This window comes from Pseudoalteromonas sp. Of7M-16 (assembly GCF_022347805.1).
Lineage (GTDB): Bacteria > Pseudomonadota > Gammaproteobacteria > Enterobacterales > Alteromonadaceae > Pseudoalteromonas > Pseudoalteromonas luteoviolacea_F.
The window spans coordinates 57,672-152,088 of record NZ_JAKRFY010000014.1 but is presented as its reverse complement, the minus strand read 5'-3'; the positions used below and the strand labels follow the sequence as shown (position 1 = coordinate 152,088).

Annotated in this window: 83 protein-coding genes (1 of these 83 running past the window's edge); 30 read left to right on the top strand and 53 right to left on the bottom strand. The window is 41.2% G+C overall.

Features of this window, described 5'->3' with window-relative positions; translation table 11 throughout:
• Positions 1-304 precede the first annotated feature (304 nt).
• Positions 305-1,537: an aspartyl protease family protein gene (locus MHN81_RS15565; protein ID WP_239426178.1), complete on the top strand. Its 1,233-nt coding sequence runs from the start codon at positions 305-307 to the stop codon at positions 1,535-1,537.
• A gap of 208 nt (positions 1,538-1,745) precedes the next feature.
• Positions 1,746-4,751: an FAD-binding and (Fe-S)-binding domain-containing protein gene (locus tag MHN81_RS15560; protein WP_239426177.1), complete on the top strand. Its 3,006-nt coding sequence runs from the start codon at positions 1,746-1,748 to the stop codon at positions 4,749-4,751.
• An 85-nt stretch (positions 4,752-4,836) separates the two neighbouring features.
• Here MHN81_RS15560 and MHN81_RS15555 read toward each other — a convergent pair whose 3' ends face one another.
• The gene (locus tag MHN81_RS15555; RefSeq protein WP_239426176.1) at positions 4,837-6,621 is read right to left on the bottom strand and encodes a hypothetical protein; all 1,785 of its coding nucleotides are present in this window, start codon (positions 6,619-6,621) and stop codon (positions 4,837-4,839) included.
• Between the two features lie 1,078 nt (positions 6,622-7,699).
• Here MHN81_RS15555 and MHN81_RS15550 point away from each other — a divergent pair.
• Positions 7,700-8,038: a hypothetical protein gene (locus tag MHN81_RS15550; protein WP_023400488.1), complete on the top strand. Its 339-nt coding sequence runs from the start codon at positions 7,700-7,702 to the stop codon at positions 8,036-8,038.
• Positions 8,039-8,169: 131 nt separating this feature from the next.
• Here MHN81_RS15550 and MHN81_RS28130 read toward each other — a convergent pair whose 3' ends face one another.
• Positions 8,170-8,301, bottom strand: a complete 132-nt coding sequence (locus tag MHN81_RS28130; RefSeq protein ID WP_023400489.1) for a hypothetical protein — start codon at positions 8,299-8,301, stop codon at positions 8,170-8,172.
• A gap of 873 nt (positions 8,302-9,174) precedes the next feature.
• Here MHN81_RS28130 and MHN81_RS15545 point away from each other — a divergent pair.
• Together MHN81_RS15545 and MHN81_RS15540 are read left to right on the top strand one after the other, a co-directional pair.
• Entirely contained in the window at positions 9,175-9,792 is a 618-nt protein-coding gene (locus MHN81_RS15545; RefSeq protein ID WP_239426175.1) for a DsbA family protein, read from the top strand.
• Between the two features lie 269 nt (positions 9,793-10,061).
• Positions 10,062-10,409 carry a hypothetical protein gene (locus MHN81_RS15540; protein WP_239426174.1) on the top strand — a complete coding sequence of 116 codons (348 nt, stop codon included), beginning with the start codon at positions 10,062-10,064 and terminating at the stop codon, positions 10,407-10,409.
• Positions 10,410-10,503: 94 nt separating this feature from the next.
• On the opposite strand, the gene MHN81_RS15535 is transcribed toward MHN81_RS15540, so the two are convergent.
• The 3 genes from MHN81_RS15535 to MHN81_RS15525 form a co-directional block, all read right to left on the bottom strand.
• Complete coding sequence (locus tag MHN81_RS15535) at positions 10,504-11,307, bottom strand: methyltransferase domain-containing protein (RefSeq protein ID WP_023400492.1); 804 nt, start codon at positions 11,305-11,307, stop codon at positions 10,504-10,506.
• A gap of 196 nt (positions 11,308-11,503) precedes the next feature.
• A complete protein-coding gene (locus MHN81_RS15530) occupies positions 11,504-12,682 on the bottom strand; it encodes a MerR family transcriptional regulator (RefSeq protein WP_239426173.1) in 1,179 nt (392 codons plus the stop codon).
• Positions 12,683-12,835: 153 nt separating this feature from the next.
• Positions 12,836-16,207 (bottom strand): methyl-accepting chemotaxis protein, encoded by a 3,372-nt coding sequence (locus MHN81_RS15525; RefSeq protein WP_023400494.1) that lies wholly within the window; start codon positions 16,205-16,207, stop codon positions 12,836-12,838.
• A gap of 384 nt (positions 16,208-16,591) precedes the next feature.
• Between MHN81_RS15525 and MHN81_RS15520 the strand changes: the two genes are divergently transcribed.
• From MHN81_RS15520 to MHN81_RS15505, 4 genes are read left to right on the top strand one after another with little or no spacing between them, the layout of a single operon-like run.
• Complete coding sequence (locus tag MHN81_RS15520; protein ID WP_239426172.1) at positions 16,592-17,044, top strand: GNAT family N-acetyltransferase; 453 nt, start codon at positions 16,592-16,594, stop codon at positions 17,042-17,044.
• Positions 17,045-17,055: 11 nt separating this feature from the next.
• Entirely contained in the window at positions 17,056-17,649 is a 594-nt protein-coding gene (locus MHN81_RS15515; protein ID WP_023400496.1) for a Crp/Fnr family transcriptional regulator, read from the top strand.
• Positions 17,650-17,709: 60 nt separating this feature from the next.
• Positions 17,710-18,156: an isoprenylcysteine carboxylmethyltransferase family protein gene (locus MHN81_RS15510; RefSeq protein ID WP_023400497.1), complete on the top strand. Its 447-nt coding sequence runs from the start codon at positions 17,710-17,712 to the stop codon at positions 18,154-18,156.
• Positions 18,157-18,216: 60 nt separating this feature from the next.
• The gene (locus MHN81_RS15505) at positions 18,217-18,741 is read left to right on the top strand and encodes a GNAT family N-acetyltransferase (RefSeq protein WP_052027403.1); all 525 of its coding nucleotides are present in this window, start codon (positions 18,217-18,219) and stop codon (positions 18,739-18,741) included.
• A 141-nt stretch (positions 18,742-18,882) separates the two neighbouring features.
• Here the strand turns inward: MHN81_RS15505 and MHN81_RS15500 are convergent, their stop codons facing one another.
• A complete protein-coding gene (locus MHN81_RS15500; RefSeq protein ID WP_023400499.1) occupies positions 18,883-19,050 on the bottom strand; it encodes a hypothetical protein in 168 nt (55 codons plus the stop codon).
• Between the two features lie 388 nt (positions 19,051-19,438).
• On the opposite strand from MHN81_RS15500, the gene MHN81_RS15495 reads away from it, so the two are divergent.
• Positions 19,439-19,942 (top strand): RNA methyltransferase, encoded by a 504-nt coding sequence (locus tag MHN81_RS15495; RefSeq protein ID WP_023400500.1) that lies wholly within the window; start codon positions 19,439-19,441, stop codon positions 19,940-19,942.
• Positions 19,943-20,058: 116 nt separating this feature from the next.
• Here the strand turns inward: MHN81_RS15495 and katG are convergent, their stop codons facing one another.
• Positions 20,059-22,272, bottom strand: a complete 2,214-nt coding sequence (gene katG, locus MHN81_RS15490; RefSeq protein ID WP_239426171.1) for a catalase/peroxidase HPI — start codon at positions 22,270-22,272, stop codon at positions 20,059-20,061.
• A gap of 297 nt (positions 22,273-22,569) precedes the next feature.
• Between katG and MHN81_RS15485 the strand changes: the two genes are divergently transcribed.
• The 4 genes from MHN81_RS15485 to MHN81_RS15470 all read left to right on the top strand — a co-directional run bounded on the left by MHN81_RS15485 (position 22,570) and on the right by MHN81_RS15470 (position 26,161).
• Positions 22,570-23,490 (top strand): hydrogen peroxide-inducible genes activator, encoded by a 921-nt coding sequence (locus MHN81_RS15485; protein WP_023400502.1) that lies wholly within the window; start codon positions 22,570-22,572, stop codon positions 23,488-23,490.
• 212 nt (positions 23,491-23,702) lie between these two features.
• A complete protein-coding gene (locus MHN81_RS15480) occupies positions 23,703-24,419 on the top strand; it encodes a hypothetical protein (RefSeq protein WP_023400503.1) in 717 nt (238 codons plus the stop codon).
• Positions 24,420-24,633: 214 nt separating this feature from the next.
• Complete coding sequence (locus MHN81_RS15475; RefSeq protein WP_023400504.1) at positions 24,634-25,053, top strand: DoxX family protein; 420 nt, start codon at positions 24,634-24,636, stop codon at positions 25,051-25,053.
• A 136-nt stretch (positions 25,054-25,189) separates the two neighbouring features.
• Positions 25,190-26,161: a glutathione S-transferase family protein gene (locus MHN81_RS15470; protein WP_239426170.1), complete on the top strand. Its 972-nt coding sequence runs from the start codon at positions 25,190-25,192 to the stop codon at positions 26,159-26,161.
• Positions 26,162-26,222: 61 nt separating this feature from the next.
• On the opposite strand, the gene MHN81_RS15465 is transcribed toward MHN81_RS15470, so the two are convergent.
• The 16 genes from MHN81_RS15465 to MHN81_RS15390 all read right to left on the bottom strand — a co-directional run bounded on the left by MHN81_RS15465 (position 26,223) and on the right by MHN81_RS15390 (position 34,308).
• The gene (locus MHN81_RS15465; RefSeq protein WP_239426169.1) at positions 26,223-26,612 is read right to left on the bottom strand and encodes a nuclear transport factor 2 family protein; all 390 of its coding nucleotides are present in this window, start codon (positions 26,610-26,612) and stop codon (positions 26,223-26,225) included.
• A 582-nt stretch (positions 26,613-27,194) separates the two neighbouring features.
• Positions 27,195-27,470: a hypothetical protein gene (locus tag MHN81_RS15460; protein ID WP_239426168.1), complete on the bottom strand. Its 276-nt coding sequence runs from the start codon at positions 27,468-27,470 to the stop codon at positions 27,195-27,197.
• A gap of 55 nt (positions 27,471-27,525) precedes the next feature.
• Entirely contained in the window at positions 27,526-27,819 is a 294-nt protein-coding gene (locus MHN81_RS15455) for a hypothetical protein (protein WP_023400509.1), read from the bottom strand.
• 50 nt (positions 27,820-27,869) lie between these two features.
• Positions 27,870-28,178, bottom strand: a complete 309-nt coding sequence (locus MHN81_RS15450) for a hypothetical protein (protein ID WP_023400510.1) — start codon at positions 28,176-28,178, stop codon at positions 27,870-27,872.
• 196 nt (positions 28,179-28,374) lie between these two features.
• A complete protein-coding gene (locus tag MHN81_RS15445) occupies positions 28,375-28,692 on the bottom strand; it encodes a hypothetical protein (RefSeq protein WP_023400511.1) in 318 nt (105 codons plus the stop codon).
• Positions 28,693-28,803: 111 nt separating this feature from the next.
• Entirely contained in the window at positions 28,804-29,097 is a 294-nt protein-coding gene (locus MHN81_RS15440) for a hypothetical protein (protein WP_023400512.1), read from the bottom strand.
• A 59-nt stretch (positions 29,098-29,156) separates the two neighbouring features.
• Positions 29,157-29,447: a hypothetical protein gene (locus MHN81_RS15435; RefSeq protein WP_023400513.1), complete on the bottom strand. Its 291-nt coding sequence runs from the start codon at positions 29,445-29,447 to the stop codon at positions 29,157-29,159.
• Between the two features lie 40 nt (positions 29,448-29,487).
• The gene (locus MHN81_RS15430) at positions 29,488-29,775 is read right to left on the bottom strand and encodes a hypothetical protein (RefSeq protein WP_023400514.1); all 288 of its coding nucleotides are present in this window, start codon (positions 29,773-29,775) and stop codon (positions 29,488-29,490) included.
• 87 nt (positions 29,776-29,862) lie between these two features.
• Positions 29,863-30,162 (bottom strand): hypothetical protein, encoded by a 300-nt coding sequence (locus MHN81_RS15425; protein ID WP_023400515.1) that lies wholly within the window; start codon positions 30,160-30,162, stop codon positions 29,863-29,865.
• 90 nt (positions 30,163-30,252) lie between these two features.
• Positions 30,253-30,543 carry a hypothetical protein gene (locus MHN81_RS15420; protein WP_023400516.1) on the bottom strand — a complete coding sequence of 97 codons (291 nt, stop codon included), beginning with the start codon at positions 30,541-30,543 and terminating at the stop codon, positions 30,253-30,255.
• Between the two features lie 90 nt (positions 30,544-30,633).
• Positions 30,634-30,921 carry a hypothetical protein gene (locus tag MHN81_RS15415; protein ID WP_023400517.1) on the bottom strand — a complete coding sequence of 96 codons (288 nt, stop codon included), beginning with the start codon at positions 30,919-30,921 and terminating at the stop codon, positions 30,634-30,636.
• 88 nt (positions 30,922-31,009) lie between these two features.
• Positions 31,010-31,297 carry a hypothetical protein gene (locus MHN81_RS15410; RefSeq protein ID WP_023400518.1) on the bottom strand — a complete coding sequence of 96 codons (288 nt, stop codon included), beginning with the start codon at positions 31,295-31,297 and terminating at the stop codon, positions 31,010-31,012.
• Between the two features lie 342 nt (positions 31,298-31,639).
• A complete protein-coding gene (locus MHN81_RS15405; protein WP_239426167.1) occupies positions 31,640-31,933 on the bottom strand; it encodes a hypothetical protein in 294 nt (97 codons plus the stop codon).
• Between the two features lie 122 nt (positions 31,934-32,055).
• Positions 32,056-32,358 carry a hypothetical protein gene (locus tag MHN81_RS15400; protein WP_023400520.1) on the bottom strand — a complete coding sequence of 101 codons (303 nt, stop codon included), beginning with the start codon at positions 32,356-32,358 and terminating at the stop codon, positions 32,056-32,058.
• 51 nt (positions 32,359-32,409) lie between these two features.
• Positions 32,410-32,721, bottom strand: a complete 312-nt coding sequence (locus tag MHN81_RS15395) for a hypothetical protein (protein ID WP_023400521.1) — start codon at positions 32,719-32,721, stop codon at positions 32,410-32,412.
• Between the two features lie 423 nt (positions 32,722-33,144).
• Positions 33,145-34,308 (bottom strand): DUF819 family protein, encoded by a 1,164-nt coding sequence (locus MHN81_RS15390; RefSeq protein WP_239426166.1) that lies wholly within the window; start codon positions 34,306-34,308, stop codon positions 33,145-33,147.
• A gap of 222 nt (positions 34,309-34,530) precedes the next feature.
• On the opposite strand from MHN81_RS15390, the gene MHN81_RS15385 reads away from it, so the two are divergent.
• Complete coding sequence (locus tag MHN81_RS15385; protein ID WP_231105494.1) at positions 34,531-35,043, top strand: helix-turn-helix transcriptional regulator; 513 nt, start codon at positions 34,531-34,533, stop codon at positions 35,041-35,043.
• A 131-nt stretch (positions 35,044-35,174) separates the two neighbouring features.
• Here MHN81_RS15385 and MHN81_RS15380 read toward each other — a convergent pair whose 3' ends face one another.
• The 5 genes from MHN81_RS15380 to MHN81_RS15360 all read right to left on the bottom strand — a co-directional run bounded on the left by MHN81_RS15380 (position 35,175) and on the right by MHN81_RS15360 (position 41,222).
• The gene (locus tag MHN81_RS15380; RefSeq protein WP_023400524.1) at positions 35,175-35,663 is read right to left on the bottom strand and encodes a dual specificity protein phosphatase family protein; all 489 of its coding nucleotides are present in this window, start codon (positions 35,661-35,663) and stop codon (positions 35,175-35,177) included.
• 18 nt (positions 35,664-35,681) lie between these two features.
• Positions 35,682-36,704 carry an ACR3 family arsenite efflux transporter gene (gene arsB, locus MHN81_RS15375; protein WP_023400525.1) on the bottom strand — a complete coding sequence of 341 codons (1,023 nt, stop codon included), beginning with the start codon at positions 36,702-36,704 and terminating at the stop codon, positions 35,682-35,684.
• Between the two features lie 11 nt (positions 36,705-36,715).
• Complete coding sequence (locus MHN81_RS15370) at positions 36,716-37,477, bottom strand: metalloregulator ArsR/SmtB family transcription factor (RefSeq protein WP_239426165.1); 762 nt, start codon at positions 37,475-37,477, stop codon at positions 36,716-36,718.
• A 182-nt stretch (positions 37,478-37,659) separates the two neighbouring features.
• Positions 37,660-39,771 carry a TonB-dependent receptor gene (locus tag MHN81_RS15365; RefSeq protein WP_239426164.1) on the bottom strand — a complete coding sequence of 704 codons (2,112 nt, stop codon included), beginning with the start codon at positions 39,769-39,771 and terminating at the stop codon, positions 37,660-37,662.
• Entirely contained in the window at positions 39,771-41,222 is a 1,452-nt protein-coding gene (locus tag MHN81_RS15360) for a PepSY domain-containing protein (protein WP_239426163.1), read from the bottom strand. Before MHN81_RS15360 ends, MHN81_RS15365 begins: the two co-directional genes overlap by 1 nt.
• A 267-nt stretch (positions 41,223-41,489) precedes the next feature.
• Here MHN81_RS15360 and MHN81_RS15355 point away from each other — a divergent pair, with 267 nt between their 5' ends.
• The 6 genes from MHN81_RS15355 (at position 41,490) to MHN81_RS15330 (ending at position 48,250) form a co-directional block, all read left to right on the top strand.
• Positions 41,490-41,774, top strand: coding sequence for a YciI family protein (locus MHN81_RS15355; protein WP_023400529.1), 285 nt, complete (start codon positions 41,490-41,492; stop codon positions 41,772-41,774).
• Positions 41,775-41,825: 51 nt separating this feature from the next.
• On the top strand, positions 41,826-42,416 hold the full coding sequence (locus tag MHN81_RS15350; protein ID WP_239426162.1) for a hypothetical protein: 591 nt from the start codon (positions 41,826-41,828) through the stop codon (positions 42,414-42,416).
• A 319-nt stretch (positions 42,417-42,735) separates the two neighbouring features.
• The gene (locus tag MHN81_RS15345; protein WP_239426161.1) at positions 42,736-43,374 is read left to right on the top strand and encodes a hypothetical protein; all 639 of its coding nucleotides are present in this window, start codon (positions 42,736-42,738) and stop codon (positions 43,372-43,374) included.
• Positions 43,374-43,715: a hypothetical protein gene (locus MHN81_RS15340; protein ID WP_023400533.1), complete on the top strand. Its 342-nt coding sequence runs from the start codon at positions 43,374-43,376 to the stop codon at positions 43,713-43,715. Before MHN81_RS15345 ends, MHN81_RS15340 begins: the two co-directional genes overlap by 1 nt.
• Positions 43,716-43,805: 90 nt before the next feature.
• Positions 43,806-44,312, top strand: coding sequence for a GNAT family N-acetyltransferase (locus tag MHN81_RS15335; RefSeq protein WP_023400534.1), 507 nt, complete (start codon positions 43,806-43,808; stop codon positions 44,310-44,312).
• A 209-nt stretch (positions 44,313-44,521) separates the two neighbouring features.
• Positions 44,522-48,250 carry a hypothetical protein gene (locus MHN81_RS15330; protein ID WP_239426160.1) on the top strand — a complete coding sequence of 1,243 codons (3,729 nt, stop codon included), beginning with the start codon at positions 44,522-44,524 and terminating at the stop codon, positions 48,248-48,250.
• 203 nt (positions 48,251-48,453) lie between these two features.
• Here the strand turns inward: MHN81_RS15330 and MHN81_RS15325 are convergent, their stop codons facing one another.
• The gene (locus tag MHN81_RS15325) at positions 48,454-48,960 is read right to left on the bottom strand and encodes a hypothetical protein (RefSeq protein ID WP_239426159.1); all 507 of its coding nucleotides are present in this window, start codon (positions 48,958-48,960) and stop codon (positions 48,454-48,456) included.
• A 226-nt stretch (positions 48,961-49,186) separates the two neighbouring features.
• On the bottom strand, positions 49,187-53,209 hold the full coding sequence (locus tag MHN81_RS15320) for a response regulator (protein WP_239426158.1): 4,023 nt from the start codon (positions 53,207-53,209) through the stop codon (positions 49,187-49,189).
• A 91-nt stretch (positions 53,210-53,300) separates the two neighbouring features.
• On the opposite strand from MHN81_RS15320, the gene MHN81_RS15315 reads away from it, so the two are divergent.
• Complete coding sequence (locus MHN81_RS15315; RefSeq protein ID WP_023400538.1) at positions 53,301-54,380, top strand: two-component system response regulator; 1,080 nt, start codon at positions 53,301-53,303, stop codon at positions 54,378-54,380.
• Positions 54,381-54,397: 17 nt separating this feature from the next.
• Positions 54,398-55,519: a response regulator gene (locus tag MHN81_RS15310; protein WP_239426157.1), complete on the top strand. Its 1,122-nt coding sequence runs from the start codon at positions 54,398-54,400 to the stop codon at positions 55,517-55,519.
• A 979-nt stretch (positions 55,520-56,498) separates the two neighbouring features.
• On the opposite strand, the gene MHN81_RS15305 is transcribed toward MHN81_RS15310, so the two are convergent.
• Both MHN81_RS15305 and MHN81_RS15300 read right to left on the bottom strand, forming a co-directional pair.
• Positions 56,499-56,984 carry a fibrinogen-like YCDxxxxGGGW domain-containing protein gene (locus tag MHN81_RS15305; RefSeq protein WP_023400541.1) on the bottom strand — a complete coding sequence of 162 codons (486 nt, stop codon included), beginning with the start codon at positions 56,982-56,984 and terminating at the stop codon, positions 56,499-56,501.
• On the bottom strand, positions 56,944-57,150 hold the full coding sequence (locus MHN81_RS15300) for a DUF1289 domain-containing protein (RefSeq protein ID WP_080672634.1): 207 nt from the start codon (positions 57,148-57,150) through the stop codon (positions 56,944-56,946). The genes MHN81_RS15305 and MHN81_RS15300 overlap by 41 nt, the downstream gene beginning before the upstream one ends.
• Before the next feature lie 285 nt (positions 57,151-57,435).
• Here MHN81_RS15300 and MHN81_RS15295 point away from each other — a divergent pair, with 285 nt between their 5' ends.
• Both MHN81_RS15295 and MHN81_RS15290 read left to right on the top strand, forming a co-directional pair.
• Positions 57,436-58,869 carry an MATE family efflux transporter gene (locus MHN81_RS15295; RefSeq protein WP_239426156.1) on the top strand — a complete coding sequence of 478 codons (1,434 nt, stop codon included), beginning with the start codon at positions 57,436-57,438 and terminating at the stop codon, positions 58,867-58,869.
• Between the two features lie 69 nt (positions 58,870-58,938).
• Positions 58,939-60,282: a serine hydrolase gene (locus MHN81_RS15290; protein WP_023400543.1), complete on the top strand. Its 1,344-nt coding sequence runs from the start codon at positions 58,939-58,941 to the stop codon at positions 60,280-60,282.
• Between the two features lie 48 nt (positions 60,283-60,330).
• Here the strand turns inward: MHN81_RS15290 and MHN81_RS15285 are convergent, their stop codons facing one another.
• Positions 60,331-61,269: an endonuclease/exonuclease/phosphatase family protein gene (locus MHN81_RS15285; protein WP_036976713.1), complete on the bottom strand. Its 939-nt coding sequence runs from the start codon at positions 61,267-61,269 to the stop codon at positions 60,331-60,333.
• A gap of 178 nt (positions 61,270-61,447) precedes the next feature.
• Positions 61,448-63,163 (bottom strand): D-lactate dehydrogenase, encoded by a 1,716-nt coding sequence (gene dld / locus MHN81_RS15280; protein ID WP_036976770.1) that lies wholly within the window; start codon positions 63,161-63,163, stop codon positions 61,448-61,450.
• Positions 63,164-63,380: 217 nt separating this feature from the next.
• Here dld and MHN81_RS15275 point away from each other — a divergent pair, with 217 nt between their 5' ends.
• Complete coding sequence (locus MHN81_RS15275) at positions 63,381-63,785, top strand: hypothetical protein (RefSeq protein WP_239426155.1); 405 nt, start codon at positions 63,381-63,383, stop codon at positions 63,783-63,785.
• A gap of 130 nt (positions 63,786-63,915) precedes the next feature.
• Here MHN81_RS15275 and MHN81_RS15270 read toward each other — a convergent pair whose 3' ends face one another.
• The 6 genes from MHN81_RS15270 to MHN81_RS15245 form a co-directional block, all read right to left on the bottom strand.
• Positions 63,916-64,554, bottom strand: coding sequence for an NAD(P)H-binding protein (locus MHN81_RS15270; RefSeq protein ID WP_239426154.1), 639 nt, complete (start codon positions 64,552-64,554; stop codon positions 63,916-63,918).
• 74 nt (positions 64,555-64,628) lie between these two features.
• Complete coding sequence (locus MHN81_RS15265) at positions 64,629-65,099, bottom strand: GNAT family N-acetyltransferase (RefSeq protein ID WP_239426153.1); 471 nt, start codon at positions 65,097-65,099, stop codon at positions 64,629-64,631.
• A gap of 59 nt (positions 65,100-65,158) precedes the next feature.
• Positions 65,159-65,635 carry a histidine phosphatase family protein gene (locus tag MHN81_RS15260; protein WP_239426152.1) on the bottom strand — a complete coding sequence of 159 codons (477 nt, stop codon included), beginning with the start codon at positions 65,633-65,635 and terminating at the stop codon, positions 65,159-65,161.
• 72 nt (positions 65,636-65,707) lie between these two features.
• Positions 65,708-66,610 (bottom strand): ABC transporter ATP-binding protein, encoded by a 903-nt coding sequence (locus MHN81_RS15255; protein ID WP_239426151.1) that lies wholly within the window; start codon positions 66,608-66,610, stop codon positions 65,708-65,710.
• Positions 66,607-67,416 carry an ABC transporter permease subunit gene (locus MHN81_RS15250; protein ID WP_023400551.1) on the bottom strand — a complete coding sequence of 270 codons (810 nt, stop codon included), beginning with the start codon at positions 67,414-67,416 and terminating at the stop codon, positions 66,607-66,609. Before MHN81_RS15250 ends, MHN81_RS15255 begins: the two co-directional genes overlap by 4 nt.
• A gap of 134 nt (positions 67,417-67,550) precedes the next feature.
• A complete protein-coding gene (locus MHN81_RS15245) occupies positions 67,551-69,362 on the bottom strand; it encodes a M2 family metallopeptidase (protein WP_239426150.1) in 1,812 nt (603 codons plus the stop codon).
• A gap of 195 nt (positions 69,363-69,557) precedes the next feature.
• On the opposite strand from MHN81_RS15245, the gene MHN81_RS15240 reads away from it, so the two are divergent.
• Positions 69,558-71,825: an acyl-CoA dehydrogenase gene (locus MHN81_RS15240; protein ID WP_023400553.1), complete on the top strand. Its 2,268-nt coding sequence runs from the start codon at positions 69,558-69,560 to the stop codon at positions 71,823-71,825.
• A 13-nt stretch (positions 71,826-71,838) separates the two neighbouring features.
• On the opposite strand, the gene MHN81_RS15235 is transcribed toward MHN81_RS15240, so the two are convergent.
• The 4 genes from MHN81_RS15235 to MHN81_RS15220 form a co-directional block, all read right to left on the bottom strand.
• Positions 71,839-72,276 carry a hypothetical protein gene (locus MHN81_RS15235; protein ID WP_239426149.1) on the bottom strand — a complete coding sequence of 146 codons (438 nt, stop codon included), beginning with the start codon at positions 72,274-72,276 and terminating at the stop codon, positions 71,839-71,841.
• A gap of 187 nt (positions 72,277-72,463) precedes the next feature.
• Complete coding sequence (locus MHN81_RS15230; protein WP_239426148.1) at positions 72,464-74,824, bottom strand: hypothetical protein; 2,361 nt, start codon at positions 74,822-74,824, stop codon at positions 72,464-72,466.
• Positions 74,825-75,004: 180 nt separating this feature from the next.
• The gene (locus MHN81_RS15225; RefSeq protein ID WP_023400556.1) at positions 75,005-78,154 is read right to left on the bottom strand and encodes an efflux RND transporter permease subunit; all 3,150 of its coding nucleotides are present in this window, start codon (positions 78,152-78,154) and stop codon (positions 75,005-75,007) included.
• Positions 78,155-78,160: 6 nt separating this feature from the next.
• Positions 78,161-79,336, bottom strand: coding sequence for an efflux RND transporter periplasmic adaptor subunit (locus tag MHN81_RS15220; RefSeq protein WP_023400557.1), 1,176 nt, complete (start codon positions 79,334-79,336; stop codon positions 78,161-78,163).
• A 245-nt stretch (positions 79,337-79,581) separates the two neighbouring features.
• On the opposite strand from MHN81_RS15220, the gene MHN81_RS15215 reads away from it, so the two are divergent.
• Complete coding sequence (locus tag MHN81_RS15215) at positions 79,582-79,812, top strand: hypothetical protein (RefSeq protein WP_023400558.1); 231 nt, start codon at positions 79,582-79,584, stop codon at positions 79,810-79,812.
• A gap of 107 nt (positions 79,813-79,919) precedes the next feature.
• On the opposite strand, the gene MHN81_RS15210 is transcribed toward MHN81_RS15215, so the two are convergent.
• Complete coding sequence (locus MHN81_RS15210) at positions 79,920-80,285, bottom strand: HopJ type III effector protein (protein WP_023400559.1); 366 nt, start codon at positions 80,283-80,285, stop codon at positions 79,920-79,922.
• Positions 80,286-80,446: 161 nt separating this feature from the next.
• Here MHN81_RS15210 and MHN81_RS15205 point away from each other — a divergent pair, with 161 nt between their 5' ends.
• Complete coding sequence (locus tag MHN81_RS15205; protein WP_023400560.1) at positions 80,447-81,805, top strand: hypothetical protein; 1,359 nt, start codon at positions 80,447-80,449, stop codon at positions 81,803-81,805.
• Between the two features lie 44 nt (positions 81,806-81,849).
• On the opposite strand, the gene MHN81_RS15200 is transcribed toward MHN81_RS15205, so the two are convergent.
• From MHN81_RS15200 to MHN81_RS15165, 8 genes are all read right to left on the bottom strand, one after another.
• Positions 81,850-82,209, bottom strand: coding sequence for a glyoxalase superfamily protein (locus MHN81_RS15200; RefSeq protein ID WP_239426147.1), 360 nt, complete (start codon positions 82,207-82,209; stop codon positions 81,850-81,852).
• Between the two features lie 100 nt (positions 82,210-82,309).
• Positions 82,310-84,013, bottom strand: a complete 1,704-nt coding sequence (locus MHN81_RS15195; RefSeq protein ID WP_239426146.1) for a HEAT repeat domain-containing protein — start codon at positions 84,011-84,013, stop codon at positions 82,310-82,312.
• Entirely contained in the window at positions 84,010-85,908 is a 1,899-nt protein-coding gene (locus MHN81_RS15190) for a hypothetical protein (protein ID WP_239426145.1), read from the bottom strand. Before MHN81_RS15190 ends, MHN81_RS15195 begins: the two co-directional genes overlap by 4 nt.
• Before the next feature lie 135 nt (positions 85,909-86,043).
• Complete coding sequence (locus MHN81_RS15185) at positions 86,044-86,763, bottom strand: sulfite exporter TauE/SafE family protein (RefSeq protein ID WP_023400564.1); 720 nt, start codon at positions 86,761-86,763, stop codon at positions 86,044-86,046.
• Between the two features lie 24 nt (positions 86,764-86,787).
• On the bottom strand, positions 86,788-87,399 hold the full coding sequence (locus MHN81_RS15180) for a LysE family translocator (RefSeq protein WP_239426144.1): 612 nt from the start codon (positions 87,397-87,399) through the stop codon (positions 86,788-86,790).
• A 115-nt stretch (positions 87,400-87,514) separates the two neighbouring features.
• Positions 87,515-87,946 (bottom strand): hypothetical protein, encoded by a 432-nt coding sequence (locus MHN81_RS15175; protein WP_239426143.1) that lies wholly within the window; start codon positions 87,944-87,946, stop codon positions 87,515-87,517.
• Positions 87,946-92,094, bottom strand: coding sequence for an RHS repeat-associated core domain-containing protein (locus MHN81_RS15170; RefSeq protein WP_239426142.1), 4,149 nt, complete (start codon positions 92,092-92,094; stop codon positions 87,946-87,948). The genes MHN81_RS15175 and MHN81_RS15170 overlap by 1 nt, the downstream gene beginning before the upstream one ends.
• Positions 92,095-92,104: 10 nt before the next feature.
• Positions 92,105-93,085 (bottom strand): Fic family protein, encoded by a 981-nt coding sequence (locus MHN81_RS15165; RefSeq protein ID WP_239426141.1) that lies wholly within the window; start codon positions 93,083-93,085, stop codon positions 92,105-92,107.
• A 495-nt stretch (positions 93,086-93,580) separates the two neighbouring features.
• Between MHN81_RS15165 and MHN81_RS15160 the strand changes: the two genes are divergently transcribed.
• On the top strand, positions 93,581-94,417 hold the 5' portion of the coding sequence (locus MHN81_RS15160; RefSeq protein ID WP_023400569.1) for a hypothetical protein. The gene runs 75 nt beyond the window's last position; only the first 837 of its 912 coding nucleotides appear in the window; its start codon is at positions 93,581-93,583; the stop codon falls past the right edge of the window.

Genomic DNA, 94,417 nt, shown 5'->3' with positions numbered 1-94,417 from the left:
ATATAAGCTCCTTCAAGTTAAGAGCTAAATATGCCATAGGCAAAAGATCGATCAAGACGTAGTAAATGAGCTTAAACGATCAGCATTGGAATCAAGTTCGGGATGACAAAGGACGCATTATTACAATGTTGGCCCGTGGTACAAGACTTACTTTCAATACAAAACGGACCCATGACACAAAATGAGCTGTCTGTACATAACTGACCTTCGGATCGATTCCCATCTCAATTATCTTGAATTTGACATTCTCTTCACATACATAAGAGTAAGCTCCACTGATAAATCAACTTAATGGAGGTGAGCGGTGAAGTTACTCGTGGTTTTACTTGGAGCAATGACGCTCAGTGGGTGCAGTGTTGCTAATTATATTCGGCTGAAGTACGAAAACGATGATATCCAGCCACATTGGCAAGCTGGACAAAAAACAACGCAAGTGGATGCACAAATTAGCGCTAAACCTTATGTATATATGTCTATCAACGGGGTTCAGGGCTTCAAAATGATGATTGATACAGGCGCGTCTATTTCAATTTTAAACGATTCCAAAAAGGTGAAAGCCTTGGCATTAAAGGAGGGCTACTCACTTGAGTTAGGAGGGTGGGGAGATGGCAAAAATTCTCATGGTTTCCAAACCGAAGTTAGCGATATTCAACTCGGTAAAGTGAGTTTTAAAAATGTGAGTTTTGCCTATATGCCTGTGACCGAAAGCGAATACTTTTTGAGGGATGATGAGGCAGTGTTCGATGGTGTATTGGGTCATGATATTCTTAAACATTTTACTTGGTATATTGATTCGAAAGCAGGGACCATTGACATTTCTCGTGAGCCTTACCAACCGTCCGAGCAAGATATATCAATCCCTATGCGCGTATCTCTCAGCAAACTTTATTTTGACAGTGAAGTTGATTTAGGTGACAACCAAATAATGTCTCAGGAGCTGGTACTTGATACTGGCAGTCGCCACTATTTCAAGCTTAACAATTACCATGTCCGTGACTTGGGCTATGAATTTAAAGGTAAAACAGTCACTGGTTCTGATTTTGGCTTAAGTGGTCAAACAATTCATCAACGCGGCACTATTCCATCACTACAAATTGCAGGGCTAGAATTAAGCAATGTAAAAACTAATTTTATTGAAGGTGGCGATGACGGAAAGTCAGTGTTAGGAAGCTCTATATTGTCCCATTTTAATTATGTAATTGATTATCACAATGTGAGCCTACACTTAAAGCCTTATAATTCAGTCCTATTTAATGCTCGATACAATTTACTTGGGTTAGAGTTGAGAAAGTTGGTTAATGGTGCTTTTGTCGTTCGGTACATAATGCCAGATATGGCCGCTTTTGGAGCGGGTATCAAAGTTGGTGACGAAGTGCTTAGCTTCAATGGCATTGAAGCGCACAGGTTATCGCAAAAGGATTGGATAGAAGTTTCAGCGACCCAAGGAGAACATGAGTTATGTATTTCTAGAGATAATTTATGTTTCAAACTCAGTGCAGATCATGTAGCAGGCTATAGTAACGATTTTAAATACTAGTTGTTTAGTCGCAAACCTGAGTAATTTAACTATACTGAACGAAGGTCTCCCACCGATATAAAACGGCAAGATAATTATCTTGCCGTTTTTTTATGCAATGAGTGCTGGTTGACGAGAGCTAAACCTGCCAAGAATTTTGTCCCCACTAAATTGTACAGATTAACTTTTTTGGTTATGTTATATTGTATCATTTTGTGGGGCGCAAAAAATGGAGCAAGAAAATAACGCTAGCGGGCACATAGCAGAAGTGCTTGATAATTATCTTAACGCGTTGAAGGGGTTAGGTTTTGAAGGAGAGGTAGACAGCAGCTATTCAACCAAGTTAGTACACTCAACGGATAACAGTATCTATCAGCAGTACCCTCAGGCAGTGATCTTTGCCAAATCAAATGATGATATTCAAAAGGCGCTGGCTCTGTCTGAGCGGGCAGAATTTAGCGTACTTTCTTTTGGACCGCGAGGTGGCGGAACCGGAACGAATGGACAATCTCTAACTGGCGGTATTGTACTTGACTTGTCCCGCCATATGCGGGAAATCCTTGAAGTAAACACCCAAGAAAAGTGGGTAAGAGTTCAAGGCGGTGTGGTCAAGGACCAATTAAACGATTATTTAAGGCCGCTAGGTTTCTTTTTTGCGCCAGATCTATCTACCAGCAACCGAGCTACGATAGGCGGTATGATAAATACCGACGCTTCAGGGCAGGGCTCTTTGGTTTACGGTAAGACCAGTGATCACTTGATATCTCTAAAATGCTTTTTGCCCGATGGTTATGAATTAGATACGAGTAAAATGAGTACCTTGGCAGCAAAAGAAATTGCTGCAAAACAAAGCCGATTAGGACAGGTTTTTCGTGATGTTATCGATAGTTGTGAGCGAAACAGAGCAAAAATTCTTGAGGTATTTCCTAAACTGAATCGTTTTCTCACTGGGTATGATCTTAAAAACGTATTTAGCGATGATATGGAGACGTTTGACCTAACGCGTATTATCGCTGGTAGTGAAGGCACATTGGGTGTTGTTGCAGAGGCCAAGCTTAATATCTTACCTATCGAGCCATACAAAACACTGGTGAATATCAATTATGATAACTTTGACTCTGCACTTAGACACTCTCCTTTTTTAGTGAGTGCGCGCTCGACATCGGTGGAGACTGTTGATAGCAAGGTACTTAACCTTGCACGTGAAGATATGATTTGGCGAGGTGTTGCCAAGTTTTTAGACACGCCAGCAGATGTTACATCTGACGGCTTGAATATGGTTGAATTTAATGGTCAAAATGAGCAAGACATCAATACTAAGGTTGACGCGCTCGCAGCTCAATTAGAAGAGCTTATCGCTAGTAACAAGTCGGGCGTAGTGTCCTATTCAATCACAACGGATAAAGCGGACATCATTAAAATTTACGCCATGCGTAAAAAAGCGGTGGGCCTTTTAGGCAATACCAAAGGCGCACAAAAACCCGTTGCATTTGTCGAAGATACAGCAGTGCCTCCTGAACATTTGGCTGATTTTATCGTTGAGTTTAGAGCACTACTTGACTCGTACAATCTGGCCTATGGCATGTTTGGTCATGTGGACGCAGGGGTGTTGCATGTGCGTCCTGCTTTAGATCTATGTGACACAAACCAGCAAGCTATGCTCAAACCTATTTCTGACAAAGTGGCGCAGTTAACTAAAAAATATGGTGGACTATTTTGGGGAGAACATGGAAAAGGGTTTCGCAGTGAATACGGTCCTGAATTCTTTGGCTCTGATTTATTTTTAGAGCTGAGAAAGATAAAAACGGCGTTTGATGCGAACAATAAGCTCAATCCAGGTAAAATTTGTATGCCACTAGATAGTAACACTGTGCTTGCAAGTGTCGATGGCCCTTTAAGAGCGCGCTTCGATAAACTCGTGCCTATCAATATCAAAACTTCATTTCAAGATACTCTGAACTGCAACGGCAATGGGCTGTGCTTCAACTACAGTGAGCATACTCAAATGTGTCCGTCCTACAAAGTGACTAAAGACCGGCGAGACTCGCCCAAGGGGCGCGCTATGCTATTTAAAGAGTGGGCTCGATTGCAAGCAGAGCAGGGCGTCAACTTACCATTGCAGCAATCTGCGTATTTCAGTGATGCTAAGCCCAAGGTGGAAATATCGGAAGCTGGAGAGTTGGCGCAATTGAATCATGAAGTAAAGCGGGCAATGGATGCGTGTTTAGCGTGTAAGGCTTGTTCGACTGCTTGTCCAGTTAAGGTGGATATCCCTAATTCCCGGGCTTATTTTTTGCATTTTTATCATCAAAAATATGGTCGGGGGCTTAAAGATCATATGGTCGCTAACATAGAAAGGCTATTGCCTGTTATGTCCCGTGGAGCGGCAGTGTTAAATACACTGATAGATTCAAAGTTGGCGAATAATTTAAGTAAGTGGGTTTTGGGTTATCAAGACTTACCTTTGCTGAGTAAGCGTCAGCCCAAAGGTATGGAGTACGATTATGAAGTATTGAGCAAGTTTAGCCAGTCTCAAAGGGATAACTTGGTGCTGGTGGTACTCGATCCGTTTACTTGGTTCTATGAAGCTGAACTCATTGCAGCAGTCATCAAGTTGGCGGATAAATTGGGGAAACAAGCTGTGCTGTTGCCCTATCATGAAAATGGCAAAACCAAGCATATAAAAGGGTTTTTACCTGAATTTAAGTCAACAGCGATAGCTACAAGCGCTTTTTTGCAAAAAGCCGCCAGTCTAAACATCCCCATGATTGGTTTGGATTCAGCTATGGTATTTGTCTATGACGATGAATATCGAAAAGTACTTACGTCACAGCAGCGCGGCGACTTTCATGTTTTAACCGTACATGAATGGCTTAAACAACAAAACCTTTCAAAATTAAAGTTTACCGGATCTACAGTGTCATTGACGCTCTTACCTCATTGCAGCGAAGAGACGAATACTCGCGCAAGTTCGTCGACTTGGCAGGAAATATTCAAAAAACTTGGTGTAGCGGTTAAAAGTGCTAATGTAGGTTGCTGCGGCATGGCTGGAACTTTCGGTCACGAAAGTAAAAATCAGCTTGCATCAGAAACGCTTTACACCGCGTCTTGGCAGCAATACGTGAAGGCAGAAAAAGTTGTGGCGACAGGCTTTTCATGTCGCAGCCAAATCAAGCGCTTTGAAGGGCAAAAGCCTATGCACCCGGTTGAGTTTATCGCAGTGCATTTATCGTAGTTGGTTTGTCGCTATGCGCAGAAAGTATCAAGTCCACTCTGCTAAAAGCGGGCTTGATACAAACTTTGGATTTTTCAATAGACGTTTAGAGCTTTTCGTCCGAGTTCGCCTTTGCTTCTTTTTTCTGTGAAGCTAAAAAAGCCTCATATTGGGCTTGCATGCGCGCAATATCAATATCTATTCGCACGTCCCAGCTTTGCCCAAGGTCTGACGTACTGACAACTTGCCCTTGATCGCACAAGAAGAAGAGAGTTGAGCCTTGTGTTAGCTCCGCGAGCTGAGTGGAACAGTTTGCTTTGAGTTCGCCATGTGGTGTCCACTTGGTTTTATCACTCGCGTTTTGAATATCAGCAGTAATAATACGCAGTTTGTTTTTTTTACTTCCTTTAACCGTTTTTACTCTGCCCACCGAGGCGATTTGATTATTGGGAAGCAGCGCAGGGAGGGTTGCGTCCGCTTTGGCATCCCCAAATAATCTTGTTGAGCGTTCTATTGTTTGCCAGCTTTGTCCATAATCAAGGGAAATGACCTGATCTCCAAATCCATCCCACTGGCTTACTTCAACAGCGATAAGCTCACCGGTTTTCAATTGTGAGAATTTTTTGAAGCTTTTATATTTAGTTGCTTGCCAAGAGTTTGTGGCTTCATTAAAAGATAAAAGCTTGTTGTCGTTGATTATCTTTGGTTCACCTTGCGCGTCGAAGAACACAAAAAGTCCGCCATTTTGTACTAGCCAGTTATTGTTCGCCTTCTTTTTAAACTCGCCGACTTTTTGCCAACGGGTATCTGCACCTGCAAAACGATATAGCACATGCTGTTTTTGAGAGCTGGCCAGTGCATAGCCAAATCCGTTGGCTGAACCTAACCATACAAAGGCTTCTTTTGCTGAGATTGGCTGACTAGATTGCCATTGACCGTTTTGAGCTTTACTAAATAGTAAACCTCGCTCACTTCCAACCAGAAGATTACCTTGGAAATGTAGGCTTGACGTGAGTTGAGAAGATGTAGGAAGCGACTCTGTGGTCAAGTCTCCTTGTCCATTGATTAAATGTAACAAACCAAATCGTGCTGCCAGAGCGTTTAACTCACTGCCTTGCAGAGCAATTGCCCGTTCACCGTACGCATTTGATTTGGAGAGTGAACCAAGTTTTGCTCTGAGCTCGGTAAATGGATCTTCTTTCCAGGAGTTAATCGAAGAAAAGTCCATTGAACTTGCCAAATTTTGATAGTGATGTTTTACAAATGGCGCTAAGTCTGTATCGCCACTGAGGCGAGTGACGTAAGCTCGTTGTTCTGTACGATTGCTCCAAAACGAAGGTTCTTTGGTATTTAACAAAGGCTGAAAGACGATTGTGCCCAAGTTAGTCAGCTGTGTTGCCTTCACTTCAAATACGCCAGCGGATTGAAACACAGGCATGGTGATCCAAGAAGACATATTTCCGTCATTATAGTAACTATACAGTGACCCAATGAGATACTCACCTTCGGGCATTGCACCGACAAATAATTGGCTTGATACTGTGCCTTTTGAATTTGGTCTTAAACTGAAGTACTCATGCTCCCAATCAACGGCTTCAGGATCAAATGTTTTGCCCTTTTTAAGTGCTTTCTCTTTGGCTTTAGCGATGGCTGCTTGTTTTCTTTGTTCTTCGTTATCGATTCGGATAATAATGACTTCGCCCCAATTGGGGTGCAAATTTCCGAGTCTGTCGGTGTTATTGATTAGCTCAAGCGCTACAACGCCCTGGCCTAATTTCAAGGGGTGTTGATCGTTTAGTTGGGTATTCTGTATAGGGTTGCTTGATTGGCAGGCGGCTACTAATACGGTCATTGCCAAGACCAAGCAAATTCGAATTATGTTTCCATGCATTTAGTTTGCTCCATTAATGTTTTCGCTATTGTAACTAATTAATTACATTTTAAAAGTTCAGCCTTCGTATTTTTCAATAAAGCTAAAAAGCTGCCAAACAATGGCTATGAAAAACGAAAGGTATTCGACAGCTTCCGATATAATAAAATCCTTACAGTTAGTGGCAATATTAAACTTTGGTTCAATAGGCGAGAATTCGGTGCACGACCTATTTACACTATGGGGTCATGAATAGGTAATGAGTTTAATTTGTCTGTCGTGGGAAGCTAACTTGCAAAGGGGGTTGAGTCCTGATGTTGAGAGATAGGCAACCTAATGGAAAAGTTAAAAGCTGTCATAGCTAATCGAATTCAGTCTGCCAAAGAGTTAACTTTAAAAGCTATTAGTTTTAACGCGCCTACTTAGACTCGCCTAATGTATATGTGGCAAAGCAGAAAGTAAAATAAATATATAAGGCTAATGTGTTTATGTATTAGTTGGTACAATTTAAATGTATTTGAAAGCTATGTTTTACACTGATGATTTTACATTCGAGAGTAAATGAAAATACGTTATTGGTAGCGTAATTTATTATCGGTATAGTATAAAGGTATGAATGTTGTATTCTGTGAAGCTTCAATGTCCACTTCCGAGACTCATGCCAAAATGGGATAGCAAAAAACGGTTATTCCGATATAGAGTGACTTTTACTCTTTACAAATTGAGTTGGGGGGTCGAGTTGAACAAGCGTCTTTTTCGTCATAGTTACTAAGCTTCTGTCTCGTAAAGTACGTATAGAATGCGCTTTTAAATCGAATCAGTTAAATATATAATAATTGCAAATAACTTTATAAAACAGCGAAAACCTAAAGGCATTGCCTTTGTGAGTTAATTATTTACCAGTTTTTTATATTTAGGAATAACTATACCTTTCTCTTAACTGACAAGCTTCCTCACATACATAATGCTCTCTAAAATAGTTTTTCGACTGTAACTTAACAATCAGGAGTAGAACAGTAAACTTGGCTCTGTACTACTGTTAAAAAAATAGCCAAGTAATAAAACCTCCTTTTCGAGGAGGAGTTAATGAGAAGTAATCATGTTCAAAAGAAGTATGACGGCCGCCGCTATCTTAGGTTTTAGTTTATTTTCAAGCAATGCTTTAGCAGGGTATAAGTTTGAGAGAAATATTAAGGAAATTCAGATCTACTCGGATAGAATACGAATTAATATTGATAGACCTACATATGGTTCGTGTAAAGAGAATGATACATGGTGGGGTTGGAGCACGTCAGATCCTGCCTCTGATAAATGGTTATCTCTGGTGCTTTCTGCGGAAGCTCAAAAAAAGCCTATAATTGTTTATGATGTTCAGGGGTCATGCGCTGGATTTTCAGATGCGATTGGCTTAGAAGCCATTTTTATGAAATCGGTGTAAGTTGCCTGTATTGGCACAGCACAATATTAAACGTTTGCAACGTTGTTCATTAAAAGCCATGTCTGACATGGCTTTGTTTGTTTAAGTGCTTATTTTTTTATTAAAACAATTTAACTTTAAAGTGTTAATTATCAATCGAGAGCGTGGCAAGAATATTCGCCCGAGTGTTGACCTGCGCCACCAGCGACTTTGTCGGTTTTTGATTTTTGAATCTCTTTATTATTTAGAGATAGTTTTTTTATAATTGTTTTATTTAATTTCATTTCAATATTCCTTATTTTAACCCAATTTGCTTGGGTGGTTAAAACGTATCAGAGCTAATTTTTAAAATCAAGTGTGAATTTGTTTTTTATATTGCCTTTCTCAGTTTTTGTAAGTGGAATTCAATTGTTGGAAATGGAGCTTTATATTTGAGATGCTGTGGCATTTTAGTGTCTCTATGAGCTTGTGTGTATTAGTTCATATAAGGGGGAGTATGCTTGGAGCACTATCTACTAAATATAAACGTTCAAACAAATGTTAAAACCCTCATCTTTGTTAAAAATGCAGTTGAAGCCATTAGGTGGTTGAAATTAAATGAATTTGCTTGCTTTTGAATTGCAGGGTTTGGGTGGTGGTCACAACTTTTTCCTAGTTTTTTATTGATAAGTTTCGGCGTGAAATTACTCGTCGGATTAGAATTGAAAAGCGTGTTTTATTTAAATTGTGATTAAATGATAAATATATTTATTTTTTAGCTTTGGTTTTTAACTTAAAATGGAAGGCTATAAAATTATAAATAATTCGTAAGTGAGCTGGCTTGCATTCTGCTACTAATTAATAGTAAAGAACAGGGTAGATAAATTAATTTCTACACTCTTAAATGGTTATCCTTAGTAACATAACTCTGTGTCTGCGGGCGAGGAAGCAAGCAACATGAAAAAATTCGGCGGGCTTTTAAAGGAGATATTTTTCATCGACCAGCGGCAAATTAAACCATATTAATATCTTGCCAATTATCAAGCAGGTTACAAGGCTATTCAAGCTTTGAATTTTGTGTATCATTCAAACAATATCAATCTTTGCATGTGTTGTGTTAGATTGAGTAACTACAACATTTCCAATTAAAAATTGGGTTGAGTTTTAAGGGGTTAAAAATGCGATTTTTATATATTCTGGACCCAATGTGCGCTTGGTGTTATGGGTTTCAGCCTGAGCTGGAACGGTTTTTGGCCCAACATCCTTCAGTAGATATAGATTGGATTATGGGGGGGTTAGCGCCTGATAATAAGCAGCCCATGGAGCCAAGTTTAATGCGTACCATCGCTACATACTGGCATCAAATAGAGCAGCGCACCCAAGTGACATTCAATCATGACTATTGGGAACTAAACACGCCTTATCGATCGACTTACCATGCGTGTCGTGCAGTCATCGCAGCACAGAGTTTAAAAGATAAATGTGCCCAGCCTATGGTTAAGGCGATCCAGTCTGCTTATTACCAGCAAGCGCAGAACCCTTCTCTAGAAGGCACGCTTGTGGCATGTGCAAATTCACTGGGACTTGATAAGTCTCAATTTTTAGCAGTATTGAATTCAAATGAAACCGAATCCCAGTTGCAGCAGCACTTAGATATTACGCGTCAATTACAAGTAAGTGGCTTTCCTGCTTTATTTTTTATCTCTGATGCGAATCAACTATTTCCATTAGCATTGGGCTTTTGCCAAGCTGAAGATTTAGATGAACGTTTCAACAAGGTGATTGCAGGGATCTAATCGTAAAAATCGTGCTAAAACGTAAAGGGTTATTTGGCTTATCTAATTTGAAAAATTGCGCCCGTTAAGTGTTAAAACCTAACTTTTTAAACTTTTTCATTTAAAGAGTTAATGCATATTTTATTTTAATATCAGATAACTATCTGATAAGAATAATTAAGTTTTATTTTTTCTATTTTTATAAGTGCTGTAATAATGCTTTCACTTCAAAAACTTAAATTAGGCTGTCGCTGGAAAGGCGATAAAACTGACAACTTAAGGAAAAAGAAATGAAAAGCTATATTAAAGCTCTATCTGTCGCGGCAGTGCTTTTTGCAACTCAATCTCAAGCAGCTGTTGTGTTCAATTGTTCAGGCTATGTAAAAAATGTTTTCTCAAAAGGAAATAATACTTATGAGGTTCGATATTCTCGCTATTCAGATGGCGGTTTCGAATTAGAGCCGGTTATTATTTATCCAGAGCAAACATATTTACTTGGCCCTGTTTTAGAAGCTGTACGCCAATCTCAAGAAAACCAAGTTAAGTACACGCTAGTTGTAGAAAATCGCGACAGCGGTAGCCGCAAATGCTACGATGGCGAAAGTGAAAACGCGCTACTAGCTATCACTAAGTACTAATATCGAATATTTAAAAGGTGCATGACGCACCTTTTTGTTTTTTAGCGCATTAAACCTATTGCTGTGGCCCCCAATCAATAATTCTAGCGTGCTTTTATCTTGATAAAGGCCTAGGCATTTTTACGGCTTTAACATATAGCCATTGCATAGTGTGCAGGTAATCATCGGGCAGGGCTTTCATCGCGAGATTAAGAGTCTTTAGTGCATCGGTGAGAGCTAGGTGAGGAAGGCTTTTGTTCGCAATTGCTGGGATTTTATAAAACTCTATCCAGTCAGTTTTAGTGACGAGAACCTGCTTGGTAAGTACTTCTGGGACGCTAAAACCATGACTTTTGATAATATCAATAAGCTTGTTTTGGCAGTACTTTTTTGCAGTACCTCGGTGGACTTTATTTGAAAAGCTGTTAAGTGCCAGTTGTTGATCTATCAACTGATACCTTAATTTATCTTGCGTGCCATCTTGCAAATCCCATTCTGAAAAGTTCACAAGCAACCCGCCATTACATTTCAATTGTGCTCGAATGCGTGAAAGCGTGTCTTCAAAATCAAACATCCAAAATGCAGAGTTTGCCAAAAAGCAGCACTGTGAATTTGACTCGAATTGAATATGTTCAGAGTTAACAGCAAGATACTTTGCATTTGGGTGGATGTTGTCGCGTTTTGCGACCTCTATCATACCTGTGGCGGCATCCGTGCAAACTAGTTGTCTATGCGGTTTTCCCCTTAAAAGGGCATCTGCAATTAAATTAGAGGAGCCACAGCCTAAATCTACAAAGTTTTTATAATTATACTTGTCCAATATTTCAGCGCTGAATTTGGCCGTATCTCGATAAAAGCTAATTTTAGGGGCCGATTTGGCATATTGCTCTGCGCTTTTACTCCAAATACACTGACTCATTAAATTCTCCTTTTCTAACATGGTATTAGTTTAATTAAGTGATAAAAGTTGAGTTAATTTGGGATGTTAATTCGGACATAGGAGGTGCTAATTGATTCTAATCACTTAGGGTGATGTAATTTGTATTTTTCTATTTTATAGGCTGGTTTTATTAAGGCGTTCCCCAATGCCATGTCACTTATCAAAGCGACTGCAATCAAGTAGATGTCAATTTTGTCAAAATAAACATGTGATAACCAAATTCATTGGCGTACTGAGTGCATATATTCACTTCTTCCTCTATGTCGCGAAGTGCTGCTGAGTTAGGCATATCTTTTTTTAGTGTGGAGACTCGACTTTGCAAAGGGGAGTAGTAGTTATCCCACGCCCGATTGCTTTGCCCGAAATGTGTTGTGACTTTATACCCTGCTGTTCTAATTTGCGCTAATCGTGTTTCAACATTTTGCATATCAGGGTAAGCTTTTGACCAATATTTAAATGTGTCGCGACTTGGTGTATCAACTTTCCAAACTAAATCACTGAATACCAAAGCGCCATGCTGAGCAATAAATGGCTTCCACTGTTTTAATGCATTCTCAACACCCATAATATAAGCGCTGCCTTCGGACCAAATTAAATCAATACTTTCGGTGTCAAACTTGAGTTCTGTCATGCTAATACACTGGGTTTGCAACCTATGAGCAAAGTCTTGCTGCTTAACGCGCTGTGATAATGTGGTGAGGACGGGTTGCTCATTATCGATAGCAACAACATGTGCTTGCGTATTTTTTACTAATAATTCAGTTGCATATCCTTTTCCACAGCCTATGTCTAAGATAGTACTGGGTTCGGAGGGGGTAAAAGATAAAGCTTTGAGAGTATCTTCGTCGCTGCCAGGAGCCCAGCGAGAGAGACCTGAAAAGACAGTCATAAAATCAGCCATATATATGTCATGTTCATTCATATCTTTTGACAACCATTTTAGTCTGAGTGCTTCTTTTTCACTGAAACCTTGGTTTATGAGCCAGCTGAGGTGGGCATCTGGCGCAATAGCGTTCAATTCTTCATGCCAACCTTGTTGGGGAGTATCACCCAATATAGCGAGCAGTAAGTCGTGAGCTTGTTGCTTTTGCTGTATCTCGCTTTTCAATGTAGTTAATCGGTCTCGTAATAATTGGCGGTTAATTTTGGCATCAAGGCAGGCTTTGCACTCTTTGATAGTTAAACCGCCGGCGAGTAGTTTTTGGATCAATCGTACCCGTTGGAGGTCTTTGTCAGAATAGACCCGATAGCCATTGCTGAGCCGTTTTGCTGTGAGCAGTTGTTGCTTTTCATAGTAAAGTATTGCAGTGCGAGATAGCCCCACGCACTTAGCGAGTTCTGAAATCTTGTACACGTTTGCTTGCCTGTCTATATTCAACGTCTCCTAGCTTAAAGTATAAAGCGATAGACAGGTCAATTGACAAATAATGTATTTGAATGATGTTTGGTGAAAACTCAAAAATAAAAAAGGGGCTTAATTGCCCCTTATTTTAGTTATGTTTAACGCTTAAGAAGCAAGGGTTTTTAGGCCAGTGCCGCTTTGTTCAATATTAAAAAAGTCCATTGTGCCATTCATACTATTGGCTTGATCTGCCATTGATTGGCCAGCAGCGGTTGCTTGTTCAACCAGCGCCGCATTTTGTTGAGTCATTTCATCCATTTGTGTGATAGCACTGTTGACCTGAACAATACCTTCAGATTGCTGTTTTGATGATTCGGTTAAATCTTGCATCATAGCGCGCACTTTTGAAGTTGCTTCAACAATTTCTAATAGGGTTTCACCCGATTTATTGACCAATGAAGTACCTTCTTCAACTTTGGTTTGGCTGTCTCGGATCAAATCTTTGATCTCTTTTGCTGCTTCAGAAGAACGCTGTGCAAGGTTTCTAACTTCCCCTGCAACCACAGCAAAACCTCGACCCTGTTCACCAGCTCTAGCGGCTTCTACCGCGGCGTTCAGCGCCAATAGATTTGTTTGGAAAGCAATTTCATCTATCACACCAATAATTTCAGAGATCTCTTTACTAGAGTCATTGATTTCCTTCATTGCCGTTACAGCCATATTGACGACTTGACCGCCTTGCTCAGCGCGGCGCTCGGCATCAAGGGAGAGTTCATTGGCGTTTTCTGCCCGTTTACTGCTTTGTTTAACACTGTCGGTCATGGCTTCCATACTGGCCGAGGTTTCTTCAAGGCTTGAGGCCTGCTCTTCGGTACGTTGGCTTAAGTCCATATTGCCTTGGGCAATTTCATTGGCGCTTTGAGAAATACTACCAGCGGAAGAGCGAATACTAGATATAATTTCTGTGAGCTTGTCCGCTGTGGTGTTGGTGTCTTCTTTGAGTTTTCCAAATTTACCTTGATACTGATTAGTGATCCGTTTACTTAAATCGCCATGGGCTAGGGCGCCGAGCATTTGCATGACATCGTCCAAAGCCACTTCAACCGTGCCTAGTAGGTCGTTAAGCCCCTGACTTAAATTGCCAAAGAACCCTGACTTACCTGTTGGGTCTATTTTTTTACTTAAATCCCCTTGAGAGGCTGCCTGCACGATCTCATCTATTTCTTTTTCAATATTCACCTCGGCGGTGCGGTCAACCCACTCTAGAACCGTCCCGATGCGCTTGCCATCTACTGAGATCGGGTTTGCAGTGAGGGCAAAGACTTTATCGCCGATATGTTCAACGCTGCGGTGTGTATCTTGCAGATTTTCAAAAACGAGGCGTTGTTGCTCTGGCTCTAGGTAGAAGTCATGAATAGCAAAACCGATTAGATTGTTCGCCTCAAACATACCCATGTGCTGTTTAATATCTCGTTCAGATTCTGACATCATATTTTGCAGTGCATTGTTGGCGTATATGATATTGAGTTCTGGATCTGCGATCATGACATTGCCAGAAACGCTATCGAGAGCGTATTTGACCCGAGCGTTTTCGGAGGCAACCCGAGATTTTTCGCGCTCAAGGGCTAACCACTGAGTTTTATCTTGCCACTCGATAACGGTGCCTACACGTTCTCCCTCAACTTTTACTGGGCTGGCGACAATGCTGAAGGTACGTCCTGCGATAACAAACTCGCTTTGGTGGCTAGTGGCCAAGTCGTCAAATTCCGCCAATAAATTGGTAAAGTGTGTAAAGTAGTGGTCTATTGGATTGTGTTTGATGGCCTCAGGGTCAAAGCCAATGAGCTCGCTCGAAATGTCTTTTTCAGCAGCTCTAAACATTTGTTCTAGCGCACCATTTAAGTAAATCACTTGATATGTATCGTCAGTTATCATGACTTGCCCTGATGAGCCATCGAGTGCGTATTTTACACGCGCATTTTCTGACGCGATTCGGGCTTTTTCTTTTTCGCTGGCAAGCCATTTAGTTTTGTCTTCCCATTCGTATACAAGGCCTACGATATTACCATCTACGATTACAGGACTTGCTACAATGTCGAATGTTCTGCCTGCGATATTCAATTCAGTGTTGTAGCTATCGCTTAGGTGCTGCACTGCGTCTTCTAATTCCGAGAAGTCTGGCAAAAATTGACTGAGCGGGTGGTTAAGCAGCAGCTTACTATCAAAATGAGCATGAACAGAACAAATATCTGTACTGGCAACATCAAACATGGCGTAAATGGCGTCATTTAAATAGATCACCTGATTGCTTGTATCAGTTATCATTACACAGGCACTGGCATTGTCTAGCGCACTTTTGATGCGCGCATTTGCACTCGCAATTCGTTTTTCTTCACGTTCTTTTTCTCGTATTTGGCGCAGGCTTTCTCGCATCGCCATCATGGATTTGAAAACACCTTTTGGCGTGCGTTCATCATATTGTTCATCTAGGTCACCGCGAGAAATTGCGAGCGCGACTTTTTCCAGCTCATTCGGATCCTTGCCCAGCTGAGCCATGACATTTCGTGTTAGTACAAACACAATGCATCCACTGAGCACCAATGCAATCAAAAAGGTGACGAGGATATTGCCAACAGCTGATTCGTTTTCTTCTTTGAGTCGTGGTCCAAGTCGGTCTTGGTCTGTTTTCACCGAGAGTTTTAGATCATCAACCAGCTTAGCAAACTTAGGACCAAGCACATCTAAGGTATTGGTTACCTTATCGTTGCGATCTACAATGATATCGTGAACACTCAAATACGCCTGTTTGTACTGTGCTTCTAAGACCCTCACTTGGTTGATTATGCCACGATTGGCTGCCGTATTTGTCAGCTGCTCTATCAAATCCATTTGTTGCTCAAAAGCACTAAATTCTTGTTTAACCCGTTGGTCAGCGCTCTCATCGTTGCTCTCGAGGTATTTAATGACGTATAGCCGGCCCAGTAGTAAATTCCGCATGGCGACACCTGTTAAGTAGGCAAGCTGGGTGTTATTACTTTCCGATGCACTAAACATTAACTTGGTCAGCTCTCTTTCCATTTGCGGACCAATTACGTTCAACTTATTGAGTACTAGGTCATTACGTTGGACTCGGTAAGATTTAATCAAATCGAACGTCTCGTTATATACCGCAATTTTGGCGATCAGCTCGCGTACCATCTGAGCGCGTTCAGGTTTGTTGATTTCTCGTGTTGCATCATCAAGTAGGCTCTCTACTTGAGTAAAATATTCGTCGTATTGTTGTATGTCTTTATCGCTGCCGGTGAGCAAAAAATCTTTCACATTCATACGCACCATCAACATGTTAGATTGTAAAATGCCTGCAAGATTGCTGTCCCGAGCAAGCTCTCGGTAATCTTTAAAGCCATCTGATGCCATTTTCAGTGCAAAGTAGGAAATAAAGCCAATCACGGCTAACGTGATCATGACGGCTGAAAAAGCTGCTATGAGCTTCGCGCGCAGTGTAGAAATGAGGTTGAAAGGTATGGAATTAGCCATATTAAAATTCCCTTGTACCGCAGCAGTTGCGTGAAATAAAAAAGTCCTGAACTCAAGTATAGAAGCTAAATCGCAATGCGTTTTATTATTGACAACAGAAGTGCTCAGTTGGCCAATAGATTGCCTTAAGTGGAGTAATAAAATTGTTGGGGATGCTGTTTAGGTGATTGATTAATATTAATTAATTTGTATTTTGATAAGTGCAGAGGTAGTTGAAATTAGATTCGCATCAAGTTGTGACACTGGATTTAGTCATTTCGTATCCAAATAGGGAAATTCAATGAATATGCTGTGTAATAGGCTGTTACCTCGAATCGCTGGTATTTAAATTAAGTGTATGATATCAAATCGTTTAGATGTTTTTGTTTCAGGAGCAAACATATTGTGAGTAGTATAGTGACAATTAGGCTGGCAAAGGACGATGAAATCCATTGGGTAAATGATCAATATCAACGGGTCGGGTTTAAATTATCCAGTATCGACAGTGATGTGATAGCAATCGCGCTTATTGATGGTCAAAAAGTTGGAGTTGGACGAGTTCAACAAATTACTGAGCATGCCGCAGAACTAGGTGGTATGTATGTTAATCCAGACTTTAGAGGTGTCGGGGTGGCTGCAAAGTTGGTGGCATTTTTGGTCGACAATGCGTCACAATACGCAAATGTGTTTTGTTTACCTTTTGCTCATCTTGCTAAGTTTTATGAAAAGTATGGGTTTAAGCCGGTAGAGGCTGATAAACAACACGTGCCTGATATCGTATTGAGTAAACACCATTGGTGCAATGAAATGTATGAGCACGAGACCCTATTGTTTGTCAAAAACAGTAAAAGTTCATAATTGGCGATTGTATGGATGAGCTAGAAAATAGGCTGTTTTTGACGCAGCTATTAATGCAAGTCGTTCAGTTTAATGAGCATGAAATAGAATTGGCACTCGATTTTTTTTCGTTTAATACGTTTGAGCCTGAATCGCACCTTTTTGTTAGCCAAGATATTGTGACAGAAGTGCATTTTGTATTGTCAGGCATTGGCCGTTATTACTACCTGGATCGCGACGGAAAGGAGTTCAATAAGTCTTTGGTGAAGCAAGGCGGGGCATTTACCAGCATTGGTTCGCTTGTAGACAACAGTCCAAGTCCATTTTATGCCCAAGCACTAACCCAATGTAAAATAGCGTCGATACGCTATGACGAACTGGTTACTCTGGCAGAAGAAAATACCAACTGGGGTCGATTTGTAAGAAAGGTTTACGAGCGGCTAGCGCTTAAAAAAGAGCGTCGTGAGGCCAGCTTTTTGTTATTGAATGCGCAGCAAAGATACGAGCAATTTCTCATGGAGTTTGGCAGCGAAAGCGAAAATATAGCGCTCAATCAAGTTGCAATGTATCTTGGTATCACAGATGTGAGTTTGTCTCGGATTAGAAAAAAGATGGGCTTAACTTAGGTTAAGGCAATATGTAGGGCAAAAAATTATTGTTATGTTTTTATCGACAGGAAACATGACATGCAAAAACTACTGCCACCGTATTTATATTTGATCACCCTAGCGGCGATGGGAATCACCTGCTGGTTATTTTCTAACGCACATTTAGTAACTTATCCATACAATTTAATTGGCTTGCCCATTGCTATATTAGGAATTGTATTGTCTGGCGTCGCGAAAAGAACCTTCTCTCAATTGAATGTGAACGTACTGACTTTTAACGAGCCAAGTCAGCTTGTCACACATGGTGCATTTCATTACTCTAGAAACCCTATGTATTTAGGGTTTGCTGTATCCTTGCTGGGATTTAATATTTTGATGGGCGTTAGCTTAATCGCGCTGCTCCCATTACTAATGTTTATTGTGATCACTGATCGTTGGTACATCCGCTTTGAAGAGCTTGCCATGCATAAGAAGTTTGGTAAAAAGTATGCATTATACTGCGCACAAGTGCGGCGTTGGCTGTAAGAATATAATCAAAATTTTGAGGGGGAGGGTGGTTGCTGTGAAGTGACAGCTCAAAGGAAAATGAAGCACGTAGTAACATTGAGAAAATTAAAAAAGACAGATCAAGCATACTTGGTACGCCACCTTAATGACGCAAAAGTGACGCAATATTTATCAGCTAGGATCCCGCAACCTTATACGCAACAAGACGCTAGCTGGTGGTTGGAAATAGGATGCGAGCAAAATGCAATAAATAGGGCAATAGAAATCGATGGTCAGTTTTGCGGCGTAATCGGGGCGTATCTGCCAGAAAGTAATTTATTGTCTACTGCCGCAGAGATTGGATATTGGGTTGGTCATGAATTTTGGGGGATGGGGGTAGCGACACAGGCGGTAATGCTCTTTACAACCTTAATATTTAACGACTCAGATGTCGTTGAGTTAATTAACCCTGTTTCTTCCCCTAATAAAGCATCCATCCGGGTTATGGAAAAAGCGGGGTTTAAATTAAAGCTGGTGAGCGAGAAAACGGCCAAACATCAACAGCGCCTGTTTGATGAACATGTATATGTGCTCAATCGGCCTGCTGCTCTCGGTGCAGTCTAAGGCAAGGACACTCTATGTCAGTGCGGTCAAACAGGACTGCTGCCTTCTTATTTTCTCTCTTTTTTCAGTGATTAAAATGGATTAAACAAAGCGACCTTGAGCTCAAAAGGTCGCTTGTTTATTACTCAGTCGTTCATCGCATTATTGAGGAATGCAAGCTTGCGGATGAGTACATGCCCAAATAGAGCGACATGCTGCACGCGTTTCTACTTGAGGCTTTCCGCCAGCAACATTAGGTGTAAGGTCTTTGTCCAAAGGACGGTTGTTAGAAAGGTTTTTTAATGCGTTTTTTTTCATTGTTAATTTCATTTGTATCTCCTTGATTTGTACTTAATTGTACATTTACAAAGCTAACGAATACTTAAGCTTGATTCAACGCAAATACATGAACTGTTACATTCATTGAATATTTGGAGGGGGAATAATCTATTTGTGGCCATCAATAAAAATATGTGTATTTGCTGATTTTTTTATGGGCGTTTTTAATGAATTGTTTTATATACTTTCTTTTTCTTGAATAGTGTTTTTTGTTGATTAGTGACAATTGATGTGAAGGTATTTTCGCAATTGTTACAGTTTGTTTCGATACAGGCATAATGGAAATATTTCATCCGACTGACACGATATGACGCACGTGATACAATCGCCCGTCAAAATTATTGGTTGTATTTTTGCCGTTTGTAGAGAGTTAAATAGTATGAGTGAGTCGTTTGCAGCGATTGGATTAGTAAACCCTAAATCGCCTACTAATGTTGGAGGGGTGCTGCGTGCAGCAGGGTGCTATGATGCAAATGCTGTATATTTTAATGGTAACCGTTACGCAAAAGCTGCTAAATATCATACGGATACAAAAAATATTGCCGACAATATTCCAATCCAACAAGTAGACGATCTTACCAGCTTAAAAATAGCAGGCAGAGCACTTGTGTGTGTCGAGTTGGTTGAGGGCGCGACGCCATTACCTCAATTCAGCCATCCTGAAAATGCGCTTTATGTTTTTGGCCCAGAGGATGGTAGCTTGCCACAAGATATTGTTGATGCGGCAGATGCTGTGGTTTATGTACCAACAACGGGGTGTATGAATTTGGCTGCAACTGTCAATGTCTTGTTGTATGACCGTATGGCAAAGCGCTCGACAAACTTTGATAAAGGCCAGATATTAGCAAGCCGAGATACCAATAACCGCCTAACGGTAGGATAATTCCGAGTGTGAAGGGTGCTTATTGAACAGATAAAATGAGTGTCGAATGTATGTTTGCTGCAATGAAAGTTAATTGGCAACGGTAAAAGCCGCGCAACGGCGCGGCTTGTATATATTTATTTGAGATCAAACCTGTCTAAGCGCATGATTTTAACCCAAGCTTTGACGAAGTCATTGGCAAATTTTTGTTTGGCATCGTCAGATGCATAAACCTCAGCGATGGCTCTTAACTCTGAGTTAGAACCAAAAATTAAATCGACTGAGCTTGCCTGCCATTGTAGCTTACCTGTTTTTCTATCAAAACCCAGATAAATCCCCGGTTGTGATTCAGACTTTTGCCACTTAGTGCGCATATCTAACAAGTTTACAAAAAATGCATTGTTTAAGCTGCCCGGGGTAGCGGTAAGCACACCTGTTTTAGAGTTGTCGGTATTTGTTTCAAGTACACGCATGCCACCTAAAAGCACAGTCATCTCAGGTACTGACAAACCCAGCATGTTGGCTTTATCGACGAGCATTTTGGTTGGCGACATATATGCGTCATTGTGGTAATAGTTCCTAAATGCATCGGCTTTTGGCTCTAAATAATTGAACGATTCTATGTCCGTTTGGTTCTGTGTTGCATCAGTTCTGCCCGGAATAAATGGCACAGATACAGACAACCCTGCTTTGCTAAGTGCATTTTCAAGACCGGTTACGCCAGCAAGGACAATTACATCAGCGAGGGAGACTTGACGACTTGCACGTTTGTTAAATTGAGTTTTGACTAGTTTTAACTTTGCGAGCACCTTTTTCAGCTGTAGAGGGTTATTGACGGCCCAGTTGTTTTGCGGTGCAAGCTGGATCCGGGCACCATTAGCACCGCCTCGCATATCCGTAATGCGGTGGCTAGACGCTGCTGCCCAGGCGGTTTCTATCAGATCAGCGTTAGGTAAACCGGTTCGTCTGATGGCGGTTTTCAAGGTATCAATATCTTTTGTCGTGATAGTTTCCCCTTGATGACGAGGGATTGGATCTTGCCACGTAAGTGCAACTTGAGGAATTTCACTACCCAAATAGCGTGCTCTTGGGCCCATATCTCGATGTGTGAGTTTAAACCAGGCTTTTGCAAACGCCAGTTCATATTCCTTAGGGTCGGCGCGGAATCTTTCGATAATTTTACGAAATGCAGGATCTTCTTTTAGGGCGAGATCTGTGGTGAACATTATAGGTGCACTGCGTTTATTTTTAATATGCGCATCAGGTACTAGGTTGGCAGCTGCCGGATTGTCAGGGATCCACTGAATTGCACCTGCAGGGCTGGTTGTTTGCACCCAGTTGAAGTTCATGAGATTGTCCAAATAATTGGTTGACCACTGTGTAGGAGTGACTGTCCACGCGCCTTCAAAGCCACTGGTACTGGTATCAGCACCTTTACCGGTTCCACATTTATTTTTCCAGCCGAAACCTTGCTGCTCTGTTGGAGCGGCGGCTGGTTCTTTACCAATACAATTATTCGGCTTTTTGGCGCCATGGGCCTTGCCAAAGGTGTGGCCTCCGGCAATCAATGCGACAATCTCTTCATCATTCATCGCCATTCGGCCAAACGATAGGCGAATATCAGCAGCGGCTAATAGGGGGTCGGGTTTGCCATGTGGGCCTTGTGGATTCACGTAAATCAACCCCATCTCGACCGCAGCCAGAGGGCCTTTCAATTTGCCTTTTTTATCGCGGCGCTCGTCCGCTAGAAATGCGGTTTCTGGACCCCAGTAGACTAGATCAGGCTCCCAGTCATCGCTTCTTCCTCCAGCAAACCCAATGGTTTTAAAACCCATAGATTCGAGCGCAACATTGCCAGCGAGAACCATTAAATCAGCCCAAGAAAGCTGTTTTCCATACTTTTGTTTTACAGGCCACAATAAGCGCCTTGCTTTGTCTAAGTTAGCATTATCAGGCCAGCTATTAAGTGGGTTAAAACGTTGCTGTCCGCCAGCAGCTCCGCCCCGGCCATCATGCACGCGGTACACACCAGCGCTGTGCCACGCCATTCGGATCATTAGAGGGCCATAATGCCCCCAATCAGCTGGCCACCAATCTTGCGAATCAGTTAGGGTTGTTTTGATATCAGCTTTGACCTGTGTAAGGTCGAGCTTGATAAACTCCTTCCTGTAATCAAAATTTTCACCATACGGGTTGGATTTGACGCCATGTTGTCGAAGTGGGCTGAGATCTAATTGCTCAGGCCACCAAAATTGATTTGTTTTTATTTGAGTTGCAACTGAGGAGGCAGTGGCGGCGTTTGTTATTACCATCGCGACACCTGTTGCAAGTGTGATCAGTTGAGTACGCATAAATTAAGCTCCAAAAGGGTTATTTGACCCGCTAAGTGCGGTCTGAGTGGTGACCTTTTAGAGCCTATGTGGACAGCTTGCAATTGAAAAATTGAATAACTTAAAGATAGTTATCAGTTTTTTAGAATGTTTAAAAAGCATTCAAAAGAAGAATTTTATCTTATTGAATTTTATTACTTTATTTTTTTACATCGCTGTGATTTTTTAGCTTTGCTTGAAAAGCGCTCATTCCAGCAGGTGCATATATGAATTTATTGATTAAACTAGTCAAAATAATCAATAAAAAAGAACGTAATAATGGTTTCTATAAAACAAATTGTCTATGCACTGGCCGTTGAAAAAACACTGCATTTTAAAAAAGCTGCAGATGCATGTCACGTTTCACAGTCTACGCTCAGTACTGCAATCCACGAACTGGAAAAACAATTGGGCACTGTGATTTTTGAGCGCAATAATAAACATGTTTTTGTGACACAGCAGGGTCAGCAACTCTTAGATAAAGCGCGTAAAATAAAGCTCGAAGTAGACGAGTTCATGCTGTTATCACAGTTGAATAACTCGCCTTTGTCTCGGCCTATGAAGATTGGTGTGATCCCGACAATTGGGCCTTTTTTACTACCAAAAGTACTACCTGAAGTTAGGCGGCAATACCCTGAATTTAAATTGAAAATTGTTGAAGAGCAGTCCCACGTATTGACTGATATGTTACGTCAAGGTGAATTGGATGCGGCTATTCTCGCTCTGCCATACCAGATTGATGGACTAATGGCTTTTAACTTTTGGCAAGAAGACTTTTATTGGGTGAGTCACAAAGATGAAAGTGGTGCAGGGTTGCAAGAGATCACCAGTGAGCAATTCGATATCGCAAAATTGATGTTACTCAAAGATGGGCACTGTTTGAAAGATCATGCATTGAGTGCATGCAACTTACCACACGATCAGAAAGATACCTCTTTTGATAGTACGAGCTTGCATACGCTCATTCAGATGGTTGCTGGCAAGATTGGCACCACTTTGGTACCCCAAATGGCGTTAGACCAGCTGGTCAAAGGAGAGTCAGAGCTTGTGGCACTGCACCTCAATGAACCTGGACCACATCGCACGATTGCAATGGTAGTGAGGCCTAACTATGTTCGCACAAACGATATTACGATACTTCAGAGATTGTTTGAAAAGGAGCTTAACAAGCATTGTGTCATGAGCTACTGCGGTATATAAACTTCGCCAGCTTGGGGCTGCGTTTTGGTCGTTGACCGGGATTTTACGAATTTCCCATGAGCCGATTCTTGTTGTCTATTAACTGGTTGTTACGCATTTAGCTTATTAGTAACGCCCGGCAACATCAAAGCATGGAAAAGTAACACTCAATAACAACTCGCTTGGATTGTTGCCAATATACTCTAACCCAAAGCCTATTGGAGGAGAGTATAGTGAAGTTAATCAATAGTTTAGTACTATCAATTGCAGTATCGGTTTTAGCCGGGTGTAGTAGTGATGATACCTACACCGCCGATGTAAGTGCGATCAATTTGGTCAATAGTGAAATAGATGTTTATTGGCAGTTTGACAAAGAGCAAGATGAAATGTCTCTATCTGATGGCAACGGGATGTTGTTTGGCGATAAGTCGGCTGAAAAGCTTTTAGTCCAAGATAATACGGATGGTGATGTGTTTTCATTTTATGCCGTCAAAGGGAACTCAAAAGAAACTGCGATTAAATCTACACGGTTCCGTTTTTCAGAACATGGTGATTATGTTATATACAGCTATGGTCGGCTGGACAACGACTCTACACAGGCTGCGCAGTTCGATGCTGTTAAAATCGATAATGGAGAAATAGCGACGAGTAAATATCGCGTCATTGTTGTTCATACTTATGTCGCTGATATGGGCAAGGTTGATGTGTATATGGGAGACCAAAAGCTTGTCGAAAATCTAGAATATGGCGAGGCAACTGAGTTTGTGGATTTATCGATTGATTTGAACGAATTGATTGTCGTCAAAGCAGGTCAGGGTGCAAACACTGACGCGCCAATAGCCAAAGTAACATTGTCACCGCAAGCTGGAGATATACATTTAGCTTATATTACAACAACTTCTGATAATGAAGGTAATATTAAATCGTTCAACGTAACCCCTGCAAAATAGCACTGTTGCCTGCGCCTCAATACCCGGTACTTAAAAAGTGATTTCCTAACAAAGCGGCTTGTGCCGCTTTTTTTGTGCACCTTTAAATTAAATTCTTAAAAATAGAATGTTCAGCTCTAATATGGCTAATTTTATTCCTAAAAAAAGATAGTAAACTTGTTTGCAAGTAAGGCAGTTATGCCAGACGAACAAATTTAAGTTTAGGAGCAATACAATGAATTTAGTGAATATCATTTCAAACAACGATGGCTTGTCCAATACCGCCAGCTTATTAGGCCGCATCGGTTTATCAGTCATATTTATCTTAGCTGGCCTTAATAAAATCCAATACTTTGATGGCAATGCACAGTACCTAGCATCGGGTGGATTACCTGAGTTTTTACTTCCACTGGTGATTGCGTTTGAGTTGATTGGTGGTTTATTTATTCTTTTTGGAGCGTTTACACAGCTGACGGCTTTGGCATTTGCTGGGTTTTGTGTAGTGAGCGCACTGGTATTTCACAATAACCTTGCTGATCAAATGCAGTTTTTTATGTTTTTTAAAAATGTCGCAATGGCTGGTGGCTTTTTAGCCTTGGCATCTGCTGGCGCTGGTCGTTTTAGTGTCGACTATAAGTTAGCAAACGCTAAATGATACGAGTAGGGCCAGTTCAGTGGCCCTATATATTTGCAGTTATGTTGGTAATTTAAGTTTGCCAGCGTGGCATAGTATTTTTAGCAACACGTATAGGTTATCAGCAGGTGTTTAAGAGTAGATTAGGAGCAAAGCAATGGGTTTATTAGTGAACGGACAATGGCATGACAAATGGTATGACACAAAATCAAGTAATGGGGAGTTTAAACGTGAAGCGGCACAGCTACGAAATTGGATTACGCCTGATGGTGAGCCCGGTCTAAGTGGTGAAGGTGGTTTCACGGCGCAAAAGGGTCGCTATCATTTGTACGTTTCATTAGCTTGCCCTTGGGCGCATCGAACGTTAATTTTTAGGACAATTAAGGGGTTGGAAGATTACATAGACGTATCAATCGTGAGCCCTGATATGCTTGAGAATGGGTGGACGTTTGATAAAACTGCAAATAGTACAGGAGATGCGATATACGACAGTGAATTTATGCACCAGTTGTACTCAAAAAACAAAGCAGATTACACTGGTCGAGTGACTGTGCCTGTTCTTTGGGATAAGCATCAACAGCGTATTGTCAGTAACGAATCCTCTGAAATTATTCGTATGTTTAATAGCGCATTCAATCACTTAACGGGAAATGAGTTGGACTTTTATCCTCAGCCTTTGCGAACTTCAATTGACGAGATAAACGCCTTCATTTACGAAAATATTAACAATGGCGTCTATCGTACAGGTTTTGCAACCAGCCAAGAAGCGTATGATCAAGCCTTTGATAAGTTGTTCAATGCACTTGATAAAGTGGAACATATATTAAGTGAAAGTCAGTATCTAGTCGGCGATACATTGACGGAAGCAGATTGGCGTTTATTTACCACATTAATTCGTTTTGATGCGGTTTATGTTGGCCATTTTAAGTGCAACAAGCGCACAATTGAGAGCTACCCGAACCTGTCGAACTATATTAGAGCGCTTTATCAATATTCGGGTGTGGCTAAAACAGTCGACTTCTATCACATCAAGCGCCATTACTATTTTAGTCATACAATGATCAACCCAACACAAGTAGTGCCACAGGGGCCCGATATTGATTACAGTACTGGTCACAACAGAGGGTGACAACGCCGCTATTCCTTCGCGATAGTCAGTGATACAAAGCTAAGGGCCAGTTCAGGCCCTTTTAATTTTTGGCATCCTGAGCTAACAGAGTTGACTGTGCAGATATAACTTGCCATTTATCGCCGTGTTTTGCCCAAACCCGAGAAAATGCAAAGTGACCATTTGCACTTTGACCGTTGTACGTGCCAGCAATAGAGGCAAACGTGTGCACAACGCATGCTTCTGGTCGAGTTATCAAATCAAGGTTATATAAATCAATAGAGTCTATTTTCAGTAAACCTGAGCGATGTAAGTCTAAATCATCGCTTTTTGACAGCCTTTGTCCGAGGTGGTTGGTAAAAACGAGTTGCTCGCTCAATAAATTGTCTAGAGCGACAATGTCTGATTTTTGCATAGCTATTTTTAATGCCTCTTCAGCCTGCAATATGTGTTGTGAAAGATTATTGCTCATAATAAGCCTACGTGTTTGCAGCTAATTTTACATGTTATGGTAAAAGGGAGTGCATTGTTATTCTAGTACCAAGGCGAGCAGAAAGATAAAAATTCCCACGAAATACATGCTATTTATGATCTTAATATTGACTAAGCCGTCGACGTTTCCTTTCCATGACTCTTTAAGTGGTATAAAGAGTATTTTCGGTTGTAAAGCGAAACTGAGTAAAAGCACAAAGACCCCGCAAGATTTGAGCATTTCAAGAGGTTGATTTGCAACGATGATAAAATCGTAAATGCCACTCAAGAGAATAATAAGAGCAAATACTAACCACACTAATGAAGCTATTTTTTCTTTAACTGCCAAATTCTTTATCATATTCCGCTCACAAACATGTCGTTTTTTATTTTATTAAATCAAAAAATGTACTGGGTTAATAGGTTAAATAATCAGGAAGGGTTGTTTTATTCACCGGGTTCTTATTTTTTTTGAGTAAGTTGGCGCTTTATACAGCGTTTAATTGTCGCATTATTGGGTTTATGGATTCAGTTAATAAGCCGCAAGTTAAAACTTTAGTTGCGGCTCACGTCAAAAAGAGTTTTAGAACCTATGGCGACAAACTGCGACTATTTGGTTGCCGAAAAAGCCGATTACTGGATAATAACCTGTTGCTCTGGCCCATTGTGCTGCATTTTCTGATATCAACCCTTTTTGCTGCGCATAGTTGATTGCTAATTGATAGTTTGAGTAGTTTGATAAACAGCGGCCTGTTTCAGTATACGCACGGTGCTGGTACTCAACTAAGCTCATTGCTGCCAGCGAATTAAATGATAATAAAGAGAAGGTGATTGCAAAGAGTGCTTTTTTATTAATCATGATGGTGTCCTGATTCGTTTTGAGTTGTCAAATAGCAGCCTACTAATTGGCTGGGTTAGGCCTTGCAAATACCCGAAATGACAAATACAAAGGCGTCAATCACAGGATAGTATCCGTTACTTGAACCCCACTGTGCTGCGGCATCCGTGATTAGGCCTCTGTCACGGGCAAAATTATTGCGGAATATGACTTCTGAAGGTCCAACAGGTGCGCCCGGTCTTCGCAGTTTACATTTTATAGCGTGAATTGAACTCGCATGCGCGATGTATTCATCCAATGTCATAGGGGTGGTAGAAGCAGCTGCTGGCATCGCGAGTGACGCCACAAATAAAAGCGTTTTAAAGTACATTTGAATTTCCTTATTGAATTAACTTATATTTTGAGAATAATTTGTATGTGCTAATTTTTGTTTGTATACGAGTCAAGATTAATACCGCAAATAACTGCAATAGTACCATCGTAATAATCAATAACTGGGTAATAACCAAATGCTTTGCCCCAGTATGATGCTCGTTCAGTGATCAAACCTTGCTGATATGCGTAATCGATATAAAACTTGACCCGCTCATAGCTTGGCGGTCTAGCGTAACAGCGAACCATACTATCTTGTTCGGCTCTTGCTCGATATTGTTCCAATGTCATTGCGGCAAACGCGTCACTTGATAACAAAGACAATAACCCAACAGCGGCGAATAGTTTTAATTTCATGATAAACTCCATTTTTTCTTTTTTAAAAGGAGCTGATATATCTTACTCCTTTAGCGATTTAAAATTAGAGAACAAGTGGTCTAGTTAACTTGTGTTTATTTATCTAATACACATTTATTAAACTATATGTTTGTAGTATAAATTTTGATAAGTAGATGAATCTTTAGTTTTAAATAGCGTGTGGTAATAGTTTTAATTAAATCGGTTTTGAGTGCGAGATAAAACATATCAGGTGAATTCTATCTCGAGAGAAGAAATCGACTATTGGATAGAATCCATTTCTTATGCCCCATTGAGAAGATTGCTCAGTGATTAGCCCTTGGTCACGAGCAAACTCATTACGTAATCTAATTTCTTCTATTTTACGGGGTCTCATATAGCGAGCCTCCCAACATTGGTACCTTTCTTCATATGAAGTTGCCCGCTCGATATATTCATCTAGCGACAATGCAGCAGATGATTCAAATGTAAACAAAGAGAGTGCTCCTGCTAATGCGAGCGTCTTAAAAGTCATAATAAATCCTTTATATTGTGTAGTGTATTTAACTTGTTATGGGATCCAAATTTAAATAATAAGTGTTTAATTCCACTTCAATTAGAATGCTATTGTCATGTCGCCTTGCTGTTAAGGTTTGCCAGCAGAGCAAACTGCGCCGACCTCTCGCCGAAACATATCGATGATGGGGTAGAAACCATTGGCCCTTCCCCAATTGGCGGCACGTAATGTAATAAGTCCTCGATACAGTGCGTCATCAATATATTGCTGCCAATTAGAGGGGACTGGGAAGGTATTGCAGCGCGAGTGTGGCTGACTGCCTATAATGGCACGATATTGATATTCGGATATGTTCATTGATGCAAATGACTCAAATGAGAGTATAGACAATACACTTGCAAAGGTGAGCTGTTTGATGTTCATAGTGATTTCCTTATGAAGCTTAAGCGCTCCAGAATAAATTAAAGCGCTGATATTTTTGACTAGATGCCTCTGCAAATGGCGTTAATTCTGCCTGAGTTAGGATCAATTAAAGGGTAGAAGCTGTAAGCTTTACCCCAATAAGCTGCTCTTTCAGTAATTAAGCCTCTGTTATGTGCATCGTCAATTCGTCTCGCTAATTCTTGAAATGAAATAGGTCCTGCATAACACGTTCCTGGTGGACCGTTGCCTTCAAGGGCAAAGGCGCGATATTGAGCTAACCCCATAGCAGCAGAAGCATCAAATGAAAGTAATGACAATAGCGTTGAGAAAGCGAGAGTTCTGTAAATCATATTTCTGTCCTTTTTTAGCAATTCCCCCTGAGTACAGTTTTTAACCACGGCATATTGCCAAAACTGACCGAGTATAAGTGTCCACAACAGGGTAGTAGCTATATGCTTTTGCCCAAAACGAAGCTCGTTGAGTTATAAGGCCCATCCCAAGTGCGAAATCTATTCGAGCTTTGACTTCAGTGTATGATGTAGGTTTTGAGGTACAGCGACCTGCAGCTTGTGCATCTCTTAGCGCCATAGCTTCATAGGCAGCCATGCTGATCGCTGCATTAGAGTCAAATGACAGTAAAGCGATAGCGCCTGCAAAGGTAAGTGATTTAAATGACATGGAGCACCTCCATTTAAGGTTTGATATTACCGCCTTAGTTTTATTTACCAAGGCGCATTCGATTAGAGGTAAAAATTGACTTCTGCCTTATCTACTGCCGCTTCCACTGCAAACTGCGCCTATAGTAAAGCTAAAAAAATCAATTACAGGGTAGTAGCTATAGGCTTTACCCCAATCTGCCGCTCTTTTGGTAATAAGCCCCTGATTAACTGCCCAATCAATGCGCCTTACCATTTCATGGTATGGGAGAGGGCTATATACACATCGCCCTGTTATTTCTGAGTCTATCTGAGCGCGACTCTGATAAGCTGCTAAGTTCATCGTTGCGGCAGATTCGAATGACAGCAGGGATAATGCGCCTGCGAATGCAAGAGTTTTTATCATCATGATAATTTCCTTATTTATTAACATTTAGTAATTAGTGATTATTTTTTAAATACTTATATAAGCACCTTTATAGGGCTATTAACTTAAGCCTTATCTTCCACTACAAATTGCGCCTATTTTAAAGATAAAAATATGTATAACAGGATAATAGCCATAAGCTTTACCCCAATAAGCCGCTCTTTCGGTAATTAGTCCTCGGTTAAATGCCCAATCAATGTGCATTGCCAATTCTTGGAAAGGGATTGGCTTGTTGTTACATCGCCCTCCAATTCCTGAGTCAATTCGCGCGCGATGTTCATAAGCTGCTAAGTCCATGGCTGCGACAGATTCGAAGGACAGCAGGGATAATATTCCTGCAAGTGCCAGTGTTTTTATCATCATAGTAATTTCCTTATTTTTGGCTTTTAGTTCAGACAGATTAACTTTCAGGTACTTATGTGAGCACGTTTATAGGGGTTATTGATTTTGGCTTTATACACCTTTACAAATAGCCACTACAGATCGGTCAAAAAAATCAACAAGAGGATAATAACCATAAGCTTTGCCCCAATAAGCTGCTCTTTCGGTAATTAGTCCCTGATGAAATGCCCAATCAATGCGCATAATAAACTCTTGATAGGAGATAGGGCGAGTTGAACACCGACTAGCCATATCAGAGTCAATACGGGCGCGATATTCGTAAGTTGCCAAGTCCATTGCTGCGAAAGATTCAAATGACAGCAGAGATAGCGTCCCTGCTAATGCTAGTGTTTTTATCATCTTAATAATCTCCTTACTTTTTAACATTTAGCGATAACGGGTTATTTTTCATTGATTAGTATTTTGGTGTTTATCTGGGGTATTGACTTTAGCCTTTGCAAACAGCGGCTATATTTTGGGAAAACATATCAACAACGGGGTAGTAGCCATAGGCTTTACTCCACCAAGCTGCTCTTTCAGTAATTAGTCCTTGATGAAATGCCCAATCAATGCGCATTTTTAATTCTTGGTAAGGGATAGGCCTATATACACACCGCCCTGGCATTTCGGCATCTATACGGGCGCGATGTGCGTATGTCGCCAAGTCCATTGTTGCGAAAGATTCGAATGACAGCAGGGATAATACTCCTGCTAATGCAAGTGTTTTTATCATCATTATTATTCCTTATCAGATTTAAACGCATTAAAAATACCGCTCTAACAGTGCGAAGGTTATGCATTTGGTTGTCATTATGTGTTCGAATATAAATTAACTCTATTCGGCATAGCTGCGGAATATCCCGATCAAAAGCAGCTCGATTTAGGTGCATCGACACACATATGGTGGCAGAGTCAATTAAGCTAAATACGCAAGGAAAAAAGTGAAAACACCCACAAAATGGTTTTTTCATTGTCTTTCCTATTTGACATTAGTTTATCGAGCATATGCAGCACGTCGCGACATGCTGCATATATCCAGTTAAATACTGAAACGTTTTATCAATATCATGTTGGTGAATTATGCGCCTCTACAAACAGCAACGACTTGATCTGAAAAAATATCTACTACTGGATAGTAGCCATACGCTTTACCCCAATAAGACGCTCTTTCTGTAATGAGCCCACGGCTATAAGCCCAGTCAATCCGTCTTTTAAACTCGTTATATGTAATAGGGTATCCTCGGGCACAACGTCCTGAACTTCCATTGTCCTGATAGGCTCTCACTTCATATTCAGCAATATCCATTGCGGCGAACGATTCAAATGAAAGTAGAGAAAGTACGCCAGCGAAAGCGAGGGTTTTAATGGCCATAATGATTTCCTTATATTTTGTAAAAGTAAATTAATCTTATTAATTGTGTTTACCCGGTATTTAAAGCCTAGGGACAATTTTCACCAACCTAAAATCCTGATTGAACAGTTGCCCCCCGACATTTAATCCAAAGAAGTAAAGGTCCTAAGGTTGACTCGGCAAACTCCCACAGCCTTGTATTCGTACATATCTATCACTGGGAAGTAGTAATTACTTTTGGCCTGTCGAGCGACATCGGGTGTAATAAGCCTGTCAGATACTGCCATTTGCAAATACTCTGAAAATGTCATCGGTACTCTATAGCTATAACAGGCATGGCTCCGTGCATTAGGGTGCTGCGCACCTTCTATAAACTCAGGCAAGGTCATCATTGCGTGTGATTGGAAAGACAATATGCTTAAAATAGAGAGAGCTTTAAGATTCATTTTATATCCTTATTAAATATTTCATAAATTCTAATAAAACTATTTACGTTTTTAGTATTGTTGTAGCTTTGGCCTAGCACCAAAGCTACACACTGCGACTATCGTGTAATCAAATACATCAATGACTGGGTAGAAACCAGCTATACGGCCCCATGATGCAGCGCTAGAAGTAATAAGCCCGTGGCTCTGCGCGAAGTCTATACGGTGGTAATAATCGATAATATGAGGTGGGTTTACACAGCGTCCAGGAGTTTGTCGATCGATTAGAGCCTGCCTTTTGTAGCTTTGCAAGTCCATTGTTGCATATGAATCGAATGAAATAATACAAAGCAAAAATATGAATAAAGAGGATTTTAATACCATATGAATTTCCTTATATAAATTAATTGAATTTAAACTTTTAGTATATTTGTATATTGCGATTATTGTTTGGTTTCGATTTGTGCATCGATGTAAATACTATAATAGTAAAGCAAGTGACACTTTATCAGTTACAATTCATTATATGTTTTAACATTGATTTAAATTGTGATCAATAAATAAACAGCCTTGGTTGTTAAAGCTTGCTCTTTAATCATAATAATTAAAGAGTTAGGTTTAAATTCATTAGAAGAGGCGGAACTGAAGATATAGATTATTATCGTTAATGTAGCGTTGAAATAGGCTAGTTAAATTATAGTGTTTTTGTTTTTTAAATAGTGTGGAACTTTGTATGTTGCAAATGGTTGAATTTTGCCGTGATTCTCATTCTGTGGTGAGATAGTACTCACCACAGAATGCGCATAATTACATGGCCTGTAACAGTAAGGCAACGCCTATGCCTGCACCTGTGCCAATGATGACGCCCATCAGCGCCATCAAGATTGCAACTGGTACTAGAGTTTGGCTATATGCTGCAGCAAGAACGGGGGAAGAGGCAACGCCACCGATGTTTGCGAGTGAGGCTATACCACAGGTAAATAGATCGAGTTTAAATATTTTGGCGATAGTCGTGAGTATTACGCCGTGAATAAGTAGGATAACAAAGCCAGCTAAGATGTACGCAGGAGCTTGAGTTAACTCTGCAAAGTTTGCGTTGGCCGCAATCAGCCCAACAAGTGTATAAAGTAAGACATTTGAAAGTTGTGGAGAACCTGGAATTTTCCCAAGAGGTGTCATTGCGCAAATGACACCTGCTAAGGTCACCAACATAATACTCCATGTTGTACTCGTGAGGACCGCGTTATGTGGTAATAAACCCGATACGTAGATGGCCAGTGCAGACAAACCAAATGCACAGCCGAGCAGTAGCATCATATCTGGAAAAGTAGTTTCTTTTCTTATCTTATCATTAGACAAGGTGAGTTTGTGTTGCAGCTCATCAAGGGTGCTGGTGTTTGCCTTTGTCCAAGCATTAAACTTATGTGCAAAAGGTACCAGAGCCAGTAAAAACATGATCCACATTGCGTAATCTATTGAGTCGATCAATAGGGTGTATCCCATTCCGGCATCATTCAGTCCCAAAGATTGTTGCACAGCAACCATATTTTGAGTACCGCCTATCCAGCTGCCAGCTAGAGCGCCAAAAGTAAGCGCAGCATTGTCACTTAAATAGCTTTGGAATAACGCAAAAGAAATGATGAAACCAAGTACAATGCTTAAAGTTGCAGCAAAGAAAGTCCCTAATAGCTTAGGTCCAAGCTTAACAATGTCGCGTAGGTCTGCCCTCAATAGCATTAAGAATATCATTGCTGGCAATATAGCGGTTTTTACTTCTCCACGGGCTTGTTTGACTGACTCTGTCATTTCCCATACGCCCAACGTTGACATTACCATCGCTGAAAAGTAGATGATAATGACAGCTGGAACATATTTGAAAAAAGGCCCATTTTTATATTTGTCCTCATACCAAATCACAATACTCGACACAAACATTAAGAATGCGATGAACGAAAAACCATCTTGGATCATATGTCCCTCTATTTTAATTATTATAAATTGGCAGCTATGCTAGCGGAATTTGATGAGAAAAACGACGATTAATAATCATACTTGACCAAGTTTGGAGTTTGGTCGTAAATGCAAAACTATTGAAAGGTATGCTATTTATTTTAAAAGTGTGTCTTTTTAACAGGTGTCATGTAAGAGTCGGGTAATTGTCGGGTAGTGTCGATACCATTTCGTGACCGACAGATGATAATATCAGTCACTCTCCAAGATGAGCGAGTAAGAGGTAAAACCGTGGTTCTAAAACAACTTAGATTAAGTCGCAGCCTTTCCCAGGAGCAGTTAGCTCAAATGTCTGGTTTGAGTGTTCGTACTATTCAACGAATTGAGGCTGGTGGTAATGCGAGTTTAGAATCGCAGAAATGTCTTGCTGCTGCGCTCAATGTCAGTATCGAAATATTGAATCAGGAGAAAGTGACCATGAATAGACGTTCTGAAAATTGGCAAGGCCTGCCGATTATTTTAAAAATTTGGTTTGTGCTTAATTTTTTACAGCTTAGGCCAAAGCGAGATACAGCAAATCGCATCACGTGGCTGGGGCATATATCAGGTTTTATATTTTGTTGTGTGGGTGTTGTGAGTGAAGCTGCATTGGTCGGCGGTTTGCTAATGTTACTGACAGCTTACTTATTTGCTTTGTTAAAGTGGCAAGGGGACAAATACGATATTTGGGATGAACCTAAAGTAACAGCGCGCTGAGTTGTGAATGATTATGAAGGGAGATGCCTCGTTGGTGTAGGTATGAATTTGGCGTAGCGTGACACCAAATTCATACATCCAGCCTTAAACTCAGTGCATTGCACATAAATTAACTGTCAATCAGGTGAGGACTAGAATTCATCAAAAAAGGCTTTTTGCACCGGGTGTTTAAGCGCTTTGGGCCTGAGTAGTTGTACCTGCTCAATGATAGCTTGATGATCGTATCCAAGACGTTTCATCAGCAGCGCTATAACCAGCCCTGTTCGGCCTGAGCCTCCTTTACAATGGACCGCGACGGTGCCTTTTTGCTCTACAATGGATAAGATCGCATTGACATGTGTATTGAATGCATCAGTAAAGTCTTGATTAGGGGCATCGTCATCTGGCAGAGGTAGTTGAAACCACTGTAGCGCGAGTTTTTCACAGGCAAGTGGTAATCCTTGAGCACCATTTTTTTCCATTTCGTTGTCGTACATCAGAGTGACAACAGCTTGAACTGACGCGCACTTAAGTTGCTCGACAGCTTCGATTAATGGCACTTCTTTTGTGCCAGGGCAAGGAGTGAAAATGAACGTCCCGCCGTTATTCAGGGCTAGTTTGTCAAATGGGTGTGTTTGCATAACAGTCTCTTGGTGAAATTATGGGTTAAACCAATGCTTGGTTTTATTGACGATAGCAACGAGAGACAGCATTACAGGTACTTCTACCAAAACGCCAACTACGGTTGCAAGTGCCGCGCCTGAATGCAATCCAAATAAAGAGATCGCGACAGCAACAGCGAGTTCAAAAAAGTTCGAGGTACCGATCAGACAAGCTGGAGCAGCAATATTGTGTCTAAGCTTTAATTTCAAAGCAGCAAAATAGGCGATAAAAAATATCCCATAGGTTTGCAAAATGAGCGGAACTGCAATCAGGACTATGTTCATCGGTTGTGAAATAATGGTATTAGCTTGAAATCCAAACAGCAGTACTACAGTTGCCAATAAGCCAATGACTGAAAACGGCTTTAGCCTTGCTAATAAGGAATTGATCGCAGCTTCATTTTTGTTCGAGCCATTGAGTTTTTTACGAGTCACAACTCCGGCAACAAGCGGTAACAAGACATAAAGTAAAACTGAGATAAGCAAGGTATTCCATGGAACATGAATATCCGACACGCCCAACAGCAAACCTGCAATCGGAGCAAAGGCAAATATCATGATCACATCATTGACGGAGACTTGCACTAACGTGTAATTCGCATCACCTTTGGTCAACTGAGACCAGACAAACACCATGGCGGTACAAGGAGCAACTCCCAGTAGTATCATACCTGCAATATATTCTTGTGCCGTTTGTGGGCTGACATAGCTGGCAAAAATACCTTCAAAAAATAACCATCCAAGGGCTGCCATGGTAAATGGCTTTATAAGCCAATTTATTACGACGGTTAGTATCAAACCTCTGGGGTTTTTGCCGACCTCTTTGATGGTAGAAAAATCAATTTGCACCATCATGGGGTAGATCATCACCCAAATTAGCACCGCGACTACCAAATTAACATTGGCGAAGGTTAAAGCAGCAATAGACTCAAAAATTGCCGGGTAAATTAAGCCGAGCCCAGCCCCAGTAGCGATGCTGGCAGCGACCCAAACGGATAAGTAGCGTTCAAAAATTCCCACTTTAATACCTTTTAACTACACAAGTTTGAATAACGAGTAGGGCGGTCCCCCATAGTGTTGAGTCGAGACAGTTCTTGTTCTATGAAAGTTGGTTCATTGATAACTGTCGACGTGATCGTGTGTTTCATCCACTCGGGCAGTGTAGGGTTGAGTGAATAAAATACCCATTGGTGATATTTGCGGTCTGATAATATGCCTACTTTTCGCAATTGAGCGAGGTGACGTGAAACTTTAGGCTGGCTGGGTTCGTCCAGTGCGGTCATAAGCTCGCAGACACATGCTTCTTTTTCTACTGCAATGATAAGTAAAGCTTTAAGCCGAGTTTCGTCTGAAAGTGCCTTATAAAATGCCATGGGCTCTACGGTAGCGGGCTTTTGAGAGGCGTTATCCACGAGTAAAGATTGTATTTTTTCATTGATCTCTTGCAGCGTTTTTTCAAACGGGTTGTCACACTTGCGAGTCTTGGGTTCATCAATATCCCATGCTAGGCAATTTATGCCATTAACTCTGCCTTCACATTCCTTGGTTGCACTAGCACAGAGGGTGATCACGTAATCGAAATGCATGTTGGCAAATTCATCTATATGTTGTGATTCAAGCCCTTGACTCTTTAGCCCAAAATGTTCAATAACAGCGAGAGTACGAGGGTCAGCACCGCTTGGTTTTGTTCCAGCACTGTAGACCTCATATTTACCTTTCCCATGATGTTTTAGCAGGACTTCTGCCATCAGCGATCTCGCTGAGTTCTCGGTACATAAAAAGAGTACTTTCATATCAATGCTCGTTTTGAATATGAATATAATTAATTTGTTATATACTATCTTTGTTATGTATGACTCGCAAGCAGTTTTAATTTGAAGTTTTGCCGAAGCACTGATTTTTTTCTTTTATTTGATAAGCGACCTATGCCCGACAACTGACGGGCATAGGGAAATTTATAGCTTTCTATTGGCAATTAAAATGAGTAATTCAGCCCAACATAAGCCATTTGTGGCGCGCCGGGTTGGATACGTTCTTTGCCATATCTGAGCTCAGCCTGTAAGGCATACTTTTTGTCAGTGACATTTGCCAATCGTGCGTGTAGCTTGAGTGACTCAGTGACTTGATAGTTGGCCTTGAGGTTTGCGATTGTATAGCCTTCATATTTACGTGTGTTTTCAGAGTCCATCCAGTAGTCTCCAATGCTCTTAACCTCAGCTGTAATATTGAGGCCAGACACCAATTGGCTCGTGTAATTTAAGCGCAGGTTTGCAACGTATTCTGGGGCCATGACTAAGCTATTACCAGATAGGTCGATTTCTTTACTTTCCCCCGTTTTGAAATCGATTCTGCCTGCATCTTGTACGTAGTGTTGAAATTCATGATTGGATTGACTATACGCTAGCGCCATAGACCAAGCCGGTGAAAAGGTATAAGTCCCACCTATTTCGAATCCTTGATGTCTCACTTCAGAGGCATTAACGCGAAAGCTTGAACCAAAGTCATCATAGGCTGTCACAATCGCGTCTTTTACATCCATAATATAATAAGCTACTTCTATAGAGAGTTTGTCGAAGTTTGCTTTGTAGCCTAGTTCATATGTATCGGATGTTTCCTCACTGATTGAGTCCAATTGTGAACTGGTTTCTTTGGTCTTTAGATGGTAAATCTCAGAAGCCGTGGGGATCCGAATCGAATTAGCATAACGAGCATAAAGACTGGACTGTGCGCTGAGCTGGTAGTTTAAACTTGCTTTAGGGCTCAAGTGCTCAAAAGTATCACTGCGACTTGTGATAGAACGATTACCAAATCCATCGTCATCGTAAGCAGACAAGGTATTGTCAAAGTCGTATTGGTTGTTGTCGTATCTTAACCCGATTGAATAATTTAGCTGTTCAGTGAGTTTACCTAGGTGTTGAATGTAAGGAGATATGCCTACAAAACGCGTGGAGTCGTTATAAAAAACGTGCCCTTGCGGGTAGGTCGCAGCACCCCAGCCAGTTGTTGTTCTGGTGGTCGGCTGATAGGAGTATGCATCGCCTTCTGAGCGTTCTAGGTCGATGCCTATTGTGGTTTCAAAATCCGGATTGTGTCTAAAGTTTGTTAAGGCCAGCAGGCCAATGGTTCTAACGCTTGATTCGACTTTCGGCATATTCGGTTGCCAAGTCGCAATATAATCGTTACTACGGTAGCGTAAATAAGGGATCACCGACGCATAAAAGTCGTGATCTTCATATTGATATTCTGAGCTGAGTCGTACGTAGTCCGTGGCTCGGCTAGGGTCAATGGCTAGTACTTCATCGGGCAAACCAGATTGCGATGGATCTAGGTTAAACTGCTCTTCAGTAAGTGCGTTTAGCATTTGCTGATCTAAGGTTGACGTGATCAAGCTGGTTTTAAGGCTTTGTTTGTCATCTATCTCAAGCTCATGGAGTACATTAAACTCTGCTTTTTCAACACTGCTATGCTCTCTCCAACCATCATTATTTAAGTAGGCGCCACTGATCCGAATACCATTTGAGTTTGAGAGTGCGTGAGTAATGCTGCCGTTTATTCGCTGATAGCCATGTTCGCCTAACGTAGAGGCCAACTCATTTTTACCCTCTCCGATAGGGGCTGAAATCACATTCACAGTGGCTGCAACTGCACCGGAACCATACAGGCTGGTCCCGGCACCTTTAAGTACCTCTAATCGAGATATTGACGAGTTGCTGCTCGCCCACCACAATGCATTGTGATTGTAAAATGCAGCGGATTGCAAAGGCACATTGTCTTGAAGGTATAATGTGTAACCACCATAGTTTATTGGCATGCGTATCGCGGCGTTATGCCCTTGTCCACCAGACAGCTGATTGAGCAATACGCCTGAAATAGTTTCTAAAGACTCAGATACGTGTTGTGCATTGTCATTTTTTATAATCTCAGTGGATACACTGCCGACACTCAGTGCCAGATCCGTGTTAGCTTTGGCTGTTCTACTTGCTGTGACGATGATCTGCTCGATATCCTCTGCCTGTTGCTGTGCGTATAGTAAGTCAGCCTGCAGTAGCGCGATGGCAATGAGTGAATAAGAAAAGCCAGATTTCATTATGCTTGTTCCTTAGTTATTTCTAATATTTCGTTATTTTGTAAATTGCGATGTATTTTTGCCCGACGCTGACGCAGTAATCTTGAAAAGTACAGTGAAGTACCTAATAAGGCAATAAATGCTAATCCGAGGCAGATCAGAGTAATGATGCTATCACGAATACTTTTACCTAAAGGGTTTAAAAAGTGGTACTTATGTAAATAGCCAAAATGCCAACTACGCGCGTTTTGCCACGTGTCATCAACTGCGGCTATGTACCCGGTGTGAAGCTCAACGCTATAGCGCACTTCTGGAGATTGTTCGAAACTCAGTTGTTGCACAGGTAGCCGCTTGTTAATAAAACCATATGTTGGGCCGAACTTATCGATTTTTTCGCTGTGTGTTAGCGCTCCAGTAATATTTAGTTGGTTTCGTAACGCATTTTGAGCAAATGTTTTATCATCATATTGAGTTTGGTTACTTTGCCAATATGCAAAGTGCATCGATTTATTTTTATACGATACGATTTGGCTAATGACTTGACCTGAAATATTGACCAACTGGAAGTTATGACCATTTGCTGCTGCGAGTGTTTTGACAGGATCATGATTGATGGCATCTGTGGCAATTTGATTGCCAGGAGCTAGATTTCTAAACTCTTGCAAAAAAAACTTATCAATTAAAATGTGTGCACTACTACTCGCAAATCCGAGCATGCATAAACTTAAAACTAACCCCGAAACCCTATGTAACGATCGCTTATTGAGCTGTTTTGTTTTAATTCGTGGCCACAATACACTGTATGCAAGCAATCCAAAAACGGCCATAACAAATAATGTGATGCTGATTATCAGCATAGGGATGATGCGCCATAGGCTGTGTCTATCACCAGCAAACTGCCAAGTATGTAACTGTTTGAACCAGAAAGATAGCGACTCTCTCAGTGGTGTATTGTGCGCGGTTATGCGCTTGCCCAATGTATCTATATATATGTTATTCGCGCTGCTCATACGCAACTTATAAACAGGCAATACCCGGTTTATTTCAGGGTAAGCAGAACTGAATTGTGTGACAAGTTCACTCTTTATAACGTTATGATTACTCCATTGTGTTGCCAGATAGTGCGCATAAACAACATCATTTAAGCTGACATTGGTTGCTGATAAAGGGAGGTAATGCACCGTTGTACCATCATCAATTTGCTGTTGAACTTGATAGAAGTAGTTTCCTTTAAACTCTACCAAACTAGCATGGCTGAAGTGATGGATATCTTGCTGCTTTAAAGCGTCTTTCAAGTGTGTGTAATTATGCATCCTATTCAATTCAACTTTGATAGGGTCAGGCTTAATATGTGGCGCTTTCGCAAAATGAGACATTGCAGGGTGCAATAGCCCTGAAAGCGCCCAAATTACAAACGGAATTACGCATAAAAGCGCCAGTCGTCGATGCCAAGCGAGCAGTATTTTTAGCATGTATTGTTATTGATTTGAGGATAATGGTTGGATTATATGTAATAAACTTACTTCAAGGGATGTGACAAATTGTCGCACAAGATTTTGATTAGTATGACGAATGTTAAAGCTTCTATAAGTTGTAAGGAAATGTTAAGTGGCTCTATACAGGTTGAATTTCGATTGATACATTAATCAATGTTAAAATAGGTACGAAAAATAGGACAATGATGTTACTATTTTGGATACATGAAAAATGCGCCCAATAAATAACAAAAGGAACTCGCCATGTTTATCGTCACGCTTAATTATCTCGTTGGATTATCAGAAGTAGAGAAGTATTTGCCACTGCATATTGAGTATTTAGATCAGTGCTATGACGATGGTATTTTTTTAATGTCAGGCCCAACTGAGCCGCGCACCGGAGGTGTCATTTTAGCTGCTTCCACATCGAAAGAATCACTAGAGGCAACTTTAAACGAAGATCCATTTTATAAAACAGGTATTGCTGAGTATCAAATAACGGAATTTGTACCAACTAAGTCAATGAAAGAGCTCAATTATCTTATATAGGTAATCAAGGGCCAATTGTGAGCCGTTCGGTACAAGGAGGTATCAAACTAAGTGCATAAAAATATACTAAACACACTTCGCTTATTAGTTAAGCAACCAAATCAAGTTAAAGGCAAAATCAATAAACAGCTTACGCTATTTAAAGATTCGGTCGCTGGGCTGCCGTTTTTAGCCTCTTGCCACAAATCTAAACTGTCAGACTATGACGAAAAGCATTACTTTGTCATCCCTATTGAATTGGGTGAGCATAAAGTTGCCTTACATACTTTAAGAAACCTGCCGGATGGCGTACCAGAAGTAAACACGCTACCAAAACGCCGAGTTTTTCACTGTGCCAATGAACATGCTGAAGCGTTATTGACAAATATTTTGTCAGAACAAACGGAATCTTTAGTAAGAAAACAGCCAGTAGGGCAGGTAAGTCGGTTAGAGCTGCTGGCAAATGATATAGATAGGTTAGATACAAAACTGACCTACGGTATGCAGCTCATTTGCGGGGTTTCTGTATTTGTGAACCGCGCAATTGGTGCCGCTATTGCAGCAAAGGCGGCACTGCCAAGCATAACGGGTCTGTTAAACAAACATGGTATTTGTCCACGAGGTCAAAAGTATACGCAAGTTGCGCTCAACCAGCATATTTAAGAGGCTCAAGATAAGGTGCTACAGGAGTTTGCTGAGGCGGATACAATAAAATTGATAAACCCAGTTTTGAGTCGATTGTACCGCGCACTTGAAAAATAGTATGACCCGCTATTAGACGATGCATTTAATGGGGAGACTTAGGTGAACATGAAAAAGAAGAATGGTTAGAATTGACGGTTGAGGCATTAGCACATGTCTATGAAGACATACTTCAACAGTCAGAGTTGCACCTTCAAGCATGTTTAGGCGAAGAAGATATACGCTGGTTGAATTACCTCTTTAAAGGGTATCTGGGGTGAATGACATAAGGAGGCAATAAATGGGAATAAGGAAGCAAGTTTGTCAATTTTGCAGCCTATTTGGGTTACTTTTTAGTATAAATACCTTTGCAAGTGTAGATATCTATTCTCAGATAGCATCTGACACTTCATGGCAAGTTAGGCACGCGGTGTCATCACCAACGGGGCACAGCGTTAAGCTCAAAGTTGACGTATTGGCTGAGGAGCAAGTGAGGTGGTTTCAAATTATTCCTGATACCAGCCAATACTACAAAAACGCCAATCATCCATGGGAGAAAAACCCCTATAAATGGGCTGGATTTGGCAAAGTAAACTACCACAAAAAGCGTCTAAATCAGTTTGATAACTTGGCTGAAATAGAAGTATCGGGGACATGGTTAAACAAGAATAATGTGTTTGAGTCTCCATATTACCATGCCAATGTTGGTAGCTTTTGGTTTCAAGTAGAAGTAATTGGAAAAGACGGTCGCCGCCGTAAAAGTATGGGATTAGAGAACAACGACCATCGCGGCTTAAATAAACAGGTGCTACGAGTTTCTTTCACACAAGGTGAGGGGTATTTGGGTGTGCTGAGTAGCTTTTTTAATGTGCCGGCCATTTTCGGGTCTGTACCTTACCAAAGCCAGCATTATTTGGGGTTGACTGCGCAGATGTATTAATGGCTGCAAATGCGATAAAGGACAATGGCAAAGTATTTGACCGCAATGTAGCTTGGTTGGTTACAAATTTAAAGCACAAAGCGAAATTACGTGGATTTACAGGTTCCAACACTAAGTTGAAGTGGGACAGTGACATTTTTCCAGGAGATTTTATAGCGGTCAGGTACCGTCAAAATGGGCAATTTGCACATATAGGCGCGCTCTATCAAGATAGTAATAACAATGGCGTACTCGATGGTGAAGATTTGGTTATGCACGCCGGGCCCAATGCGCTGAGTTATAGCACAGTAGCCAACGCGGGGTTTTTAGGTGAGGTTGTGGTCCTTGATAACCAAGATTAAGCCCAATATTACAGCCGAGAACTTGAAATATAGACATGCGTAAAGTGATAAGTGCTCACTTCTTAAATACACTATGGATAACCTCTCACTATGATTAGAGAAGCTCAGCTTCAAGATACAAACAGCCTCGCAGCACTCGCTTTGCAGGTGTGGTTAACGACGTATACACCAGATGGGATGCGTGATGATTATGCACACTTTGCATTGACGACATTTACGCCTAAATACTTTAGCCAATTAATTGATAACCCTGAGTGCAAAGTAATGGTTTATGTGCGAGATAACGCCCTAATTGGCTTTGCGGTCGTCAATTTTGAGTCTCAATATCAAGAAAATGATTACGGGTTTGAGATTGAAAAGCTCTATGTTCATAATGCGTTTCAAGGGCAGGGGATTGGCAAAAAATTACTGGCTGAAATTCAACGTCATTGGGGCGCTGAATTTTGGCTTTATACATGGGTGGAGAATACGTCGAATTTGTTTTACCAGCGCCTTGGCCTTGAACACATTGGCTCTTTCAATTTTGATTTCTCAGGCACTCAAATAGTCAACAATGTATATCGTAGTAAAAAACACAAGTCTATATTTTCTAAGTAACTTTAGTCTAGGTCTAGCGATTCCATTTTAACACTTTGTTGAACTAACTAGTTTATTGTTAACTAAACTAGTTAGTTCAACGTATAACGCATAATTAATATAAGAAATATTAATTTTTTAATATTGAAGATATTCAGTATCAAAATGTTGTTGAAATGTGATTTTTGTGTAAAGTTATATGTTGAATTTAAATGGATGGAAGGTGCGTAATGGATTACTTACGGATAACGCCAATTTTGTTTGGCATTTTTTTAACGCTAATAATAACTGGTTGCGGAGGCGGCAGCGAGGGGAATTCCTCTGAATCTGGCTTTCAAGATAATCAACCTACTTTACCAATCAATGGAAAACTCAAATTAGAAGCTCGCTACGGTGGCAGTTTAGAAGTTGCTGAAGTTACCAACAAAAACTTTGCTTTAATAGCACATGACTCTGTGTATTGGAATGATATAAAGAACTTTATTCTGTACGATGATACCGATGGTTTTTCAATTGGCCACCCTAAATTCTATAAATACGACGATAGAGCCTACATACTTTCTGAGTCTCAAAATTGTGAATCGGGAACCATCGATCTACCAAAGGTTGATGCAGACAACCTTAAGTCTAGTTATACAGCGAAATTTAATAATTGCAAAATTGGGCCATTAATATCCAACGGTGTCATGAACTTGCACGTAGTTAAAAATGTAGGAGGTATCCCTGAGAAAATAGCATACGAATTTGCGGCTGCATTTTCAATACAAGACATCGAGTCTGATGCTTCCTACACATTGACTGGATACATGGTGCAATCCGTGTACGATACTTTACTTGAAGCGAGTTTTGTTTTTCACCAAGGCGGTAAAGTGCGTGCTTGGGTCGATGAAAAGTTTGCAGGTTCTGGTGAGTCGTATAACCACATTTATTTACCTGATTATGGCCGAGTAAGTCTAAGTGAATCAAGTGCGGCTCCGTCATTTCCGGATACAATATCAGGGGACATTGACATATCTTTTCGAAAGCGCTTTAACAATTATCTAGAATTAGGATTATGGAATACAAATGGCTCACTCTATGGTCCATCCAATCCAAAGTTTTCATACGGACAAGAGCCCCTAGAGGAGAGGGTGATTTATGTCCCGTATGAGCATTTTTCTCTTTCATCGCTATCTGAAGATAACGGGCCTCATATTCCTGTTATACAAGTTCCTAACGTAGTATCACCCAGTGAGCTCCATACTATGGAGGTGACTGAGTTAAGGGCCGCAGATTATGATTTGTCGCAATTAAATTGGGTAATAACAGATGAGTTTGGCGAAATTTTATCAGAAGGTGAGCAGCGGCAACATCGGTATACGTTTGAATCACCGGGAGAGTATACAGTTACGTTAAACGCAATAGACAGTTCAGGAAACATTGGCACTGCTGCTGAGCAGGTTTATGTTACTGGTAAAAAAAGAGAGACGCTGATTATTGAAGCGGATATTTCAGTAAAAAGTGAACTGAAAGAAGGAGAGTTGTTCACCGCACAGCTCAACATAGAAAACCTCGATAACTACACAATTAAACTCACATCTGGACCAAAATCTATGACGCTTTCCCCTTCAGGTGAAATAAAGTGGGATGGTCAATTAGATGACGGCTATCACTTTGCCGATACAGTATATTACTCAATTGAAGTTATTGATGAGGGAGAGAACAAGTCAGAAACTGTAAAGGGGGTAGTTGCAATACCTACAAATACGAAGGTCAGTTCGGTATTTCACTATACAGGAGACTATCCAACTTATAATCGTTCTTGGCCAGTTGGGTCTGATAAAGCGGCTCAGTTATTGCCTTCTTCTGACGATTATAGAGACGGTATATATTGGTTAACAATACAAGATGACAAACTTAAGGTTGATTCAAATTTATTGTCTCGAAACAGTGAAGGTCCAATACTCGATGTAAGCTACTCTGACGATACGCAATCTATGGTCTATTTATATGCTAATGAAAACAATTTGTCTGCGGGTACGGGAGGCTATAAGAGCTTTCAAAGTTCAGCTGATACAAACCATATTTTTGAATTCGCAACACCCCGTGATTATCCAGCACCAAGACTGGTTGATTTGAACGGGGATGATACATTGGAAGTGGTCAATATGATTGGTAACAATCGTGTTGAAATATTCGACGCTACATATGTGCGTAGTGAACATCAATTGCCAAGATACTTAACATTTTTCACCTGGCAGTCATGGAAGGCGTGTGATCTTGACGGAGATGGCAAAAAAGAGCTTGCATTTTTTGCAACCAATCCAACCTTAAAAGAGGTTAAGTTAGTACTTTCTAGCTTTAAAGACAACGCATTAACAGACTTTGAAGTACATCAACAGGGTTATTATCAGTGGCATGGCAGCATAGTTAACAATACTTTGTTTGTCGATCAGGACAACAACGGGGTATGTGAAGGGTTGCTGACGTTAGGTGAAAATGAAACAGGTGAGCAATATTTAAGTTGGTATATCTATGAAGAAGGCAGTCTTATTAAAAAAGGGCAGCTCAATACCAATGAATTTGGCAGCCTCTATCATGATGCTTTTGCGATAGTGGATGATTCAAGTGGGGTGGGCGGTATATTGTTTCAATCTGATAATGGTTTAACACTCGTTGGATATGACCAAATAAAACAAGGTTTCATCGCGAATGCCTATAGTTATGTTGCTGGGCTTGAAGTGATACCTAATGTCAACAACTCCACCATAATTGGTCAATCAGATATCGATGGTGACGGAGCTCGCGAACTTATTCTTAAACATGTAGTGTCTAGTGAAGACGCCATTTCATCTACGCTTCTTAATTGGCAGAATTCAAGTTCAGGCAAAGATACTTATCTTATTGCTGCTAGTCTTGAAGACAATAAGATTAAGCCAAAATATATAAGCAATTTGAGCACTCGTTACTCAAGAAAGTCGACAGCCGCAGGAAGTCGTGTTGTACCGCTTAATGACGGAAGCCTTATGATTAATGTGTATGAATACACTGACATTATTGATGAGCGAAACAACTTTAGAAAGAGACATTTTTCGCCAGGATATGGAAATAGTATGGTTATGAGAAGTGATGGTAGTTACTATCAAGAAGTCGGTTCTGAGTACATTTTATATGACGTTGATAGAGTAGAACAAAAACGTATTCCCATACCCAGTAGCGAACTTTCTGATGGTTATGTGTTATCAGCTCACGATGGAGTAGAGTTGGTCAGGCTGTCCAATAGGTTGGGGTCTCAGCAGAGGCACTTTTTGATCAATGGACATTCCAGCCAAATTGAGGTGCTGGAAGATGTAAAGCATGTATCTCCACACCCTGAATTTAACAAAAATGGCTTGATTTATGTTTATTGGCAAATTCCATATTGGAGTCAGCCCACATATAACGAAGCTGTAACCAAGATAGACAACGGCTATAGGTTTGGTCAATCGGGTATTTATAAGGTGACTAAAGACAATATCGAGCTGGTTGAATCTTGGCAAGAAAAGGTCTTTAGCATTTATCAGGAGGATGTTTTAGATGTCTATTGGGTCAATGTCGATGACGACCCTGAATTCGAATTGATCCACCACGTCATTGAAACGAGCAAGTGGGGGGGAGTTGAGCGAGACTCGAGTTATGCATTTGTTGCCGACCAAAATGGCGATAACTTAAAGTACATTCAGACTTACCGCTATAATAAGGATATAGTTGCGGAAGAAGTCTTATCGAACGGAAAGTGTATAGATAATGCTTGTCGCAACACCATGAGAATAGAAACATTTTTATTTTCAAATACGTGGAAGTTGTTCGGTTACGATAAGGTGACAGGTTATACATTGTGGTCCCGAACCATCTCGAAAAACAATAAAGAGGGGGCATTAGCTTATTTTGACAAAGAAAAAATATATTTCTGGCTCAATGGCTTACATATAATAAAATAAAATGATAGAGCTAGCCCCTTTGAGGCTGGCTCTGTTTTAGGTGGTTTTCACTAGCAGTATAAGTCTCAACTTGCCTGATCTGTCAGGCTTATTAGGACTCAATCAAATCAGACAGTCGAATATGTGCCAAGATTATCTAATTACACAGTTAAAACAAATGCTCTGTAACGCTTCTAGCCGAGGTTACAGGCTCACTGGCTGCCTTACTGAATTGACTGATTAGGTACTTTTACTAATTTTGCTGAGGTGTGAAACTTTTCGTCAGATTCATAAATAAACAAGCCTCTTACCAGCAGATAATTATATTTGTCATCAACGATAGCTGCATGTGTATAACGAGTTCTCACTCCTGGATATACAAATGTATGTTCCCACATATCTGCTATCCAAGGGGCATCTTTAATTTTGTGGGGTAGTTTAAGCTGCTTATTAATCTTATTGTCGCCTTCTTCCAAAGGTTCTCCTGACTTAAGTCCTCTGAGGCTAAACTCTAACTCCGTAAGTTTTATTGGAACAACCCCTTTATTGTCTAGATACGCAACAATCTCAACTACATGCTTGTCGTCTTCTTTTCCTACAAAATTAATTTCAACGTCAAATTGAACCCTAGGAAAGTGTTCGTCTCTTCTATAAAACTTGTAGATTGCAAATAGACCGCCAATCACACCTAGCAATAGACTTACAGATTTAATTAGAGATGAATAGTCCACGCGATACCTTAAAGGTTGCTAGTGAGCACAGCGAAATGAGCCCAAAAGATTACTGAAAGAGGGCCTTTCCAATGCCAATTAGTTATTAATAAAAGCCATAAAGCAAGCAATATCGAATACAAAAGTCAAAACCACTTGGGCCGTCAGTAAATTACTCATCGTTGTCAGCCAGATGACATATAACCCAATTTTTTCAAACAGTAAGGGATGATATGAGCTACTTCAACTACGCCGACTGTTCTAACAATTGCGAAATCACTTCTCTGGCTTGATCAAATTCAAAATCTTCAATGAGTTCCACAAGTTCAATGCAAGTAGACTCATCAATTTTATGGTTAGCTTTGAGCTCATAAACTTTCTCAACGGATTGAGTATCACAACTGAGTAATAGCTCTTCCAGTTCTAAGAAGTCCCCACGCGTAACTTTAAAACTCACAATATTTGATGTGCTGGGAGCTGGGGTTGCTGGCTTTTCATCACTTTGCAGTTCACTTAGGCTTTTGTGCAGTCCTCTTAGGTATTCCGTTAGGACTTCTACATCTTTTGGTTCAACCTTTTGTTCATTGGCGATTGCTGCTTCGATGTCTGAAGCTTGCTTGGAAAGCTCATCAATGCACAAATTTGCACTGGCCCCTTTTAGTGAATGAGCAATACGCTCTGCATGTTCCATGTCTCCGATGACAAGCGCTTGATTGAGGTTGATGGTTTCTTCAATTTGATTGCGCGCAAACTTTTTAATGATGTTCCAAAACGCTTTTTCATTGCCCCCTAATCGTTTTATTGCCCGCTCAATATCGACACCATCTAACTTGATCTCTTGTTGCTCTGCATTTGTTTCTACTTCTGGCTGTTTGTCGTCAGCGCTCTCAACTACTTGATGTAAACTAGTGTCGTCTTGGTTAGTCACTTTATACAAATGTGCGTGTAAGGTCTCAGTCATTTGATTGAAGTTGATGGGCTTACCAATATGGTCGTTCATGCCCGCAGCTTTACACTTTTGTAAATCTTCTTTCATGACATTTGCAGTCATGGCGACAATTGGTAATCCGTCGAACTGATTGAATTCACGTATTCTTTTCGTCGCAGAGTAACCGTCCATAACAGGCATTTGTATGTCCATTAGCACGATATCAAACGTATTATTTTTGACCATATCAACAGCAATCTGACCGTTATCTGCGATGGTTACGTCTAAATTTAGAGAGCTAAGCATCTCATTGGCAATTTCTTGATTTGTCGTATTGTCTTCAACAAGTAGCACTTTTTGTTTCTCGAATGAATGTCTCACGCCATTGTCTTTGTTCGACACATCTCCGTTTCTAGGCTGACTTGCTAAATTAAATGATTCCATAATGGCATCTAACAGAACTGACGCATTGACGGGTTTGAGAATTATGGCATCGATTAAGTCGTGGATTTGTGAGTTCATACCAATGTCGGTGCCGTATGCTGTAACAAGTACATATTTGGGCTCAGGCGTTAATTCAAGTGAACGAATGTGTTTGATGGCATCAATTCCGCTCATATTCGGCATTTTCCAATCCATGAACACAATGTCAAATTTGCTGCCTTGCACAAGTTCAATTGCGCCCGCACCGCTTGCCGCGCAAGTGACAGTAAACTTCATCGCTTTGAGCAGGTTCGTTAATATTGCGCGAGCACTTTCATTGTCATCAACGACTAATGCGTGTTTACCAGCTAACTGGCTATCAGGACAAATGACATTGGTCAGTTTGGCTGACTGTAAGCCACAGCGGACTGTAAAGTAAAACTCAGAGCCTTGACCTTGCTCACTGTTAACACCAATTGTACCTCCCATTAGTTCGACCAGCTTTTTAGAAATACTCAGCCCGAGTCCTGTTCCCCCGTATTTTCGCGTAATGGAGCCATCAGCTTGCGAAAATGCATTGAACAACTTGCTTTGCTGCTCTTGAGACATGCCAATGCCAGTGTCTTTTACAGTGAACTTCAAGATGGTTTGGTCATCTTGCTGTTCAAGGTTGGTGACCGAAATGGTGATTTCTCCGCGTTCAGTGAATTTGATGGCATTGCCGCATAAATTGATTAAGACTTGGCCCAAGCGAAGCGGATCGCCAACGAGGCTAATTGGTACATCCGGTGCGATGTCCAATAGCATTTCTAAGCCTTTTTCTTGCATACGAATAACGTTGATATTAACAACGTTATCCATTACTTCTTGCAAAGAAAAATCGATATCTTCAATTTCTAGTTTGCCTGACTCTATTTTGGAAAAATCTAATATGTCGTTAATTATCCCGAGTAAACTCTTAGCAGCTTGGTCTATTTTATTGATATAACCGGATTGCTGGGTGGTTAACTCCGTCCGAAGCGCCAGATGGCTCATACCGATGATTGCATTCATTGGCGTGCGAATTTCATGGCTCATATTTGCCAAAAACTCTCCTTTGGCAGTGCTCATTTCATCCGCTTTATCTTTTGCCAAACGCAGCTCGAGTTCCATTTGTTTGCGCTCTGTCACATCAAGTAATAAACCAACCACACCAGCAAGTTCGTTTTCGGCATTGGTGAATACGGCTTCATAAACAATAAAGTTGCGGGGGTCGCCTTGTGCGTTATCAATTTTTATTTCGTAGTGTTGGTTTGACTTACCATCAAGTAAATCTTGGTGTGATTGCTCAAAAACTTGCGCAATTTCATAGTTAAAAATATCTTCTGTGGTGGCGTCCAAAACATCCGCATCGAATGTCCCAAAATATTGATGAAAAACACTATTAACACCCAAATAGTTGCCTGAGCTATTCTTGTAGTACATTGGGCTTGGAATGGCATCGAGAATTTTTTTGTTGAGTTCGAGTTGTTCTACGATACGTTTTTCGGCCTTTGACTGTAAGTCGATGTTTTGTGTAAGCTGTAGACTAACTGCCAAATCGTTTATGACCGATTTCACCCACTTATAATCTTGATCAGTTAGCTCAACTAAGCTGCCCAGCTCTAACAAACCAATACTGTCATTGCTGACGACCAAGGGGAAATAATATAACTCGCTTATAGAGAGCTTTTCTCCATTTAACTCAATGGCATACTGCTCCTTTTCAAACTTCATCGAATAGGGCTTTTGAGTGCTTAATACATGAAAGTGAATGGAGTCATAGTTACTATATGTTCTTGCGCAATTGCAGCTGTATCCGGTGCCAGCAACGCGAGTAAGCACTTTTTGTTCTTCAAAAACATATAAGCCTAAAAGGGGAACTGAAAGCCTTTGCTCCAAGAACTGCAAGAGTTCTTCTCCAAGCTCGTTGGGATTTTTTTTCCCTCTAAGTGCTAACCCAAAGTCTTTCATGATGGTGTTGAATTCGAGCTGTTCAGACAAGTCGTTCAGGAGTTTGTTCATTGATTTTGACAGATCTGATAGGTCGCCTTTCACCGATTCATCAAGCACGAAGTTATAATTGCCTTTTTCTACATTGCTCACTACTTGTTTTTGGATTGATGCAACTGGGTTTATATAGAGTTTCCAAAGCAGGTAAAAAGACAATGCGATATTGATAAGTAAAATTAAATTGAAAATATTTCTGAGCAAATAGGTGTTGTTTAAACTATTTTGGTGACTCTCAAGCTCAGCATTGAGGCGATTAGTGATAGCTCTGTGTGCTTCACCAATTGCCGACATGATTTTCGATTTCTCAACTAGATAGTTGTCGCTGAAAAGAATTTTTTGAGCGCTTACTAAGTCTGGTGCTGCGTCTTTGACCCAATTACCGTATTCGTCTTTGTGTATGCCCTCTATGGCGTTAAAAGCCCGACGCTCAAGACTAACCAAAGCATTGGAAGTAGAAAGCGCATTTTGCATCTGCAAAAGTTCAAAGTCCTGCGCACCCAACTGTTGAAATCGCTCAATTATATTATGTCCATCGTTTACTCGGATCGTCTCAGGAACGCTGGAGTGAGGGGCTGCTAGGCTATCCCAATAGTCATAGGTGTTGGCATTGTCTGCACGGACCTTTCCGTCTCGCACTAGCAAAGTGTAACTGAAAAGCTGCTGCCATTTATCATTGCCTGTCACTGCATAGGCTCTTGCAAAATTTGTCAAATTGTCTGAACTCAGCTTTAGTTCATGGGCAAGCTCCGTCAGCTTAAAAAGTTGGGTCTGTTTATCAGTCAAAGCGCTGACTTCTGATTTGACGTAATAGGACATTAACCCAATCCCAATACTGACAAGCAACATTATTGAGAATGTGATAAAGAAGCTGACTCTTAAACTTTTCATCTAATCCAATCCATGCTTGGCGTTTCAGTAATAATAGACCTATATTTTTGTGTGTGATGAATAATTGTCTAACAATTCAATAGAAGAGCCTATGGAACAGCTTAAAACGGTGTTGGTAGTAGATGATGTGAAGGAAAACCTGGCTTTCATGACGGAAATTATCAAAGATAAATATCGTGTCTTAGCGGTAAAAAGTGGTGAAGCCGCTATTTCCGTGGTTGAAAAAAACAAAGTTGACATCATTCTTCTTGATGTTGTTATGCCACAGATGAATGGCTACGAGGTGATCAAGTACTTAAAGTCGCACGAGGTATACAGTGAAATACCGGTGATTTTTTTGACTGCAAAAACCAGTGTTGAAGATGAAGAAAAAGGTTTTTTGTTGGGTGCATGTGATTACATTAACAAGCCAATTAGTCCGCCAATACTGCTTGCTCGCCTAAATACACACTTATTGAACAAAGAATCCAAAGACATTCTAAAAAACAAAAACGATTATTTGGAAGAAGAGGTTCAAAAGCGCACGGAGCAAATGTCTCGCCTTCAAGATGTCACTATTCAGGCAATGGCTAGCCTAGCCGAAACCCGAGACCAAGAAACCGGTAATCATATTCGCCGTACACAGCTCTACGTAAAACTATTGGCAACTATTTTGTGCGAGAAGGAAAAATATAAAAAGGTACTCACTTTAGAAGTGATTAATAATTTTTATAAGTCTGCCCCGTTACATGACATTGGCAAAGTAGGGATCCCAGACAATGTTCTGCTCAAACCAGGTCGGCTTACAGCTGACGAGTTTGAAATCATGAAAAACCATACCGTATTTGGTCGCAACGCCATAGAGACTGCCGAGTCTGCGCTGGGTCAGGCAAATAGCTTCCTTAAAACTGCGAAGGAAATTTCTCACTATCATCACGAAAAGTGGGATGGCTCCGGCTACCCTGAAGGGTTGAAAGGAGAAGAAATCCCACTTAGCGCACGCATGATGGCGATAGCGGATGTCTATGATGCATTGATCAGTCGGCGAGTTTATAAAGATGCGATGGAGCATGACAAAGCAATTGCAATCATGAAAGAAGGACGGGGGAGTCATTTTGATCCTGAGTTGTTGGATGAGTTTTTGGAAAAAGAAAATTTATTTTTTGATATTTCTCAGCAGTATCGAGATTAAAGCCTATTGGGGGGCGTATGTCGTACTCAATTTTGTTAGTCGATGACGATGAAGTTAACCATGATATTGCAAAAACAATGCTTGGTGAATCACATGATTACTTCTCAGCGCATAACGGCGAAGAAGCACTGACATTATTTCATGAGCGTAAATATGATGCGATTTTGCTGGATGTTGTGATGCCGGGTATGAACGGATATGAGGTTTGTAAGGCGATTCGCAGTAACCCTTCTAACTGTGATACTCCGGTTTTATTCGTTTCCTCAAAAGATTGTATTGAAGACAAACTTGAAGGGTTTAAAGCAGGTGGTGATGATTACATCACCAAGCCATTTGATGCAGCTGAACTTAGTTTTAGGATTGACAGATTGGTTAAGTTCAGTAGTGAAATTGATACCTTAAAAGTGAATTGCGAGGCTGCCGAAGAAGTTACCTTAACAGCCATTACCAGTTGTAGTGAATTGGGTTTATGCCTTGAGTTCATTGAAAACTCATACCAATGCAACACCTTGGCGGATTTATCGAACGCAGTTTTATCCGTTTGTCGAAACTTGGATTTAAATGCATCTGTACAGTTGGGGCTATTGGGCGAATTTAGAGATTTTTGTAACTTTGGCGTCATTAACCCGTTAGAAAGCGAGCTTCTTAAAAAAGGGCGAGAGAGTAAAACCGTCATTAACATCGAAAAGCGTAGCTTTTTCAACAGCGCATATTGCTCATTATTAATAAAAAATATGCCCATTGATGACGATGAGAAATACGGAAGGTTTAATGACATATTGGCACTGGTGGTTAGAGGTGCAGACGCTAGACTAAAAAGTTTAGAAACCAACATTCAAGCTATTCAAGCGAAGAATAAGGGGCTCAGAGAGCTTAGTCAGGTGGCGAGTAAAGACTTAGAAGACATTGAACTTATTTTTAAAAACTATAATCAATCATGCCAAGAGCTAGTTGAAACGCTTATTTTTGACGTAGAAGATTCAATAATCTCTTTTGGCATGAGCGAAACGCAAGAACAAACCCTACGAGAAACTCTAGACGGCGCGAAAGAAGATCTTCAGAAAATACAAGAGCACTCAGAAGACATGTCTGCCACATTCAACGATTTCTTTATTAAATTGGACAAGTTAATAGATTAATCAATTAATTTTTCTTTATTTAATATTTACGTGTGAGAAGAGGGTTCTCTCATATTGATTTTTTCATTATTTTTATTTTCATATTGTAATGGTTGAGGCCATTTGTTAGCTTTATTTATGATTATTTTTATTGGAAGAATAAACATTAAGATGCTAATTTGGGGCTTTAATCAATATTGTTTGATATAGATATCAGCTTTTTAATCTATTATCAGCAAATGGACTTAACAGCTGGTTTTCATCATGTATTGAATCAAGTAGTACACAGAGCGTATTATTTAGGACCAAAGGCGCACTTCTAATTAAAAAGGGTTGTTGTGAAGGGTTATCTAGTCGAAGCAACGTGAGCACATATTTGCGTTTTGCTTTCAGGCTTATCCTCAACCCGTATTTATCTGGATGCTATTAATAAAGGAATTAAAAGTGTGCCCCAATTTTAAGTCTCTTGAAGCACAGTGGTTTTTTGAATTCCATGTAACATTGTTTGCTGTTCTGGCTTTTTTTGCCATGATCATATTGCCAGCGCTTAGGATTTTACTCCACTGCTATACTAAAAAGGAAAATCTACATTCATTTATTACATTATTTACGACACGAGTGGTCTCAAATAGTAAGCTCGAAGTTTTTGCTTTGTTAGTTTTGTTTTTTTATTTCATATACTTTTTTAGTGTGTTTATTTTTAAATTCTGTATGCAATGATATAAAACTTATCGTAAATTGTGAGTGATTAATGGTTGTTTAAGGTGGTATCACCGCGTTGATTGAGAAGGGTGTTTTTCACCTTATGGATTATTAGAATGGTATTGATACACCTCTGCTCGGTTATCCAGCTTCTATATGATATTACTTTTATATTTTATAATTGATTAAACTATTTATTTAACAAGGTGAGTGAACATTTTCTAATTTGAAAGTCACTTATAACGACATGGGTTTGTTAGAGGAAAAGCAGCCCATTCAAGCTGCTTTTTTTTGGTGTTTACTTAATAAAATAAAGTAGTTTGTCTTGTTCTGTATGCGCATAAATTGTGCTGTACGGCCAAATAGCAAATGGCCTTTCAGGATTACCGTCAAATGTGGCGGTTAGATCAGCGGCTGTGTTATCAAGTAAACTCTGGCATCCATTACCGGTTGGGTTGGTGACGTTATGTGCGGAAATCATAGATACTCGCTGATGTTCGTCAATAAACATAAGCCCTTCTGTCATTGTGGCTCTCAGTGCTTGCCAGCGGGCCGATTCCAATACACCATATTGATCTATTTTTACTGGATCGCGCATAAGCTTGCGTTCAATACCATCTGCGTGATTTGCAAAGAGCGTCCAGCCTCCGCCAAGGGTATCCATATCGCAATACACAGCAAAGGGAGATACACCTTGCTCGCCATCCGGGTCTATTTGGTAGTAACCTGAAGACGCTCCAGGGTTATTTGTGAACTTGCTCTTTGGCTCGTTTTCTTGCGGCACATCGCTCTAGTATTGCAGCTTTCTCTAGTGCACTTTTGCTTCCCCAGCCGACAATTTCATCTATGCTTCGAAGGCAGCCAATACAAATATCTTCGGCATCCAAACAGCAATTTCGTACGCAAGGAGATTGCGTGGCATTTAGCTGTGGAGGTAACTTTTGGGCCATGATGTATCGACTTTAGTGGTTGTTTTCAACGACTATTATGACGGTTTTTTAAATAATAAAAAAGTCGTGCATTTGGCTGGTTTTTAGTTAACGAAATGGAGGTGGTTAATCTCAATTCTGTGGGGGTTCATCGAGTTTCAAGATTTGCTGGGAACTCTGAAGATTTTCATTGGTCTTGATAATTAGATGAATCAGCTATTTGCAGTAGCATTTTGCTCAATTAAAGCAAATAGTGTCTGTCTAAATAAAAAATAAAACCAAATAGCAAGGAGTTGATCACGCGCTATGACATGCAATAGATCACAAGATTTGAGTTATTCACCTGTTCAAGCTTGTCGCAAGCAACGTGCAAGGGCTGTAAAGAAGCGCTGGATTTTAACCGGTTCTACCAGTGCGGTGTTGAGACAACTGACGGTACCTATGTTGTGGGCTATTTTGGCTTTATTTAGTGCGGACTTGATTGAGCTTTATTTCGCATCTCGCTTAGGAGTCGAAGAGCTCACTGCAATGAGTTTTACGCTGCCAGTGCAGGCAACTTTATTTGCATTCGCCATAGGGCTTGGCATTGTGGTTGCGACGCGCTTAACTCAGGCGCGAGTAGTCGAAGAGCTTGCCGCAGTCAGCTTGATATTTACCGTCTTGGTTGGTGCTACGATAGCATTGGGTATTTGGTTAAACTTATTACCTATTTTAAACTTACTTGGTTTTGCTGACTTCTCTGAACGTGAAAAAGTTTGGGGCCCTCTAAATACTTATATGCAGTACCGCCTTGGTGCTGTAATCTTCTTTTTCTTAATTATGGTGATTTTTGGCGTATTGCGTGCCTTTGGGAATATGCGAGCGGCAGCGCAGCTTCTGGTGGTATTTGCAGGTATGCAGGTGCTCACCAGTGCGGCATTGTTTTCACCATGGGTAGGAGCTGATCTTGCGATCAGTGGCTTAGAAAAGTTGGGTATTGCACATCTGGTTGCAGCTGTAACTGGCTGTATTTGGGCGCTTTATTTACTGATAGTTAAAGAAAACATATCCATAAAAATTAATTTGCTCTCTACGCAAAGTCGGCAAGGCTTTCGCTGTTTGTTTCGTCTTTTGATCCCAATTGTGTCGATGCAGCTGCTCACGCCGCTGGCGCAGTCTATATTGATGGCAATTGTTGCGACACAAGGCAGTGATGCCGTTGCTGCCTATGGTGTCGTGATGCGCCTAGAGCCACTTGCGTTGTTATTGCCCATGGTACTTACTACGTCACTGCCAATCTTTGTAGGGCAAAATTGGGAGGCAAATAAAGCGTTAAGGGTTAGGCGTGGAATTAAATTGTCGGTTTTAGTATGTATTGTTTGGCAATTGGTTGTCTCTTTGGTGCTATTTTTTGGCGCGGATCTGTTAGGAGTTGGCTTTTGTCAGAAAACTTTTGTCAGTAAATCTATCGAGTTAGCGTTAACCGTATTACCACTGTCCTATATTGCTTTAGCTGCAACCATGTTGTATGTCAGCTGTTGCAACGCTACTGGACGCAGCATGATTGCATTAAATGTGAGTATCTTAAGGCTATTTGGTTTGTCGATCCCATTCGCATATTTTGGCGCTTATGTAGCTGGTTTTAGTGGTATTGTGTGGGGTCTTGCGCTAGCAAACGTCATACTTGGGTTGGGCTTGCTCGCGTATTGTGTTTTACAGCGTGAACGTTTGATTTTATCAAAGCAAGCAGCCATGAGTTAAGCTGTATAAATTTTGTATTTATTGTTTAGTTATTCGTCATAGCTGCGAAGAATAACAAAAGGAATAAATATGAAACATATCGCTTTAAAATTGGGGAGTTTAGCGTCAATTGTGGTATTGAGTGGCTGTAACTCAGACCCAGATGTATTGCTGGGCTATAGCGCCAATCAACTGTGCTCAAGGCATTTTATATCACAAGAACCCATAGACTTTATTAAGCAGCGGGTGATCCCTGAGGCGCTAGGCGCATTGCCAAATACACCTGTGTTGAGTGTTGATGAAGTTGCAAAACAGGTTTCGATAACAGCTCAGGTTGACGGCTCACCTCTGACTCGAACTTCAGTGTTTCGAGATGGCTTTGGTTGTACTCTACTGCATGAATTGACCCCTGCGCAATTGCATGCGCAATCTCAAGGTGTGACGGTCCCACAACCCTTGCCAAGCACTCCTATTGCTAAAGCGCTGGATCCGGCGCTATCGCTAGATTCATTTTTTGCCACAAATAATAAGGACTATACATGGAGCGACAATACATTTGCAGTTGCTGTAATGTATCAGGGACAACTCGTTGCCGAGCAATATGACCAGTTTCATGCTGGCGATACCCGAATGCTAAGTTGGTCGATGGCAAAAACTGTAACAGGGCTATTAACTGGCGTATTGGTTGACCAAGGTAAGCTCACCTTAGAGCAATCATTGGAGTTTGGTCATCATGAAATGACGGTAAAGAACTTACTCAATATGAGCTCAGGCGTAAAATGGGCGGAATTGCCTGATATTCACGGGTATGAAGATTTAGCGCCGATGTGGTATCACACCGGAGACTCGGTCAATTACGTAACTGGTCTGCCAAAAGATTACAAGCCGGGCAGCAAATTTGAGTATGCAACTGGCACAACTCAGCTACTAAGTAAAGCGTTGATGGATGCGTCTGGTGGTGACTTATCATCTATTAATAAGCTGTATCAGCAAGACTTTTTTGCGCCGCTTGGGATCAACAATGCTATTGCTGAACTTGATGAAGCTGGCAACCTCAGAGGTGGTGCGAGAATGTTCTTAACAGTACATGATTGGCTTAAAATAGGCCAACTGTTTGTAAATAACGGTCGCTGGAATGGAGAACAAATCGTTTCCGAGGCTTGGATTAAAGATGTAATGATGAGCAAGGGAGTTGATAAGCACTATGGTGGGCAGCTTTGGTTGAATGATATGAGCTTTTGGTTACCTAAATTGCCAAAAGACACGGTGTCGCTGCGTGGGCATAGAGGCCAGTATGTAGTAATAATTCCTTCTAAACAGCTTGTTGTTGCGCGTTTTGGTGCTTATGGCGCGGTGGTTAATCAACACATTGGGCTAGCTAACAAACGGTTGTTTAGATCAGTGCTCGATATTTTAGAACAACTAGAAAAGTAGTATTACAGGTAAGGGGCAAGCTTTATCTTTGCCCCATAAATGCTTGTTTTAGTTTAGGTCAATGCTGAGCGCGCAGTGATCGCTGAGCATTTTCTTTGGTTCCATATTGTCAAAATAATGGAATTGAACGCTGCCTTTCACGTAGGTTGGTTTCAGAGTATTTGACACCAAAACGTGATCAATAGGTGCAGGGTAGTAAGGATGACAACCCGTTAGCATTTGATTTGCATTGAAGAAAGTCGCCTTAGAAAGGTTGTTTGGTGCCTTATCTGCAAGTCCATCAGGGTGATACAAGTCGCGGCTGACGCGGTTATACGGTGCGGTCAGTCTGTGGTTAAAGTCGCCTAAAACGATAAAGTTGGCTTGCTCAGCGCTTTTCGATTCAACCCAGTTATCCAGTAGAGGCACTTGCTTTGCTAATAGCTGACACGATTTTTTGTCTGAACGGCGATAATCATCCACAAAACAACCACTTTTTAGGTGTACATTAAGTAAGTCTAATGTTTTGCCTGCATAGCCAATTTGAACTTCCAAGCCACTTCTCAACCCAACTTGTATATCTGAGAATTGATTATGATGAACAACTTTTTCAACGTTTAAAGGCTTTTTAACAGCGAATGCGACTTTTTGTTGTGTTGACGTCAATCCATTGCCACGGCAAGTGTAGCTAGGGCTGTCTTTACGGTCAGATATGATCAGTTGCCATTGAGATGTGTCGAAAATGTTTTCAAGGGCTTTGATTGAGCCAACTTCTTGAAATGCGATAACGTCTGCTTCTAGAGAACTTGCGTATTTCTTCAGTGCAGAAATTTCATTTTGCGTTCTTGGCTTACACCCCTTGGTGTTGTCAGCAGCTAAATGTTCGATATTCCAAGTTACAATTCGCAATCCTGCATCCGATTGAATATCACTTGGATTGGTTGCGTTACAGGCACTTGTTAGTAAGGTACACAAGGCAAGTGCACTGAGTTTGATAGGGTGGTTCATAATTCTAAGTACTTGAATATTTTTAATAGCCACATAGTGTATCAAAAATATTTCAAATAGATTATATAAAATTTTTAATTCATCGCGAATAATGCGATGTTTAACTCAGATGAGATAAATGCCGTTTTGGAGCTGCAATATCAGAGGCTTAACTATCATAATATTGCAGCAAATGCGGTTACTTGTGTGTGTGTTCGTGCCAGTGTTTACACTTGCTCGTTTTACCAATACCTGGGTTGAATGAGTTAGTTGGATCAAGTTTCTTGTAGAAGGATTTCAGAGCATCTTTTGCAAAATATTCATGTCCGACATTGTGCTCGGCAGGGTATTCGGCGCCACGTTTATCAAATGTCTCTAAGATCTTATTTTTAACTGCTTTGGCGTCTACACCCGGTTTCATAATGTAGTTTTGGTGCATGACGTGGCAAAACAAATGCCCATAGTATAGTTTAACAGCGATCTGCTCATCTATTTCTGGAGGCAGTTGTTCGAACCAGTCGGTTTCATTACGCGGAAAGGCGACATCAATGGTCATGATTGCACCCATTTCTTTGCTGTTCATAGTCTGCATTCGGCCTATTGCACCGCCTGCTACAAAGCGATGTAGTATGGCTTTTTCACCTTCGTCTTCAGTACACTCAAAGTAGCTGCCATCGTTCGTTTTAAAGAATTCATCAAAGTATGCTTTTGCCTCTGCAACACCAGCGTTGCTCATCTCTACAATCCAGTGATGTTCATAGCGGTCGCGATACTCTTCCATGCGTTTTGGCAAGTGATTAGGCCATAAACAGCTCAGATATTGCATAATTCGATCAGAAAACTTGCTGGGTAGAAACTTAAAGTTGTCAGCTATACGGTCAACAGTACGTTTGATGCCAAACATTTTGGGAATATATTTAGACCCCAGTTTATCTATTACTAAGAAGGTATCTTTACCGTATTTCTTAGAGGCGTCATAGCAATCCCTATGAAGATATTCACCAGAGACTGGCAAGTTTTCAAACTTAGATAGGATGTCGCGACGGATCTGAGCTAACACGGATGGGTCATTAGTACCAACATAAAAGACTTGGTGCTTTTCAGGTACCGGATAGGTGTCTAATCGAACCGCAAAAACCGCAAGCTTACCAGCACAGCCAGATGATTCATATAAGCGGCGTCCATCATTGTTAAAGCGCGAAGGGGTCTCTGCGTCGACATCCCTAACACGTTCATGGTATTCGTCATCAGATGCCCTAAGTTCTGGGAACTGAACGTCAGCATCTGTGTAGTTTTGCTCTTGTAAATTAGTCAATATCTCTTCAGGTGTATCGCCCAAGTTAATACCTAAATTATTAACCAGTGACAAGTTACCCAGTTCGTCAATTTGCGCAAAAAGTGACAGTTCGGTATAGGCGGGCCCACGTTGTACCAAAGCCCCCCCTGAGTTATTACAAATTCCACCGACAATTGATGCCCCAATACATGATGAGCCAATGACAGAATGCGGTTCCCGACCGTGAGGTGCAAGCGTGTCCTCTAGGCCAAACAAGGTGCTGCCAGCTAGTCCGACAATCTGCTTGGCATTATCTATCAGTTGAATACTGTCAATCCGCATGGTGCTTATGATGACTATGGGGCGATCATAATCTTTGCCATCAGGTGTTGAGCCACCTGTTAGGCCTGTATTGGCTGCTTGCATGATCACAATGACATCAGCTGCAACACATGCTTTTAACGCTTGCCAAATTTCTAAAAGAGTCGCTGGTCTGATAACAGCAAGGGCATCACCTGATCCAAAACGAAATCCTTTGGTATACGGCTGCTTTTTGGTGTCATCGGTCAGTACAAAGCTGTTACCGACGATAGACTTTAATTCTTGAATTAGTGAAGTATTTGGCGCGTTCTTGGTCATGCTGTTCTCGGAAATTGTATCTGCTTTCACATTTTTGACGAGGGATTGGGAACTAGTATACAGCAAGGTTAAGATGGAGTGAAACCAATGATTTGCATGTTGCATAAGTACCTTTTCAAGGGAATTTTGGTATAAATGAAGAAATTTAACAGCATGTTGTGACCCAGCTTCTACAATAAAGCTAAGTTCAGGAAGGGTGAAAAGGAGTGGATTAACTATGCCAAATTGGGTTCAAATAAACTCATTGTTAATCGTTACGACTTACTTTTTTTTAAGTATGTTGCTAGCAGGGTGTGAAGGAAAGCAAAATCAACAACCAGCTCAGGAGGGGCCAAGTCAAACCTCTAAGTCTGATTCTCATAGTAAAGAAGTACACAATGTCACTCAAGATGACACTCAATATGTCATGGGAGCGTGTGTTGAGCTGGGATACCCACTGTTGCAATCTGGCGAAAGCGGAACTGGTCAAGAAACGTCAGCATGCGAGCGAAATTTAACCCATAAGTTTGATGCTGGCACCAAGGCGTCAGACACCAAACTAAAATGGCGAGTGCGCGTAAAAGGCCAAATCATCCAATGCCAGTGCGCAGGTTACGCTACTCAAGTTGGTAAAGGTAACTGAATGCACAATCGTTGTTAGTCGCAATGAACGATACGGCCTTTAGATCATTACAAGGCCTTTTTACTTTGTCTCAAACTCTTTAGCGACTTTCAATTGGTATTGACGATATTGACCCTGAACGCCTTTAACTCTAAAATATTTCATCAAGCCTATATGTTTCATAGTGAGCCGATTCTGACATCGCGACCGAGACCATTTTTGTGGCAACTTGGTTGCCTGAAATAGGGCGATACTTTTTTAACCCGGGCAGTTTACAAATTAAGGGTAGCAAGTGGTTACCTATGGATTCTGCTACTCGAGTATCTGGTCTGTGGCCAATGAGTAGAGAAGGTTGAAAAATACTGAGATGTCTAAACCCGAGTAGTTTTACGCGATGCTCTAACTCGCCTTTCATTTTAAGATAAGGACTCACGCTATTTTCATTCGCGCCGCTTGATGAAACTAATAAATAGTGTGTAACATTATTTTGTACTGCGAGCCTTGCCGCCTGATATTGGTAGTCAAAATCAACACGCCTTTGCTCGGCAATTGAACCTGCCTGTTTGCGCGTTGTGCCTAAACATGAAAACAGTATATGTCCTTGGAAAACGTGCTGATAGCGACTTAGTTTGGCAAAGTCGACAACTTCATTGACGATTTTTTCTGAGTCATACTGAATAGGCCGTCGCGTAACCGCAACAACTTTTTCAATGACTGGCTGCTGCGCCAAAATTTGGGTAACACTTTGACCTATAAGCCCTGTGGCGCCAAGTACTATTGCTGTTTTCATACTGGTGATTACTTATTCTGTGTTGTTGCCTGTGTATTAGATACAGCGTATTTACCAATGGCAAGTCAATTTTCTCATTGTTGACAGTCGTCTAATGTCAGCTGCATAAAAACTGAGCTAGGTTCTGCGTTATACTGGCCAAATGTGCCGCAATGCCTAAAACCAAATGACTCGTATAGCTTGATGGCTGCGGTCTGTTGATCCCCGGTTTCTAATTTTATTTCGCCGATCTCTTCGCGCTTAGCGTGCATAATCAGGTGTTCAATTATGGCTTTCGCCATTCCTTTTCCACGTTGTGATGGTTTGACGTAGATACGTTTTAACTCGGCATATATGCCATTGTCCTCTTTTAAGACAAAGCTACCACATGCGACAAGTTCACCGTTATCATAGTGGCCTATGATGTAGGTATGTGGGTTATCTATCTCATTTATTGGCACTAAATCATTGGCTTCAGCGGGGTATAAGCTATTCATCAATAGATCTATTTCCTCGAATAGCTCTGCAAGACCCGTACTTCGGCTGTTTAACTGAACAAACTGCATCGACATCTCCATGACATAAAAAGCAAATATATCAGTTTCAATATAGGTACGGTCAAGGTTTAATCTAAAAATAAATGCCTGATATAGTGAGTATTCTTTGCACTTAGTTGAGCCCATGACTGGATATTTGCAGAAAACTCGACATACCCCGAGGTGACGACATTGTCTAAATCTGGTGCTCCCAGTAAATTGGCAACGGCAGTTATGGCGGGATTGTGCGTGACAACACAGATGTCAGAACAGTGGAGTTCTAATCGCGTCATTGCAGAAAAAAGTTCGTTTGGTTCAAATGTGTAAAGTTTCTCAAGGGTTAAAACAGGCGTATTTGGCATACAAATGGTGTGTATTATTTGAGCCGTATCGAATGCTCTTCTCGCGGGACTGGTGAGCAATTGAACGTGAAGCAGTGGACCCAGTATCTTTGCGAGTTTGGTCACTCGGCGGATACCTTTGGGCTTCAAAGGGCGATCAAAATCGTCTAAAGACGCATCTTGCCAACTTGATTTTGCATGACGGACCAATCGCAGAGTTTTCATCTTCACTCCTACACCGGGTAAATTGAGCACATGTAGCGCAGGTCCGTCACTAAGCAGGTCGAATGATCAATACTAGTCAACAAACAACTGATTCTCTAAAGTACGGCCGTTGACAAGTTGTTTGTATGTCCACTTATGCTCGTGAATTAAAGCCAGTAAAGATAAATCAAAAGGTTGAGGCTGTTTTGTATATTCAATGACGAGTTCGTCTGATTGAGTCTGTTTGATGTTACGCACACCACCTAGCTGGGAGATTTTATCCTGCATATCTGTATCCAAGTTGAGCATTTGTAACGTTACAAAGCTACCTTGTTCGGTTTGATGCAGATCGCTTTGGTGGCTGGAGAGTTGTCCTTGCTCCAAGTAAAGTACAGTATCACAAAGGCGTTCCAGCTCACTGAGATCATGGGAGCTTAAAATGAACGTAATGTCGCCTTGTAAAGAGGCAATAAGGTTGCGAATGGCCTTTGCATTTTTTGGATCTAATCCTGCTGTCGCTTCATCTAGCAGCACTATTTCTGGGCTACCGAGCAGCGCTTGTGCGATACATACGCGTTTACGCATACCGTGAGACAGTTCACTTGTTTTTGAGTTTGCAACATGTGCTAGGTCGACCAATGCTAATACGCGTTTTGTATCTTCCAGGGCAGCTTTTCCTGTCATACCTTGTAGTTTGGCAAAAAAAGTGAGTTGCTGTAGCACCGAAAATTTGGGGTCCAACTGTGCATCTTGTGGCAGTGCTGAAATTTTACCAAATAATCGAGCATCCCCCGGTTGATGACCAAGGATATCTATCGTTCCGCTACTTGGTTTCAGGTACCCACATACAATACTAAATAGAGTTGTTTTCCCCGCGCCATTGGGACCAACGAGGGCCACTGAGCTGCCTTTTTCTATTTTAAATTCAACATTGTCTAAAGCCCGCTTTGTACCAAAAGTCTTGCTCAGTGACTTTACTTCAATAACTGTGCTCATAGATCTCTCCCTTTCAGTAAAACATGCCCTGCACCCAGTAGTACCGCTGTTTGACACGCCGGGAGCGCATAAGAAAATAACGGTGTGTTTTGCCAACCAGTCAGCTCGGCAATTTGATGTCCCGGAATAATGTAGTTTAACCAGCTTAATACTGGGTATTGAGCTCCGACATAACCAATCACAGAAGCGATTAAAGTAAAAAATAAAATGGCGAATACAATGCTCATTCGCGCCGAGTTATTAATTAAATTCAAGAGGCTCATAAGCGCAATAAATGGCAAACAAGTAAGCAACAATTTGGCCCAAATAGCCATCGACTTGGCGATTGCAGAAGGAAGTAAGCTGGCATCTCGATAGAGCAGCATGATGAGGGTTGCGATTGTAACCAGCGCAATTAAAGCGGCTAAAATCATAACTTGGCCAATAAAACGACCCAGTAGTATTTCCAACCGAGTGCTACGCATTGTCAAAAACCTAAGTGTGCCTCGGTTTCTATCGCCAACAGTCTGATCAGCGGTGACGAATACAGCAAACATTGGAAAAGTGAACAGGCCGATAATCCAAAACATTGCGAGCTCAGCTTCAGGCCAAGAAACGAGCGCAGACAGCCCTATGGTGCCAGCTATTTGGCCAACAATATCAGAAAACTCATAACTGTTAATGAAAGGGACTGCATTATAAATTGGGTAACGTAAGACCATGAGCCATACGAGGGAGAATGCGGCAATAGCTAACCAACCTCGTTTTGTGGCAAATAGGCGAGTAAGTTCAAATTGGCCAAATAGCCATGTGCGTTGTAGATTCATATAGTCTCCTCATTCAGATCAATACATTAGCTTGAATTTACCAGAGGAGAAAGGAAAAAAGTGTTGCAGAATATAGCAACAGAAACAAAAAGCGCAGCAAAATGCTGCGCTTTTGTCATGACAGTAGAAAGTTGTTACCAACCACACTGACGGTTTTTGTTTTGCTCGTCTAAATAAGCTTGTAGTGGTGCAAAGTAATCTAGGATGGCTGTTGCATCCATTTGCTTGTTACCAGTAACTGTTTCTAGTGCTTCTTGCCATGGGCGGCTGCTACCCATTTCCAACATGGTATTTAGACGCTCACCTGCTTCTTTTGAGTTGTATACTGAGCAGCGGTGAATCGCTTCTTTGCTACCTGCGATCTCACACAAAGACTTGTGGAACTCAAATTGCAGGATGTGGGCTAGGAAGTAACGCGTGTATGGTACGTTACCAGGTACGTGATATTTAGCACCAGGGTCAAAATCATTTTCGGTACGTGCTACAGGCGCTTGTACACCTTGGTACTTTTCACGTAGGTCCCACCAAGCTTGGTTGTACTGTTCAGGGCTAATTTCACCGGAATAAACCTTCCAACGCCACTGGTCAACGAGCAAACCAAATGGGATAAATGCAATTTTATCCATCGCCATTTTCATAAGTAGACCAATGTCTTTAGACTCATCAGGTACTTGCTCTAATAAACCAATCTCTTTCAGATAACCAGGCGTTACTGAAAGTGCAATTGTGTCACCGATAGCTTCGTGGAAGCCATCATTGGCACTTTCTTGGTAGTACAATGGTAGCTTGTTATAGGCGCGTTGATAGAAGTTGTGACCTAACTCGTGGTGAATAACTGAGAACTCTTCACCTGTTTGCTGGATACACATTTTGATTCGTAAATCATCTTTGTTGTCTAAGTTCCACGCCGAAGCATGACACTGAACATCGCGATCCTTTGGCTTTAAGAACAATGAACGAGTCCAGAATGTCTCTGGTAACGGCTCAAACCCCATTGATGTAAAGAACTTTTCTGCGCCTTTGGTCATCTTAAGCGCATCGTAATCATGCTGCTTTAATAGCTCAGTAAGGTCGTAGCCAGGATCCGCATTTTGCGGGGCCACTAGGTCGTATACATTACCCCAAGTTTGTGCCCACATGTTACCTAGCAGGTGAGCTGGAATAGGCTGGTCTTGAGGAACCTTGTCTTCACCGTATTTTTCGCCCAACTTAGCACGAACGTGACAGTGAAGAGAGTTGTATAGTGGCTTAACTTGGCCCCAAATACGATCTAACTCTTTGGCAAAATCGTCAGCTGGCATGTCGTATTTGCTTCGCCACATTGCGCCTGTGTCTGCATAGCCCAGTTCATTGGCACCTTCGTTGGCCAATGACACAAGATCGCTATATAGCGGTCTCATCGGTTTCGAAACTTCTCGCCAACCCTGCCAGATATCTAGAAGTTCTTCATAGTTGCGGCTGGTCGCCATTTTGGCGGTCATGTCGCCAAGGCTCATACACTTGCCTTCTTTGCAGTACTTGCCCTTACCATATAAACCGTCAAGCTCAGCAGATAGCTTTGCTAATTCAGCTGTTTTTTGCGGATCTTTTGGTGCTGGAAGTGTTAAGTTCAGTTTTAACTTATCAAGCTTACGACGGTTGTCATAATTTAGTTCGAGGTCGTCAAATTTAGCTGCTTCATTGGCAAGCGCAACAAGTGCTGCAGTGTATTCTCGGCTTACTTCAGCTGACAATGCTGCGGTGTCTTCAGTAATAAAGTTGGCATAGATCCAAGCTGCTCGACTGCTCCTTACTGAAAGGTCTTGTAATTGCTTTTCTGCTTCAGCAAGAAATACTTCTGCATCTTTCTCTGTTAGTTTTTCACTTGTTGTTGAGTTACAGCCACTCAGTGAGAGTGCCCCAGCGACAAAAATAGCGCTTAGGCTGAGTTTAAATTTTGCTGACATATGTTTTCACTTTTTGTTATAGAGAGCGCTGATGATAACAGCCTCTTTACCGGTGCTCAATTAGCGCGTTTCAAAGTTCATACAAAATAGTGACTGGGCGCTTTATCAACATGGCTTACCAATCTAGCTGAATTATTGAGTTAGCCGATTTTTCATCCATACTTATCGTTAATACTCAGTTGGGGAACAACTCTTATGTGGCTAATTTTATTATTGATTATTGCAGTATGGATTATATTTTCAGTTAAGGACATTCGAATTAAATGGATATCGACGCCCACATTTAATTACTTTAAACGTGCCTTGCCTGAACTATCAGATACAGAAAAAGAAGCAATGAAGGCAGGAGATACCTGGTGGGATGCAAGTTTATTTAGCGGTAAGCCGGATTGGAATATGTGGCTTAAGTCAGGTAGGCCTCGATTGTCTGATGAAGAATTAGCATTCGTAAATAATGAATTAAATACACTTATGGGTATGCTTGACGAGTCTGAAATTACAGCGCGAGGAGACTTGTCGGAAGATACATGGCAATTTCTAAAAGAAAAGGGCTTTTTCTCACTGATCATTCCGAAAAGCTTTGGCGGTAAAGAGTTTAGTGCGCAAGCAAACTCTGTCATTGTATCTACTATTGCTACAAGGAGTTTATCCGCTGCCGTCACTGTGATGGTCCCCAACAGCTTGGGACCTGCGGAACTGTTGTTGCATTTTGGTACGCAAGAACAGCAACAAAATTGGCTACCTAAACTGGCAAGTGGGGAGGCACTACCTTGCTTTGCTTTAACTTCTCTTCATGCGGGCTCTGATGCGGGTGGTATTACTGATCACGCGACAGTATGTCACCAAGAGTTTGAAGGGGAAAGTGTACTTGGTTTAAGGGTGAGCTGGTCAAAGCGTTATATTACACTTGCCCCAGTGGCCGATGTACTTGGGCTGGCGTTTAAAGTATATGATCCAGATAAATTACTGAGTGAACAACTTGAATGCGGTATAACGTGCGCTTTGATCCCCACATCTCACGCAGGTGTGAACTGTGGTGATCGTCACGATCCTATGGGGCTTGCATTTATGAATGGCACGACATCAGGCCAAGATGTCTTCATACCTATTGACTGGGTCATAGGCGGTCAAAGTGGCGTTGGCAAAGGCTGGCGCATGTTAGTTTCTTGCCTTAGCGCCGGGCGGGGGATCTCTTTACCAGCGCTGAGTGCAGGAACTGCGCAGTTGTGCGCAAAATCAACCTCTGCTTATAGCCAATTACGTTATCAGTTTAAGCAACCGATTGGACAGTTTGAAGGCGTTCAAAGCTCTGCTGCTCGTATTTATGGATTAGCCTATAGTATTGAAGCTACAAGAGAAAACACCGCATTGGCGGTTGATTTAAAGAAAAAACCGTCGGTGATCACTGCTATTGCTAAATACCACCTAACAGAACAAGCGAGAGTGATCATCAATGATGCAATGGATATTCATGGCGGCAAAGCGATACAAAAAGGTCCGCTAAATTATCTGGCTCATCATTATGCAGGCATGCCAATAAGCATCACAGTTGAAGGCGCTAATATATTGACTCGAAACTTGATGATATTTGGTCAAGGCGCGAGTCGTTGCCATCCGTATATATTGAAGGAAATGGAAGCGGCACAAATGACAGACACCGATCAGGGGCTCAAATCATTTGATAAATTGTTGGTTTCGCATATTGTTCATTCAGGTAAAAATGCGGTGAAAGCGCTTTTAAATGGTATCACGGTCGCTCGCTTTGTCCGTAGCCCAGTGAGTGGAGAAGTAGCGCGGTATTACCAAAAGTTAACTTGGTATAGCCAAGTACTTTCTTCTTTGAGTGATATTGCCATGCTGAGATTAGGTGGCAAGCTTAAGTATCGTGAAATGCAATCCGCTCGTTTGGGTGACATGTTAAGCCATTTGTATTTGGCGTCATGTGTTTTGAAAAAGTTTGAAGATGATGGCCACCAATGTGGCGATTTGCCGCTGTTGCACGCTGCAATGTCTTATCATTTATCTGGCTATAGCACGGCGGTAAAAAGCTTTATTGATAACTTTTTACCCAGAGGGTTGCGTACGATTGCTAAACGCTTGTATTTCCCAATCGGTACAAGGGCGAATGGCATATCAGATGAACTAGTAAAATCGGTATGTGCGAGCATCAGAGAAAACCATACAACGCGAATGCGAATAAGCGCTCTTTGCCACTCCCAAAACATGCCTGGTCTCGAGAAGTTGGAGCGTGCGTTAGCTCTGTCTAAAAAGACGGATAGTGCTTACCATGACTTTTTGAGGTGGCAAAAAAAGCACAGCATGAGTTTATATAATCAACCCATGGCAGATCAGCTCTGCGCAGCATGTGAAGCGGGTGTTTTTTCAGAAGGTGACAAACAAATGTTGGAAGAGTGGCTTACAGTGCGTGATGAAGCGCTGAGCGTTGATGCCACAAGCGCTTAATCAAGTAAATACATTATCTGGCGTAAGGGTCTGGGTTTATTTTATCGACATACCAGTCACCTTTACGTTTTATCATTTGCACGCTGCGCATATCGTCAATTTGGTCGCCATGCAGTTTGCCAGTGAATATAAGGTTTACTTTCGCGTTTGTACCATATTGCTCACGAAGGCTTTTGTTAGTCATGTCTAATTCGATTGTGACATGGTCAAATTGCATATTGACTAAGTTTCTAGTGAATTGAGAAGGGGTGCCATAAGAGCGCATAATACGTGCAAGTCTAGGTGTAGCTAATTTAAGTGCCGCGTTCATGTCTTTGCGATTATAAAGCGCATCGAAGTACATGGTTGCAGTATACCCAGGTGTATCTTTGTCACCTCGGCCTGCATCTTCGTTGCCACAACCGGTTAAAAAAAGAGTCATACACGCGAGAAGTAAAGCGAATAATTTCATAATACGAGATAGTTGCGAGACATTAGCTCTAGTTTGTCTCCATTCACGGCGTTTGTAAAGAAAACTAGTTAAAATAACCTAATCTTTAAGTCTTAATTAGTATAAATATATTATCTTTATGATTGTTTGTAATTAAGCCATATATAGTGCTCACCTTTGAATTCACAAAGGTGAGCAGAGCAGTTTATTAGTCGAGCGGGCAGTTAGTAGAGTAGGAGCGTTTGGTTTTATAGCATACCTTCTCCTCTTTCATGAGCAATGTAGATACGAACCTACCAGCGCTTTGGAATACTTTTTCCTCTCCTTGATAACAATGTATTTGACCATCACTGACAAGACAGGTTTGATCATTGACACTCAAAACTTGGTGCACTTGGCCTGATTGCTTTATTAGGTCATCAATTTTTGTGGCATTGCCGCCCCAGCATTGCCAGCTTGCATCCGTAAGCTGTGCGCATACCGTTTCTGTATCGACAGCGTTGAGTCTCGCGACAGATTCAAGGTTAGGAACTTCGAGAGCTGGGTTGTCTTTAAAGCCTTCACATTGAACTTTGCCATCATAGCCTAACAAGCAAACATAGCTACCTCGTGTTACCACTTGCTTCAGTTGCTCTGGTGGAGTCAGAAAATTTATTTGGCCATTGTCACTGGTACACTGTTGCAATACCCGGTCTCTCACTTTGCAGTTATAGACTTCGCCATTTAAAGTTAAATTCTCAACAAACTCGACAGCTAACTCGCTTTTTGTTTCGGTATTATTTTCGTCTTGGCTCGATAGTATTAGTTTTACTTTTTCCATTTCAGGTCGGAAAATGTCTCGCATTGTTGCTTCATTTATTGCTGATTGAGCATTTACAAATTCAAAGCGCAGAGTATCTGAAGCCCAGTTGCCAATATAACCATTCTTATTGTCTGCATGGATCAATTGCCCAAAGACGGAAATACTTCGTCCTGCTATGAATACTTCATCTACACCTGAGTAGGCACGTAACAAAGAGTCGTAAGCCTGCGCAGTTATAGTAAATTCCTTTTCAGCGGCACCAGCTTTGGTTAGCACTTTGAAAAATCGTGTCCCCGACAATTGAGGGGCGTTTTTAAGCACAGTTATGGCTAAGTTGTTGTCACTATACGCTGATTCAAGTTTGTCGTAGGTGTGTGTATCCCATGATGAGACAACACGGACACTCTCTAGGGGAACACTGCTTGTTAGGGTGTAATTGGCTGTGACTTCTTTTTGTGGGTAAATCGAAAACTCTTTATATTTATCGCTGAGTTTAATGTCATTTTCAGCAGCTGACTTACTGAGATAAATCAGTGGGATTTGTGATTCGTGCACAACACCTGAATTATATTCAACAGTATAATACACAGTGTGGAACTTTTTGATGTCGTCAGTTGGTGGGATCTCTATGGTTAACTGGTTGTGCTCTTGGGTATACATGGCTTTATCAAAGCCATTGTCAATATCCCAAAGAACAGACTTTACGTTTGTGGTGTCTTCTAAATTACTTGTGATGATCACCGTCTGGCCGACTGTTGCGATCTCATGTGAGCTTTTCAGGGTCAATGTGTTATGAGCAGGTATTGACTTAACTTTTACCTGTGTCTTGGCTGATTGTTTTACATCCCCTTTCATTGTGACGTTTAATGTCACGGTAAAGTCGGTGTCTTGCTCAACATTTGGCGCAATGAACTGATAAATCTTTTTGTTGGCAGTTGGCTCTGTTGGTTGGGGGTTTGGCTCCCATAACCATTGGTAAGAAGTTATCTCGTCAGAATTTGAAATGGTAGGCACAATACTTAACTGGCCTTTCGAGGATACGGATAAGTTTTGTGGCAATGAAACGGTTAAAGAAGGGCCATCCGCTGGAGAGACTTTAACGCGTGCAGTTTGCTTGTGTACACCAGCTTTGGTTTTGATAGTAATCGTTAAATAAAACTCTAGCACTTCGTCAACCGCAGGAAGCTGAAGCTTCAATGTTGAGTCGCCATGATCAGAAGTTAGGCTATTAATAACCTCCTGATAGTCTGGTTCAAGGCCCTCTATCATCCATGATACTTCCTCAATTTCTGAAGTTGTCTTAAAAGGTACATTGATACTGACGTCACTCCCTCCTTTGAACTGATATTCGTCAAGCATTTGAATTTGAGCACCGACAGTCTCAGGGTATAGCGTCACGTTGAAATTCCTTGTGACAGCGGGGTTCACGCCATCTGATACCTCACAAGTGATCACCACTGATTGCTTTTCAGTCACCGTAGGGAATGAAACGACGGTTTCAGCAAGAGAGTTTTGTTGGAAAGCTACGCCAGCAAGAGAACTTTTCCAGCCGACAGTTAAGGTATCTTGTTCCGGATCTCTAAATTGAGTCGTTAAGGTGATTGATTCTTTTGAAAGCGCGATGCTTTCTCCGGCTAAAGTAATTGTAGGTGCTTGATTTACATTAGTGTTAGGGCGGGATGGCTCACTATTGTTTGAGCCTCCACTTCCTCCGCCGCCACACGCACAGAGGATACCGAACAATGGAGCTATGAGTAATTTACGCATTTTTAATCCTTAATATATGCTGTTTTTGTTTTAGGTAATACTATCTAAATATTAACCATATGCAAGATAGGGCCAGCGAATTGAATGAAAACTGAATAGCTAGGTTGAGAAGTGTTTAGAGATTGTAATTAAGTGTAAGAGCCGGCCTTTCGGCCGGGCTCGTTCAGGAAGGGAAGGGGGTTAGTTTATATTAGATTGTACTTGTGGTTGCTCCGTTTTGGTCTTACCTAATACTCTTCGCACTAGTTGTTTAATGTCCTCTAACATCACGTATTGGCAAGGAATTAACAACAAGGTAATGACAGTGGCAAATAACACACCGAACGCCAATGATACTGCCATTGGAATAACGATTTGTGCCTGCAAGCTAGTCTCCATGATAATCGGCACTAAACCGATAAAGGTTGTTAGAGACGTTAGCAGGATAGCTCTGAAACGACGGCATCCTGCTTCAACCACAGCCTCTTTGATACTCATGCCTTGTTCACGCGCTTTGTTGACAAAGTCGACCATTACCAGTGAATCATTCACTACAACACCGGCAACAGCAATGATGCCAAACATTGAAAGCCCACTCATTGTCATACCAAGTACCATATGGCCAAATACAGCACCCACTACACCAAATGGGATCACAGACATAATTAATAGAGGTTGTGAATATGAACGAAGTGGAATTGCAAGTAATGCAAAGATGATCATCATTGAGATGGCAAAGTCTCTAAATTGCTCTGCAACGCTATCCATTTCTTCTTGAATACGACCAGCAATATTACCTGTTACACCCGGGTAACTTTCAAGCAGGCTAGGTAAGTATTCTTCGTTAATTTGCTCCGCAATTTTAAATGGCTCAGCTTTATCGGTATCGATTGACGCCCACACACTGACCGTACGTTTAGAGTTTTCACGGCGAATACTGCTTACGCCTTCAACGCGTTTAATGTCAGCAACTTCGATCAGTGGTATCTCAGCACCGGCAGGCGAAATGATACGTACATCTTGAATGTCGCTAATGGCATCACGCTGTGCTTCAGGGTAGCGGACCATCACTTTGATCTCTTCACCATTTCTGAGTATGCGCTGTGCTTCGATACCGTAGTAGCTAAAGTTAACCTGAGAAGCTACATCGGCAAGTGTTAAACCCATGCTGTAAGCAAGCGGCTTTAATTCAAGCTGAATTTCATCGGTTGCAGATTGCATTGAGTCATTCACGTCACCGACACCTTCGATTGTTCTGAGTTTGTCTTTTAGCTTTTGTGCAACTTCTTTTAAGGTGTCTTTGTTTTTACCTTCTAAGCGGAAGCTAATGTCTCCGTCATCACGACCACCGTCAGAAATACTATCTTGAATAGTTAAGCTCTTGACGCCCGGTAACGGCGGCATGTTTTCACGCCACATGGCACTTAACTCAAATGTATCTATGGGGCGTAAATGGGGCTCAACTAATACCGCACGAATCGTCGCATTGGTTCTACCATTCATGTTAACGGCGAAGTTTTTAACCATCACTTGGTCGTATTCTTCTTCAATTTGATGTTCAACCTGATTCAACATGGTTTCAATCTTATTGATTGTTTCAAGTGTCGCAGTTTCTGAAGACGACAGGTTCATCTCAACTTGAACGCTCGGAAAGTCATGAGGAATTTTCGGGTTAGCGACAAATTTGATAAAGCCACCCATAAACAGACCAGCACTGACAATTAAAATACACACAAAACCGACAATCACTGTATAGCGGTAATGAATGCACTTTTCGATACAGGGTCTGTAGATGTTTTCAATGAAGTGTTTTAGGCCGTTGTCTAATGCTTCACGCAAGCGGTGGAATGGATTGTTAGGGTTACTCGGCTTGTCTTTCATCGCTGCAAGGTGAGCAGGTAAAATGAGCTTTGACTCAATCAGTGAAAAGATTAAACACAGGATGATGACGCCACCAATCGCTTTAGAAAAAGCGGCTTCAGGTCCAGTAGAGAGTGTTTGTGGAAAAAATGCAGCTATGGTGGTCAGTACACCAAAAGTCGCTGGGACTGCAACTCGTTTAACGCCACGCACGACATTGTTCAAGCTATGGCCGTGTTTTTCTATTTCAGCATGCGCGGATTCACCTACTACAATCGCATCATCTACCACGATACCCAGTACGAGAATGAAGGCAAACAAAGAAGCCAGGTTAATAGTAATGTCAACGGACCCAGCAGGCATAAGTAAAAACGCCCCTAAGAAAGAAACCGGTAAGCCCATCATGACCCAAAACGCCAAGCGAATTCTCAAAAATAGCGCTAGCATAAGCATAACCAGTGCGCCACCAATGATCATGTTTTCAATCATCATGTTGAGGCGACCTTCTAGGTAGTAGGTAAAGTCTAAAAATGGTTCTAATTTAACGCCTTGAGGTAATTGTCCCTGCTTTTCTTGAAGGTAGTTTTTAATGATGCCAGCGATGTTGGTGATATCTTGATCTTTCGACGCGCGCACTTCATAAATAAGAGAGTTTTTGCCATTGTAGAGAGAGTACATCAAGCCTTCTTCAAAGCCATCAGATACCGTAGCGACGTCACCTAATCTAATTTGGGCGCCATCTTCTAATGTAATCAATGGCAGCTGCTCGAAATCATGTCCGCGATAGGCTTGGTTTTCCACTCGCATTGATATGTAGCCATTATCCGAGCGGATCTGGCCGGCAGACATATTTGCTGAGTAATTACGTACGGCATCAGCAATATTTCTAAAAGTCAGACCATATTCACGCAATTTATCAGGGCTTACTTCGATGCCGATTTCATAATCAAGGCCGCTGTTAAATGAGATTAAGTTGACGCCGGGTAAAGCCAGCATTTCATCGTGTAAATTGTTACCAAGGCGTTTTAGCTCCTGAAAGCTCATGTCACCATTTAAAGTAAGTAACATGACTTCTTGTTCATTTTTCTCATTGCGAATAACTGGGCGTTCCATACCTGCAGGAAACGTTGAGATTGCATCAACTTGCATTTTGACTTCATCTAGTACTTCTTTTGGTTCGTACTGATGGTCTACTTCAATCCAAGTTTGAGAGAAGCCTCTATTCGAGTAGGTTATCAGTCGTTTTATCCCTTCAAGGCCTTCCATCGACTCTTCAACTTTGATGGTAATCCCTTCCTCCACTTCTTGTGGGGCAGCGCCTGGGTAGACTGCTTGAATACTTAGCCAGTAGTTTTTACCTTGCGGAAAAAGTTGTTTTTGAATTGTAAATGCAGTTAATAACCCACCTACAAGGATAAAAATCATCAGTAAGTTTGCCGCAACAGGGTTGCGTGCAAACCAAGCTATTAAGCCTTTTTCTTGTGTCTCCATTGGCCATTACTCCTCTTTTAATGCAAGGGCAGTAGATGGTGATGCAACTTGGCTATCATCAAGGCTTAGCTGCATGCCCTCTGTAGGAAACTCTAACGAGGAAGTGATCAGTTGTTGACCCGTTTCAAGTCCCCGGTTGGCTACAATGAGACCGTCGTACTCTCTAACAACATTGAGTTTCTTGAATGATAAAGTACGATCTTGATTAAGAATGGCGACTTGTCCATCGCGTACTAAATGATGAGGGATCTCTACAGCATTGGTTAGTAATTTACCTTTGATCTGGGCATTTAAATATGCGCCAAATCGCAGTGGTGCTTGTGCATTATCGTAAGGGCGTTCTACCTGAGCAACCAGATAAGTCATGCGACTTCGGTTATCAATAACACCTTCACTACGGACAATTTTACCTTTCCAACTTACGTCTTGGCCCGCTACTTTAGCGGTCAGCGTCACATCCGCATTCAGGCCGTTTTCATTGAGGTGTTGCAGCTCATTGTCAGCTACGGGCAAGCGGACCTCAGCTACCGAAATTGCGTTCAATACGCCCACTGAGCTACCTAAATTGACCACACTCCCCAAGCTTAATGCTCGGTTTTCGATAATTGCATCATAAGGAGCTTTTACATAAGTGCGTTCTAAATTTCTTTTGGCTCGTTTTACACTTGCTTGAGCAGCTTTGAATCGAGCAAGCTTTTCGGCCAATTGCGGTTTTCTAAGATATAGTTCAGACGGTATTGTAGAGTTTGCGTTACTTTTTATACGTTCCCACTCGGTTTTTGCAACATGCGCTTGTGCTTGTTCGATTTCTAATGCTGAACTCGCTTGAGCGAGTGTCGCTTCGGCATCGATTAGTGCTGCTTCGTAATCATTTGGGTCAATACGCGCTAGCACTTCCCCTTTTTTGACAAACCCTCCTTTAACAAATTGTTCGGAAAGTTCAATGATTTGACCACTAACCTGAGCGACTAATTGGGTGCTGTATTTAGGTTTTACAATGCCATAAGAATTAACAGACATTTCTATGGGGGCAACATTAATGGGGGTTACTTCAACCAGCGGGTGGATAACTTTTTTAGGTTTTTCAGCTGGAGGGGTCTTCATTGACGAAAATGCAATTGCGCTTGCAATGCCGCCAAGTAGTACCACACCAGGTAAGATAATTTGTTTTTTACTAGCCACGATGTTAATTCCTTCCTGAATTGACAAATTAGATACGTAGGCACTGACCGTGAACGCATCGGTTAGTTAGAATAATACGTCAATAGTTATTTCAAGGTGTTTTGATCTGTGCTCAATATGTAACAAAGCATTGCGATATAAATAACGCAGTTACAATTGCAAAAAATTGTACATTTTTTGAGTTGAGATACATACATCGTATTATACGCAGAGTATAATGAAGGCTTTTTGATGGTTGGTTCAAAATGGACTGTAGATTAGGTTGTGGTGCGTGCTGTATAGCCCCGAGCATCAGCTCGTTAGAAAAGGCTGCTAATATCCGCTGTGAATACTTAAATGACAACAACTTATGCTCTATTTTTGGGCAACCTGAACGTCCTAAAGTTTGTAGTGATTTTAAAGCTGATAAGGAAACGTGTGGGAGTTCCAATGAAGAGGCAATGGCAAATTTAATCTATTTAGAGGCCGTTACCTAAACTGCATTAAACCCAATTTAGTCGGTAAAAATCACTCAACAGGTTTAAAACTATGGCAGTAAGTCGGCTTTGTGGTTACTACCATATTGCATTGTCGTTATTGGTTTCTAATATTTTTTAGATAATGGAAATTCAAAAAAAGAAACTCGCTTCCAACCAAACTTCATAAAGTTGCGAATGTTTGCATGGTCATTACCATCAGTGTTTTGCAACACATCTTGTCGGTAATAACGTCCAAAGCAATGCAATGTGGCTTGCTCTGATAAACCATGTAATTTGGCGAATGCTAAAATTTTACAAGAGCCTAGGTTGGTTCCTGCTTCATTTTCTTGCTCACCGTTTGTAAAACTTGTTGGCGTAAATTCAAAATGGGTGTCGATGAGTGAAATGGTCTGCTCAAATTCTACCGATTCCCCTTGCTCAGTTACACGACTAATAAAGCGCTCAACACTTTCCGGTTGTATATTTGCCATAACGCAAACTCCTGCTAAAAACCCATATTATCCTTTTTTAGGGAAATGAAGCATAGTGAATTTTCGTCTTGTTCACTTTACTTTTAATGGCTTAAGCCGATGTTAGCAAAGGATTTGTGTTATACTTACGGGGTGTTAGAAAGAGGAGGTAAATTATTCGAGTGAGCACCGCAAAACTAAGCCAAGACGAAAGCCTATCATTTAAAATCAATTATCAGCTCCTACCAAAAGAGACAAATCAACTTGACCTATACTTTTCCATCCCGGTTGATATGGGGATCAATGCTAATACACTCAATGAAGTAGACTACTTCAATGCAAACATAAAATGCCATAGCGCCTATTACTCTGAGCAATTGCATTTGCCATTGGTTCGTAGTCGTTTTATCAGTCAAAGCAAAGGGCAAAAAAGTGATTATCGCGTCAACTTAAACTTATTTTGCTATCAGATCAGGATTGCACTGGATGCCGACGTAAAACAAACCCTTAAACTTAAACAAGCGGAAGAATTTTACCCAGCAGCGATAGAGCTTGTGGAGCAAACATCAAAGCTGCTAGTGAAGTTGCGCCGTTATACACCACCGGACAACCGGCTTAAATCTTATTTTCAAAATGCTGATAACTATTTAAGTTGGCATACCGAGCAAGCCTTTTTGAAGTTACTTGCCAGAGGCCCTAAATCAAGTGATTTCAGCAAAGAGCGCGGTGATGTTATTGATTTTTGTAAACAAGAAAACCGCTATCGAGAAAAACACAGTTATAACTCCCAAGTTACACTTGAGGATCCCAATCGCATTACCAATAAAATGCGCTTACTTGAAAGACTGATAGAGTATGGTGTGGTTTTCAACAAAGAAACGGTTAATCTGGGGGCAAATCTAAAGCGCCTTGCTCGAGGGGCTGTTACTGCGGTTATTATGGCGTTTGTGATGTATTTGGTACTCAATGCACGCTCAAACTTTGAGGAAATTACCGTAGCTTTAATTGCGCTTCTCGGTGTGATCTATGGTCTAAGAGAAACGTTTAAAGATGATTTAACGCAGTGGGCGTGGCGTAAGGTGCAAAAAGGCCGGCCCAAATGGCGCAACAAATTCAAAAACTCAGTCAATGATGAAACAATTTGCACCCAAACGATTTGGCTAGAGCATATTAAGAAAAAAGACATTCCGGAAGACGTTGATATACTTCTCAAAAAGCGTGGTCGACAAAATCGACAAGAAGCCAATTTGTTGCACTTTAGCTGTAAGAATTCGGTGCAAATAGATGAGTTTCTACCTGGATATGAAGAGGTACAGCAACGTATAACGTTTAATATGAGTTCATTCGCTCGCTACCTTAAAAAAGGGGCTGGGAAGTTATACAGTCTAGAGGGCCACAAAGTTTCTAAAAACTCGGTAGAGCGCAGATATCAAATAAATCTTGTAATGCGTTTTAAATCAGGCGAAGACATACAACTGGAGCGTTACAAACTGACCATGAACCGCTCTGAGATTGTTGCGATAGAGCAAATGAAGGACTAATCAAAGCTATAGCTATTGTTTGTGCTGTTGGTGCCTTACCTGTTTTAGTTCGACTGGAAAAATATAAGCTTATTGCCAAATGGATCTGAAATAGCCATTTCTATCCCCCAGGGCTGCTCGCTAATTCCAGGTCTTGCATGTTTGAATTGTTTGGCGGTTAACTGTGTATGGTAGGACTTAAGATCGTCGCATTCAATGCGAATGCTTACCCCAGGTGACGCATCGCCATAGTGTTCTGAAATATGCAATATGCAGCTGTCTTTGGAAATTTGCATGTATACGGGTAAATCAGCTTCAAACTGGTGTTTCCAGTCTAACTTGAACCCCAAAAATTCAAGGTAAAAAGCGTGTGCAGCATTTTCATCAAAGCTGCGAATAATGGGGATGATCGAATGAAGTGCCATAGTAGCCCTCTACTAACAGAATCTAAATGATCCGCAACAGCTAACAGCACACTGTGCGGCTTCGACTAACACAAAGTTAGACGAAGCCAACACAAAAAGATCAAGGGGTTTGTTGTTTGTTGCTGTGTAGTAGCTCAATGATGGCTTTAAAGTTTCGTTTCGACGTTTCTTGTTTTAAAGCCGATTTCAATGTTGCTTTTATACCATCTTGATGCTGTTGATTAGCAAGTGCTTGGATTGCTGCGAATCGGTTTTCTGCGGTGGGGTTGTTGACGGCGATGGCTAAAACGGCATCACTGGCAGCGGGTTGCAGTTGATAGTGAGACAGGGCTTTTAGCAATGCGACTTGGTTCTGATGAACTGGTTTAGCTAGCTGCTTCTCTAAGCTGTTGTATGCGCGCTGTGTTTGCATCATGCCAAGTGCGCGTATAGATGCCTTTTGAACACTGTTATTGTGATAGTCAAGGTAGCTGTCAATTTGTTCAAAATGTCGTTCGTCGCGACTATTGCCAAGGGCCGTTACCAGTGCGGATTTAGTCGTGTTCTCGCTGACCAGTGACAACTGCTCTGATAGTGCGTCATGCAATTGAGATGATTGCAAGTTGGGCTCACGGCTATGCAACATAGCGCCTATCGTCATGTAGAAACTGCTGGTTACTTCGGAGTCTAAACTGCTAAAGCCATTTTCTATTTGTGTCACTAGCAATGTGCTTAATTGAGGACTCAGTGGCTGGTGGCCTTGAGATAGTGCTCGCAGGGCACGAAATTGCATCAGTGGATCTTTGTCTGCCTTGATAAGTAAATTACCCAGTAATAGTTGGCTATTGGCACTATCAAGTTGGCCTAACGCATTAAACAGACGCATTTGCGCTTCATCAGAGAGCGCTTGTTGTAAAAAGACACCTTCTAAAGAGCTTATTACGGCATCAAATTGTACTAACTGTTTTGCCAAATCATAGGCTGAAGTGTCGGTTAAATCGGGCTTTTTAACCAAGTTGTGGAGCGATATTTTAAGTTGTTTTAGCGCTTCTGAGCTCAGTGGTTTATTTGTATTTGGCCAATTGTCTAAAGTCGCTGGAAGCGAAAAAAGGGCAGAAGGGAATGCAGTTGCTGTGGGTCCAATTTGGTATTGTTGCTTGGTTTTTAAGTTTAAACTCTGCCCTTTGCCAGAAAATAGCAGCGTTTCTTGGCCTTTACGTGATTCGAAAAAGCATGCGTTAGGGGTAATAGTATGGCCTGAGGATGCAACTTGAACCGTTTGCAATGCTGTTTGTTCGGCATCGCGCAAGAGGTAAGCGTGTTTGTTTAAGTGAATGCTCGAATCTTTAAACTGATAAGATACCGTATACTTACCCAATGTATCTTGCTCTTGCTGGTGTAATTCACTTCTGACTCGCTGGAACTGGAAGTAGTATGCCAGTCCCTTCAGCTGTTCTTGATTTTGTTGATTTAGCTGCGTAGGAAACCAGAAGTCACTGATAAGTCCATTCGATGCAAGTCTAAAAGCAAAAGGTAGGGTATAACTGGCCAACTCAGAAGCAAATTGGCCTTGTCCTGCGGTTACATTGTCGGCTTTTATAGCCCACCAACCAGACTCATCGTTATGTTGGACAGCCTTTATGGAAATGAAGCCACTGAGCTTCAATTGGGTTTGCTGACCTTGTTGACTCACTTGGTCGTAATTAAATGTCGTTCGTGTATCGATTGCAAACTGATACTGTGCAGAGCAATCCGCATTTGCAGTACCTGAAACAGCCAGTGCACAAAGTGCACTGGCTAATGTCGCTTTACTAAGCGTGATCATAGGTTAATTTCACCTTCTTTGGAGTAAATTGTCCAAGATTTATCAAACACACTTTTGGTTTGATACAGCCACAGATCATAGCGCGATGTTTTCTTACCACATGGGTATGGGATCCCCCATTTTTTACACCATTTGACGCCATACGTTTCTGCGTATAAGCCGAATTTTCCTGAGATAACATCTAGGTCATTTTTCAGTTCAATGCCGTAATAGATATGCGGGTTGCTGCTGTTGTTTGTAAGTAACGCAAAACCAGCATTTGATTCCATGGCAAAAGTATTGTCGATTAAAGTCAAAATTGCTTGTACACCTGCTGAAGCAACCAGTAGGTTAACGCCACCACGACCAAATGCACCGAAATCTACGTGGAATAAGTCACCTTCAGCGTATAGCTCAGCGTTATAGCCGACAGTCAGCTCAAACCCTAAATTACCAGTGACGCCAGCTTCAACCTTGATAGGAATTGGGCCGACGGTAAATGTCGCTTGGGCAAGCGTTTTGTCTTCTTCCCATTTCTTTTCCCAAGACTTTTCATACTTGGCTGTGAACTTTTCATCTTCAAAAACCACATTGTTAAAAATGATCATCTCAGACTCATAGCCCGTATTTTGGCCACTGATGTATGCACTGCCGTTATACGAAATACTAAAAAGGGTGTTTTTAGCTCTGAAAAAATAGGCTTCAACTGTACCTTCACCGGTAATACGGCCACCTGGATCGCCTGTTGGTACTATGAATAATTGGCCCTGTAAGTCTACACCAACACTAAATTTAGATTTGTCTCCGTATGATTTGTCAAATTCGCTTTGGAAATTGATATTGGCAAGGCCAACGGCAGCAGGTGCAACCGCTTGTTCAGTAAAGTCTTGTCTTGCCAAGCGACTAGCAGGTTCATCGGTTGCATCTTCTTGTTCGAAGAAGTATAGCGGTATTGATGTCAGAATTTGGTTGTTGTCAGTATTGGTCTCTGCATCTTGTGCCGCATCAATTAATGTAAAGCGCATTTCAAGTGTGTTATCGACGTCTGCATTATAGTTATCATGCAAGCTTTTTAACAGATCAGCTTCTAGAGCGATATCAAAACCGATATGCTCGTTGTGCAGTTCAGCAGTAAATTCATGAGCAAGTGTGTCTGTATATTTGCCAGCCGTCGCGTCCCAAAAGTGTGTGCTAACCCAGTTACCAGCGACCATTACTTCTGCTTTTATGTGGGATAGGCCTAAATTTGCACCCTCATAGTCCGCTTCGAAGTAACCAATCAAATCGGTGTGATACTCACCTGCGCCATTATCGGAATTTGGTGTATCTAGGATCAATGCAGCTTGACCGAATTCTGCACCTAGAAGCTTGTAGTCGTGGCCAGCTTGTTCTCGTACCACAATGTCAGCGTGTGGGAAATTACCTTCCAAGTGAGGGTCATGATCGACAGAAGGGTGGTTGTCTTCTTCAACGTCCTCGACATGCAGATCATGGGGATCAATTTGCGCCAAGATGTGATAGTTGCCACCTTCCAATGAATTGGGCAGGGTGAGTTCAATCTCATGTTCAGAAGCACCTTGCGCAATCCCCGTTAACTCGACAACTGCAATTTGCTGAATATCTTCAATGGCTGTTTCTTGGTCGTTTTGAATATCTAGTTCATCTGAGTGCATTAGATAAAAATGAACTTCGACATCGACGTTATTAAAACCCGTCACATCGACTGTGTAGTATGTTTTCACAGTGTCATTTGGTTCCAAAGTATCCAAAGGACCAGTTGAAATATCAGTTATTTCTAAATTACTTTTAATCTCTGGTGTAGGTGTTACAACGGTGATTTCCGGGGTGTCGTTATCGCTAAATTGGCACCCGGTCAAAGTAACCAAACCAGCAAGAGCAAATGGGATCAAGCGCATGTTATTTCTCTATCTTGTCTAAAACATCTTAAGTGTATCGTAAGATTATGGATTGAGTGTGGACACATGTAGCCGCTACATTTGTATTATAATTAAATAGGCGCTCAATCAGCTTTATCTGCCATTACAAAACTGTTAAGGCTGTGATATGAATAATGAAACCAACATTTTTATCGCAAGTGCTGTCAGCGTGAGCTTGATAACCCAAATGAGCTTTGCGTTATTACTAGAGAGTCGCAGTTTGCTGCCACAGTATGACCCCGCAATAGATCCAAGAACCATGTATAAGATGAGTGAGCCACTTTGTAAAAGTGTTGACGAAAGCATTGCAAAAACAGGCACTTTTGCCAAATGGCTGAGAGTCATAAAGACAGCACTGGTGGCGATGATTTCATCTTTACATTTGAGCTGTTTAGTAAGTACAGAAAGAGACAAAGGCCCGGTGGCACCTACCAATAAACCTAAGCCAGTTTGCAGCACGCCGATGACATAATAGTTTTCGAATTGGCTAACGTAGTTTGCAAATGGCTTGTACCAAATGTTGAGCAACAAATAGAGGCCAATTGCCGCAGGGATATAAGTCGTAGGTAAGTTGTATAGAACCAAACCAAATAGCAAAGTCCCAATGACTGACCCAATGAAGAATGCAGGCAATAGTGACCACTTCACATAAGAAATCGAAAACAGCGCTCTTGATGTGTTGCTGGCTATCTGTGTAATACCATGAATGGGGATGATTAAAGCGGGACTTAAAAACATGGGAAGCACTGCGATAAGGAGCATTCCGCCACCAAAGCCAATGATTGCAGCTATCAGTGACGTCGTGAATGCGATTATGCCTAGCAACAATTCCATGTTGGCGACCTTAACTAATCCTGTTTATGTTCTGGTGGCAATCGTCACGCCTGAGGCGGACAGTAAACTACCTGCTAATTTGTTAAATATGTTCAAACGTTTTGAGTTTGAGACCAGCTTTTTGGCTTTGGCCGAGACATACGAATAACCTAAGTTAACAGAGCCAAATGCTAAGGTTGCGCAGGCAAAAATACCTAAAATATCTGCTGTGGAAATGGTCTTAAAATCGACAAATGCCGGAAACAGTGCAACATAAAAAATAATGGCTTTTGGATTGCTCATTGTAAGCAAAAAGCCCGTTAATATGTCCATATGGTGCTTATTGTTAGGAACGGTTTGCTCTGCCAGTGAAGGTTTTGAGAAAAATAAGTTGACGCCCATCCAAATTAAATAGCCCGCACAAAGATATTTGATAATCGCAAAAGCGTTCCCCATTGACTCTGCGATATATGCCAAACCAGAAACCGCCAATAAAATGAATACATAGTCAGCGAAAATGAGCCCTACGGTTATCGCTGCACCACGACGGAATCCTCCAGTCATTGAGGCTGTTGTTATTGCGATAACGGCAGGGCCGGGAATAATGCCAACAATGAACATGGCAAAGAAGAGGGCAATATAGCTTTCGATAGTCATGAATGGTCCTTGAATGCAAAGCGGGTAGATGATGCCAGTAGCATATCATAGTAGCAGTAAGAAATATTTCTCTTACTAAACAAGAAAGCCTAATAAGAGAAATAGATAGAAAGCCCTAAGGGGCTTTCTGTGTAACCAAATAATCGCTTAAATTTGTTATGTTCAAAGACTGTGTTCTACCATACAAGACACCTTTTTGGCTGTAGTCGAAGTTAATCTTAACTCTGTATTTAGTATGGATAGGTAAACACCCCAAAGACACATATTTGTTTCTTTCAATTTGGGTGTCTAAATACGTCGATGATATCAAGGTTCCATCACTTTGGTACATTTCAGCTGTGACCGTTAGCTCAGAATAAGCTTGATGTCGCTTTAAATGCAAAGGGGAGTCAATCACAACAACAGAGCAAACAGAATTATATTTTGCCTCAAGTTTGGTAGTTGAAATACTAAACGCTTCGCTATGCGCCAACTCAGTCGTTAGCTCCTGTGCAAAGGTTGCAAGTGACACAGTGGAGCCCACAATAATTAAAGCAATATCACGCATTATTGACCTTTATTTGGATTTAACGTTACCCATGAGCCACCGTTTGCCACGCCATGCGAGCCATCAGGATAAATTTCGAACAGGTTGTTGGGAGCCGTTACGGGTTGTCCAGCTAAGTTGGCCAATTGCTGTGCAAAAGAAGCATCACCGCCTTTACCTGTTTCGCAAGCATATAGTTTAATTGGTTGTTTACCATCATATCCTTTCGATTTCATCAATGAAAGAAGCTGTGCAGGTGTGAGAGGCTTACCTATTTCATTAATTATTTGACCGGGGTTGCCATGTGCACCAATTGAGAAATCATTTGGACTGTTGTCAACATGTCTGAACATTGCTCGCCAATGTTTAGTTTGTGTCATTGGTACTAAGTTGATATCTGGATTTAACCCCAGTAAATCGGTAAATTTGACAGGGTTACCACCAACGTACACATAGGTGTTTATGCCACCAGACATACCAATTGGATCAGATTGAATATATCGGCCCGTTGTCGGGTCGTAGTATCGGTTAATGTTATACCAAAGCCCAGACTCCGTATCCAAGTATTGACCAGGAAAACCGAGGTTAAACTCGCCAATTGTGCTGTGTACAACAGTACGAGTGAAAGGCTCTAGATGGGCGCGCCATACAATGTTTTTTGCGCTATTTGTAACTACTTCAGGTCGGCCAAGGTGGTCATTGTGAATATAGTAAACCTGATTATTTTTCAACATCGCAACAGGCATACCAAATAGGTAGACATAGTTTACATTGCCATTCTCAGACAGCAGTCTTGACTCTGGTGTGTAAATAAAGTGAGTTTCTACACCCGAAGATTGCTTAATGGCTCTGATGCTATATGCATCATAGATATAATTCCCTTTGTTGCTGACACCTGTTAAGCGGCTTTGGATGTCATATTGATACGAGTTTTGGTTAATATAATTGAGGCTTTGCGTCTTGATATTGCCATTCGCATCATAACTATATCTAACCGTGTTGGACCCTTTTGTGCGACTTAACAGTCTATTTGAACTACTTTGATAACGGTATGTTTCTAAAGTAGTACCTGAGTGGTTCACACTGGTTCGATTACCAGATTGATCATACCTGATGGAGGAGTGAGGTCGACCGTTTTTCAGTATATCTGTGAGTCTGCCTTTCGAGTAAGTATAGGTCCAATCATTTGTTGAATTGATGTGGTTATCTATGTGTGTGATTTCGCCCTTTTGGCTTGTATAAGTCAAAGATTGGACATTCGGCACCGTTATACTTCGAACTTGACCATTTGCGTAAGTCATATTTCTTGTCAGGCCGTTACCATATGTGAGCGATTTTAGGCCAAGGCTAGGTAATTTTGTGATGTTGCTCGCAATTGGGATACTGCGGCCATTTATTGTTGCGGTAATGCTAGATATACCGGCAGCGTTGTAAGTGTAGTTAGCTTTATTACCATTTGGGTAAGTTATTGAAGTGAGCCTGCCGTAGGCGTCATATTGCCATTTGGTCGTGTAGATTGCATTTCTGCTTCCACCATTTATGACCTTGCGCATTTCAATCAATTGATCAAAAGCATTATACGTTAGGGTTGTATTGCCTGATTTATCGGTATAACTTGTCGGCAACTCTCTTGAATTTAACTGGTATGACTCAGATCCTCCGATAAATGATTTGGTTACTTTTTCACCTTGATTGATTTTGCTGTATTGAATATTGATGGTACCGAGTCCAGTGATTAGCTTTTTGAGTTTTTGACTCGGACTGTAGTACTCGTATGATACATTGCCTCGATCAGGGCTAGACTCTTTGAGCTCTTTACCAAAGCCATTGAGAGTGAAGCTGGTGAGTTGATTGTTGGCACCTCTAATGTAGTCGAGGCCGACAGTGTCATATCCATAAGTCATTGATGTATTTGTTACATCTACACTTTGTAAAGGCCTGCTAAATTCATCATAACTTAAGACATATTGCTGACCGTCAGCTTCGGTAAAACTAACAAGTCGGTCAATTTTGTCATATTTATATCGATTGTTATTGTTTCCTTCTGTCTTAGATATTAAACGACCAAGTTCATCATATGAATAGTAAATAGTGCGATAGGGGGCTGTACTGTTTTTATAGTAACGCACTGTTTTGGCGTTCCCCATATTGTCCAGCGTATATTTTATAGTTGAATTGTCCGCACTGTTACGCTCTTCAATTAGACGGTAAGCACGGTCATAATAATAGGTGCGTTGAGTGCCGTTTGGTAAGGTCACATTTGTTAGCTTTCGCTTTTCATTGTAGCTATATTGAGTAATTCGGTTAATACCCGGACCTGTTTCTTTGATTGATTTAACATCTCCCCTAGGTGTATAGGTATAGGTTTTTACCAGACCCGACGGCAATGTTTCTTTGGTCAATCGGCCATTGGCATCGTAGGCGTTGAATGTGTGCGCAGTGCCAAACTGATCGTTTGTTGTGGTTAGTTGTCCTTTAGAATTATAGTTTTGCGTTGCGCTTTCTCCGCTGTCGTTAACTGATCGAACTTGGCGAATATTACCGTTGCTATAAAAAGAGTAAGAGTTATTGATTTCATAGGAGCGTATTGGCTCACCATCAGATCCAGTTGTCCTGAATGTTTCTTTTAGGACTTGGTTTTTGTCGTTATAAGTAAACTGTTTGATGAAGTTGGGGTTTTTCTCTTCCTTAATTAACCCTGAGTCCGCATGCCAAAGGTAGTGAGTTGTAAACGCATTGCTCGTACCATATGCTTGTGTTTTACGTTTTAGCTTGCCAGTTTTGTAGTCATAAAGGTAATCGGTTGTGATCCCCTCTTCATCAGTTACTTTTGAGACATGCCCTGAATTGTCATACCAGTATTTTTTAGTAGAAGCTGCGCAATTTGAAGTAGGCAAGCCGTTTTCAAGTTCTACGACTGGGGTCCCACTTTTGTGAAGGTTATCAATAGAATAGACACTCTTTCTACCTAGCGGGTTGGTTACGGTAACACCGTCTATCCCTTTGTTGTTTTTAGTATAGCTAAATGTGTACTTATCGATACCGCCATAATGGCTCGACTCAACGGCATGTTTGCCAATACCGCTGTCATATTTAAACCATGCATATTGTTTATTGTTATAAAAAACCCCTGTCAGGTCTTTATTACTGTCGTATTGATAGCTTGTGTTATTGCCATCAGGAAAAGACACTTTGGTGAGCAAACCCGTAGAGTTATAACTATATTGATACGTTTGATTCAGTCCATCTTTAATCGTGTTTACACGGCCATTACTCCAAGTAAAAGTTAAACTAGAACCTGAAGAGTGGGTGATTTTTGTAAAGTATCTGGATGAATTAGAGTAGTGAAACTGGTGGGAACGACCGTGTTCAAATTCAAGCTTGTCTAAGCGACCGTCCGATTTAAAGTAGGCAGTTAAGTTATCCGACATTTCGAGCTTAAATCCACTGGCGATTTTTTCGAGATATACGGTATCAGGAGATCTATCGAAATAGTAACCACCTGTGTTGTCTTTGACCATATGATAGTCATCACCAAAGTTATTGGCATGTGGCATATTAAGCTTCGCCGTATTAAACCGAGTAAACTCAACATGCATATCAAGTATAGATTTCCACCTTTTACCAAATATGCCTACTGTGATGCCATATCGGTCAACGCTTTTGTCATAACTACGTTGAATAGATAAGGGAGAAAAATCACCACCTGTATAATCTGTAAACGTTTCGACTTTTTTACCCCATCTAAAGTCAATTGGGTTACCGCACAAGTTATCGTCGGAAGCATGGTCTTCGCCTTCATTTTGAGAGCCGTACGAGTCATAATCAATGGCTGGCCCAGTATCGATTGTGCGCATGAGTGCCATCATAACCTCAAGTTCGTTTTGGCGGCGCGCGGCGTCGGGATCCCCATATACTGTCATTCGATCGTGAATCGTTTCTAGAGACTCTCGAGCATGTGCATCATATGCTTCTTGATTCTCTTCGCATCCCCCAGTTGCATCAGATGAGTCGCAGTCGGTTGTTGATGCATGGCTTTTACTCATGCCCCAGCCCCATCCAGCACTGATCAGGCTCTCATTGTCATCTAAAAACTCATCTGTCGGGTGCTCTTGCACACCACCTAATAAAATTGCACTACCGAGTAGTGCTTTACCTAATGTTTTCATAATATCCTTTTTACTTAAAAAGTAGTTTTTCAACATTCTTGTACAAATTAACCAGTGCAACATTGTGATATACAGGCTGCAAGGTTCGCTTTTTTATACGACTTGGTTGCAAAATATTATATGAAACAAGCGTATTGATAGACTTACCAACATCATATATGGGTAAATCTAAAGTCTGAGATATATATGCTTGGGTAGTGATTGGCTGTTGCCAAAGGTGTTTAATGATAGAGATATCTACCGAATTCAAGGGAGTTAATAACGTTTGGGTATCGAGAATGTTTTTTGCGTTTTTTATTAACCCTAGGATTTTTTCTGTTGCAAAGTCTGACCAATCGTAAGCACGTTGCCAAAATTCTGTATTGGTTAGATAGGTTTTAGGGGAGGCTTTAAAGTTATGAGCTTCACCTATATATAATTCGTTTTCGCCGTGTTTATACCGATAAAGTGTGGCGGGTACCTGTATCCCCATTTTACGCTCTTGTGCAATATGAAAAGCACGGGCGACTCGGCCATTTGCATCTTGAAATGGGTGTATGGATAGCAATTCCATAAATGAATATACGTGCTGCAATGGCTGTAAATGACTGCTTGAGTTGTGGTCATCTACCAAATATGAAAGTGCTTGGTCGATCTCTTTCACAGAAGCGACTTCGGGGTATTTGGATGACGCTTTATCTGGGCCAATCCAGGATTCATTTTTTCTAAAACCACGAGTATCATTGCCAGTTAGCGTGCTATGCGCTTCCAATAATGTGCTTTTTGACAACGCTAGATTTGAAAATAGCTCGACTGCATGAGAGAAGCGGTTAATCCTCATATCCAATAAAGCGCCTTCGGGGTAATCAAGCCCTAATCTTGCTAGTAAAAGTTCGGTACGGCTCACGTGTCTGAGTTGGCGCATTGAATCACCACCACATAAGTATCGAATACAAAACTCAGAGAGTGGGAAAGGATAAAACTCATAGTTAGTTTGGTTTGTAACTGGCAATTTATTTCCTTGTTTTTATTTTGAAATTTATTATTTATTTAATATCTTGTTCAAGAGAATATTTGTAACAAAATTATTTGTGGTATATGGCTATTTTAATTTATATAAATGGTGGTTTGTTAAATAAATGATAATGTGCTTTTGGTTTTATTGAGGGGCTAGGTTTGCTTATTCTGCTGTTCAATGCCGTAGATAAAGCTTTTGTGCTGGAGCTCCTTGTTTTAAAAGCTAATAAATATGTAATTTCAATGTTTGTTCAATTATAGGCCCTTGTCCAAGGGCCATAGAATAATCCTGCTTTTTTAAATTAACCCTCAAACTAAAAATATGGTGCGGTTATTGCTGAGTATTACTTCTAAATAAGAGGTTACCACCTTACTTTACAGCCTTCGTGCAATAACAAGAGCACTAAAGTTTGGCTTCTATTACTTGATTTTGGAGTCTTTGAGGCGGTGATAAGCCATTTAACAGTGCAGACATCAAAAGGAGATGACAATGCAGGTTTCAAATACAAACAGCACGCAGTATAGCTATCGACCCAATACTGCAAATAAAGCACAAACCACTCAAGGTGAATTTAAACTAGATGAGTCAGGTGCGAACTCTGCTAAAGGTATCGATGTCAGGGGTAAGGCCAATCTTATTTACCTGCTTGAGAAGAAGGATATCGTACAGCTTTCGAAAGATGAGGTGAGCTGGCTAGCAGATATTAAAGAGTCTTTCATGTCAGTGCAGGAGACTGAAAACTATTTCAAGTCAAATGGCCAGAAAAAGGAAATGAATGCCATCATATATGTCGAAGGTAATGTTGTATCTTATCAGACTCAAGACGGCGGTGTGTATTACACAGATAGTAAAGCGGAAGAAATTTTCCGCAAAGCGGGGTTTGATGCTGAAAAAGTGAAGGGGCTAGTGAAAGAAATGTATCCAGATGGTGCCAAGGTGCAATTTTTTGAGGCAGGTGAGGGACCTTCAAATGCACAACTGTTTGAACAGATGCATGGCTATTCTTACAACGAGTTTGTTAGAAAACAAGTAGATAGCTTAAAGCAGTCAGAGCTTAATCAACAGTTGCAACAAGAAAAATACTATCGAAGTAAAGTTCTGTTTGAGCAATCACCTCAAACCGAGATTTTCAGTGTGGGTGGTCAAGTAGTCGCGAGCCGTGGCGAAAATGGCTATATAGATGTGGGCCAGCACTTGTTGGCGCAGGCGGATGCAAGGGGTATTAAAAGGAGCGAGCTAAAAGAGATATTCACAGTATCACCTGAGCGCACTGCTGCACAATATCAGGCATTGCTTCAAGATGTTTTCGGCGATGAGGTTACACTT

What these genes read in the sequence shown, in the direction of transcription:
- MHN81_RS15560 (WP_239426177.1), top strand. Translation starts at nt 1,746, where the DNA reads ATGGAGCAAGAAAATAACGCTAGCGGGCACATAGCAGAAGTGCTTGAT.
- MHN81_RS15555 (WP_239426176.1), bottom strand. Translation starts at nt 6,621, where the DNA reads ATGCATGGAAACATAATTCGAATTTGCTTGGTCTTGGCAATGACCGTA.
- MHN81_RS15550 (WP_023400488.1), top strand. Translation starts at nt 7,700, where the DNA reads ATGTTCAAAAGAAGTATGACGGCCGCCGCTATCTTAGGTTTTAGTTTA.
- MHN81_RS28130 (WP_023400489.1), bottom strand. Translation starts at nt 8,301, where the DNA reads ATGAAATTAAATAAAACAATTATAAAAAAACTATCTCTAAATAATAAA.
- MHN81_RS15545 (WP_239426175.1), top strand. Translation starts at nt 9,175, where the DNA reads ATGCGATTTTTATATATTCTGGACCCAATGTGCGCTTGGTGTTATGGG.
- MHN81_RS15540 (WP_239426174.1), top strand. Translation starts at nt 10,062, where the DNA reads ATGAAAAGCTATATTAAAGCTCTATCTGTCGCGGCAGTGCTTTTTGCA.
- MHN81_RS15535 (WP_023400492.1), bottom strand. Translation starts at nt 11,307, where the DNA reads ATGAGTCAGTGTATTTGGAGTAAAAGCGCAGAGCAATATGCCAAATCG.
- MHN81_RS15525 (WP_023400494.1), bottom strand. Translation starts at nt 16,207, where the DNA reads ATGGCTAATTCCATACCTTTCAACCTCATTTCTACACTGCGCGCGAAG.
- MHN81_RS15515 (WP_023400496.1), top strand. Translation starts at nt 17,056, where the DNA reads ATGGATGAGCTAGAAAATAGGCTGTTTTTGACGCAGCTATTAATGCAA.
- MHN81_RS15510 (WP_023400497.1), top strand. Translation starts at nt 17,710, where the DNA reads ATGCAAAAACTACTGCCACCGTATTTATATTTGATCACCCTAGCGGCG.
- MHN81_RS15505 (WP_052027403.1), top strand. Translation starts at nt 18,217, where the DNA reads ATGAAGCACGTAGTAACATTGAGAAAATTAAAAAAGACAGATCAAGCA.
- MHN81_RS15500 (WP_023400499.1), bottom strand. Translation starts at nt 19,050, where the DNA reads ATGAAATTAACAATGAAAAAAAACGCATTAAAAAACCTTTCTAACAAC.
- MHN81_RS15495 (WP_023400500.1), top strand. Translation starts at nt 19,439, where the DNA reads ATGAGTGAGTCGTTTGCAGCGATTGGATTAGTAAACCCTAAATCGCCT.
- katG (WP_239426171.1), bottom strand. Translation starts at nt 22,272, where the DNA reads ATGCGTACTCAACTGATCACACTTGCAACAGGTGTCGCGATGGTAATA.
- MHN81_RS15485 (WP_023400502.1), top strand. Translation starts at nt 22,570, where the DNA reads ATGGTTTCTATAAAACAAATTGTCTATGCACTGGCCGTTGAAAAAACA.
- MHN81_RS15475 (WP_023400504.1), top strand. Translation starts at nt 24,634, where the DNA reads ATGAATTTAGTGAATATCATTTCAAACAACGATGGCTTGTCCAATACC.
- MHN81_RS15470 (WP_239426170.1), top strand. Translation starts at nt 25,190, where the DNA reads ATGGGTTTATTAGTGAACGGACAATGGCATGACAAATGGTATGACACA.
- MHN81_RS15465 (WP_239426169.1), bottom strand. Translation starts at nt 26,612, where the DNA reads ATGAGCAATAATCTTTCACAACACATATTGCAGGCTGAAGAGGCATTA.
- MHN81_RS15460 (WP_239426168.1), bottom strand. Translation starts at nt 27,470, where the DNA reads ATGATTAATAAAAAAGCACTCTTTGCAATCACCTTCTCTTTATTATCA.
- MHN81_RS15455 (WP_023400509.1), bottom strand. Translation starts at nt 27,819, where the DNA reads ATGTACTTTAAAACGCTTTTATTTGTGGCGTCACTCGCGATGCCAGCA.
- MHN81_RS15450 (WP_023400510.1), bottom strand. Translation starts at nt 28,178, where the DNA reads ATGAAATTAAAACTATTCGCCGCTGTTGGGTTATTGTCTTTGTTATCA.
- MHN81_RS15445 (WP_023400511.1), bottom strand. Translation starts at nt 28,692, where the DNA reads ATGACTTTTAAGACGCTCGCATTAGCAGGAGCACTCTCTTTGTTTACA.
- MHN81_RS15440 (WP_023400512.1), bottom strand. Translation starts at nt 29,097, where the DNA reads ATGAACATCAAACAGCTCACCTTTGCAAGTGTATTGTCTATACTCTCA.
- MHN81_RS15435 (WP_023400513.1), bottom strand. Translation starts at nt 29,447, where the DNA reads ATGATTTACAGAACTCTCGCTTTCTCAACGCTATTGTCATTACTTTCA.
- MHN81_RS15430 (WP_023400514.1), bottom strand. Translation starts at nt 29,775, where the DNA reads ATGTCATTTAAATCACTTACCTTTGCAGGCGCTATCGCTTTACTGTCA.
- MHN81_RS15425 (WP_023400515.1), bottom strand. Translation starts at nt 30,162, where the DNA reads ATGATGATAAAAACTCTTGCATTCGCAGGCGCATTATCCCTGCTGTCA.
- MHN81_RS15420 (WP_023400516.1), bottom strand. Translation starts at nt 30,543, where the DNA reads ATGATGATAAAAACACTGGCACTTGCAGGAATATTATCCCTGCTGTCC.
- MHN81_RS15415 (WP_023400517.1), bottom strand. Translation starts at nt 30,921, where the DNA reads ATGATAAAAACACTAGCATTAGCAGGGACGCTATCTCTGCTGTCATTT.
- MHN81_RS15410 (WP_023400518.1), bottom strand. Translation starts at nt 31,297, where the DNA reads ATGATGATAAAAACACTTGCATTAGCAGGAGTATTATCCCTGCTGTCA.
- MHN81_RS15405 (WP_239426167.1), bottom strand. Translation starts at nt 31,933, where the DNA reads ATGGCCATTAAAACCCTCGCTTTCGCTGGCGTACTTTCTCTACTTTCA.
- MHN81_RS15400 (WP_023400520.1), bottom strand. Translation starts at nt 32,358, where the DNA reads ATGAATCTTAAAGCTCTCTCTATTTTAAGCATATTGTCTTTCCAATCA.
- MHN81_RS15395 (WP_023400521.1), bottom strand. Translation starts at nt 32,721, where the DNA reads ATGGTATTAAAATCCTCTTTATTCATATTTTTGCTTTGTATTATTTCA.
- MHN81_RS15390 (WP_239426166.1), bottom strand. Translation starts at nt 34,308, where the DNA reads ATGATCCAAGATGGTTTTTCGTTCATCGCATTCTTAATGTTTGTGTCG.
- MHN81_RS15385 (WP_231105494.1), top strand. Translation starts at nt 34,531, where the DNA reads ATGATAATATCAGTCACTCTCCAAGATGAGCGAGTAAGAGGTAAAACC.
- MHN81_RS15380 (WP_023400524.1), bottom strand. Translation starts at nt 35,663, where the DNA reads ATGCAAACACACCCATTTGACAAACTAGCCCTGAATAACGGCGGGACG.
- MHN81_RS15370 (WP_239426165.1), bottom strand. Translation starts at nt 37,477, where the DNA reads ATGAAAGTACTCTTTTTATGTACCGAGAACTCAGCGAGATCGCTGATG.
- MHN81_RS15365 (WP_239426164.1), bottom strand. Translation starts at nt 39,771, where the DNA reads ATGAAATCTGGCTTTTCTTATTCACTCATTGCCATCGCGCTACTGCAG.
- MHN81_RS15360 (WP_239426163.1), bottom strand. Translation starts at nt 41,222, where the DNA reads ATGCTAAAAATACTGCTCGCTTGGCATCGACGACTGGCGCTTTTATGC.
- MHN81_RS15355 (WP_023400529.1), top strand. Translation starts at nt 41,490, where the DNA reads ATGTTTATCGTCACGCTTAATTATCTCGTTGGATTATCAGAAGTAGAG.
- MHN81_RS15345 (WP_239426161.1), top strand. Translation starts at nt 42,736, where the DNA reads ATGGGAATAAGGAAGCAAGTTTGTCAATTTTGCAGCCTATTTGGGTTA.
- MHN81_RS15340 (WP_023400533.1), top strand. Translation starts at nt 43,374, where the DNA reads ATGGCTGCAAATGCGATAAAGGACAATGGCAAAGTATTTGACCGCAAT.
- MHN81_RS15335 (WP_023400534.1), top strand. Translation starts at nt 43,806, where the DNA reads ATGATTAGAGAAGCTCAGCTTCAAGATACAAACAGCCTCGCAGCACTC.
- MHN81_RS15330 (WP_239426160.1), top strand. Translation starts at nt 44,522, where the DNA reads ATGGATTACTTACGGATAACGCCAATTTTGTTTGGCATTTTTTTAACG.
- MHN81_RS15320 (WP_239426158.1), bottom strand. Translation starts at nt 53,209, where the DNA reads ATGAAAAGTTTAAGAGTCAGCTTCTTTATCACATTCTCAATAATGTTG.
- MHN81_RS15315 (WP_023400538.1), top strand. Translation starts at nt 53,301, where the DNA reads ATGGAACAGCTTAAAACGGTGTTGGTAGTAGATGATGTGAAGGAAAAC.
- MHN81_RS15310 (WP_239426157.1), top strand. Translation starts at nt 54,398, where the DNA reads ATGTCGTACTCAATTTTGTTAGTCGATGACGATGAAGTTAACCATGAT.
- MHN81_RS15300 (WP_080672634.1), bottom strand. Translation starts at nt 57,150, where the DNA reads ATGGCCCAAAAGTTACCTCCACAGCTAAATGCCACGCAATCTCCTTGC.
- MHN81_RS15295 (WP_239426156.1), top strand. Translation starts at nt 57,436, where the DNA reads ATGACATGCAATAGATCACAAGATTTGAGTTATTCACCTGTTCAAGCT.
- MHN81_RS15290 (WP_023400543.1), top strand. Translation starts at nt 58,939, where the DNA reads ATGAAACATATCGCTTTAAAATTGGGGAGTTTAGCGTCAATTGTGGTA.
- MHN81_RS15285 (WP_036976713.1), bottom strand. Translation starts at nt 61,269, where the DNA reads ATGAACCACCCTATCAAACTCAGTGCACTTGCCTTGTGTACCTTACTA.
- dld (WP_036976770.1), bottom strand. Translation starts at nt 63,163, where the DNA reads ATGACCAAGAACGCGCCAAATACTTCACTAATTCAAGAATTAAAGTCT.
- MHN81_RS15275 (WP_239426155.1), top strand. Translation starts at nt 63,381, where the DNA reads ATGCCAAATTGGGTTCAAATAAACTCATTGTTAATCGTTACGACTTAC.
- MHN81_RS15270 (WP_239426154.1), bottom strand. Translation starts at nt 64,554, where the DNA reads ATGAAAACAGCAATAGTACTTGGCGCCACAGGGCTTATAGGTCAAAGT.
- MHN81_RS15265 (WP_239426153.1), bottom strand. Translation starts at nt 65,099, where the DNA reads ATGCAGTTTGTTCAGTTAAACAGCCGAAGTACGGGTCTTGCAGAGCTA.
- MHN81_RS15260 (WP_239426152.1), bottom strand. Translation starts at nt 65,635, where the DNA reads ATGAAAACTCTGCGATTGGTCCGTCATGCAAAATCAAGTTGGCAAGAT.
- MHN81_RS15255 (WP_239426151.1), bottom strand. Translation starts at nt 66,610, where the DNA reads ATGAGCACAGTTATTGAAGTAAAGTCACTGAGCAAGACTTTTGGTACA.
- MHN81_RS15250 (WP_023400551.1), bottom strand. Translation starts at nt 67,416, where the DNA reads ATGAATCTACAACGCACATGGCTATTTGGCCAATTTGAACTTACTCGC.
- MHN81_RS15245 (WP_239426150.1), bottom strand. Translation starts at nt 69,362, where the DNA reads ATGTCAGCAAAATTTAAACTCAGCCTAAGCGCTATTTTTGTCGCTGGG.
- MHN81_RS15240 (WP_023400553.1), top strand. Translation starts at nt 69,558, where the DNA reads ATGTGGCTAATTTTATTATTGATTATTGCAGTATGGATTATATTTTCA.
- MHN81_RS15235 (WP_239426149.1), bottom strand. Translation starts at nt 72,276, where the DNA reads ATGAAATTATTCGCTTTACTTCTCGCGTGTATGACTCTTTTTTTAACC.
- MHN81_RS15230 (WP_239426148.1), bottom strand. Translation starts at nt 74,824, where the DNA reads ATGCGTAAATTACTCATAGCTCCATTGTTCGGTATCCTCTGTGCGTGT.
- MHN81_RS15225 (WP_023400556.1), bottom strand. Translation starts at nt 78,154, where the DNA reads ATGGAGACACAAGAAAAAGGCTTAATAGCTTGGTTTGCACGCAACCCT.
- MHN81_RS15215 (WP_023400558.1), top strand. Translation starts at nt 79,582, where the DNA reads ATGGACTGTAGATTAGGTTGTGGTGCGTGCTGTATAGCCCCGAGCATC.
- MHN81_RS15210 (WP_023400559.1), bottom strand. Translation starts at nt 80,285, where the DNA reads ATGGCAAATATACAACCGGAAAGTGTTGAGCGCTTTATTAGTCGTGTA.
- MHN81_RS15200 (WP_239426147.1), bottom strand. Translation starts at nt 82,209, where the DNA reads ATGGCACTTCATTCGATCATCCCCATTATTCGCAGCTTTGATGAAAAT.
- MHN81_RS15195 (WP_239426146.1), bottom strand. Translation starts at nt 84,013, where the DNA reads ATGATCACGCTTAGTAAAGCGACATTAGCCAGTGCACTTTGTGCACTG.
- MHN81_RS15190 (WP_239426145.1), bottom strand. Translation starts at nt 85,908, where the DNA reads ATGCGCTTGATCCCATTTGCTCTTGCTGGTTTGGTTACTTTGACCGGG.
- MHN81_RS15185 (WP_023400564.1), bottom strand. Translation starts at nt 86,763, where the DNA reads ATGGAATTGTTGCTAGGCATAATCGCATTCACGACGTCACTGATAGCT.
- MHN81_RS15180 (WP_239426144.1), bottom strand. Translation starts at nt 87,399, where the DNA reads ATGACTATCGAAAGCTATATTGCCCTCTTCTTTGCCATGTTCATTGTT.
- MHN81_RS15175 (WP_239426143.1), bottom strand. Translation starts at nt 87,946, where the DNA reads ATGCGTGATATTGCTTTAATTATTGTGGGCTCCACTGTGTCACTTGCA.
- MHN81_RS15170 (WP_239426142.1), bottom strand. Translation starts at nt 92,094, where the DNA reads ATGAAAACATTAGGTAAAGCACTACTCGGTAGTGCAATTTTATTAGGT.